Genomic DNA, 115,343 nt, shown 5'->3' on the forward strand with positions numbered 1-115,343 from the left:
TTCAGGTAGACCGGCACGTCGCCAATGAAGTTAGCCAGCTTGTGATACTGATTCGCACTGTAAATTTGCATCATGCTCAAGGTATCCATTTCCAAGAGAAGATATTTGACGCGAATGGAAAACAATCCTTTGTTGAAGATCGACCATTTGCGCGACGCAGAACTTTTCGGGGTTGAAATTGAGTTCGATCAGAAAATCATCTGCCGGAACCAGACCGAGAACCAAAGGAAACTCCGACTTCTCGATCCACTGCAGATTACTGAGGCGGTAGCGATCACCGACCGGCAAGTTGTCCTGAAGCTCGAAGTTTTCGACCACGAGAACGGTATTGAACAACGCCTCCAGACCAAGTCCGGCAGCACTCCGGAAATGACTCATCGAGACATGCCCTTCGTCCTGCAGGGCTGCACTGCTGCGCTGCAACTGCCGAAGGGCCTCGGCGGAGAACGGCACCTGTGCATCGACCTTGCACGGGACGATGGAAGCCATCAGCCCGATGATGTCTTGGGAGCCCTCAAGGTCGACAGGCCGTCCCGAAATAGCCCAGCCGAAGATGGGTGTGAAGCTCTGGGTGTTATCGGCCAGGATCTGTGCCCAGATACGCTGGAAGAGAACCGCAACGGTCACACCCAGCCCGGCGCAGAATCGCTCGATGCAACCCGAAAGGTCACGTCCGAGGGTAAACCGGTAGACGTTGTGAGCTGCACGCGAGGACGGCTGATAGGCAACCGGACTGGTAAACAGACTGGGCCTGGCGTCCGCCAGATAATGTCGCCAGAACGGACGATTTTCCCGCGCCTGCTGACTGGCCAGCCACTCGATGTAGTCACGATAGACGGGACCGAAGACCGCCTCGGGCTGCACACCGAGGATCATCTGGTCGTAGATGGCAAACAGCTCTTTGATGACCTTGGCCACACACCAGCCGTCCAGAAGGATGTGATGGTAGGTCCAGATCAATTTGTGCGCCTGCAAACCATCGGACAGCAACGTGAAGCGAGTCAAAGCAGGCGTCGCAAGATCAAAGATCCGTGAACGATCATCATGCATCAGGCGTTCATATTGCGCCGGATCACCGTTACCCGCGATGATCTGCCAACTGCAAGTTGCCTTCTGCAGCACATATTGCACCGGTCCCGCCACCGCATCCCAGAAGAACCCCGTGCGCAGGATCGGATGACGCTCGGCCAGCACCTGCCACGCCGCATCCAGCACACTGATGTCGACGTCACCATTAATGTCCATGACGTACTGCAGTGTATAGGTGTCGTCATCGCTCATCAGGTGCTGGAACAGGATTCCCTCCTGTGTCGGTGACAACGGATAGATATCCGCCGGTACGGCGCCGACGCCTGCAATCAGCGACTGCAACTCATCGTCCGTCAGATCGACATCCGGATAGTCGCCGGGCACCCGCACCACGGCGCCCGCCGTGCAATGCTCGATGATCTGCGCCAAGGCATCGACGTAGCGCGTCGCAAGATCCTCGGCCTCCTGCGGGGACAGGATCCCGTCGTCGTAATACCAGTCAATTTCAAATCGACCCTGGGCAATCCTTGCCTCGACCTCCAGTGCATGTTGGCGTCCGTTGCGCGGGTCCACCGACACCTGATCGAGGAGACTCAGGACCTGGGCAGACGGCATCGACACATCCGGGTCATCAAATGACACGTTGTCCCATTGCCCGAGATAGTTGAACTGCACCATGGGCTCGGCAGCAGGAATCACCCGGGACTCATTGAACAGGTAACGCAACAGACCATACCCTACACCTCGTTGCGGGATATCCGCGAGTGTACGTTTGGTCGCCTGAATCAAACTTCCAAGCCCCTCTTGGGGATCATTCAGGCATACCGGGAACACAGAGGTGAACCAGCCTACCGTGCGGGACACGTCGACACCCTCCAAGACGCTTTCACGGCCATGTCCTTCGAGGTTGATCGCAATGTCCGGTCTCGCCCGCCAGCCGGAAAACGCCCGGACCAGCGCGGAGATCAGAATGTCATTGATATGGGTGTTGTAAGCCGCAGGTACCTCCCGGATCAAGGCGCTGGTCGCCGCGCAGCTCAACCCCCGGGACAACATTGCGGTGCGACCCGATGGACGTCGGTTCAGGTCAAAAGGTATCGCAGCGGGAACTGCCTCGATGACCCGCGACCAGTAGGCGGTCTGCGACAGGACATCGTTCTTGAATGCCTGGCCGTGACTCGCAAGCTGCTGCGCCCAAGCGCGAAACGGGGTGACCTGCGCAGGAACCGTGCTGCCGGCATAGAGGCGCAGATAATCCTCGACGAGGATTCGCAGGGACACCGCATCGGTCACGAGGTGATGCGCCACCAGCACCAGTAGATTGGTGTCGGGATCCGGGGTGCGAAACAGCACCACGCGAAACAGATCGCCCTGCTCGAGGTCGAGACCGGACAGAGACTCGTCCAGCACCGCCCGGATATGCTCCAGCGATTGATCGATCGATGCAGCCAGTTGCGCTGTTCTGCAACTCGACTTCGCATCGACGGGATTGGCCGGAATAGTCTGGTCGTATCCATCGCCGATCTTGAACTGCGCACTCAATATCGGATAGCGCTCCAGTATCTTGTGAGTGATCGCGACAAGGGTATCGGCCGCGACGGGACGGTGAATCTCGACCGCCGTGCCGAGACACCAATGGTCAGGATTGACTAGCTGCTGTTCGGCGAACCAGCGCTGTACAGGCACCAGTGCGGTTGCACCGGTCGGCGGATGAATTTCTCTGCGGGCGGTACAGTGCAGCGGCCGCACTGCCTGGGCGATTTCGAACAGTGATCGACTGGCAAAGATGCTGTCGAGATCAATTGTCATCCCATCGCTTCTCAAACGAGCGATGAGTTGCAACGCACCGATCGAGTCTCCGCCCGAAGAGAAGAAATTCTGCTGCAGGGCAATCGTGTCATCGCCGATGATTGCACGCGCCGCAGCCAGCACCATCGTGTCGAAGGACGTGTGCTGCGAAGACGTCGGGTGTTGATCTTTCGGAGCCGAAGTTTCGTCACCGACCATGGGCACACCTTGCCAGCCCCGCCACTCTTGCAGCGGGCGATGTGCTTCACAGATATAGGTCAGTGCACTCAGGAAATGTTCGCACAGCGCCTCTGCTCGCTCCTCGGAGACATATTCAGGATCGCGAATGAAATCCACAGTGATGGCATCTACGCCGCTAAGGACTTCAACGGCAAAGGCAAACTCGGTGAGGTCAGTCACCTGCGTGAGTTCGACCGTGACGCCGGGGGCCTCAAGCACAGCCCAATCCGCCAACGTCTCGACGTTCAGCACCGTATCAAAAGCGCCGTTGGCAAAACGCGAACGCGTGCTGGCCAACGCCTCGTTCATGGATATCGATTCGAAGCGAAGCAGCTCGGCGATGCGCCTACTGACCGCCTGCAGGCTGACCTCGGGGCTCTGCGTCGCCGCCAGTGCCAAGGGAATCGGCAAGGTATTGGCGTACATCCCGATATCATCCAGCCCAACCCCGGTGTCGGCACGCCCCGAGACAATCATTCCAAATAATTGGTGCTGCCCGCCATTTATTGCATTGAGTGCCATCCCCCAGGCCGTTGCCGCAACAGCGGCAATCGTGACCCCGGCACGACCAGACAGCCCCGTGATGCCCTGCTCAAGCGTCGCGGGCAGTCGTCTGTTGAAGATTCGATGTTCGACCGGTTTCAAGGACGGCTCAGCAAGCTTGTCAGCTACGCAGACCGGCACATGGAAGGGTTCCAGGAGATCCGACCAGAGTTGCTGATCCTCCCGTTGCAAGTGGAATTTTTCCTGGCCGGCGATATAGGTTGAAAATGCATCCTGCGCCACCGGCGCTCCCGAGAATACTTCGCTCATCAGCGCAAAGATTGATGCACCATCGAGCACGAGATGGTGGGCACTGAGGATAAATTGATAATCGTGGCCCCCCAAATGGAACAGATGCACCCGATAGAGCGCCGGCTGATCCAGCTCGAAACCGGTCTGTTTTTCCTGAACGATGAAGTCTTCCAGATGCTTGCGCTGGTGCTCGTCGTCAAGGTGCAGAAGACTGGTCCGAGACCATCGTAGTGGAGCGTCTTCGACAACGACACGCACCGGTTGGCCCGTCGGCGCGAGAACGAACGCGCTGCGCAGCAACTCATGGTGTTGATGTGCCTTGCGCCATCCGTCTTCCAGCACGGCACCGCCATCAGGCAGCAGCATGCGGAACGAATACTGCAGCACGTAAGTCGTGCGATGACGGGTTCGCAGCGACTGAACGTAGATGCCCTTCTGCGCCGGCGAAATCTGCTTGAAGGATGTCGAATCGCCCTTCGCTTGTTGCGGATCCAACTGTGTAACGCCCATCCTCGCTGCGGTGCCGGCCACCGCGTTTTGGGTTCTGGCTATCTTGAGCAGCCCGAGCGTGGTTGGATGCCGGAAGATGTCCCCGAGTGTGAAGGCATATCCGTGGGCCTTCGCCCGTGCAATGAACTGCAAGGCGAGAATCGAATCAGCCCCCTGCTTGAAAAAATCGTCAGCGGGTCGCAACGCCGGGTTTCGCAGCAATTCACGCCAGGTCTCAAGCAGCGCCTCTGCGCCGACAGTAGCAGTTGTCGCAACGCTCTGTACGGTGTCAGGCGCCGTTGTTTCATTAGCGATGGCCGTGAGCTTTTTCTTGTCGATCTTGCCATTGGACGTTTGGGGAAGAGACGACTGAACCCGAAACTCGGATGGAATCATGTGTTCCGGCAAGACGTCGTGCAGGTCGAGACGCAGCCTATCAAGATCGGTTGCGGTGCCCTCCTGCTCGACGATGAAAGCCGTCAGGAAGGCATGAGTGCGCGAAGTGTTGAGTACCGCTGCCGCCTGTTTGATGTAAGCCAGTCGCAGGATGCCGAATTCGACTTCACTCAGCTCGATCCGGTGACCTCGCACCTTGACCTGATCATCGGCCCGACCGTGATAGTGAAAGACACCCTCTCCATCACAACTGACGAGGTCGCCGGTCTTGTAGGCTCGGCGGCCATCGACATTAACAAACGCCTTGGCAGTCAGGTCGGGGCGACCGATATAGCCGAGCCCCACCGCAACCCCTTCGACGTAGAGTTCGCCGACTTCACCTACGGGCAAAGCTACCAGGTCAGCATCGCGTACCACCAGCCGAACACCGCGTACCGCTCGCCCGATCGGGATCGCCTGGTCAGCCGCAGGCATCCGGGTAATAACCTGGTGAGTGACGTCGTCACTGCATTCAGTCGGCCCGTAGGCATTGACCAAAGGGACGTGAGGCTTGGTCGTCAACCAACGTCGGGCAAGTGAAACGGGCAGCACCTCGCCCGTAGCGACGAGGCAGCTCAAACGGTCGAAGCGTGCGTTTTGGGCATCTACGCAAATCGTATCCAGAATGGCCAACAGATGACTCGGCACCACTTGCAGGATATCGATTTCGTCGAGCTCGATCCGTGCCCCCAGACGATCCAGATCAAGAAACTCCGAACGGGTCAGGATTGCCGTACGCCCGCCGCAGATGAGCGGCGCCAGGAACTGCCAGACGGAAATGTCGAAACTCTGTGGCGCTGTTTGTGCCACGTTGGGCGCCTTGTGCATGCCCAGATCTTCGACTTTGGCCAGCAGATGATTGAGCATTCCACCGTGATGGACCATCGCCCCCTTGGGCATCCCTGTCGAGCCAGAGGTGAAAATCACATAAGCGAGACTATCGTCCGCCAGTATGCAGCGCTCGAACGGCGCCCCGTCCTTAAGGTCTTCGAGCCGGACCGGCATTGTCAGAAGGCCAATACCGTCGATCAGTAACTGGGCGTCGTCTTCCACTATCAGCCATCGGCAACTGCATTGCTCCAGCATATAGGCCCGCCGATCCAGCGGCAGAGTACGATCCAGAGGGAGATAAGCGGCCCCTACCTTGAACAGGCCAATCATCGAAAGCAGAAATCCGAGTCCCCTTTCCAGACCGATAGCGACAATATCGCCCGGTCTGACAGATGCCGCGCTCAGCATGCGGGCGAAGCCGTCGGATATTTCGTCAAGATCGCGATAGCTCAGACGGTTGCAGCCATCCGAAGCTGCAATGGCGCCAGGCGCCCGCCGAACCTGGTCGGCGAATACATCCAGAAAATTGTCCATATCATTCCATGTTTATGGTCTAAATTTCGATGCTTCTTGTGTCAGGCACCTTCTCGAAGGTATTTCTTGCCCCCCCAATGCCAAAGCAATCTCGACAACAACAAGAAGGCCAGGGTGGCCAGAACAGCGCCCGCCAATGACCGCCCCGTCGTCAACCCCATCGCTGATTGTGCGGGCACTTCCATGATGAAAAAGACAGGTACTACGGTCATGATCACGACCTGGATCCACTCCGGGTACGCGCCGGACGGAAACCGACCGGTAGTCAAAAACATGAATAGCAGGTGGGAAATGTTGCCGGTCCTCTTGGTCCAAAACGCCAGGCTCGCGATACTGAACCAGACCGAATAAACCAGCGCACATGCCAGTATCAGAAACATGAAGAAAGCGCCCAGCGTCTGAAACGTCAATTGCCCTTGCGCATGACTACCGCCCAGCATCAATCCCAGCCCCAGCAGGACGCCGAAGATATGCCACAGGCTTAGCTGCCCAAAAGCCAGGATAGTTTGAAGGTCAACCGGCTTGGACAAGTACGTATCAATGGACTTGTTGATAATCAACTTCGAGGCAGCCTCGCAATTAGGCAACACCACCATCTGTACAAAGGAGCGAATAAAAATGAATGCCCCATACAGCACAATCGACTGCTGCTTGTTCCAGCCACCAATTGTCTCGACATTTCCAAAGAAAATCTCGATCACGACATAAACGGACAATCCCAGCAAAGCAGTGTTCAGCAGGCTGACAAAGACCGGAACACGATCCTTCATATTCGCCTGCAACCTTGCAGTTAGAAGCGCCTTGACTACGCCTAATGTCTTCATTACCCAAACACCGAATAACGCTTAACACCTTTACCCCAGACAAAATGAGCCAACAACGAGAGCGCAACGACCAGCACTATCTGAAACAGCAATCCGTTGATCAGTTGCTCGACGGTCAGCTCCCCCATAATGATTCGTATTGGAAAACTAATGATATAAGGGAATGGTGACCATTCAAGTATCGACTGCATCCATGCGGGATAAAGGGTCAAGGGTGCGAGAACACCACCAAATAGAGTAAGCATGTAAGTCAAGACCAAATCAAAGGTACTTGCCTGATCGGACCAGAACGCCGCAAGCCCGCCAATAAAATATAGCAAGTAATTTATGGCAAACCCAAGTATTACCCCGAGCAGTGCGGGGAGTAGATAGCTCAGATGTAAATATTGACCCGCTTCAGAAAACAAGAATACTCCGACCACCAGAAAAAACACTGGAATAACTCTGACCATTGCCGAAGCCAGCTCGCTCAAAAAATAATACAGGGCAATGTTGAATGGCCTTAACAGGAGACTGCCGATATCGCCCGAATGGATGTCGTTCTCCACTTCCTCAGCAGCCGTACTAGAGACTATTTCACCAACTAGAAATACTAGCGCAAAATAAGCCGCAAACCTTACTGGCGTAAAACCTTCCAGTGCCGCATCTTTTGCAATACCCATCCAGATGACCATCATGAACAACGGCACCAAAGACGCGAGCACCAATACGAATAACTCTGCGCGATGTGCAATTTTGCGACGAATGGCCGTGCGCGCCACCCCTGCGACTTTCACTGCAAACCGGCTCATGCGACACGCTCCCCGGAAGCACCCGGGACCTTTTTCCGGGTATCGGACTGGGAGGCCACGAACAGCTTCAACAGCGCCTCTTCGATCGGCGGATCACCAATGGAAATGTCGATGACCGGCTGCTCGGCTAGAACTCGCGAACAAACGGCCACGACCTCGGCAGCCGGGACCAGCATTTCATGCACAAAGCCGTCCGTGGAACGCACCAGACCATATCTGCCCAGCGCTGAAGCCACGATATTTTCGGATAACTCCACAGTGATGATGCGGTGATCCGACATGCGTTTACGCAATGACTCCAGGGTGTCATCGAAGGATATCTTGCCATCGGAAACCACAACGACTCGCTCACACAGGGCTTCAATATCCTGCATGTAATGTGACGTTAGCAGTACGCTTACATTGCGCTCGCGACTATAGTCCCGAATAAATGAACGAACTATCTTCTGCACGCCGACATCAAGCCCGATGGTAGGCTCATCGAGAAAAAGAACCTTGGGATCATGAAGTAATGACGCAACCAGTTCACACTTCATTTTCTCGCCAAGCGATAAAGTACGCACTGGCGCCTTGGCCAACTTCGACACCTGAAGCAACTCATCCAAATAACCATAAGTTTTTTTGAACTGTGCATCAGGAATCTCAAATATCTTCTGATTCAGCCGAAAGGTTTCCATGGCTGGCAAGTCCCAGATCAACTGTTGACGCTGCCCCATGATCAGCGAGATGGACTTGAGAAACTCCTTACTGCGCAGTTGAGGCTTATGACCCAGAACCGATATTTGTCCGACAGTCGGGTAGAGCAACCCCGACAGCATTTTCAATGTAGTGGTTTTACCTGCGCCATTCGGACCGAGAAAGCCCACGACCTCACCCTGCTTGACGGTGAAAGAAATATCGTCAACTGCTGTTTTTTCAGAAGTCTTGGGAGATACAAGGTCTTTCAGCCAACCGAACGCCCTTTCTGAGCGCTCCTTTATTCGATAAGTCTTGGACAAATTTCTTACACTGATGCTATCCATCGCGACTGATACCTTGAAAAAAATGAGCTATCCATTGCGCATATCGTTTCGACGCCGAGAAATATCACGCAATAATTTGTACCGTCAAGAAACATCATTGCAAATTTAATTTTTAAATATCGATTCCTAATTGCTCATGTCGTTGACCGGCACGGGATCAAAGCCCTGCCACGATAACGGCTTAATGAAATCGGACCTGAAAAAACAGCCCCCCCCTAGCTCGCGGCTTTTCCTTTGTCGATGTTTGCCGACGGCTTAAAACTAATCGCTTGTGACTTCAACGTCGAGAGCAAAGCGTCTGGCCATGCGAAAGAAGAATGGAGCTACGAGTAACGGAGAAAAGCATTACAGAGAAAACCTACAAATGTTTTCGGCCCATTGCTAAATCTCCGCAGCTTCGGTTGCAATCCATCGAGGCAGAAGGGAGTTCTATTGCCGGTGATTTACGACTGCCTGTCACCATCGCCATCGTCGGCATCCGATTCATCAGTGCCTGAGTTTCCATCAATTTGCTGCCGCTCTGGTCGATCGCCGGCTCGGACGCTGCCTTGGCCAGACTGTTCACGTCGGCGCGTAACGTAAAGGTGGGCGCTAAAAAAGGCCTGCTGCGCAGTCCAGCGGGAGCAAGCTCCCTCGCCACAGGGGTAAGTCTTCGCTTTGGATTATGCGCCCTGCATGAAAAACCCCTCCAGCCCAGACTGTGTCTCAGTTGGGGCTGGAGGGGTTTTCTTCAGGTCAGAGATCTACGTCTGGCTATCGCTCTCTTCACCCTCTTCATCCTCATCACCGTCCGGCGGATCGACGGGCGAACCATCATCATCCTCACCATCGTCCGGATCACCGGCGTCCGCATCGGTCGCGGCAAGCATCAACTCACCCTGAACTACCGAGCCACTCGACGCGTGCTGCTCATGCTCATCACATTCAGCCCATGCCGCGGTAGACCCCAGGGACAGCATCACCAAAACCTTCAGCAAAAACATCATGCGTAGAAACATGTTCATAGCCAATTCCTTCTTTTCCGGATGAAGCCGGGGCCTGACGGCGCTCAAGAAAATCTAGTTCTGAACAGGCCGGTTCACCAGATAGGACGCTCGATAACCGTTAGAAATGCCACAACGCGACAGATTGGTTTCGAATAAGTGTTATCTCCAAACCAACTAACACCCAACATTCCATGCGGGAGCGGGCTTGCTCGCGAAGAGGCCGGCACATTTAACATCCTGACATGATGACCCACCGCTATCGCGAGCAAGCTCGTTCCCACAAGTGAGTGGCTTATGGACGAGACCCGGAGGCAATAAAAAACCCCGCAGATTTCGCTACGGGGTTTGGGGGATGAAGCTCAAGGCTTAATGATGCTCACGCGTCGCCCGGAATTTCACATCCGGCCAGCGCTCTTCCATCAGCGCCAGGTTGACCCGGGTCGGGGCCAGGTAGGTCAGGTGACCGCCGCCGTCCAAGGCGAGGTTTTCCACGGCCTTGTTGGAAAACTCCTCGAGTTTCTTCTTGTCGCCGCATTCGACCCAACGGGCGGAGTACACGGTGATCGGCTCGTAGGAGCACTCGACCTTGTATTCCTCTTTCAAGCGGCTGGCGACCACGTCGAACTGCAGCACACCGACCGCGCCGAGGATGATGTCGTTGCTGCGGGTCGGGAAGAACACCTGGGTAGCGCCCTCTTCGGCCAGTTGCTGGAGGCCCTGGCGCAATTGCTTGGACTTGAGCGGATCCTTCAGGCGTACGCGGCGGAACAGTTCCGGGGCGAAGTGCGGGATGCCGGTAAAGCCCAGGGTTTCGCCTTCGGTGAAGGTGTCGCCGATCTGGATGGTGCCGTGGTTATGCAGGCCGATGATGTCACCGGCGAAGGCTTCTTCCAGTTGCTCGCGTTCCGAGGAGAAGAAGGTCAAGGCGTCGCCGATGCGCACGTCCTTGCCGGTGCGCACATGGCGCATCTTCATGCCTTTTTCGTATTTGCCGGAGCAGATGCGCATGAAGGCGATGCGGTCGCGGTGCTTGGGGTCCATGTTCGCCTGGATCTTGAACACGAAGCCCGAGAACTTCTCTTCCACCGGCTCCACGGTGCGCTCGTTGGCAATGCGGGCCAGCGGGCGTGGTGCCCAATTGACCACGGCGTCGAGCACATGGTCCACGCCGAAGTTGCCCAGGGCGGTCCCGAAGAACACCGGGGTCAGTTGACCATCGAGGAATTCCTGCTGGTTGAACTCGTGGCAGGCGCCCTGCACCAGCTCAAGTTGCTCGACGAAACGCTCATACTCGTCGCCCAGGTGCGCGCGGGCTTCATCGGAGTCGAGCTTATCGATGATCTTCACCTCGGTGCGCTCATGCCCGTGTCCGGCAGTGTAGACAATGATGTAGTCGTCGGCCAGGTGGTACACGCCCTTGAAGTCGCGGTAGCAACCAATCGGCCAGGTGATCGGCGCGGCCTTGATCTTCAGCACCGCTTCGATCTCGTCGAGCAATTCGATCGGGTCGCGGATGTCGCGGTCGAGTTTGTTGATGAAGCTGACAATCGGCGTGTCCCGCAGGCGGCACACGTCCATCAGCGCGATGGTGCGAGGCTCGACGCCTTTACCGCCGTCGAGGACCATCAGCGCCGAGTCCACTGCCGTCAGGGTGCGGTAGGTGTCTTCGGAGAAGTCTTCGTGGCCCGGGGTGTCGAGCAGGTTGATCATGTGGTCGCGATACGGGAACTGCATGACCGACGTGGTAATGGAAATACCCCGTTGTTTTTCCATTTCCATCCAGTCGGAGGTGGCATGGCGGTCGGACTTGCGAGACTTCACCGTGCCGGCGACCGCAATCGCCTTGCCCATCAGCAAGAGCTTCTCGGTGATGGTGGTCTTACCGGCATCGGGGTGGGAAATAATGGCGAAAGTGCGTCTGGCGTTGACTTCATTGACAATTTTGCTGTCGGACATCGTTCAAAATCTCGATTGTGTACGCTGCTATGTACACAGCTGAAAAGGTGCCTTTGGCCGATTGCATGGGCCAGCGCAGGAAACCGCGCATGATAACAAAAGGGAGACTCCAACGCCCACGGAATGCGCCTTTGGACGACCTTCGCGCAACAAGGGCTCCACGGTGCGAACCCCAGCTTTCTCGTGTGCAGAGATAAGCGTCCACATTTAGTAAGCGTCGAATTTCCACATAGGGTCGTGCTTACTTGTGATCCGCATTCAGGTCGCGGAAACCTTCAAGCTTCACCGGGGCGCGTCCGGGAAGGCGGGCTACCAACTCCAGTGTTCCGCCCATAGCCTCAACGTACTCGCGCAGCGTGGAAATCAGCATGTCGGTGCGTTTCTCCACTTTGGAGACGTTTCCTTGTTTCACATCGAGAATATCGGCCATTGCTTCTTGCGTAAGGTTCAGCCCCTTGCGTAGCTCCTGCAAGGTCATTTGCTCTTGGATGAGCGCTGCGCCGCGCTGCTCGATCCGCTGCTGACGGGCAGCGGGAAGCCCTTTCATAACCTGGTCGAGTGATTTAGCCATTGCCTTACCCTTTCTTCAGTGTGCTCAGGTGCCGGTCGAATCGGACATCTGCTCTCTTGATTAAGTCCTTATAGAATTTCTTCTGGCTACCGCCTGACTTGTCATCACCGACCAGCAGGACCGCTTTCCTTTCTGGATCGAACGCGAAGGCCACACGCCAAACCCCATCATCAGCCTTGAAACGCAGCTCTTTCATATTGGCATGCTTTGAGCCGTTAAGAGTGTCCACCTGCGGACGCCCCAATTCCGGGCCAAATCGCTCAAGCACCTTCAATTGGGCCAGCAGTTCATCCTGAACCGCCTCGGTCATGGCCTCGAATTCCGGCTCAAACTCATCACAAAATTCGACAACCCATGCCATGATCAAATATGTCCTTAAGCGAATATTCCGTCAAGAGTATATCCTCACCCCCTGCCAGATCCTGTGTTGACTCTGGAAACAATGGCGAAAGTGCGGCGTTTCGCGACTTCGGCGGCCTGTTTGGTCATGGGAAATCGCTTGGCAGGTGATTCAAAAAAGGGCGGCGATCATAGCTCAACTTGCGCCAGGAACCGAACCGTTGAGCACATCCAGGGTGGCCAGATCTTCCCTGGCATGGGAACCTTTAGCCGCGTGGAGGCGTCCACCCCCCTGTTACGGCTGTTCGTCAGGGTCTGAAAAATCAGCAAGTTAGCCTGACGAGGCTGCGCTCATGGCTCGATTTACCTGCCGTTTTACCGGTATGGAAAAGAGCTGCTTCTCGCGAACGTTTTCCCGGCAACCAGTGATGGTTTGCCGCCCGGGAAAGCGTGCGCCGACTGAAAGACAAAGGAGTCCGCCTGTGGCTATCCGCTATGGCAAAGGGCTTATCGGGGGTGCGGTCGTCGTCGCGCTCCTGGCCCTGTTGGTCCACTGGATCGGCATCGATACGATCCAACGCTACCACGACGATCTGCTGTTCTACCTGCAAGCGCACCTGCTGCTTGTCCTGGCCTCCATGCTGGCGGCCCTGCTGGTGGGCATTCCCGCTGGCATCGCCCTCAGCCGCCCCGGCATGGTCGGGCGCGCCGAACGCTTCATGCAAGTGTTCAACATCGGCAACACCGTGCCGCCCCTGGCCGTACTGGCCATCGCCCTGGGCATCCTGGGCATCGGCAGCGGGCCGGCCATCTTCGCTCTGTTCCTCGCCTCGCTGTTGCCCATCGTGCGCAACACTTATGAAGGCCTGAAAAACGTCCAGGGCTCCCTCAAGGAAGCCGCCGTCGGCATCGGCATGACCCCGCGCCAGGTGCTGTGGAAAGTCGAGTTGCCCAACGCCGTGCCCATCATCGTCGGTGGCGTGCGCGTGGCCCTGGCGATCAACGTCGGCACCGCGCCGCTGGCGTTCCTGATCGGCGCCAACAGCCTCGGCAGCCTGATCTTCCCCGGCATCGCCTTGAACAACCAGCCGCAGCTGCTGCTCGGCGCGGCCTGCACCGCCCTGCTGGCGTTGCTGCTCGACGGCCTGGTGACACTGGCCAGCCGCCTCTGGCTGGAACGCGGTCTGCGACCGTCATAAGCCGGCTGGATAAAGGAAATCGTTTATGAAGAAGTTGAGCTTGATACTGGGCTGCGTCCTGCTGTTCGCAGGATTCGCCCAAGCCGCTGAAAAACCGCTGATCCGCCTTGGCGCCCGGGTGTTCACCGAACAGACGCTGCTGGCGGAAATCACCGCGCAATACCTGCGCAGCAAGGGCTACGACGCGCAGATCACCGGTGGCCTGGGCAGCAACCTGGCCCGCAGCGCCCATGAAACCGGGCAACTGGACATGCTCTGGGAATACACCGGCGTGTCGCTGGTGGCCTACAACCACGTTACGGAAAAACTCGATAGCGCCCAGTCCTACGCCCGGGTGAAAGAACTCGACGCGAAAAAAGGCCTGGTCTGGCTGACACCGTCGAAATTCAGCAACACCTACGCCCTGGCCCTGCCGGAAAAAATCGCCCGTCAGTACCCGCAGATCAACAGCATCAGCCAGTTGAACACGGTGCTGCAGGCCGAAGCCGCTGACAATCATCTGGTGGCCCTGGACACCGAGTTCGCCAACCGCTCCGACGGCCTGGCGGGCATGGTCGAGCAGTACGGCATGAACCTGACCCGCCAGAACATCCGGCAGATGGACGCGGGCCTGGTCTACACCGCCCTGCGCAACGGCCAGGTGTTCGCCGGTCTGGTGTACACCACCGACGGCCGGTTGAACGCGTTCAAGCTGAAGTTGCTGGAAGACGACAAGCATTACTTCCCCGACTACACCGCCGCGCCCGTGGTGCGCCAGGCGTACCTCGACGCGCACCCGCAGCTGGCCGCGCAGCTCAAGCCCCTGGCCGAGCTGTTCGACGATGAAACCATGCGCCAGCTCAACGCCCGCGTGGACGTCAACCACGAAAGCCCTTCCACCGTTGCCGCTGATTTCCTGCGCCAGCATTCGCTGCTCTCAACCCAATGACCTGGAGGAAAAGCCATGGATTTTCTTGACGCCTTTTCCCATCTGGACTGGCCGCTGGTGCTGCACCTGACCTGGCAGCACATCACCCTGGTGGGCATCGCCGTGACCCTGGCCATTGTCGTCGGCGTGCCGCTGGGTATCTTCATGACCCGCTTCCCGACGCTCGCGGGCCCGTTACAGGCCAGCGCCACCGTGCTGCTGACGATTCCGTCGATCGCGCTGTTCGGCCTGTTGCTGCCGTTTTATTCCAAATTCGGCCAAGGCCTGGGCCCGATGCCGGCGATCACCGCGGTGTTTCTCTATTCGCTGTTGCCGATCATGCGCAACACCTACCTGGCCCTGACCGGTGTCGAACCGGGCATCCGTGAAGCCGCCCGCGGCATCGGCATGACCTTCGGCCAGCGCTTGCGCATGGTCGAACTGCCCATCGCCGTGCCGGTGATCCTGGCCGGCGTGCGCACCGCCGTGGTCATGAACATCGGCGTCATGACCATCGCCGCCACCATCGGTGCCGGTGGCCTGGGCGTGCTCATCCTCGCTTCCATCAGCCGCAGCGACATGTCGATGCTGATCGTCGGCGCCGTGCTGGTCAGTCTCCTGGCCATCTTCGCCGACCTGCTCCTGCAATGGCTGCAACGCTCGCTGACCCCAAAAGGACTATTGAAATGATCGAACTTCAAAACCTCAGCAAAACCTTCAAGAGCAACGGCAAAGACGTCAAGGCCGTGGACTCGGTGAACCTGACCGTCAACGAAGGCGAGATCTGCGTGTTCCTCGGGCCGTCGGGCTGCGGCAAAAGCACCACGCTGAAGATGATCAACCGCCTGATCCCGCCCACCTCGGGCAAGGTGTTGATCAACGGCGAGGACACTACCGGCCTGGACGAAGTGACCCTGCGCCGCAACATCGGCTATGTGATCCAGCAGATCGGCCTGTTCCCGAACATGACCATCGAGGAGAACATCACGGTGGTCCCGCGCCTGCTGGGCTGGGACAAGCAGAAATGCCACGACCGTGCCCGCGAATTGATGAGCATGATCAAGCTCGAACCCAAGCAGTACCTGCATCGCTACCCTCGCGAACTGTCGGGCGGTCAGCAGCAACGGATCGGGGTGATCCGTGCCTTGGCGGCCGATGCGCCGCTGTTGCTGATGGACGAACCCTTCGGCGCGGTGGACCCGATCAACCGCGAGATGATCCAGAACGAGTTCTTCGAGATGCAACGGGCGCTGAACAAGACCGTGATCATGGTCAGCCACGACATCGACGAGGCGATCAAGCTGGGGGACAAGATTGCGATCTTCCGCGCCGGCAAGCTGGTCCAGTGCGATCACCCGGACACGCTGCTGGCGCATCCGGCCGACGAGTTCGTCAGCAGCTTCGTCGGCCAAGACAGCACGCTCAAGCGCCTGTTGCTGGTCAAGGCCGAGGACGCCGCCGACAACGCGCCGTCGGTCAGCCCCGAAACCCCGGTGAATGAGGCACTGGAGTTGATGGACGAACATGACCGTCGCTACGTGGTGGTCACCTGTGCCGAGAACAAGGCCCTGGGCTATGTACGCCGTCGCGACCTGTACCGCCAGACCGGCACCTGCGGACAATACCTGCGCGAATTCAACGCCACCGCCGCCTACGACGAACACCTGCGCATCCTGCTGTCGCGCATGTACGAGTTCAACCGTTCGTGGCTACCGGTGATGGACGCCGAGCGGGTGTTCCTCGGGGAAGTGACCCAGGAATCGATTGCCGAATACCTGAGCTCCGGACGCTCGCGTGGCGGCAAGACCAGTATTGTTTCGCCGGCCGAGACTGCGTTGGCCTGACTACTGATAACTCCCACACTCTGGAAGGTAGCCTGGGACCTGTGGCGAGGGAGCTTGCTCCCGCTGGGTCGCGAAGCGGCCCCAAAAAAAGCGATGAGCGCTGCGCACTCAAGCGGGAGCAAGCTCCCTCGCCACAAAAGCACATCCGACGGCCTGAAAAACCCATCCAAGGGAACATCAATCTGTCACGCCGGTCGGTTACATCATGAGCTGTCGCGGGCCGCACGACGGATGTGTGCAAAAACGCGACATTTTTAGTTGATCTCAGGCCCCTCACGCCCTAAAGTTCGCGCCGAACGTCCATGCTGGAAACGATCCATCCGGCTCAAGTACTGACGACGAGACAGCAAGGCCAAGGGAATCATGTATCCCGTGGCCTTTTTGCTTTCGGCGACATGCCTTGGGAAGTAGGCGAACCAAAGTGGGGATACGGAGGACGTTCACGAGGGCTGCTTGCCCTCACACCCATTGATCCTGATGTTTGCCAGTAGGAGTCCCAAGTATGTCGATCCAGGTCGAAGATTATTTCGCGCGCGAAACTTTCCAGAAAATGAAAGCGTTCGCCGACAAGCAGGAAACCCCGTTCGTGGTGATCGACACCGCGATGATCGCCCAGGCCTATGACGACCTGCGCGCCGGTTTCGAATTCGCCAAGGTCTACTACGCCGTCAAGGCCAACCCGGCGGTGGAAATCATCGACCTGCTCAAGGATAAAGGCTCGAACTTCGATATCGCCTCGATCTACGAGCTGGATAAAGTCATGGGCCGTGGCGTCGGCCCGGACCAGATCAGCTACGGCAACACCATCAAGAAATCCCGCGACATTCGCTACTTCTACGAGAAGGGCGTGCGCCTGTATGCCACCGACTCCGAAGCCGACCTGCGCAACATCGCCAAGGCCGCGCCGGGCTCGAAAGTCTATGTACGGATCCTCACCGAAGGCTCGACCACCGCTGACTGGCCGTTGTCGCGCAAGTTCGGCTGCCAGACCGACATGGCCATGGACCTGCTGATCCTGGCCCGCGACCTGGGCCTGGTGCCGTACGGCATTTCCTTCCACGTCGGCTCGCAACAGCGCGACATCAGTGTTTGGGACGCAGCCATCGCCAAGGTCAAGGTGATCTTCGAGCGCCTGAAAGAAGAAGACGGCATCGTCCTGAAGCTGATCAACATGGGTGGCGGCTTCCCGGCCAACTACATCACCCGCACCAACAGCCTGGAAACCTACGCCGAGGAAATCATCCGCTTCCTCAAGGAAGACTTCGGCGACGACCTGCCGGAAATCATCCTGGAGCCGGGCCGTTCGTTGATTGCCAACGCAGGCATCCTGGTCAGCGAAGTGGTGCTGGTGGCGCGTAAATCGCGTACCGCCGTCGAGCGTTGGGTGTACACGGACGTGGGCAAGTTCTCCGGCCTGATCGAAACCATGGACGAAGCCATCAAGTTCCCGATCTGGACCGAGAAGAAAGGCGAGATGGAAGAAGTGGTCATCGCCGGCCCGACCTGCGACAGCGCCGACATCATGTATGAAAACTACAAGTATGGTTTGCCGTTGAACCTGGCTATTGGGGATCGCCTGTATTGGCTGTCGACCGGGGCCTATACCACCAGCTACAGCGCGGTGGAATTCAATGGCTTTCCGCCGCTGAAATCGTTCTACGTGTGATGTGTTCGGGCGCTTGAACGTTCATCGTTCCGGCCCTGTCGCGTAATAAAAAACGGCGTTTTCCAGAAATGGAAAGCGCCGTTTTTTTGTTTTTGTTCTTGATAAGACCGAGTTCCCCCTGTGGGACTTTGCCGCTCACCTCATCACTGTTCGGCAACTTTTGGGTGTGTTTATGAATGCTTCTCGATAACACACGGCATAATGCACGCCTTGATGAACAGTAAATGAACAAGGCGAGCGACGTGTTGAAGAAAACCCTGTTCCAGTTGCACTGGTTTTTCGGCATCAGTGCCGGGCTGGTCCTGGCGTTGATGGGCGTTACCGGGGCGGTGGTGTCGTTCCAGGATGAAATCCTGCGGGCCTTGAACCCGCAAGTGCTGATGGTCGAGAAACAACCGGCCGGCGTCCTGCCGCCCGCCGAACTGGTGGAACAGATCGAGGCTGCCTCCGGCAAGACCGTCGCCATGCTCTGGGTCGAGACCGACAGCGGCAACGCCGCGCGGGTGATCTTCGCGGCGCCGCCTGGGGAAAAACGTGGCGCCATGCGCTATTTCAACCCTTACAACGGGCAGTTCATGGGCGATGTGACGGGCCAGGACTTCTTCGGCCTGATGCTCAGGTTGCACCGCGTCCTGACCCTGGATGATGTCGGTCGGCAAATCACTGGTGCCTGCACGCTGATCCTGGTGTTTTTCTGCCTGTCCGGACTGTACCTGCGTTGGCCGCGCCAATGGAAAAGCTGGCGCGCCTGGCTGACCCTCGACTGGGGGAAAAAGGGCCGGAGCTTCAATTGGGACCTGCATTCGGTGGCGGGCACCTGGTGCCTGGCGTTCTATCTACTGGCGGCACTGACCGGGCTGACCTGGTCCTACGACTGGTACAACAAAGGCGTGACCCGCCTGCTTTCCGATTCACCGAAAGAGGAACGGGTGCGCAATCGCGGCCCGGCACCCAGCGGCCCATTGCCCGTGGCCGATTACCGGGCCATGTGGAGCAGCATCTACAGCGCCGCCGGCCCGGGCCTGTCCACCTACAACGTGCGCATGCCGCCCGTGGCCGGGCAGCCGGCGACCGTGTTCTACCTGCTGAAAAACTCACCTCACGACCGGGCGCTGAACCAGCTCATCCTCGACCCGACCACCGGCGTCATCAGCCGGCATAGCCGCTACAGCGACAAGAGCCTCAAGGCGCAGTTGCTGACCAGTGTCTATGCCCTGCATATCGGCAGCTACTTCGGCCTGGTCGGGCGGATCCTGGTGACCGTCGCCGCGCTGGCCATGCCGCTGTTCTTCATCACCGGCTGGTTGCTGTACCTGGACCGCCGCCGCAAGCAACGCCAGGCCAGAAACGCCCGCCAGGCCCTGAGCGCCAACCCGACCGATGCGCCGGCCTGGCTGATCGGCTTCGCCAGCCAAAGCGGTTTCGCCGAGCGACTGGCCTGGCAGACCGCCGGCCAACTCCAGGCCGCCGGCTTGCCGGTGAAGGTCCAGCCATTGGCCGGTGTGCGTGAGCAGGACCTGAACGACGCCACCCACGCGCTGTTTGTCGTCAGCACCTTTGGCGACGGCGAAGGGCCGGACAGTGCCCGCGGTTTCGAACGCAAGGTGCTGGGCCAGGCCTTGAGCCTGGAGCGCCTGCAGTATTCGGTGCTGGGCCTGGGTGACCGGCAATATGAACACTTCTGCGGTTTCGCCCGGCGCCTGCATGCCTGGCTGGCGGAACACGGCGGCAAGACGCTGTTCGCGCCGGTGGAAGTCGACAGCGGCGACCCTTACGCCCTGCGCCACTGGCAACAACAATTGGCGGAGCTGACCGGCCAAGCCCCGTTGGACACTTGGCAGGCGCCAAGCTTCGAAAACTGGACGCTCAGCCAGCGCACCCTGCTCAACCCCGACAGCAGCGGCTCGGGGGTATACCTGCTGGGCTTCACCGCACCCGGCCCAAGCAGTTGGCTGGCCGGTGACCTGGTGGAAATCCTGCCGCGCAATGACCTGTCGGCCATCGAGCATTTCCTCGACGGGCTCGGCCTCTCCGGCCACGCGCGCGTGCAAATCGATGGCCTGTCCCAGAGCCTCGACCAGGCCCTGGCGACCCGCCAACTCCCGGAAAACCGCGCCCACTTGGTCGGCCTGCATGCCCAGGCACTGGTGGATGCCCTGGCACCGCTGGCGATACGCGAGTATTCCATCGCCTCGATACCGGCCGACGGTGTACTGGAACTGATCGTGCGTCAGGAACGTCACGCCGACGGCAGACTGGGCGTCGGTTCCGGCTGGCTGACCGAACACGCACCACTGGGCAGCGCCGTCAGCCTGCGGCTGCGCCGCAACAGCAGCTTCCATCTGCCGCCCCAGGGCGTGCCGATGATCCTGCTGGGCAATGGCACCGGCCTGGCCGGCCTGCGCAGCCTGCTCAAGGCGCGCGTCACCGAGGGCATACAGCGCAACTGGCTGCTGTTTGGCGAGCGCAACCGCGAACACGATTTTCACTGCCGCGATGAGCTGCAGGAATGGGTGACCTCTGGCGACCTGGAGCGCCTGGACCTGGCTTTCTCCCGGGATCAGAAGCAGAAAGTCTACGTCCAGGACCGCCTGCTGGAGTCGGCCGCGCTGCTCAAGCAATGGGTGGCCGACGGCGCGGCGATCTATGTCTGCGGCAGCTTGCAGGGCATGGCATCCGGGGTGGATCACGTGCTCAACAACGTGCTGGGGCGCGAGGAAGTGGAGCGGCTGATCGAGCAGGGGCGATATCGGCGGGATGTCTACTGACGGGTTTCTGATTGTTTGCTGATCGTTCCCACGCTCCCGCGTGGGAATGCCGCCAGGGACGCTCTGCGTTCCGCTTGGATGTGACGCGGAGCGTCACGGGATGTATTCCCATGCGGGAGCGTGGGAACGATCAGTCTTCTCAAACCGGCTGCAACTTCTTCTCGAACACCGCCACACCTTCCAGATCCCGCAACACCACGCTCATCTCCCCGCTTGGCCCGTCGATGTTCACCTCGCCAAAGAACTGATACCCGGCAAACGGCGAGGTGTTCTGGGCCGGCGGGGCTTTCTGGAACACCACTTCCGGGCCGAAGGTCTTGTCCAGGGCATTGGGCCCGAAGCTGCCGGCGTTCAATGGCCCGGCGACGAACTCCCAGAATGGTTCGAAATCCTGGAACGCGGCATGTTCGGGGTGGTAGTGATGAGCGGCGCAATAGTGGACGTCGGCGGTGAGCCAGACATAGTTGCGCACCTGATGCTTGCGCAGATAACCCAGCAATTCGGCGATCTCCACTTCCCGCCCCTGGGCAGCGCCCGGATCACCGTTGGCGACCGCTTCCCAACGCGACACCCCGGGGCTGACCTCGCCATCCGGCACCCCCAGGCCGATGGGCATGTCGGCGGCGATGACTTTCCACTGGGCACGGGATTGCTTCAATTCGCGCTTGAGCCAATTCAACTGCTCACGCCCCAGGAACGGCTTGGCCGCGCCGAGGTTGGCGTCGTTGGCTTCGCGGTAACTGCGCATGTCCAGCACGAACACATCCAGCAGCGGCCCATAACCGAGCTTACGGTAGATCCGCCCGCCGCCGTCGGCCTTTTGCAGGCGCATCGGTGCGTATTCCAGCCAGGCCTGTCGCGCACGCCCCACGAGGCTGTGGATATCCTTGGTCTGGTAGCGTTCGTCCAGTTGCTTGCCCGGCGACCAGTTGTTGACCACCTCATGGTCGTCCCACTGCCAGATCTGTGGTACTTCGGCATTGAAGCGGCGTACGTTTTCATCCATCAGGTTGTAGCGATAGTTGCCGCGATACTCATCCAGTGTTTCGGCGACCTTGCTCTTGGCGTCCGTGGTGAGGTTGCGCCAGATGCGCCCACCCTCGACGGTGATTTGCGCCGGCACCGGGCCGTCGGCGTAGATGGTGTCGCCACTGTGGATAAAGAAATCCGGCAGGCGCAGGCGCATGGCTTCGTAGATGCGCATGCCGCCGATGTCCGGGTTGATGCCGAAGCCCTGGCCGACGGTGTCGCCGCTCCAGACAAAACGAATGTTGCGCTTGAACTGCGGCACGCTGCGCAGATGACCGAGCCAGGGTTCGCTGGCAACCCCGCTTTGGGCGTCTTCGAAATGCACCCGGTAGAAAATCGCCTGGTCGCGGGGCAACCCGGTGAGTTCGACCCGGGCGGTGAAATCACTGCGGGCGTCGGCCAGGGGCGAGACGAAGCGGCGCGGATTGCTGAACTTGCTGCGAGTGTCCCACTCCACCACCATCCGCGCCGGACGGTCGCTGCGGCTCCAGATCATAGCCCGGTCGCCCTGCAAGTCGCCGGACTGCACACCGTCGGTGAGCACCGGACGATCCTTGACCGAAGCCATCACCGCCGGCGCCAGCCCCGGCAACAACAACCCCGCGCCCACGGCTTGCATCACACGACGACGACCCAGGTCAAATTCGCTCATGGTGTTCTCCCTTGAAATGGGAAAACTTAAGCATGGCTGTGTGAAGTGGGTGTGACAGGGATCTTGTGATCCCCCGCTCCCACAGGTAATGCTGTTCGCTTCAGGTCATCGACAAACCCGTGGCGAGGGAGCTTGCTCCCGCTGGGCTGCGAAGCGGCCCATAAACCTGCCAAATGCGCAGCATCAGACACACCGCACCCGCCGGTTTACGACTGCTTCGCAGCGGAGCGGGAGCAAGCTCCCTCGCCACAGGCCCATCATTTTCTCAAGTGAACAGCATTAGGCTCTCACTGGGGGATGGCTTCAAAGAAGTCTCAGGCCTTCGCCGGCTCCAACGCCATCTCTACCACCTCAGGCCGCTTGAGCAGCGCATACGCCACCCCCGTCAGCAGACTCCCCGCCACGATCGCCAGCAAGTACAACAGCGCATGATTGATGGCATTGGGGATCAGCATCACGAACAGGCCGCCGTGGGGGGCCATGAGCTTGCAGCCGAAGTACATCGACAGCGCACCGGTCAACGCACCACCGGCGATACTCGCCGGGATCACCCGCAACGGATCCTTGGCCGCGAACGGAATCGCGCCTTCGGAGATGAAGCACAGTCCCAGCACCAGTGCCGCTTTACCGGCCTCGCGCTCGGTCTGGGCGAATTTGCGCCGGGCGATGAAGGTGGCGATGCCCAGGCCAATCGGCGGCACCATGCCGGCGGCCATGGTGGCGGCCATCGGTGCGTAACTTTGCGACGCCAGCAGCCCCACCGAAAACGCGTAGGCGGCCTTGTTGATCGGCCCACCGAGGTCGACGCACATCATCGCTCCCAGCAGCACGCCCAGCAGGATCGCGTTGGTGGTGCCCATGCTGTCGAGGAAGTGGGTCAAGGCTTCGAGCATGCCCGCCACCGGTTTGCCGACGATGTAGATCATTACCAAGCCGGTGAACAGGCTCGCCAGTAGCGGGATGATCAGGATCGGCTTGAGCGCTTCCAGGCTCTGGGGCAGACGCGCGTAGCGGCTGATCGCCTTGGCCGCGTAACCGGCCAGGAAACCGGCGATGATCCCGCCAATGAAGCCGGCGCCCAGGGTGCTCGCCAGCATCCCGCCGATCATGCCTGGCGCCAGGCCCGGACGGTCGGCGATGGAATAGGCGATGTAGCCGGCCAGCAGCGGCACCATCAATTTGAACGCTGTGTCGCCACCGATCTGCATCAGCGCGGCCGCCAGGGTTCCAGGTTCCTTGAAGGCCTCGATGCCGAACACGAACGACAAGGCGATCATCAAACCACCGGCCACCACCATCGGCAGCATGAACGACACGCCCGTCAGCAGGTGCTTGTAGACGCCGGTCTTCTCCGACTTGGCCGGGGCGCTGGCACCGCTCGAGGCGCTTTCCTGGCGACCTTCGACCAGTGCTTTGTTCAGTGTCGCTTCGGCCTGTTTCAAGGCGATGCCCGTGCTGCAGCGGTAGATCTTCTTGCCGGCAAAACGCTCGGTGGCGACTTCGATGTCAGTCGCCAGCAGCACCACGTCTGCCTCGGCGATGGCCTCGGCGCTCAACGGATTGCGTGCACCGACCGAGCCCTGGGTTTCCACTTGCAGGTCGTAGCCAAGCTTCGTCGCCGCCTGCTGCAAGGCTTCGGCGGCCATGAAGGTGTGGGCAACGCCGGTCGGGCATGCGGTGATGGCAACCAGGCGCGGCGCACGGTCGGTCGACACCGCGGGTGCCTGCTCCACGACATCCGAGGCGAGAAAAACCTCGGCCTCTTCGGCGCCACGCCGCAGCACCGAATCGACGTCTTGCAGGGCCAGGGCCGGGGTGCTGCGGAACAGGCGTTTGCCGACGAACCGCGACATGTCCACCGGGCCGCTGGCAACCAGCAAGACCCACTCGGCCGCTTCGAGGGTCGCCGCCGACAACTGGCGTTCCGGATGGGCCGCGTCGTGGACTTCGACACTGGTGCTCCAACCCTGGCGCTGCGCCGCAGCGTCCAGCAGGCGGGCGCACAACACACTGGTGACCATGCCGTTGGGGCAGGCCGTCACAATGGCTAATTTCATCTTGCGAACCCTCTTATTGTTCTGTCAGGGGGCGCACGCGCACGCCCTGTTCAAGCGACGCCAGCAACGCGGTGTCGTGGATGCCAAAACCGATCTGCGTGACCGCCATGGCAGCGATGGCCGTAGCAGTGCGCAGCGTCTGTTCCGGGGTGTCGGCGCTGAGCAGGCCGTGCAGCATGCCCGCCAGCAGCGAATCCCCGGCACCGACGGTGCTGGCGACGCTGACCTTGGGTGGCGAAGCATGCAGCGCCGCACCGACACTGAACCAGTTCACGCCATCGGCGCCGTGGGAAATCACCACATGTTCTACACCCTGGGCATGCAGGTGCTGCGCCGCTTGCGCCTGGGCCGCTTCGCTCACCACCTCGCAACCCAGCGCGTCGGCCAGCTCCTCGGTGTTCGGCTTGATCAGCCACGGCCCCGCCGCCAGGGCCACGCGCAAGGCTTCGCCACTGGTGTCGAGGGCCACGTTCAGACCGAGTGTTTTCAAGCGCGTGATCAAGGCCTGCAACCACTGCGGGCTGACTCCCCGGGGCAAGCTGCCCGCCACCACAACCACGTCGTGACCGGGGGCGATTTGCTCAAGACGCGCCAGCAAAGCCTGCTGTGCGGCTTCATCAACCACCGGGCCCGGGCCGTTGAGGTCAGTGATGCGTCCGTCCTGCTCAGCCAGTTTGATATTGCTGCGAGTTTCGCCGGGAACACGGATAAAAGCATCGACAAATCCACGCTGGGCAAACAGCGTCTCAAACACCTGGGCATTGTCTTCGCCCAGAAAACCACTGACCGTCAGCGTATGGCCGAGATCGGCCAACACCTGAGCCACGTTCACGCCCTTGCCGGCGGCGTGGGCGTGCATGCCGTCGCTGCGGTTGACCTGGCCCGGCTCCAGGCGCGTCAACTCCACCGTGAGGTCGAGCGCCGGGTTGAGGGTCAGGGTAAGAATTTTCGCCATTACAGCGCCTCCACTAATGCGCGCACGTCATCGGCGCTGCCCACGGCCAAGGCCTCTTGGGCCAGGGTTTGTACTTGCGCCAGGCTCAATTCGCGGACCCGCGCCTTGACCTCGGCGATGCTGCGGGCCGAGACACTCAGTTCGTCCACGCCCAGACCCACCAGCACCGGCACCGCCAGTGGGTCGGCCGCCAGTTCGCCACACACACCAACCCATTTGCCATGGGCATGGGCGGCGCGCACGGTGATGTCGATCAGTTGCAGCACCGCCGGGTGCAAGCCATCGGCCTGGGCCGAAAGGGTCGGGTGACCACGGTCGATCGCCAGGGTGTATTGCGTCAGGTCGTTGGTGCCGACGCTGAAGAAGTCGACTTCCTTGGCCAGCACGGGCGCCAGTAACGCAGCGGACGGCACTTCGATCATGATCCCCAGTTGCAGGTCCGCCACGGGGATTTCCTGGCGCAGGCGCTCGGTCATGGCCCGGGCCTGGCGCCATTCATCGACACTGCCCACCATCGGGAACATGATCCGCAACGGACGGTTATCCGCTGAACGCAACAGTGCACGCAGTTGCGCTTCCATGACCTGCGGGCGCTGCAAGGTCAGGCGAATGCCCCGCACGCCGAGGAACGGGTTTTCTTCTTTCGCGATCGGCCAGTACGGCAGCGGCTTGTCGCCACCGACATCCAGGGTGCGCACCACCAGCGGTCGACCGGCCAGGCCGTCGAGCACCTTGCGGTATTCGGCTTCCTGGGTCGCTTCGTCCGGCGCCTGGCTGTGGGCCATGAAAATCAGTTCGGTGCGCAACAGGCCGATGCCTTCGGCGCCCTGCTCCACCGCACCGGCGACACCGGCGCTTTCGCCAATGTTGGCAAACACTTCCACGGCATGACCGTCACGGGTCAGCGCCGGTTCGTGACGCTGCTCGGCGGCGACCTTGAGACGCTGTTCGCGGGTATCGCGTTCTTCCTTGGCACGCTGCAACGTGGCGGCGTCAGGGTCCACGTGCAGGCGACCGCGCTGGCCATCCAGCAGCAAGGACGTGCCCGGCGCCAGCAGCAACACCGCCGCACCAGCGCCCACCAGCGCCGGAATGCCCAAGGCCCGGGCGACGATGGCGCTGTGGGCAGTAGCGCCGCCACGGGCGGTGAGAATCCCCGCCACCCGGGTCGGGTCCAGGCGGGCCACGTCGGACGGGCCGACTTCGTCCATCACCAGGATGTAGGGTTGATCGGGTTCGTTCGGGGTTTCGACACCGCACAGTTGCGCCAGCACGCGACGGCCGACGTCTCGCAGATCGGCGGCACGTTCGGCCAGCAGGGCGTCCTGCAAGGCTTCCTGTTCTTTCGCGGCGGCTTCAACCACCCCCATCCAGGCCGCTTGCGCACTCTCGCCCAGCTTCAAGCGAGTGTCGACTTCGTCGCTCAGCTCCGGGTCGTCGAGCATTTCCTGGTGGGTGATGAAGATCTCGCGGATGGCCTTGGCCTTGGCGCGTTCAATCAGGCCTTGGATATCGCGGCGCACCTGGTTCAAGGCGTTTTGCAGGCGCTCGCGCTCGATGGCCGCCGATTCACCGCGCAACGGGTAGTCGATGGCCTGCAATACCTGGATATGGGCCGGGCCGATGGCGATGCCCGGGGCGGCGGCGACGGCCTGGATCAGGCTGCCGGACTCGGGCGCCAGCATGACCGTCGCGACCTCGGCCATCACGGTTTCCCGTGGCGCACTCGGTGGCGGTAGCGGTTCGACCTCTTCGCCCAAGCCCTCTTCGATGGCGGCCAGCAGTGCCGGCAACGCGTCGTTGGCAATGCTCGGTTCGGCAATGAACTCCAGGACTTGGCCGCGACGGGCGCCCAGGCTCAGCAGTTTGCTCAAGCTCTTGGCCGACACGGCGCTGTCCTGGCCGTCGACGATGCGCACGCGGATTTCACCTTCGAAGCTTTTCGCCAACTGGGCGAGGATCTTCGCCGGGCGTGCATGCAGGCCATGGGCGTTGGCCAGGCCGATGCGCGCGCTGGGCCAGTCGGCGGGCAGTTCACCGCCGAGCACTTCCAGCACCTTGCGGCTGCTGGTGGCGCGACCGAGCTCGTGACCGCGGCCTTCGATCAGCAAGGCGCAGAGCCTTTCCAGCAAGGCCTGGTGGGCTTCGCCGAGGCTGGCGAGGCAGAACAGCCCGCTCAACGGTTGGCCCAGGTAACGGATGGGTTTGTCCGGGGTGACGAACGCCAGGCCCGGACGCTTGACGGTCTGTTCGCTGTGCAGCCACCACAGGCCATCGCCCAGGGGCAGCGCATCGACTTGCTGCAACACCCCGGCAAAGCCATTGCTCACGCAATCGGCTTGGCGCAACAGCCGCGCGCCGCGCCATACCAGTTCTTCAAAATCGTCAGCCGACACACCGAGGCCGATCATCTGGGCATCCAGGGCCAGTTCCTGCGGCGCGCCTTGCAGCAGCTTCAGCAACGCTTCGGCGGAACCGGCCCGGCGCAGAGCCTGGCCCAGGTCAGTCTCGCCGAGGGCGCGGGTCAGCAGTTGCAGCAGGCGCAGGTGTTCGTCGGACTTGGCCGCAATGCCGATCGCCAGGTAGACGATCTGACCATCGCCCCAATCCACGCCCTCAGGGAATTGCAGCAGGCGCACGCCAGTCGAATGCACCAGGTCGCGGGTCTGCGGAGTGCCGTGGGGGATGGCAATACCTTGGCCAAGAAAGGTCGAGCCCTGGGCTTCGCGAGCCTGCAAGCCGGCGAGGTAACCCTCAGCCACCAAGCCATCGGCCACCAGTTTGTCGGCGAGCAGTTGCAGTGCAGCGTCTTTATCCACAGCCGTCTGAGCCATGGATATCTGCTCTAGAGTGAGCTCGAGCATGCTTTCTCCTTTTTGGCGTCCGGTTGGCGCCAGGTATTGTTTTGAATGAATCAGCTTAGCGTTGCAGGATGATTTTTGGCGTGATCGCGGCAGAGGGGCCAAAAATCCTGCTAGCCTTGAAAATACGCTTGCTGAAACGTTTAATCTAGAAAGATTGGCACGTTACTCGATAATCTCTCATCCTTGAAGTGCAACTTGTCGTAAGCGCGTGGACGGTGACCGTCAGCTTGAATCGGGTAGGATGGCCCTTATCGTCGGGGCTAACTCGAAAAAACAAGGAAAACCGGGTTGAAACTCAGTGATATTGCCCAACTGGCCGGTGTGTCCGTGACCACCGCCAGCTATGTCATCAACGGCAAGGCCGAACAGCAACGTATCAGCAGCGCCACCGTCGAACGGGTGCGGGCGGTGGTCCAGGAACACGGCTTCACGCCCAATCCCCAGGCCGCCGGGCTGCGCAGCCGCCACACCCGTACCCTGGGCTTCATCCTGCCTGACCTGGAAAACCCCAGTTACGCACGCATCGCCAAGCTGCTGGAGCAAGGGGCGCGGGCGCGGGGCTATCAGTTGCTGATCGCCAGTTCCGACGACGCACCTGACAGCGAACGGCAACTGTTGCAGTTGTTCCGCGCCCGGCGCTGCGATGCACTGATCGTCGCCAGTTGCCTGCCGGCCGGCGACGACAGCTACCTGCAGTTGCAGGCCAAGGGCATTCCGATCATCGCCATCGACCGGGTCATGGACCCTGCGCGGTTCTGCTCGGTGATCAGCGATGATCGCCAGGCCAGCCTGCAACTGACGCGCAGCCTGCTGGAAACCCATCCGCGACAAATCGCGCTGATCAGTGCCCGCCCCGAGCTGAGCATCAGCCAGGAACGGACCGCTGGTTTCAACGAGGCGCTGGCCGGTTTCGAAGGCCAGGTGCTGATCGAGCACGGCGAATCGTTCAGCCGTGAATGCGGCCGCCAATTGATGGATGAAATGCTCGCGCGCCTGGGGCATCTGCCCGATGCGTTGATCACTACATCCTATGTACTGCTGCAAGGGGTGTTCGACGCCCTACACGACTTCCCGCTCAAGTCGCGGCCATTGCGCCTGGGCACGTTCGGTGACACGCAGTTGCTGGACTTCCTACCGCTGCCGGTCAACGCCATGTCCCAACAACATCAACTGATCGCCGACAAGGCCTTGGAACTGGCGCTGGCAGCCATCGAAAACGATGATTACCAGCCAGGCGTGCAGGCCATCGCGCGGACGTTCAAGCAGCGTATTCACCAGGGCTGAAGCTTCTTCAGGATTGATGCATGGAGTTGATCGATACCCACACCCACCTGGATTTTCCAGATTTTGACGCGGACCGCCCGGCATTGCTGGCCGAAAGCCGCGCCTTGGGCGTGCGGCAAATGGTGGTACTGGGCGTTTACCGGGACAACTGGCAGCGGGTCTGGGACCTGGTGCAAAGCGACCCGGACCTGCATGCCGCCCTGGGCCTGCACCCGGTGTATCTTGATCAGCACCGCCCCGACGACGTGGCGCTACTGCGCGAGTGGCTGAGCCGCCTGGCCGGGCATCGGCAATTGTGTGCCGTAGGGGAAATCGGCCTCGACTACTACATCGAAACCCTCGACCGTGAGCGCCAACAAACGCTGTTCGAGGCGCAACTACAGCTGGCGGCGGAATTCGAACTGCCGGCACTGATCCACGTGCGCCGCAGCCATGCCGCCGTGATCGCGACCCTCAAGCGCTTCGGCCTGAAACGCACGGGGATCATCCACGCGTTCGCCGGCAGCCTCGAGGAGGCCCGCGAGTACATCAAGCTCGGCTTCAAGCTCGGCCTGGGCGGTGCCGCGACCTGGCCCCAGGCCCTGCGCATGCACCGGGTGCTGGCAAAATTGCCGCTGGACGCGGTGGTGCTGGAAACCGATTCCCCGGACATGGCCCCGGCGATGTTCCCGGGGCAGCGCAACAGCCCGGCGCATTTGCCGGCGATTTGCGAGGCGTTGGCGCAGATCATGACCGTCAGACCAGAACAACTGGCTGAGGCCAGCACCACCAACGCCCGCGATTTGTTTGGTTGGTAGGATCGTTCCCACGCTCTGCGTGGGAATGCAGCCCGGGACGCTCCGCGTCCCATCAAGAGCCGAACGCAGAGCGTCCGTGGAGGCGTTCCCACGCAGAGCGTGGGAACGATCATCTGCAGCCGACTTAGCAATCACACCCGAAACGCATTGATCAACTGCTTGAGCTGCACCACCTGGGCGGACAATTCGCGACTGGCGTCTTCGGTCTGATGGGCACCTTCGGCGGTGCGTTCGCCGGCGCGGTTGATCTGGACGATGTTCTGGTCGATGTCATGGGCCACCGCCGTCTGCTGCTCTACCGCGGCGGCGATCTGCTGGTTCTGATCGACGATCATGCCGACGGCACCAAGGATATTTTCCAGGGCCTGCTGGACCTTTTCCGATTGGCTGACCGTGCCGTTGGCCATCTCATGGCTGGTGCCCATCGCCTTGACCGCAGCGCCGACACCACTGTGCAGGCGGGTGATCATCGCTTCGATTTCTTCGGTCGATTGCTGGGTTCGCTTGGCCAGGGTCCGCACTTCATCGGCCACCACCGCAAAACCGCGACCCTGCTCACCGGCCCGGGCTGCTTCAATGGCGGCATTGAGGGCCAGCAGGTTGGTCTGCTCGGCGATGCTCTTGATCACATCCAGCACGCGGCTGATGGCCTGGCTGTCGGTCGCCAATTGGTTGATCACCTGCACCGACTGATCGATCTCACTGGCCAAGCGGACGATGCTGCCCTGCTGGGACTCCACCAGCCCACGCCCGCTGAGGGTCTCGTCGTTCACGCTGTGGGCACTGCTCACCGCTGCAGCGGCACTGCGGGCCACTTCCTGGGCCGTGGCCGACATCTGGTTCATCGCCGTCGCCACCAGTTCGATCTGGGTGCGCTGGCCGGCGACGGCCTGGTTGCTCCGGGCCGATACCGTTTCCACCTGCCCGGCCTGGCGTTCGACCTCGGCAACAGTACGGCCGACCTGTTCGATCAGGTCATGGATCTTCGCCACCGTACCGTTGAACACTTCACCCAATTCGCCCAGCTCATCCTTGCTGCGGGCAACAAAATTGACCGTCATATCCCCCGCCGCCACCTTGTCCATCATCTGGCCCAGATGCTGGAGCGTGGTGCGGGTCGAGGCGTAGAACCCGGCGTACAGGTAAAAAATCAACAGGAACACCAGCACCAGCGCCACGGCTTGCAGCACCATGTGGCTGCGGTTCTGCTCCAGACGCTGCTGCAACTGCACCCCCAGGAAGCCCTGGGTCGCCTCGTTCAGCCGGTAGGTCTGCTCCATCAGGCCACTGACGTGCTCATAAAATGCCGGCCATGGCGCATCGAGAGTGTCAGCCATCACCACCTGCTCTTCAATCAGTTCACTGGCCTTCTTGAGGGTGCTCTTGCTGCCATTGGCCTGATCGGCAAGGGCCTGCCCGGCGGCCTTGCTGGAGCCCAAGGCATCCTGCAGTTTCAAGTCATATTCACCCTGGAGCTTTTCGATCTGCGCCAGCAACTCGTCAAAGCGGGTGCTCGACGCCGAATTGAGAAACCCCAGCCCCAACGAGGATGCGCCCAGCGCCCGGCCTTCGCCGAGGATCTGGGTGACCTTGGGGGTCGTGCCGATAATCAACTCGCTGAGCTGGCGGATATCGCTCTGGTTATCGCGACTCAGCCCCGCCTGGCTGGCGATGATCTGGCTGAACATCTGGGCGCTGTTGAGCAACTTGCCGATCAGCGCACTTTTGCTCTGCAGGGAGCTTTCGGCCTGCTGGGCCTTGAAAGCACCGATCATCTCATCGCGCTTGGCCTCGAAGGCACTGATCTGCTCAGGCTCGATGACCACGGGGGTCATGCCTTGCAGCCGCGCGAGGACCTGTTGTTCCAGGCTGCCGATCTTCGCTTCGACATCACCGGCCTTGCCGGACTGGCCCAGGCTGGCGTTGATCTGCACCAGGTTATTGAGGGTTTCCAGGTCCCGCCGCAGGACCAGGCTGCTGCCCAGCAGGTCGAGGCTTCGCAGCTCCACTTGCGTGCCCTGGAATTCCCGATAGGAATCGCGCACCAGAAAGAAGTTGGTCACCAGCATCGGCAGCAGGAACAGCACGCTGATCAGGCTGAACTTCATGCCGAAGCTCAGGCGGTTCATCAGCGCGACGGCGGGCCAGAGCAAACTCTTCACAAGGAAGTCTCCCGGTAGGTTTTTTATTTTTATAGGCAGGCGCACAGAGACAGCAGAAAGCCACTATTCGGGCGCTGCTCTTGTATAGCCTAAATTGGCGGGGAGATTTGTAACTTAAGGTTAACGAGCCTGGTCGTGACTCAGTCCTGTTTGGTCCGGGGACATGGTTAAGTCCCTGTGGCGAGGGAGCTTGCTCCCGCTGGCCTGCGAAGCAGGCCTCCGAGTGCCTTCAGGAAAATCGCTTGCCCAGGTTTTCGGTTGCTGCGCAACCGAGCGGGAGCAAGCTCCCTCGCCACAGAAAGCATCTTGACGACAGCTGTCAGGCCAACACCGTCCACAACGCAAACCCGGCATACCAGAGCACCGCCGCACGCAGCAGCAATTCCCAGAGACGGTCCAGGCTGTTGATGCCGTCCGGTCCGGCGACGGGCCGGGGGATCTCGCCTGCCACCAGGCCGACCTTGTCGATAAGGTCGGCGGCGCTGATATTCCAGTTCAGCAGTTCATGCAACATGACCCGGCTGACCGCGACGAAATTCCCCACCAGGGCGAAGCTTGCCGCCAGCAACCGCACCGGCACCCAATCGAAGGCATGGCGCATTTGTGCGGCCCGCTCGGCCACACCGGGGTTCTGGCTGTGCTCGGCGGCCAGCGCCAGCAGCCGATAGCTCAAGGCCGCGACCGGGCCCAACACGAAGTACCAGAAAATCACCGCAAAGAAGCTCTGGTAGGCCTGCCACAACAAATGCCCCTGGACACGCTCCAGCAACTGCTCACCGTCATTGGCTTCAATGTCCAGGTCGCGCTTGGCGACATGGGCCGCCGCTTGCAGGTCTTCCCGACGCCACGCATCGCGAAACGGCCCGAGGCCGGCCAGCAGATCACCGCGCCCCAGGCTGTAAATCACCACCAGCAAATGCACTGGCAGCGCCAACAGACCGTAGGCCACCGGCTCCAGCACCCAGAGCAGCAACGCCAGCAGCGCCACGGGTAGCAAAACCATCACCGTCAGCACCAGCCAGGGTCGGTTGACCCAACGTGGGCTCGCCTCGAGCTTGTTCAGCTCATGCAGCCAACCGCCGTCACGCTGGACCCGCTGGCGCAAGGCCGAGAACTTCTCGATCCAGACGGCCAGCAGCAACACCAGAAAACTCATTGTCCTTCCCCTTCTGTCAGGGCCGCGCGATAGCGCACCCAGTCGAATGCCGGTCCCGGATCGGTCTTGCGCCCCGGGGCGATGTCGCTGTGCCCGCAGATACGCTGCACAGTGATCGCCCTGAACGCCGCTTGCAACTGCCGGGTCAGGTCCACCAATGCGACATATTGCGCGTCGGTGAACGGCAGATCATCCGTGCCTTCGAGTTCGATGCCCAGGGAAAAATCATTACAAGCCTCACGCCCCTCGAAGCACGAGACCCCCGCATGCCACGCGCGATCCAGACAAGAGACAAATTGGGTCACGGCGCCGTCACGCTCGATCAGGAAATGCGCAGAGACACGCAGGTCGGCGATACCGACAAAGTAGGGATGTTCCGTGACATCCAGACGATTCTGGAAGAACTCCTGCACCTTGCCCGTGGCGAATTGTGCCGGTGGCAGGCTGATATTGTGGATCACCAGCAGGGAGATTTCGCCCTCGGGGCGCGCATTGAAGTTGGGCGATGGGCAATGACGCACCCCCTCGCACCAACCGCTCGCGGAGTCCAACTGCATACAGGTTCCTTCGATGACGACGGTGAATGCCGCCAGTATGCCGTGATCGGACCGGGCCGCGCGATCACTTGCCGCGATTGAGCTGGCGCAGATTGCCCAGCACCGACTCCAGCGCGCGGTCGAACAACAGGGTGTCGTCCAGCAGCCGCGCCGCGCCACGGCGAAACTCCAGGGCCAGGCTGGTGCGGCTGTGCTCCAGCACCTTGAGGCCAGTGCGGTTGACGAAGACGTATTTGCCGGTGGCCTCGATGATCGCCGCCAGCTTGCAACGCAGGGTGTTGTCATCGTCCTCCTGGAACTCGACCCAGCTTCCCAGGTGCAACTGGTCGACCTGCAGCAGACCCACGTCATCGGCCGGCAAATGCACCGCTACGCTCTCCCCCGCCGACTTTTGAGGGGGCCGCAAGACGATTTTCTCCAGCACCTCGACCATGACCGGTGAAGTGAACGACTCGGCCTGTTCCGTCGCTTGGCCGGTGCGCTCGAGCGCCTGCACATGCAGGGCTTCCAGCTCACTGAAAAACTCGCTGGTGGCGAACGGATCGAACGCCGAGCGACTCAAGCCTTCACGCAGGGCCTTGAGCAGTTCGGGCACTATCGCCAGCAAACGCAGGCCGGCATCGGGTTCATCATGAGGCTGGACGCTCCAGATCAATTGCTCCAGGGTCAAGACGTCGGCCTGCCACTCGGCGGAATACTTGCCATGCTTGAAGCACGTCAGCAGCAACACCTGGCTCCAGGCGTGTTGCACGAACTCCACCACCGCTTGTGGCAGGACTTTGCCCAACATCACCTGGTTCAGCGCCCCTTCGACGCGCTGGCGCGCCAGTTCGGCCTTGGCCCGGCCCTCTTCGGCATCGCGGATGCGCTGTTCGAGCAGCTCACTGCGGCGCCGCTCGTCACTGGTGAAGGCCAGGAAGTCGGCCAGCAACTCGGAGAAAATCGCCGGGTCATCGACAAAATCATTCAATAAGCGCTGCACCACCTGCTCGATGCGCAGGTAGAGGCTGTCGCGCTGATGATCGTCGCAATCCCCCCAGCCCATGGCCGCAGCCGCGATTTCGTTAAGCAGTCGCCGGGCCGGATGATTGCCGCGGCTGAAGAAACTCTTGTCCTGCACCGCGACCTTGAGCATCGGGATTTGCAGACGGCCGATCAGGGCCTTGAAGGAGTCTGGCAGGTTGTGATCGTCGAGGATGAATTCGAACATCATCGAGATCAGGTTGATCACGTCTTCATCGGCGCCTTCGACCACGCGAGACTTGCCACTCCTGACGCTGACCCGGGTCAACAGTTGTTCGAGCTGGCTACGCAAATCGAACTCGTCGTGAACGGCAGGCGCCGGCACGTATTGCTGTAAATGAGAGAGCAGCCGCAGCAGGTCACGGGTAGAAATCGGCTGGGGCGGCGCGCTGAGCTCCAAGGTCGGCGCCACAGTGCCACGCACCTGCATCAACAGTTTCTGCAAGGCGGCAAACACTTCCTGCACGCTGTCATCCACCTCGGCATCGCTGGGCTTGGCAGCTATCTCGGCGTTGGGCCTGGGGTTATCCTCGGTGCGATCCGACGCCCGGCGCGCCAGCGTGACCTTGAGCTCTGGCAGGATGCCGGTGGCGGCCAGCAACTGGTTGGCCTCGGTATAGAGTTGGTCGCAATCGCTGAGCACATAACGCTCGAACAGCTTGAGCAGGATCAGCTTGACCTTGATTCCCACGCCTAGGTTGCGCCCGGCCTGCAGGAACTTCTCGCACAGCAATGCCGGGCTCAGGGGATTGTGCTGATTGGCCAGCGGTCGGGCCAGCAGCACACTGAGCCGGGCCGTCAGTTGTTCCAGCGACACGCCATCGCGCCTGAGCACCCGAGTGACCATCGCCTCGACCGCCAGATGCCGCTCCAGGTCGTCCTGGGAGCGCTGTATTTGGCTGTCGGGCGCCAGGTTCGGCGCCAAGCTGGCGTGGGTCAGGTCGTATTGGACGAGGCTGACGAAGGTCTCGAAAAACTGCTCGATGAATTCACGCTCGATGCTTTTACGCTTCAGGCGCAAGTCCCGCATGGCCTCGAAGTACAGGTTCTGCTCGACGTCGTCGCGCGCCCGGTCGGCCATTTCAAACAAGGTGTCGTCGGCATTATCGAACAACCCCTGCAAGCCCAGGCGCAACTGCTGGGCGGCCTTGTCGCGAACCTGAAGCAGAATCACAGGCAGGCGGGCGAGCGGCGATGGGCTCGCCTGATCGGTAGCGACCTTGTGCAAAGGCACTACATTCCCGTCGTTGTGCATCCTGGCCTCCTGAAACGGCTTTCTGCGGCTCGCAACGTCAAAGCTATGACGTCAATCGAAAGGCGGATTATCGGGTAAAACAGCCCTGTCGTACCAGCACACTCTGTGATCCATCTCGAAATACGGCGCAATAAGTGACCTGGGAAATAAGGAAATGTTGCGAGGACGCGACCAAATGCAGGTTTCGACACCCTATAATCAGGCCACTTTGTTTGTGGAGCCCGTTATGCCGAATCTACGCCTCGCCGATCTGACCGCCGAAATCGAAGCCAACGTGCGCCGTGCGTTGCTTGAAGACATCGGCAGCGGCGACATCACCGCGCAACTGATCCCCGCCGAACGCCTGGCCAAGGCCACCATCATCACCCGTGACGCGGCAATCATCAGTGGCACGGCCTGGGTCGATGCCGTGTTCCGGCAACTGGACCCGCGTGTCGCGGTACATTGGCAAGTGCACGACGGCGACCGGGTCAACCCCGATCAAGTGCTGTTCCACCTGGAAGGCCCGGCCCGCTCGCTGCTGACCGGCGAACGCAGCGCGCTGAACTTCCTGCAAATGCTTTCCGGCGTTGCCACGCGGGCCCGTTACCTGGCCGACTTTGTCGCCGGCACGCAGGTCAAGCTGCTGGACACCCGCAAGACTCTGCCCGGCCTGCGCCTGGCCCAGAAGTATGCGGTCACCTGCGGTGGCTGCCATAACCACCGCATCGGCCTGTACGATGCGTTCCTGATCAAGGAAAACCACATCGCTGCCTGCGGCGGGATCGCCCAGGCCATCGCTGCCGCCCACAAGATCGCACCGGGCAAACCGGTGGAAGTCGAAGTGGAAAGCCTGGCGGAATTGAAAGAAGCGCTTGCGGCCGACGCCGACATCATCATGCTCGACGAACTGAGCCTGGACGACATGCGTGAAGCCGTACGCCTCAATGGCGGCAAGGCGAAGCTGGAGGCCAGCGGCGGGATCAACGAAAGCACGTTGCGCCCGATTGCCGAGACCGGGGTGGACTACATCTCGATCGGCGCGATGACCAAGGATGTGAAGGCGGTGGACCTGTCGATGCGGCTCAGTATCTGAGCAGCAGTGGCGAGCTTCAAGCTGCAAGCTTCAAGCGGTTCGACGCTTGCCTTGCAGCTTGAAACTTGAAACTTGAAGCTTGAAGCTTGAAGCTGCTTCTAAACTACAAGATTATTCATCTCGCAGTACTCATCCCATTCCACACCCAGCACCTCGGCCGCTTCCTTGTGCAACGCAAGGCGCTGTGCCTCGAATTCCTCAGGCGTGCTGGTGTACTTGAGCGTCAACTCCCAAGGCTGCAGCCCCTGGGCTTCGGCCTCGTCCTCGAATGCCCATTGGATCTGGTCTTTCTGATCGTCGGCGGGCAAGTCCTTGATCTCTTCCAGCAACTGGGGCGCGTCCAGTACGTATTTTTTCAGCGCTTCTTCGTGCCTGGCTTCTTGGGTCAATGCTTTAACGGTCATGGCGTTCTCGCTGATCTGGGGAATGGAAGATGGATCTGGATCATCAAGGATCTCTCTGACGCAAAAAACCGTGTGAAGCCCGGTTTATCTGGCCTTCAGAACCATTCGGGGATCATCTGAAAACTGCTGGGCGATGCGCATGCAGGCAACGAATATAGGACGTTTTGCCGACGATTTACACGGTTCTTTACATCTATCTCACAAAAAAAACCTGGGTAGAAGAAGCGCTGCGGGCTTTGGAACATCTGTCAAAATAACCAGTCATAGCCATGTGCCATACCGGCACCTCACAAGGAACCCCAGTGATGCGCAGCTTTTCGAAACGCTCCTCGATCCCACTTGCCACCGCGACTTTGCTGCTTGGCAGCCTGACCTTGACTGACGTTGCTCAAGCGGCGGTTGAGGTCTCCTCCGATGGGCCGTCTTACCACGACTTTATTCCCGCCCTTCATTACGACCAATCCGATAAGTACAAGCTCGTCAAGACCGATGTCAGCGCCAGCGTCCTGGAAAGCCTGCCGAAAAGCGTGAAGAACAACACCGACGAACTGGAAAACCAGAAGCGCACCCTCAGCGAACAGGCTGGTCAGATCGAAGAACTCAAGCGCAACAGCGGGTCCAGCTCCTCGTCCAGCAGCAAGGAGATTGACGAGCTCAAGCGCACCATCAAGGAACAGGAACGCGACCTGAACGACCTTGGCAAGCAAGTGGAAGAACTCAAGCGCAATAGCGGCTCCAGTTCGAGTTCAAGCAACAGCGAGATTTCGTCCCTGAAACGGGAACTCAGCGATCAGGATAGAGAGATGGACCAGCTCAAACGCACGGTCGAGGAACTGAGCAGGAAGGTGAAATAACGAGGAGAGATGGTGCCCGAGACAGGAATCGAACCTGCGACCTTCGCGTTACGAGTGCGCTGCTCTACCGACTGAGCTACACGGGCGGTGGCTAAACCTAGCATCGTCCCCTGTGGCCAGGCAACCCGCGACACAGGGATTTTCACCACATAGCAAAACGCCCCGAACCAGTCGGGGCGCTTGCTTGTTCAGCGGCTAGGCGAAGGGGTGATTAAACGCCCGATGCCTTGGCTGCTGCGACGTCCTTGATGGACAGCTTGATACGGCCGCGGTTGTCCACGTCCAGTACCAGCACTTCCACTTCCTGGCCTTCTTTCAGGATGTCGGTCACTTTCTCGACGCGAGCATCGCTCAGCATGGAGATGTGAACCAGACCGTCCTTGCCCGGCAGGATGTTGACGAACGCGCCGAAGTCGACGATGCGTTCAACCTTGCCGACGTAGATCTTGCCGATCTCGGCTTCTGCGGTGATACCCAGGACGCGCTGGCGTGCTGCTTCTGCCGCTTCCTTGGTTTCGCCGAAGATCTTGATCGAACCGTCGTCTTCGATGTCGATCGAAGCCTTGGTTTCTTCACAGATCGCACGGATGGTCGCGCCGCCTTTACCGATGACATCACGGATTTTGTCGGTGTCGATTTTCATCGCGATCATGGTCGGAGCGTTTTCCGACAGCTCGGTACGGGACTGACCGATGATCTGGTTCATCTGACCAAGGATGTTCAGGCGCGCTTCCAGGGCCTGGCCCAGGGCGATTTCCATGATCTCTTCGGTGATGCCCTTGATCTTGATGTCCATCTGCAGTGCGGTGACGCCTTTGGCGGTACCGGCCACTTTGAAGTCCATGTCGCCCAAGTGGTCTTCGTCACCCAGGATGTCGGTCAGGACGGCGAATTTCTCGCCTTCCTTGACCAGACCCATGGCGATACCGGCAACCGGCGCCTTCATCGGCACACCGGCGTCCATCAGGGCCAGGGAAGCGCCGCAGACCGAAGCCATCGAACTCGAACCGTTGGACTCGGTGATTTCCGATACCACGCGAATGGTGTACGGGAACACGTCAGCGGCAGGCAGCATGGCCTGGACCGAACGACGGGCCAGACGGCCGTGACCGATTTCGCGACGACCGGCGCCACCCATGCGACCACACTCGCCCACCGAGAACGGCGGGAAGTTGTAGTGCAGCATGAACGGGTCTTTCTTTTCGCCTTCCAGGGTGTCCAGCAGTTGCGCGTCACGGGCGGTGCCCAGTGTTGCAACGACCAGGGCCTGGGTTTCGCCACGGGTGAACAGTGCCGAACCGTGGGTCTTTGGCAGAACGCCAACTTCGATGTTCAGCGGACGTACGGTACGGGTGTCGCGACCGTCGATACGCGGCTTGCCGTTGACGATGTTTTCGCGAACGGTGCGGTATTCGATTTCACCGAAAGCGGCTTTGACGTCGCTGGCCGATGGCTGGCCTTCTTCGCCGGACAGCTTGGCAACGACCTGGTCTTTCAGCTCGCCCAGGCGTGCATAACGGTCGGCCTTGACGGTGATGGTGTAGGCCTGGGAGATCGCTTCGCCGAACTCGGCACGGATCGCGCCCAGCAACTCGGTGGCTTCGGCTTGCGGAGCCCAGGTCCAGGTTGGCTTGGCGGCTTCGGCGGCCAGTTCCTTGACGGCGTTGATCACCACCTGGAACTCGTCGTGGGCGAACAGTACGGCGCCCAGCATCTGGTCTTCGGTCAGTTCCTTGGCTTCGGATTCAACCATCAGCACGGCTTCGGAAGTACCGGCCACGACCATGTCCAGGCTCGAGGCTTTCAGTTGCTCGTAGGTCGGGTTCAGCAGGTAGCCGGTGCTTTCGTGGAACGCAACGCGGGCAGCGCCGATCGGGCCATCGAAAGGAATGCCGGAGATCGCCAGGGCAGCCGAGGTACCGATCATCGCTGCGATGTCCGGATCGGTTTTCTTGCTGGTGGACACGACGGTGCAGACAACCTGCACTTCGTTCATGAAGCCTTCTGGGAACAGCGGACGGATCGGACGGTCGATCAGTCGGGAAGTCAGGGTTTCTTTCTCGGAAGGACGGCCTTCGCGCTTGAAGAAACCGCCAGGGATCTTACCGGCAGCGTAAGTCTTTTCCTGGTAGTGAACAGACAGAGGGAAGAAGCCCTTGCCTGGATCGGCTTGCTTGGCACCGACAACGGTCACCAATACGCTGACGTCGTCGTCAACGGTGACCAGCACTGCGCCGGAGGCCTGACGGGCGATACGGCCAGTCTCGAGGGTAACGGTCGACTGACCGAACTGGAATTTTTTGATTACCGGGTTCACGGTGTCCTACCTTCTTTGTGGCTCTTGGGGAACTTGTCTTCTTGCGAAATTCTTGGGCAATGACGGGAATCGGCCCGACGTTTGTCCAGGGTAAAGCGTGTATCCAGATAAAACTTGAGGCTGGGAGCCTGCCATGCGCCAGCGGGAAACCCACTGACGTACGACAGACCACCAACCTCTAGCGCAATCGCTGATTAGCGACGCAGACCCAGGCGAGCGATCAGAGCGCTGTAACGGCTCACGTCCTTGCCTTTCAGGTAGTCCAGCAGCTTACGACGCTGGTTTACCATGCGGATCAGACCACGACGGGAGTGGTGATCCTTACCGTTGGCCTTGAAGTGACCTTGCAGTTTGTTGATGTTGGCGGTCAGCAGTGCAACTTGCACTTCTGGCGAACCAGTGTCACCAACAGCTTGCTGGTAGTCAGCTACGATTTGAGCTTTTTCTTGAACGTCGAGAGCCATGAGGCAATCCTTTTAGTCAGGAAACTGTTCCGAGGAAACAGCTTCAACAGGCCAGGGACAAATCCCTGTATCTATAAATGAGTAGTGACCGTGCCTGTTAACAGCCACACTCGCCAACCTGCTGTTACGCAGGCTGGTTCCGGTCATTCCGACCGAATCAGTCGACGCGGCGCAATGCGCCCGTCTTCGCTCACTTCACCTATACCGATGAAGCGACCATTATGATCCTGTACCCGGACCATGCCGAACTTCGGCGCATCCGGGGCACGTACCGGCTGGCCATTGAGCCAGTAGAACGCGCTGTGTTCCGAGAACTGCAACAGCGGCCAATCCAGCAACCCGCTGTCCGATGGCATCAGGAAACGGTCGACCGCTTCGTTGCCGCCTTCGGCATGGACCGCTTCAAGCTCTTCCAGCGTGACCGTCTGGGCCAACGTGAAAGGCCCGGCCTGGGTCCGTCGCAATTCTGCCACGTACGCACCACAGCCGAGCTGTTCACCAATATCCTCCACCAGGGTCCGGATATAGGTGCCCTTGCTGCAATCCACGGCCAGCCGCACAGTATTACCGTCAAAGGCCAGCAATTCCAAGCGCGCAATAGTAACAGAACGCGGTTCACGCTCCACTACTTCGCCTGCACGAGCCAGTTTATACAGCGGTTGGCCATCACGCTTCAGAGCCGAGTACATCGGCGGTATCTGACTGATTTGCCCGCGAAATTTCGGCAACACCGCTTCGATATCGGCCTGACCAACGGTCACCGGGCGTTCGAGCAAAACCTCACCTTCGGCATCCGCCGTGGTGGTTGTCTTGCCCAGTTGCGCCAGGGTTTCATAACCCTTGTCGGAATCGAGCAGGTACTGGGAAAACTTGGTCGCCTCGCCAAAGCACAGCGGCAGCACGCCGGTGGCCAGCGGATCGAGGCTACCGGTGTGCCCGGCCTTTTCAGCATTGAGCAGCCAGCGAACCTTCTGCAACGCCGCGTTGGACGTGAACCCCAGCGGCTTGTCGAGCAGGATGATGCCGCTGACGTTACGACGGATACGTTTGACCTGAGCCACCGAATTACTCCTTGGTGTCTTCAGGTTCAGCCGCAACCGGGTGCTGACTGTCTTCAGCCACGGCGCGTTCGATCAACGCCGACAGATGCGCACCACGCACGACGCTTTCGTCGTAGTGGAAGTGCAACTGTGGGACGCTGCGCAGCTTCATCTCCCGGGCCAGCTGCATACGCAGGAAGCCGGCGGCCGAGTTGAGCACCTTGATGCTCTGGGCGATTTCTTCGGCGCTGTCCTGGCCCATCACGGTGATGAAAATCTTCGCATGACCAACGTCACGGCTGACTTCCACTGCGGTAATGGTGACCAGGCCGACGCGCGGGTCTTTGACTTCGCGACGGATCAGTTGGGCCAGCTCGCGCTGCATCTGATCGCCGATTCGTTGGGTACGGCTGTATTCTTTTGCCATGTCTTGTTACCTGTTACTGCCCCACGGTGAAACCCGCGAGGTCTGAAAGCGGCAAACGCCCGGCCTGGCAAAAGCCAGACCGGGCGTTGCATTTAGAGTCCGCCAACCAGGCAGTGCATGTTCATGCGGCTGCCCGGTGCGGCTCTTGAAGTGCGCGAGTCAGAGGCTGCGAGCAACCTGGACCTTCTCGAAGACTTCGATCTTGTCGCCGACCTTGACGTCGTTGTAGCTCTTGACGCCAATACCGCACTCCATGCCGGCACGTACTTCGGAAGCGTCATCCTTGAAGCGGCGCAAGGATTCCAGCTCGCCTTCGAAGATCACGATGTCTTCACGCAGTACACGGATCGGACGGTTACGGTGAACAACACCCTCGATCACCATGCAACCGGCGATGGCACCAAACTTCGGCGAACGGAACACGTCGCGAACTTCGGCCACGCCCAGGATGTTCTCCCGCACGTCGCTGCCCAGCATACCGGTCAACGCTTTCTTGACGTCTTCGATGATGTCGTAGATCACGTTGTAGTAACGCATATCCAGGCCTTCCTGCTCGACGATCTTGCGCGCGCCGGCATCGGCACGCACGTTGAAGCCGAACAGTACAGCGTTGGAGGCCAGTGCCAGGTTGGCGTCGGATTCGGTGATACCACCGACACCGCCACCGACCACACGCACTTGCACTTCGTCGTTACCCAGGCCGTTCAAGGCACCGTTCAACGCTTCGAGCGAACCACGGACGTCGGATTTGAGGACGATGTTGAGCGTCTTCTTCTCTTCCTGACCCATGTTCTCGAAGATGTTTTCCAGCTTGCCAGCGTGAGCACGAGCCAGTTTGACTTCGCGGAACTTGCCTTGACGGAACAGAGCCACTTCACGGGCTTTCTTCTCGTCAGCCACAACGCTCATCTCGTCGCCAGCATCCGGGGTGCCGTCCAGGCCGAGGATCTCGACCGGGATAGCCGGACCGGCTTCCTTGATGGACTTGCCGTTCTCGTCGAGCATGGCGCGCACGCGGCCATAGTTCGAGCCGACCAGCACCATGTCGCCTTGACGCAGCGTACCGTCCTGTACCAGGACGGTCGCAACCGGGCCACGACCCTTGTCGAGACGGGACTCAACGACCACACCACGGCCTGGGGCCGAAGGTGTAGCGGTCAGTTCCAGGACTTCGGCTTGCAACAGAACGGCTTCGAGCAGTTCGTCAACGCCGGTACCCATCTTCGCGGAGACCGGTACGAATGGAGTGTCGCCACCCCACTCTTCGGAAGTCACACCGTGCACCGACAGTTCGCTACGGATGCGATCGAGATCGGCGCCCGGCTTGTCGATTTTGTTCACCGCAACCACCAGCGGCACGCCAGCTGCCTGGGCATGCTGAACGGCTTCGATGGTTTGCGGCATCACGCCGTCGTCCGCTGCAACCACCAGGATCACGATGTCGGTTGCCTTGGCACCACGGGCACGCATCGCGGTAAACGCGGCGTGACCCGGGGTGTCGAGGAACGTCACCATGCCGCGGTCGGTTTCAACGTGGTAGGCGCCGATGTGCTGGGTAATACCGCCAGCCTCACCTGCCGCAACCTTCGCACGACGAATATAGTCGAGCAGGGACGTTTTACCGTGGTCAACGTGACCCATGACGGTCACGACCGGTGCACGGGAAACCGCCTCACCTTCAAACTTCAGGGACTCGGCCAGGGAATCTTCCAGGGCGGTGTCGCTGACCAGGGTCACTTTGTGGCCCAGCTCTTCAGCAACCAGTTGGGCAGTTTCCTGGTCCAGTACCTGGTTGATGGTGGCTGGCGTACCCAGCTTGAACATGAACTTGATGATTTCAGCAGCCTTGACCGACATCTGTTGGGCCAGATCGCCCACAGTGATGGTCTCGCCGATCTTCACTTCACGCACGACAGGGCCGGTAGGGCTCTGGAAACCGTGGGCGTTGCGTTTCTTCAGCTTGGCCTTGCCGCGACCGCCACGACGGAAGCCGTCGCTTTCTTCGTCGGTGGTACGTGGCGCAACGCGTGGCGCTGGTGCCTTTTCCTTGACCGAAGCACGATGAGGCGCGTTCTTGCGCTCGCCATCGCCACTGCCACGACGGTTGTCGTCGGCACGTGGTTTGTCGGGACGACGCTGTTCGTCGCGCTTGCGAGTGTCGGCTGGAGCCGGAGCCGCAGCCACTACTGGAGCGGCTTCGCGCACAGGCTCGGCTACCGGGGCAACAGCCTCGACGGCTTCTACCGGAGCAGCTTGCGCAGCAGCAGGCTGGCGACGCGCTTCTTCTTCGGCGCGACGCTTGGCTTCTTCTTCAGCCTTCTGACGAGCAGCATTTTCTACTGCGCGACGTTCTTCCTGTTCGCGTTTGCGCTCGGCTTCGATTTCTTCCGGGCTGCGCTGTACGAAGACTTTCTTCTTGCGTACTTCAACGCTGATGCTTTTGCTACCGGCAACACGCAGGGTGCTGGTGGTTTTACGCTGCAGAGTGATCTTGCGCGGTTCTTCCACTTTCGCCTTGTGACTGCTCTTCAGGTGAGTCAGCAGGGACTGCTTCTCACTGTCGGTCACATGTTCCTCGGCGGCGGTGTGCGGCAGACCTGCCTCACGCATCTGCTGCAACAGGCGCTCTACCGGTGTTTTGACCTCATCGGCCAGTTGTTTCACCGTGACTTGCGTCATGCACTTCTCTCCTCAGGCCGCGCCTAATTACTCGAACCAGTGGGCTCGGGCGGCCATGATCAACTTGCCGGCACGATCATCGTCAATGCCGTCGATGTCGAGCAGATCGTCAATAGACTGCTCGGCCAGGTCTTCGCGGGTAATTACGCCGCGCACCGCCAGTTCCATCGCCAAATCCTTGTCCATACCCTCAAGCGAGAGCAGGTCTTCGGCCGGATGGGCGTCTGCCAGCTTTTCCTCAGTAGCGATGGCTTTGGTCAACAAACGATCCTTGGCCCGAGCGCGAAGCTCGTTGACGATCTCCTCGTCAAAGCCGTCGATGTTGAGCATTTCCTCCACCGGTACGTAGGCAATCTCTTCCAGGCTGGTAAAGCCCTCATCCACCAGCACCTGCGCCAGCTCTTCATCGACTTCAAGCTCTTCGATGAAGTTGCGCAGGATGTCGCCGGTTTCAGCTTGCTGTTTAGCCTGGATGTCCGATTCGGTCATCACGTTCAGGGTCCAGCCAGTCAACTGGCTGGCCAGACGTACGTTCTGACCACCGCGACCGATGGCCTGAGCCAGATTGTCTGCGCCAACGGCGATGTCCATGGCGTGGGCATCTTCGTCGACGATAATTGCCGCCACTTCAGCGGGCGACATGGCATTGATCACGAACTGAGCCGGGTTGTCGTCCCACAGGACGATGTCCACACGCTCGCCGCCCAACTCGCCGGATACGGCCTGGACACGCGAACCACGCATGCCGATGCAGGCACCTTGCGGGTCGATGCGCTTGTCCTTGGAGCGGACCGCGATCTTGGCACGCGAACCCGGATCACGGGAGGCGGCCATCACTTCGATCAGGCCTTCGGCAATTTCCGGCACTTCGATGCGGAACAACTCGATCAGCATTTCCGGCGCGGTACGCGACAGGATCAACTGCGGGCCGCGGTTCTCGGTGCGGATTTCCTTGAGCAGCGCACGCAAACGCACGCCGACCCGGAAAGTTTCGCGAGAGATGATGTCTTCGCGAGCCAGCAACGCTTCGGCGTTGTTGCCCAGGTCGACGATCACGTTGTCGCGGGTCACTTTTTTCACGGTGCCGGAGATGATTTCCCCCAGGCGCTCGCGATAAGCGTCGACCACTTGTGCACGCTCGGCTTCGCGAACTTTCTGCACGATGACCTGCTTGGCAGTCTGTGCAGCGATGCGACCGAACTCAATGGATTCGATTTTTTCTTCGACGACATCACCGACCTTGGCGCCCGGATGCGTTTCTGCAACCTTGCTCGGCCAGGTTTCGATAGCCGGATCATCCAGGTCGGCTTCCTCGACCACCGTCCAGCGACGGAAAGTCTCGTAGGCACCGGTGTGGCGATTGATTTCCACACGCAAATCAACTTCGTCTTCAAACCGCTTCTTGGTAGCAGTGGCCAGAGCCAGCTCCAGCGCTTCAAAAATAACGTTAGCCGGTACGCCCTTTTCATTGGATACCGACTCAACAACCAGCAGTACTTCTTTGCTCATCGTACGCCTCGCCTTTCGCAAGCCATTGGATCCGCGGGATCCGCAGTATCTGGCACGTATCAGTCAAAACTGGGAATAATGTTGGCCTTGTCGATCATATCGATCGGCAACAGGAACTCATGGTCATCTACCTGCACCACGACGTCCTGCTCTTCTACACCGCGCAGAAGGCCTTGGAAGTTGCGTCGACCTTCGAAAGGCGAGCGCAGCTTGATCTTCACTTGTTCACCGGCAAACGAAGCGAACTGTTCAAGTGTGAACAGGGGGCGCTCCATGCCAGGCGAGGAAACTTCAAGGGTGTATTCGGAGGTGATTGGATCTTCAACATCCAGTACACCGCTGATCTGACGGCTGACGATGGCGCAATCATCCACCAACACGCCGCCTTCCTTATCGATATAAACGCGCAACAGTGAGTGGCGACCTTGAGCCGAGAACTCAATACCCCAGCATTCATAGCCAAGGGCCACGACCACCGGGGCCAACAAGGCCTGCAACTGTTCTAGCTTGCTCGACACCTGAACCCCCTCGTGCATGTTTGTGCATGCTGTGCAAATAAAAAAAAATGGGCGAATCGCCCATCCCTGAAACGCCGTCGAATAGCGGCGTTATAAAGTGTCCAGCTAACAAAAAGCCCCTTGGAAGGGGCCCCTGAAACTGGTTGCGGGAGCCGGATTTGAACCGACGACCTTCGGGTTATGAGCCCGACGAGCTACCAGACTGCTCCATCCCGCGACAAAGCTGGGGCGGAAGTATACGACCGATCCCTTACAGGGTCAATGTAACCCTTCCACCTACAAGAAAGCCCGCAATCGCGGGCTCTCCTGATAATTGGTACCGAGAAGGGGACTCGAACCCCTACACCCTATGGGCACAACCACCTCAAGGTTGCGTGTCTACCAATTCCACCACCTCGGCAATACAGCGTTTGAAACCTTCTTACTTCTGCTCTTGAGCTGGAGGTACGTCAGTCGCCGGGTTGGCCGACTTTTGCTCTTGAAGCACCGGGACATCATCAGAAGCCGGTTGTTGCTTAGGCGCTTCCAGTACCGCTGGGTTTGGCAAACCTACTTGAGTCAGCTCATGAGCTTTCTCTTTAGCAAAGTAACCTAACCCTAAGCTGGTCATGAAGAAACCGGCGGCAAGTATAGCAGTAAACTTACTAAGAAAGGTAGAGGAACCTTGGCTTCCGAACACAGTATTTGAAGCACCTGCACCGAAAGACGCACCAGCATCCGCACCTTTACCCTGCTGCAGCAATACGAGGGCAACTACACCCAGTGCACCCAGCAGATGAAAAACGACTACGACTGTTTCCAGCATTTTTTCAGTTTCCCGCGGCGCGACAGATCGCACCGAACTCATCTGCATTCAGGGACGCTCCACCAATGAGCCCCCCATCGATATCCGGCATGCCGAACAGTTCGGCCGCATTGGCCGCCTTCACGCTGCCGCCGTATAGAAGCCGCACACCTCGTGCCACTTCAGAATTCTCTGCCGCCAACTGCGCGCGAATGGCGGCGTGCACATCCTGCGCCTGTTGCGGCGAAGCCGTCAGCCCGGTGCCAATGGCCCAGACCGGCTCGTAGGCAATGACTGCCTTTGCAAAAGCATCGACACCCAGCTCTTCGATGATGCCACCCAGCTGACGCCCGACAACTTCAAGAGTCTTTCCGGCCTCGCGCTGCTCCCGGGTTTCCCCTACACACAGCACCGGGATCAGACCACAGGCCTGGGCCGCAGAAAATTTGCGAATCAGGGCCTTATCCTGCTCGCCCATGATCTGGCGACGCTCGGAATGTCCAATCAGGACCAGAGAACAACCCGCATCCACCAACTGACTCGGCGCAATCTCACCGGTCAACGCACCCTGCATGGATTCCACCGCAGAGTTCTGCGCGCCGACCGAAATCGACTTACCTTTCAAGCCATCAACCACTTGATTGATATACAAGCAAGGCGGGAACACCGCGACATCAACACCGCTAGGCAAGGCCAGATGACGAAGGCCCTTGATCAGCTCAGCGACGCTGGCGCGGGTACCGTGCATCTTCCAGTTACCAGCTACCATAGGGCGACGCATGCTGTACCTCGTCGGTCAAAGTGGGCGCAGATGTTACCCAACCGATTCATGACTGGCAAGCCGAATTCAGGCAGAAACTTCAGTAACCAGTTTTGCCAGCTCTTCGGCATAACCGCGAACTTGCGCTTCATCCTCTCCTTCGACCATGACGCGCACCAAAGGCTCTGTGCCGGACTTGCGCAACAACACGCGCCCACGCCCCGCCATCGCCTGCGTCACATGCTCACTGGCCTGCTTGACCTTCGCATGCTCGAGAGGATTCACGCCGCCACCGAAACGCACGTTGATCAACACTTGCGGACATTTGCGCAATGCCTGGCGCGACTGTGCGAGCCCTTCGTTACGCGCCTTGAGCGCCATCAGCACCTGCAAGGCTGCAATGATCGCATCACCCGTGGTGGTATGGTCGAAGCATACGATGTGGCCGGAGTTCTCACCCCCGATCACCCAGTTGCGCTCCAGCAGCTCCGAGATCACGTAGCGGTCACCCACGTTAGCCCGCACGAACGGGATATCCAGGTCCGCCAGGGCCAGCTCAAGCCCGAGGTTGCTCATCAACGTACCGACCACGCCGCCCTGCAGCTTGCCGCGTCCATGCAGGTCACGGGCAATGATGAACAGCAGCTCGTCACCATCGACAACCGTGCCGGTGTGATCGACCATCAGGACCCTATCGCCGTCGCCATCGAAGGCGATCCCGAGATCAGCCTGTTCAGCCAGCACCGCAGCCTGCAACGCCTCGGTATGGGTGGAACCACAGTTGTGGTTGATGTTCAGGCCATTGGGCTGGGCGGAAAGCACCACCACCTCGGCGCCCAACTCGCGAAAGACGCTCGGCGCAACTTTATAGGTTGCCCCATGGGCGCAATCGACGACGATTTTCAGGCCGGAAAAACTGGTACCGGTCGGCACACTGCCTTTGCAGAACTCGATGTAACGACCCGACGCATCGTTGATCCGCGACACTTTGCCGATTTTGCTCGACTCAACCACAGTCATCGGCGTGTCCAGCAGCTCTTCGATCATCAGCTCGATATCATCCGGCAGCTTGGTACCCTGGCCGGAGAAGAACTTGATGCCGTTGTCATCATGAGGGTTGTGCGAGGCGCTGATCACGATGCCTGCCTGGGCCTGGAACGTACGCGTCAGGTAGGCAATGGCTGGCGTCGGCATCGGGCCCAGCAGCATCACATCGGCGCCCGCCGATGTCAGGCCGGCTTCAAGTGCCGATTCGAACATGTAGCCGGAAATTCGCGTGTCCTTGCCGACCAGCACCTTGCACGCGCCCATTTTGCGAAATGCCATGCCGGCCGCCCAGCCGAGCTTGAGCATGAAATCAGGGGTAATAGGGTATTCGCCGACCCGACCACGAATACCGTCGGTGCCAAAGTATTTCTTGCTCATAAGTGCTCCGTCATTCTTATTCGGCTGAATCCACAGCTGCGATCATCCGCACGACATCCATCGTTTCGGCTACATCATGCACGCGCAATATGCGCGCACCTTTGGCAAGGGCCAAGGCCGCAAGGGCGAGACCGCCATATAGGCGCTCACCCACCGGGCGGCCCAAGGCATTGCCTATCATGCTCTTTCGCGAGACCCCAACCAACAGGGGCCGCCCCAGGGAATGCAAGGCTTCCATATGCTTGAACAAGCTCAGGTTGTGAGCCAGGGTCTTGGCAAAGCCGAACCCGGGGTCAAGAATGATCCGCTCGGCGGGAATGCCCGCGGCGGCGCACCGATCCAGACGCTCCACCAGGAACTCACCTACCTCCCTGGTCACATCATCATAGTGCGGGTCATTCTGCATGGTCCCCGGCTCGCCAAGCATATGCATCAGGCACACCGGCAATCCGGTGGCCGCCGCCGCGTCCAGGGCACCATCGCGCCGCAAGGACCGAACATCATTGATCAGGCCCGCCCCCAGCCGCGCAGTCTCACGCATGACCGCAGGCGTGGACGTATCGACCGAGATAATGACATCAAGTTCGCGATGGATGCGCTCGACAATCGGCGCCACTCGCTCCAGCTCTTCAGTAGGCGAGACCGCACGTGCGCCCGGCCGGGTCGATTCACCACCCACATCGATCAGCGTTGCGCCCTCAGCCACCATGGCCTCGGCATGTCGCAGCGCAGCATCGAGCTGGCTGAATCGACCACCATCGGAAAAGGAATCAGGCGTGACATTGAGAATACCCATGACATGCGCATGGGCCAAATCAAGAACCCGGTTGCCGCAAGGCAACCGGGTCGAGGACTGAACAGAAGTCATTTCAAGCCTTAGACATCAGCGGCCGGACCGCCAATCGGTGTTTCCGGACGCTCACCCTGTACTGCCGGGGGTGTACCGGAGGTGCCAGTACCACCCGACCAGCCACGAGGCTCGCGAGGTACGCGACCCGCCATGATGTCGTCGATCTGCTCGGCATCGATGGTTTCGTACTTCATCAGGGCATCGGCCATGGCATCGAGCTTGTCACGGTTGTCCGTGAGAATCTGCCGGGCTGTGCCGTAGCACTGGTCGATGATGCTGCGCACTTCGGAATCGATCAGCTTGGCCGTTTCGCCAGAGAAGCTTGCATGCTGGCCACTGCCACCACGACCGAGGAACACTTCCCCTTCTTCTTCGGCATACATCAGCGGCCCCAGCTTCTCGGACAGGCCCCACTTGGTGACCATGTTCCGAGCGATCTGACTGGCGCGCATGATGTCGTTGGATGCCCCGGTGGTCACGCCATCGAAGCCCAACGTCATCTCTTCAGCGATACGACCGCCGTACAACGAACAGATCTGACTGATCAATGCACGCTTGGACAGGCTGTAGCGATCCTCTTCCGGCAGGAACATGGTCACGCCCAGGGCGCGACCGCGCGGAATGATCGAGACCTTGTAGACCGGATCGTGCTCGGGCACGACACGACCGACGATCGCGTGACCCGCCTCGTGATACGCGGTGTTCTGCTTTTCTTTCTCCGACATGACCATGGATTTGCGCTCAGCGCCCATCATGATCTTGTCCTTGGCCAGTTCGAATTCCTTCATTTCCACGACGCGCTTGCCGGTACGAGCGGCGAACAGCGACGCCTCGTTGACCAGGTTCGCCAGGTCGGCACCGGAAAAGCCCGGCGTACCACGCGCGATGACGGCCGGAGCGACGTCGTCACCCATTGGCACCTTGCGCATATGGACCTTGAGGATCTGCTCGCGACCACGAATGTCCGGCAGCCCCACCACGACCTGGCGGTCGAAGCGACCTGGACGCAACAGCGCGGGGTCGAGCACGTCAGGACGGTTGGTGGCGGCAATCACGATGATGCCGTCGTTCATTTCGAAACCGTCCATCTCGACCAGCAACTGGTTGAGGGTCTGTTCACGCTCATCGTGACCGCCACCCATGCCGGCGCCACGATGGCGACCAACGGCGTCGATCTCGTCGATGAAGATGATGCACGGCGCGTGTTTCTTGGCCTGTTCGAACATGTCGCGAACACGACTGGCGCCCACGCCGACGAACATTTCGACGAAGTCGGAACCGGAAATCGTGAAGAACGGCACCTTGGCTTCACCGGCGATCGCCTTGGCCAGCAAGGTTTTACCCGTACCCGGTGGACCCACCATCAGTACGCCGCGCGGGATACGACCGCCCAGGCGTTGGAACTTGCCCGGATCACGCAGGAACTCGACCAGCTCGCCGACTTCTTCCTTGGCTTCATCGCAACCCGCGACGTCGGCCAGGGTGGTTTTCACCTGGTCTTCGGAAAGCAGCCGGGCCTTGCTCTTGCCAAAGCTCATCGGCCCGCCCTTGCCTCCGCCGCCGCCCTGCATCTGCCGCATGAAGAACATGAACACGGCGATGATCACCAGGATCGGGAAGCTGGCGACCAGGAGCTGGGTCCAGATGCTTTGCTGCTCAGGCTGCTTGCCTTCGACCACGACATGGTTGTCCACCAGGTCGCCGATCAGGCCATTGTCCTGGATTGCCGGACGAATGGTCTTGAAGCTGTCGCCATCGGTGCGCTTACCGGTAATCACATAGCCATCAACGGCTACGCGCTCGACCTTGCCATCCTTGACCTGCTGGATGAAGTCGGAATAGTTGAGGGTCTGCGGCTCGTTAGGGCTGGAGAAGTTGTTCATCACGGTCACAAGGACAGCGGCGATGATCAACCACAGGATCAGATTCTTTGCCATATCGTTCAATTAACTACCCTCTGAAGCAAGCTCCGCTACTGGCGCGCGCTTCGCATGATATTCACCGGCCTAACTTACTACATTACCTACGACTCTGGCAGGCGCCGTCTGTAACCCTTTGTGAAACTTTGGCCGGGTAATTTTCGTTACACGGCTTTTTCAACGCGAGACAAAAAAAACTATCGCCTTCTATCAAAGACGCTCATCACTGGCCGCACCTTCAACACCACGAAAGCCCCGCGCCAGCAGATACTGCTCGCGAGAACGGTCACGGGATGACAATGGCTTGCGCATCTGCACCTTGTCGAACAATTTGCGGATGCCCTTGTGGTATTCGTCGAAGCCTTCACCCTGGAAGACCTTGATCAAAAAATCACCACCTGGACGCAAAACCCGCCCGGCAAGATCCAGGGCCAGCTCGCTGAGGAACATTGCACGAGGCATGTCGACAGCCGACAATCCACTCATATTGGGGGCCATATCGGAAATCACAAGGTCAACCTGCGTATTTCCGACGGCTTCCAGGATTTTCGCCAACACGGCGTCTTCCGTGAAATCGCCCTGGATAAAGGTCACATCAGGGATGCTGTCCATTTCCAGGATATCGGAAGCGATCAAGCGGCCCTGACCGCCAATCAGACGACTGGTCACCTGGGACCAACCGCCCGGTGCCGCGCCGAGATCGATCACGGTCATGCCTGGACGGATCAGGCGATCCTTTTCCTGGATCTCCAGCAATTTATAGCTGGCGCGAGAGCGATAGCCGTCTTTTTGCGCCATTTTGACGTACGGATCGTTGAAATGCTCTCTGAGCCAGTTCTGGCTAGTCTTGGAACGGGCCACGGGCCACCTCTAAAAATAAAACGGGTCGTGATTAAGTGGGCGGTCCCGGACTTGCTCGGGTAAACTGGCCGCCGCTTTTTACAAGATCAGACGCAGGGGTCAGATTATGCCGCTCACTCAAGAGCAGAAGAAACAATACAAATCCATTGGCCACCATCTGAAACCGGTTTTGACTGTGGCTGACAACGGTTTGACTGAAGGTGTACTCGCCGAACTGGAGCGCGCCTTAAGCGATCACGAGCTGATCAAGATCAAGCTCAACATCCTCGACCGCGAAGCCCGCCTGGCTGCCGTTGCCGAACTGTGCAAGACCGGCAAGGCCGACCTGGTGCAGGTCATCGGCAAGATGGCGCTGATTTATCGCAAGAATTTCAGCGTCAACAAGCAACTGTCGAACGTTCACCGCTTCAAGTGATGCCAAAGGGTCAAGGGTGTGCCTCGCACACCCTGCCACTCCACCCGGGAACCGGCTGCAACACCAGCACCAACCCGGAAAAACCCAGCACCAGGTAACTGAATGCCTGCCACTGGCTCGCATCCGGCCAGCCGAGACGCACCGCGAAGAACATCCCGCACGCGTACAACGACATGAGCAACAATTGCCCACGAATGTCGCGCCATAGACTGGCAAGGCCCTCGGCCTGAACCAGCACCAAAGCCTGAAATATTACGCACGCCGCAGAGAAACCCACCAGCAGCGCCGTCAGCATGCCTGCGATTTCATCGATGAGCAGCGGTGCCAGGCCGACTCGACCCAGCACCGGCAGCAAACCGACATGCAACAACCAGACGCCGCCCACCCACAACATCTGGGTGAGCTGCCAGATCATGGCGCCCGCTCGCAGCGGGCGCCTTCGTTCAGATGTGACGGACTTCGACAATCTCATACTCGATGACACCACCCGGCGTCTTCACCACCACCACATCGCCCTCTTCCTTGGCAATCAAGGCGCGAGCGATGGGCGAACCAACGGAAATCTTGCCGAGCTTGATGTCTGCCTCGTCCTCACCAACGATCTGGTAAGTGACGCTTTCATCGGTCTCGACGTTGGCGATTTCCACGGTAGTGCCAAAGATCACCTTGCCGGTGTGCGGGATCGTCGTAACATCGATGATCACCGCATTCTGCATGCGACCTTCGATATCACGGACACGCGCCTCGACCATCCCCTGCTCCTCTCGGGCAGCGTGGTATTCGGCGTTTTCCTTGAGATCGCCCAGCTCACGCGCTTCACCAATAGCCTGGCTCAAGCGCGGGCGCTCGACCTTGGTCAGGAAAGCGTGTTCTTCTTCCAGGGCCTTCGCGCCCTGAACTGTCATCGGGTACTTGGTTATGCTCATGCCTTCAATCCTGCATGTAGATCCTGCAAGCGACGCACGGTCTTCTCGGGACCGAACTTGAGCGCTTCGCAGATCGCTTCGCCCGCAGCAATGGTCGTGGTGCAGTAGATCTTGTGCTGCAGCGCATTGCGACGAATGGAGTAGGAATCGGCGATCGACTGGCGACCTTCGGTGGTGTTGATGATCAGCGTGACTTCGTCATTCTTGATCATGTCGACCACGTGCGGACGCCCCTCGGTCACCTTGTTCACGCGGCGCACTTTCAGGCCTGCCGCTTCGATCAGCCTGGCAGTACCGGCAGTGGCAACCACTTCGAAGCCCAAGTTGATCAGATCACGGGCTACGCCTGCAACCAGTGGCTTGTCGTCATCACGCACGCTGATGAACGCCGTGCCGCCAGTCGGCAACACTTCGCTGGCACCCATCTGGGCCTTGGCGAAGGCTTCACCGAAGGTATCGCCCACGCCCATCACTTCACCGGTGGACTTCATCTCAGGGCCGAGGATCGGGTCGACGCCAGGGAATTTGGCGAACGGGAACACCGCCTCTTTCACGCTGTAGAAGTTCGGAATGATTTCCTTGGTGAAATTCAGTTCCTTCAGGGTTTTGCCCGCCATGACCCGTGCAGCGATCATCGCCAGGGAAACACCGATGCACTTGGAGACGAATGGCACGGTCCGGGAAGCGCGCGGGTTGACTTCGATGACGTAGATGTCTTCGCCCTGCAGGGCCAGTTGCACGTTCATCAGACCGACAACGCCCAGCTCCAGGGCCATTTTCTTGACCTGCTCGCGCATCTCGTCCTGGATGTGCGCCGGCAGCGAGTAAGGCGGCAGCGAGCAAGCGGAGTCACCGGAGTGAACACCGGCTTGTTCGATGTGCTGCATGATCGCGCCAATCACCACATCCTTGCCGTCGCTGACCGCGTCCACGTCCATTTCGATGGCGCAGTTGAGGAAGTGATCCAGCAGCACCGGGCTGTCGTTGGACACCTGGACCGCTTCACGCAGGTAGCGCTTGAGCTCGTCTTCTTGATAGACGATTTCCATCGCACGGCCGCCCAGCACATAGGACGGACGCACCACCAGCGGGTAACCGATCTTGGCCGCGGCACGAATCGCTTCGTCTTCGCTGCGCACGGTGGCGTTTGGCGGCTGGCGCAGGTTCAGGCGCTCGACCATCTGCTGGAAGCGCTCACGGTCTTCGGCGCGGTCGATCGCATCCGGGCTGGTACCGATGATCGGCACACCCGCGGCTTCAAGGGCGCGCGCCAGTTTCAGCGGAGTCTGGCCGCCGTACTGGACGATCACGCCTTTTGGCTTCTCGACGCGGACGATTTCCAGCACGTCTTCCAGGGTCACTGGCTCGAAGTACAGGCGATCGGAGGTGTCGTAATCGGTGGACACGGTTTCCGGGTTGCAGTTGACCATGATGGTCTCGTAACCGTCGTCGCGCAGGGCCAATGCCGCGTGTACGCAGCAGTAGTCGAACTCGATGCCCTGGCCGATCCGGTTAGGACCGCCACCCAGGATCATGATCTTGTCGCGGGTCGATGGCGCAGCTTCGCACTCTTCTTCGTACGTGGAGTACAGGTAGGCGGTGTCGGTGGCGAACTCGGCCGCGCAGGTGTCGACGCGCTTGTAGACCGGGAACACTTCCAGCTTGTGGCGATGCGCGCGCAAGCTCTTCTCGGTCACACCCAGCAGCTTGGCCAGGCGCATGTCGGAGAAGCCTTTGCGCTTGAGGCGGAACATGGTGTCGCGGTCGATGCTGGACATGCCCAGGGTCTTGACCTTCTCTTCTTCCTTGATCAGATCTTCGATCTGTACCAGGAACCAAGGGTCGATCATGTTCATGCCGAAGATCTGCTCGACGGTCATGCCGGCACGGAAGGCATCGGCCACGTACCAGATACGCTCGGCGCCCGGCACGGTCAGCTCGCGCTTGAGCACGCTCATGCTTTCCGGGTCGGCCAGGTCCAGCTTCGGATCAAGACCGCAGACGCCCACTTCCAGGCCGCGAAGGGCTTTCTGCAAGGACTCCTGGAAAGTCCGGCCAATGGCCATGACTTCACCGACCGACTTCATTTGAGTCGTCAGGCGGGCATCGGCCTTGGCGAACTTCTCGAAGGCGAAGCGTGGCAGCTTGGTGACGACGTAGTCGATGGACGGTTCGAAGGACGCCGGGGTCTTGCCGCCGGTGATGTCGTTCGACAGCTCGTCCAGGGTGTAGCCCACGGCCAGCTTGGCAGCGACCTTGGCAATCGGGAAACCGGTGGCCTTGGAAGCCAGGGCCGACGAACGGGATACCCGCGGGTTCATCTCGATGACCACCATGCGACCGGTGTTCGGGCAGATGCCGAACTGGACGTTGGAGCCGCCGGTTTCCACGCCGATCTCGCGCAGTACCGCCAGGGAGGCGTTACGCAGGATCTGGTATTCCTTGTCGGTCAAGGTCTGGGCTGGTGCGACGGTGATCGAGTCACCGGTGTGCACGCCCATCGGGTCGAAGTTTTCGATGGAGCAGACGATGATGCAGTTGTCCTTTTTGTCGCGGACAACTTCCATTTCATATTCTTTCCAACCGATCAGGGATTCGTCGATCAGCAGTTCCTTGGTCGGCGACAAGTCGAGACCACGGGCGCAGATTTCTTCGAACTCTTCACGGTTGTAGGCGATGCCGCCACCGGTGCCGCCCATGGTGAAGGACGGACGGATGATGCACGGGAAGCCAAGGCGCTCCAGGACGGCGTTGGCCTCTTCCATGCTGTGGGCGATGCCCGAGCGTGGGCAGTCCAGGCCGATGGACTTCATCGCCTTGTCGAAGCGCGAACGGTCTTCAGCCTTGTCGATGGTGTCGGCGTTGGCGCCGATCATTTCCACACCGAACTTCTCCAGGACGCCTTCGCGCTCCAGGTCCAGGGCGCAGTTCAGCGCGGTCTGGCCACCCATGGTCGGCAGCAGCGCGTCCGGGCGTTCCTTCTCGATGATCTTGGCAACGGTTTGCCACTTGATCGGCTCGATGTAGGTGGCGTCGGCCATGGCCGGGTCGGTCATGATGGTGGCCGGGTTGGAGTTCACCAGGATGACGCGGTAACCCTCTTCGCGCAGGGCTTTACAGGCCTGGGCGCCGGAGTAGTCGAATTCGCAGGCCTGGCCGATCACGATCGGGCCAGCGCCGAGAATCAGGATGCTTTTTATGTCTGTACGTTTTGGCATGGGTTTGTCACTCAAATCCGCAGGTCAGTCGGCTAGGCCGTCGAACAATCTTTGAAGCGCCCGAAGGGGCCGCCGCGCTCGGGGCCGCCCTCGGGCTTCTCGCGGTCAGCGTCGCTTGGCCATCTCGCTGATGAAGCGATCGAACAGCGGGGCCACATCGTTCGGGCCCGGGCTCGCTTCAGGGTGGCCCTGGAAGCTGAACGCGCTCTTGTCGGTGCGCTCGATACCTTGCAGCGTGCCGTCGAACAGCGACTTGTGAATCGCGCGCACATTGGCCGGCAGAGTGGCTTCGTCCACCGCGAAACCGTGGTTCTGGCTGGTGATCATCACCACGCCGGTATCCAAGTCCTGCACAGGGTGGTTGGCACCGTGGTGGCCGTGGCCCATCTTCAAGGTCTTGGCGCCCGAAGCCAGAGCCAGCAGTTGGTGACCGAGGCAGATACCGAATACCGGAATCTCGGTTTCCAGCACGTCCTTGATCGCCTGGATCGCATAGTCGCAAGGCTCCGGGTCACCCGGGCCGTTGGACAGGAACACACCGTCGGGCTTGAGGGCCAGGACGTCGGCGGCCGGGGTCTGGGCCGGCACCACGGTGACGCGGCAACCACGCTCGACCAGCATGCGCAGGATGTTCAGCTTGACGCCGTAATCGTAGGCCACGACGTGGTAAGGCAGCTCGGAAGCCTCGATCGTCGCGTGACTGTCGGTCTTCAGGTCCCAGACCGTGGAGCGCCATTCGTACTGTTTCTTGGTGCTGACGACTTTCGCCAGGTCCATGCCCTTGAGGCCAGGGAAGCCCTGGGCAGCGGCGATGGCGGCTTCTTCGGAAATGTTGTCGCCGGCCATGATGCAGCCGTTTTGCGCGCCTTTTTCCCGAAGGATGCGGGTCAGGCGACGGGTGTCGATACCGGCGATCGCCACGACGTTGTTGGCTTTCAGGTAATCGGACAGGGACATCGTGTTACGCCAGTTGCTCGCTACCAGCGGCAAGTCACGGATGACCAGGCCGGCGGACCAGACACGATCAGACTCGGCGTCTTCCGGTGTAGTGCCGGTGTTGCCGATGTGCGGGTAAGTCAGAGTAACGATTTGTTGGGCGTAGGAAGGATCGGTAAGAATTTCCTGATAGCCGGTCATTGCGGTGTTAAACACCACCTCACCAACGGTCTGACCGTCGGCTCCAATGGCTTCGCCGCGAAAAATGCTGCCATCAGCAAGGGCGAGTATGGCTGGCTTAGTCAAGAAGACCTCCCGTAAATAAAGCCTGAAAGGGCGATCGCAGGTTGTAAAAAAGCGGAGTGACGTATGGACACGTCACCCCGCTTGTTCACTGAATTATTCTGCGCGCTTTTAGTGGACACACTAAAGCTGTAGCTTACAGAAAAAGGCTTTTTTGGTCCACCGCTAATGAGCCTTGAAGGCAGGGGGTTGCGACAGGCCGTCGCGAAGCGGTGTAAAACGGGGCTCAGTATAACCTGAACCCCGCCCCCAGGGGCATCAACGCAGGTCGAGAACGTCCTGCATGTCGTACAAACCAGGCTCGCGGCCATCCAGCCACAGCGCCGCGCGAACGGCACCCTTGGCGAAAGTCATCCGGCTCGATGCCTTGTGGGTGATCTCCAGGCGCTCGCCTTCAGTGGCGAACAGCACGGTGTGGTCGCCCACCACATCACCGCCGCGCACAGTGGCGAAACCGATGGTGCTGCGCTCACGAGCACCGGTGTGCCCCTGACGCCCATACACTGCCACTTCCTGCAGATCACGACCCAACGCATCAGCAATCACCTCACCCATGCGCAAGGCCGTTCCCGAAGGCGCGTCGATCTTGTGCCGGTGATGCGCCTCGATGATTTCGATATCCGCATCGTCACCCAAGACCCGGGCCGCCATGTCCAGCAGCTTCAGCGACAGATTCACACCCACGCTGAAGTTCGCGGCAAACACGATCGGAATGTCCTTGCCCGCATCGGCCAGCAATTGCTTTTGCGCAGCATCCAGCCCCGTCGTACCGATCACCATGGCCTTGCCGTGCTTGCGGCAGATCGCCAGGTTTTTCAGCATCACTTCCGGCAAGGTGAAATCAATCAGTACATCGAACTCGTCGAGCACTTTCTCCAGGCCGCCGGACATCGGCACGCCAATACGCCCCAGTGAGGCCAACTCGCCCGCATCGGCGCCTACCAGCGTGCTGTCGGGCCGCACGATGGCCGCTGTCAGGCCGGAGAGCGGCGAGCGCTGCTGCACCGCCTCGACCAGCGCCTTGCCCATGCGCCCCGCAGCGCCCATCACAGCTATACGTCGCATGCGAACTCCTTACAGGTCGCCGAAGAAGCGTTTTACACCTTCGAACCAACCAGTGGTTTTCGGGGAGTGACTGTTGTCATCCGCCAGCGAGTTGCGGAATTCTTCCAACAGCTCACGCTGACGCCGCCCCAGGTTGACCGGAGTCTCCACCGCTACGCGGCACATCAGGTCGCCTGCACCTCCGCCACGCACTGGCGCGACGCCTTTGCCACGGATCCGGAACTGCTTGCCGGTCTGCGTGCCCTCGGGGATTTTCAGCTTGACGCGACCGTCGAGGGTCGGGATCTCAAGCTCACCACCCAAGGCCGCATCGACGAAGCTGATCGGCACTTCGCAGAACAGGTGCTTGCCGTCGCGCTGGAAAATCGCATGCTCGCGCACATTGATGACCACATACAGATCACCAGTCGGGCCGCCCTGGGCACCTGCCTCGCCTTCGCCGGACAGGCGAATGCGGTCACCGGTGTCGACACCGGCCGGCACTTTGACCGACAGCGTCTTGTACTCTTCGACACGCCCTTCACCATGGCAGGAGTCGCACGGATCGGAAATGATCTTGCCTTGGCCATGGCAACGCGGGCAGGTCTGCTGCACCGAGAAAAAGCCCTGCTGCATGCGAACCTGGCCGATACCGCCACAGGTCGGGCACGTAACGGGCGAGGAGCCCTTCTTGGCGCCCGAGCCATCGCATGGCTTGCAATTGACCAGCGTTGGAACACGGATATTGACGGTAGTACCGCGCACCGCTTCTTCCAGGTTCAACTCCAACGTGTAGCGCAAATCGCTGCCACGCTGAGCGCCGCCACGGGCACCGCCGCGACCGCCACCGAAGAAATCGCTGAACACATCACCGAAAATATCGGAAAAGTTCTGACCGCCGAAACCGGCACCGCCGCCACCCATGCTTGGGTCGACGCCGGCATGACCGTACTGATCGTAAGCCGCGCGCTTGCTCGAATCGGACAGCACTTCGTAGGCCTCGTTGGCCTCCTTGAACATCTCTTCCGACGCTTTGTCGCCGGGATTACGGTCCGGGTGGTGCTTCATCGCCAGGCGACGATAGGCCTTTTTCAGGTCCGCCTCGCTGGCCCCCCGCTCGACACCCAATACTTCGTAAAAGTCACGCTTTGCCATTAGTCTTTGCACTCTTATAGGACGTCCGGCAAACCTCTCCTGAACCTTGCCAAACTCGTTGAGCCCCAATACAGGCCCGGACCCAACTCACGTCGATTCAACGATCCTGGTCTTAAGTTTTTCAGCCAGGGACCCGGCCAAAACGCGGTGTCCGCCGCTCGGAAAGCAGGAGCATTCCCGATCACACCGCCAGCATCCGAGCGCTGTCGCATGCTGTAAAAATTCATTGGCTCCAGACACGCCAACGCGGGAGCAAGCTCCCGCGCGGCGACATCCTACCAGCCACCGCACAAATGCAGTCAACCGGCCGACCAACAAGCGATTACTTGTGGTCTTTCACTTCTTCGAACTCGGCGTCAACGACGTCGTCGGCTTTCTCGGCCGATTCGCCCTGCGCAGCCGCGCCTTCTGCAGGCTGAGCCTGTTCGGCGTACATTTTCTGAGCCACTGGCGCAGAGACCTTGGACAGCTCTTCGATCTTCGCTTCGATGGCGGCCTTGTCGTCGCCTTTGACGGCAGCCTCCAGGGCAACCACGGCCGCTTCGATGGCGGTTTTCTCTTCCGCGGTCACTTTTTCGCCAGCATCAGCGATCATTTTGCGAGTCGAGTGCACCAAGGCATCGCCCTGGTTACGAGCGCTGGCCAGTTCTTCGAACTTGCGGTCTTCCTCGGCGTTGACTTCAGCATCGCGAACCATCTGCTGAATTTCTTCCTCGGACAGACCGGAGTTGGCCTTGATCACGATCGACTGAGTCTTGCCGGTAGCCTTGTCTTTCGCGCCGACGTGCAGGATGCCGTTGGCGTCGATGTCGAAGGTCACTTCGATTTGTGGCACGCCACGTGGTGCTGGTGGAATCTCGGCCAGGTCGAACTTGCCCAGGGACTTGTTCTGTGCGGCTTGCTTACGCTCACCTTGCAGCACGTGAATGGTCACTGCGCCCTGGTTGTCGTCGGCAGTCGAGAACACCTGGGATTTCTTGGTAGGAATCGTGGTGTTTTTCTCGATCAGCGCAGTCATTACGCCGCCCATGGTTTCGATACCCAGAGTCAGCGGGCTGACGTCGAGCAGCAGAACGTCTTTCACGTCACCAGCCAATACCGCGCCCTGGATAGCAGCACCCATGGCAACAGCTTCGTCAGGGTTGACGTCTTTACGTGCTTCTTTACCGAAGAAATCGGTCACCAACTTCTGAACCAGTGGCATACGGGTCTGACCGCCAACCAGGATCACGTCGTTGATCGAACCAACGTCGATACCGGCGTCTTTCATCGCGATGCGGCAAGGTTCGATGGTGCGCTGAACCAGGTCTTCCACCAGCGCTTCGAGCTTGGCGCGGGAGATTTTTACGTTCAGGTGCTTAGGACCGGTGGCGTCTGCGGTGATGTACGGCAGGTTCACGTCGGTCGACTGGCTCGACGACAGTTCGATCTTGGCTTTTTCAGCGGCTTCTTTCAGGCGCTGCATGGCCAGCGGGTCACCCTTGAGGTTCATGCCGCTTTCTTTCTTGAACTCGTCGACGAGGTAGTCGATCAGGCGGATGTCGAAGTCTTCACCACCGAGGAAGGTGTCACCGTTGGTTGCCAATACTTCGAACTGATGCTCGCCGTCGACTTCAGCGATCTCGATCACGGAAACGTCGAAGGTACCGCCACCCAGGTCGTAAACGATCACGGTGTGATCGCCCTTGGCCTTGTCCATACCGTAGGCCAGAGCGGCCGCAGTCGGTTCGTTGATGATACGTTTTACGTCCAGGCCCGCGATGCGGCCGGCGTCTTTGGTCGCCTGGCGCTGGCTGTCGTTGAAATAGGCAGGCACAGTAATGACCGCCTCAGTCACCGCTTCGCCGAGGTAATCTTCGGCGGTTTTCTTCATTTTCTTGAGGATTTCAGCCGAGATCTGTGGCGGCGCCATTTTCTGGCCGTTCACTTCAACCCAGGCGTCGCCGTTGTCAGCCTTGGCGATTTTGTAAGGCACCATCTTGATGTCTTTCTGGACGACTTCTTCGTCGAACTTGCGACCGATCAGACGCTTCACCGCGTACAGGGTGTTATGCGGATTGGTCACTGCCTGACGCTTGGCCGATTGGCCAACCAGAATCTCGCCATCATTGGCGTAAGCGATGATAGACGGCGTAGTACGCGCGCCTTCAGCGTTTTCGATGACTTTGGCCTTGCCGTTTTCCAGCACGGAGACGCACGAGTTGGTGGTCCCCAGGTCGATACCGATAATCTTGCCCATGTTAACTCTCCCGGAACTTGGATTTTGTTGCCGCAGCAGTGGTGGCTAACTGCGGTAGCACTTAAACGCTTGACATATAGATGGGGCCGCTAAGACCGATTTCAAGCCTGCTCATCAATAGAAGGCGAAACCGGCGCTGGCGTCTTGCTGACCACGACCATGGCCGGACGCAGCAGGCGCCCATTGAGCAGATAGCCCTTCTGGAAAACCTTCAGCACACTGTTTGGCTCGACGTCGGCACTTTCCTGCATCGCCATGGCCTGGTGGTGCTCGGCGTTGAAGGGTTCGCCATGGGGATCAAGGGTTTCGAGCTGATAACGCTTGAGGGTGTCCTGGAACATCTTCAGGGTCAGCTCGATGCCTTCGCGCATCGGACGAATGTTTTCGTCATCCGGGTTGGACAGTTCCAGGCCACGCTCCAGGCTGTCGATGATCGGCAGCAGGTCGCCGGCGAAACGCTCCAGGGCGAATTTATGAGCCTTTTCTACATCTTGCTCGGCGCGACGGCGGACATTCTGCAGGTCGGCGGCTACACGCAACGCCTGATCCTGCGCACCGGCCAGTTGCTCCTCGAGCACTTGTACACGTGCCGCCAGGTCTTCACCGGAATCCTGGGAAGCCTGATTGGCGTCTAGATTTTGCGTGTCCTGCGTCTGTTCGTCAGCCATAGATTTCTCCTCTCAACTTCGTCCGCGAGCTCAACTCGCGCTTCTGCCCCGGTATATGGGGTCGGGTTTTGCAGCTTCAAGGCCCATCTGACGAATTAACCTTACAAAAAACAGCTGCATAACCATTCCCCGCCGCGCTAAGAAAATCATTTATCCAAGCAAATCGAGCTAAGCGAAGGCATTGTCAGGCCAAAACAAAACACTGTATAAATAACCAGACCTAAAGCCTGGGAGCGGCCTTATGCTGGTGCACCTGTCCGTACACAACTATGCCATCGTCGAACACCTCGACCTCGAACTTGATCGAGGCATGAGTGTGATCACCGGTGAAACCGGCGCAGGCAAGTCGATCATGCTCGATGCCCTGGGCCTGACGCTGGGCGACCGCGCCGACAGTGGCGTAGTGCGCCCCGGAGCGGACAAGGCCGACATCCTGGCGACGTTCGACCTGGTCGACATCCCCGAGGCCAGCGCCTGGCTGGCCGAACGCGACCTGGACACCGACGGCCTGTGCATCCTGCGCCGGGTCATCACCGCTGAAGGCCGCTCCCGCGGCTACATCAACGGCACGCCCTGCCCCTTGGGCGACCTCAAGGCCCTCGGCGAGCTGCTGATCGACATTCACAGCCAGCATGAACACCAATCCCTGCTCAAGACCGACACCCATCGCCGCTTGCTGGATGAATACGCCGGCGCCACCGACCTGGCCCGACAGGTCCAACTGGCGGCCCAACGCTGGCGCCAAACCCGGCAGGAACTGGATCGACTCTCCAACTCCGGCGACGAACAGCGCGCCCGTCACCAGTTGTTGAGCTATCAGCTCGAAGAGCTGGAGAACCTGGCCCTGGGTGAAAATGAACTGGCAGAGCTGGAGCAGGAACACAAGAACCTGACCAACGCCGAAACCCTGCTGGGCATTTGCCGGCAAGTGGTCGAACAATGCAGCGAGAGCGATTCGGGCAATGTGCTCAATGCGCTGACAGCGAGCTTGAACCGACTCTCCAGCGTGAACAATTCGGTGGGCGCCCTGAACGAAGCGACGAACCTGCTGACGAGCGCGCAGATCCAGGTCGAAGAAGCCGTCGGGGAGCTGAATCGGTTCCTCGATCATTTCGATGCCGACCCGGCCCGCCTGCAGTACCTGGAAGAGCGCCTGGACACCATCTATACGCTGGCGCGCAAGCACCGCATCCAGCCGGCCGACGTTGCCGAACTCCAGCAGCGGCTGCTGGAAGAGCTGGAAACCCTGAACGCCAACGATGAATCCATCGAGCGCCTGGGGGACGAACTGGCTTCTTATGCCCGTCATTACCAGGAAAAGGCCAAGGAGCTCAGTGAACTGCGGCAGCACGCCGCAACAGGGCTGGCCAGCGCCGTGGAGCAGGAGATCCAGCGCCTGGGCATGCCCGGCGGGCGCTTCACCATCGAATTGCGCCCCAACGCTGGGGACGAGCTCCAGCCCAACGGGCTGGAGCAAGTGGAACTGCTGGTCAGCGCCAACCCCGGGCAACCGCTCAAGGCGCTGGCCAAAGTCGCATCCGGCGGCGAACTGTCACGAATCAGCCTGGCCATCCAGGTCATCACCGCGCAGACCTCTCGCGTGCCGACGCTGGTATTCGACGAAGTGGACGTGGGCATCGGTGGCCCAACCGCGGAAATTGTCGGCCAGTTGCTGCGCCGACTGGGGGAACGCGGCCAGGTACTGACGGTGACTCACCTGCCCCAGGTCGCCGCCCAGGGACACCAGCATCTATTTGTGCATAAGGTACGCGGCGAGGATGCCACTCGCACCGCCGTGTCCAAGCTCAACAAAAACGAGCGCGTAGAAGAAGTGGCGCGAATGCTCGGGGGCATCGACCTCACCAAGGAATCCCTGGCCCACGCGAAAAAAATGGTCGTTACCGCGAAAATCTGAGAACGGCAGAAAGCACGAAGGCGACCCTGAGGTCGCCTTCGTTCGTTTCGCGAACCGTAATAGTCCGCGCGACATGCTTACTTTTTCTTGCGTACGTACAGCACAAGATTGTGATCAACCATCTCGAAGCCATACTTGTCGACGATTGCTTTCTGCAGCCGCTCGATTTCTTCGTCGAAGAATTCGATCACTTCACTGGTCTCGACGTTGACCATATGGTCGTGATGCTTGCCGTCGTCCAGCTCGAAGACCGCATGGCCTCCGTCGAAGTTGTGCCGCACCACCAAGCCAGCTGCCTCGAACTGGGTCAGAACACGGTAAACCGTGGCCAGACCGACGTCCTCACCAGCCTCCATAAGCGCCTTATAGACATCTTCAGCACTCATGTGGCGTTGCTCGGCGGAATCGAGCATTTGTAGAATCTTGACCCGTGGCAGGGTCACTTTGAGGCCGGCTTTGCGTAGTTCGCTATTTTCAACCATGGTCAGCTTTCTCGCGATGCTGCTTCGCAGCTTCTCTTAATGCGGGTATGATCGGCGTTTACGTTGTCCCAGCCAAGATAGTGGAAGTCGCCCACCGATGCAAAACACCAAGCTCTTGCTAACCAGTTTCACCTTTGTGGGACTGCTCGCACTCGCCGGTTGTTCATTCCCCGGGGTTTACAAAATCGACATCCAGCAGGGCAATGTCGTCACGCAGGACATGATAGACCAGTTGCGCCCGGGAATGACCCGCCGGCAAGTACGGTTTATCATGGGCAACCCCCTGCTGACCGACACGTTCCATGCCGATCGCTGGGATTACCTATACAGCTTGCAGCCAGGCGGCGGTGAGCGCCAGCAGGAACGCATCAGCGTTATCTTCAGCCCCAACGACCAACTCGTCAGCCTGTCAGGCGATTTCATGCCTGGCGTAAGCCGTGACGAAGCCATCTTGGGCAAGGACAGCGACAACACCGTTACCGACCCGACCCAGAAGACCGAACAGCCAAAACCGGAAAAACCGGCCAAGCCAGGTTCGTTGCTGGACCAGATCCAGAAGGATGTGGACAAAGTCGAGACCGTACCAGTCCCGACGCCAGAGCCCCTGGATACATCGCCACAATAAATGGCGGCATAAAAAAACCCGGCATGCCGGGTTTTTTATTGCCTGTCATTCAAGCCAGGTTATTGCTCCGATTGGCGTGCCTGGGCAGCCTTGGCCGCGCGCAGGCGCCGAATTTCCTTCGGATCGGCCAACAACGGGCGATAAATCTCCAGTCGATCGGCCGCCTGCACCACCTGATGCTCTGGATCGACAACCAGCTTGCCAAAAATCCCCACCGGGCAAGTCGTCAGATCCAGCTCCGGAAACACATCGCCAATACCGGATGCCGCCAGTGCGGCGCGAACACTCGCGCCCTCCTGCACCATGCAGGTGCGCAAGACCTGACGCTCCGCCGAGGCATACACCACTTCTATCTCAATCAACGCTTGAGCTCTGCATTCTGCTTGGCCCGCTGGCAGAACGCATCGACCAGGGTATTGGCGGCCTGATTGAACAGCGGCCCCAGCGTCGCCCGCACCAGAGGACCGGCGTAGTCGAACGACAGGTCCAGGCTGATCTTGCAGGCCTTTTCACCCAGCGGCTTGAACACCCAGACACCGTGGAGCTGGTTGAAAGGCCCTTCCTCCAGATTCATCTCGATGGACTGTCCCGGTACCAGCGTATTGCGCGTGACAAAGCGCTGGCTCAAGCCGCTCTTGGCAATGTTGAGGCTGGCGCGCATATGGGTTTCAGAGCTTTCCAGCACCTCGGCCGACGAGCACCACGGCAAGAACTCCGGGTAGCTCGCCACATCGTTGACCAGGTCATACAGCGCCTGCGCCGGGTAGGGCAGCAAGGCCGAGCGTTGAATATGTGTCGTCATGTAAGCGTCACTTCCACAGCTGGGCGGCAAACACTACAAGAATGCCGATGGGCGCCACATAGCGCATCAAGAACAGGCTCAAGCCGAACAATACCGGGCTACGCAGCGACAGCTCATCACGCACTGCTTCACGCCCCATGATCCATCCTGCAAACACTACGAAACACAAACCACCCAATGGCAGCATGATCCGTGAGGTGAAGAAATCAATCACGCCGAAGAAATCCAGCCCTCCGGTTGCGCCCCACTGGTAGAGATGGAACAGCCCGTCTTCGTTCACGAAAAACTTCGCCTGCTTCCATATATTGAAGGAAAACACCGTGCCCAGGCCGACAAACCAACAGGTGAAGGCCAGCCAGAAGGTTACCCAGGCACGACTGAGCAGGGTCCGTTCAACCAGGTAAGCCACCATGGGTTCCAGCAGGGAGATGGCCGAACTCCAGGCCGCGATGGCCACCAGGAGAAAAAACACCACGCCCATCACCTGGCCGAACGCCATGCTGCCAAAGGCAAAGGGCAGGCTGACGAACATCAACCCTGGCCCCTCGCTCGGATTCAGGCCGGCAGCGAACACAATCGGAAACAATGCCACGCCCGCCAGCAGCGACACGAAGGTGTCCAGCAGTGCGACGCCGAACACAGTTCGGGTCAGGGAGGCATTCTTGGGCATGTAGGCGCCATAGATCATGATCGAACCGACCCCGACGCTCAGGGAGAAAAACGCATGCCCCATGGCCGGCAGAAGGCCGTCCAGGACTTTCTCCGGCTGGAAGTCGAACATGAAATGCACGCCTTCCATGAAATGCCCGGTGGTCATGCTGTAGCCCAGCAGCACCAGGATCATCACGAACAGCAACGGCATCATGATCCGCAGGCTGCGCTCAAGCCCGGCCACCACGCCCCGGGCAATCACCACCGCCGAGAGCACCATGAAAATCGTGTGCCAGAGGGTCAGCCTCCAGGGATCGGCGATCACATTGCCGAAGTAGGCGCCCACCTGATCCGGCGTGGCCCCTTGGAAATCCCCGCGCCCCATGTCGATGATGTAGTCCAGGGACCAGCCACCGACCACACTATAGAAAGACAGGATCAACAGCGCCGTGATCATCCCGGCGAAGGCGCCCCACGACCACTTGGTCGAATGGCCAGCCTCTACCGCCAGTACCTTCAGGGCATTGGCCGGGCTTTGCCGGGCCCGACGTCCGATCAGGGTTTCGGCCAGCATCACCGGTGCGCCGATCAGCGCGATGCACGCCAGGAACATCAATACGAAGGCGCCGCCACCGTAGACGCCGACCATGTACGGAAACTTCCAGATACTACCCAGCCCCACGGCAGAACCAGTCGCCGCGAGTATGAAGACCCAGCGGCTAGCCCAACTGCCGTGGACAGAAACCTTGTCTGTCGACATCGTGATCACGCCCAAGCATTCAAAAAAGAGGCCGCATTGTCCGGGATTCACTCAACGTGCTCAAGCACGCTGCTTCACCGTAGCCGACACGCGCGCAACTGCCTATAATGCCGCCCCTATGGCTAAACAGAAGAAACACCCCACAGGGACCATCGCGCAAAATAAAAAGGCGCGACACGATTACTTCATCGAACAACGTTTCGAGGCTGGCATGGTCCTGGCCGGCTGGGAAGTAAAGAGCTTGCGTGCCGGCAAGGCGCAACTGGTCGACAGCTATGTGCTGCTCAAGGACGGCGAAGCCTGGCTGCTGGGCAGTCATATCACGCCGCTGACCACCGCCAGCACCCACGTGATTGCCGACCCGGTGCGCTCGCGCAAATTGCTGCTCAACAAACGCGAGCTGGAAAAACTTTTCGCCTCGGTGCAACAGAAGGGTTACACCTGCGTCTGCACGTCGTTGTACTGGAGCAAGCACTTGATCAAGTGCGAAATTGCCCTGGGCAAGGGCAAGAAGGAATACGACAAGCGCGATACCGAGCGTGAACGTGATGCCGGCCGCGAGCTGCAGCGTGCAGTGCGCAACAAGGGCAAGGAAGACTGAGTCTTTCGTCCTTGAGACCGCTATCGCGAGCAAGCTCGCTCCCACACCCGATCACGGCGATACACAGTCTTGTGTTCACTGAAGATCCAATGTGGGAGCGAGCTTGCTCGCGATGACGGCGACACATTCAGCATTGATGGGTCAGACTGACCGCTTTCGCGAGCAAGCTCGCTCCCGCAGGCTTCGCAAGCACGCTCACATCCCCTTGCGCCGCTCCGCCCGCGCCACGCGCTGCACTTCCTGACGCACCTCTTCCAAAACTTCCTGCACATACAAGATATGCCGGCTGGACACTTCCCGCGCCTGTTCGGCGTGCCCGCCCATGATGGCCTGGTACAACTCCCGGTGCTGGCTGATCAGCATGTCGCGGGTTTCACTGCGCTGCTTGTACATGCCGCCGATGTTGGTCACCACGTTGCGCTTGAGCAAGTCGAACAAGCCGCGAATCGTGTGCAGCAACACGGCGTTATGACTGGCCTCGGCGATCGCCAGGTGAAACCGGGCATCCGCCGCGCCCTCCTCCGCCCGGCTGACCTCGTCGTGGCGCGAGTAACAATCCAGCAGCTCCTCGAATGCCGCCGTCAGCCGATCGCGGTCCACATCCGTGGCCCGCTGCGCCGCGTAATAAGCGCAGGACGCTTCCAGGGTGTGACGGAACTCCAGCAAGTCACGCTGCGCTTCGGGATTGCTTTCCAAAAGCTGCAGCAGCGGATCACTGAACGTCGAGCCCAGCGACTCCACCACATAGTTGCCGCCGCCCTGGCGACTGACCAACAAGCCTTTGGCCGCCAGCTTCTGGATCGCCTCGCGCAACGAAGGGCGTGACACACCGAACTGCTCAGCCAGGGTCCGTTCGGCCGGCAGCCGCTCACCGGACTTGAGCGTGCCCTCAAGGATCATGCCTTCAAGCCGCTCGACAATATCGTCAGACAAACGGCGCTGACGAATCTGATCAAACCCCATAACTCAATTCTCCACGATCCCGACCGCTCGCCGGGCCCTCTATTCTGGCCCATCCGGGCTTTATCCACACCCCGTAAAAGCCGCTTCTACCAACGGATCAGATGCCATCTGCACCGCTTATTCGACGAAAGTTTCAGGGCGGCAAATTGACACACGACAACCAAGGCTTTTACCCTAGCCAACAGCGATTGTAAATTGGTATTACCAATTAACCAAATCCGCTGGCAGTGCCTGACCAACAACAATTAGGGGCCCACCCATGATGCAAACCTGGCAACAGCTCTACAGCCCGCTCGGCAGCCTCGGCTTGTCCGCACTCGCGGCCGTCATTCCCATCGTATTTTTCTTCCTGGCCCTGGCGGTGTTTCGCCTCAAGGGACATGTGGCCGGCAGCATTACCCTGGCCCTGGCGATCGCTGTGGCGATTTTCGCGTTCAATATGCCCGCCGACATGGCCTTCGCAGCCGCCGGCTATGGCTTTGCCTACGGTCTGTGGCCCATCGCCTGGATCATCGTCGCCGCCGTATTCCTCTACAAACTGACGGTCAAGAGCGGCCAGTTCGAGGTGATTCGCAGCTCAGTGCTGTCGATTACCGATGACCAACGCCTGCAAGTGCTGCTGATCGGCTTTTGCTTCGGCGCGTTCCTCGAAGGGGCCGCCGGTTTCGGTGCCCCGGTGGCGATCACTGCCGCCCTGCTGGTCGGCCTGGGCTTCAACCCCCTGTATGCCGCGGGCCTGTGCCTGATCGCCAATACCGCCCCGGTCGCGTTCGGCGCGCTGGGCATTCCGATCATCGTGGCCGGTCAGGTTACCGGGATCGACGCCTTCAAGATCGGCGCCATGACCGGTCGCCAACTGCCCCTGCTGTCGCTGTTCGTGCCGTTCTGGCTGGTGTTCATGATGGACGGTCTGCGCGGCGTGCGGGAAACCTGGCCAGCAGCGCTGGTGGCCGGCTTGAGCTTCGCCATCACCCAGTACTTCACCTCCAACTTCATCGGCCCGGAACTGCCGGACATCACCTCCGCCCTGGCCAGCCTGATTTCCCTGACCCTGTTCCTGAAAGTCTGGCAGCCCAAGCGCACCGCCGGCGCCCAGATTGCCGGCGCCACCTCCAGCGCAACGGTCACCGCCAGCGCCGGCGGTTTCGGCCAACCGCGCAGCACGGTGGCTTCGCCCTACAGCCTGGGAGAAATCATCAAAGCCTGGTCGCCGTTCCTGATCCTGACCGTATTGGTGACGATCTGGACCCTCAAGCCGTTCAAGGCAATGTTCGCTGCGGGCGGTTCGATGTACGGCTGGGTGTTCAACTTCGCCATCCCGCACCTGGACCAGATGGTGATCAAGGTCGCGCCCATCGTGATCAACCCCACTGCCATTCCGGCCGTGTTCAAGCTCGATCCGATTTCCGCCACCGGCACGGCGATTTTCTTCTCCGCATTGATCTCGATGCTGGTACTGAAGATCAATATCAAAACTGGTCTTACCACTTTTAAAGAGACACTTTTCGAGCTGCGCTGGCCGATCCTGTCCATCGGCATGGTGCTGGCATTCGCCTTCGTCACCAACTACTCGGGCATGTCGTCGACCATGGCCCTGGTACTGGCCGGCACGGGCGCGGCGTTCCCGTTCTTCTCGCCGTTCCTGGGTTGGTTGGGCGTGTTCCTGACCGGTTCCGATACGTCGTCCAACGCGTTGTTCAGCTCGCTGCAAGCCACCACCGCGCACCAGCTCGGCGTCAACGACACCTTGCTCGTGGCGGCCAATACCAGCGGCGGCGTGACCGGCAAGATGATTTCGCCACAATCGATCGCGGTGGCCTGCGCGGCGACCGGGCTGGTGGGCAAGGAATCGGATCTGTTCCGTTTCACCCTCAAACACAGCCTATTCTTTGCAACGATTGTCGGCCTGATCACGTTGGCCCAGGCCTACTGGTTTACCGGCATGCTGGTTCATTAAGTCCTACACGCAACACTGAAAAAACCGACGCCGAACCGTGATTCGGCGTCTGCTATTCACCACCGGGTCTGCAAGGCTGCTGAAAGATTTCCTGTCTATATTCAGCAGCCTCAGCGGACGGATAACCGGGACCACCCGGAGACACGCCTGATGAGCGAGCTTTTTTATAACGCCGTGCCGAACGCGACCCGTGTCGCCCCGCCACTGCCCGAGCCTCGGCAGTACCCCAGCGAAAAACCGCAAAGGGTCTACCTGTTCGGCACTTGCGTGGTCGACCTGTTCTATCCCGAAGCCGGGATGGATGCGATTCATCTGCTGGAGCGCGAAGGAATCCGGGTGGACTACCCGCAAGGGCAAAGCTGCTGCGGCCAACCGGCCTACACCTCGGGCTACACCGAGCAGGCGCGGACGGTGGCACGGGCGCAGTTGGCCCTGTTTGCCGAAGATTATCCGGTGGTCGTGCCCTCGGGCTCCTGCGCCGGCATGCTGCGCGAGCATTACGCCGATCTGTTCAAGGATGAGCCCGACACGCTCAAACAGGTTCAGGCCCTGGCGGCCCGGACCTATGAACTGGCTGAATTCCTGCTGTTCGTCTGCAAGGTGCAGTTGAACGATAGCGGCGAACCCGTGAAAGTCGCGCTGCACACGTCCTGCTCGGCACGGCGTGAAATGAACACCCATCTGCATGGCCGTGCGTTGTTGGCGCAGCTGCGCAATGTGGAGCGAGTTGAACACAGCCACGAAAGTGAATGCTGTGGCTTTGGTGGGACGTTCAGCGTTCGCATGCCGGATATTTCCGGCGCGATGGTGGCCGACAAGACCCGAGCGCTGAAGGAATCCGGCGCGCACAAGGTCATCAGTGCCGATTGTGGCTGCCTGATGAACATCAACGGCGCACTGGAAAAACAGCAGGAAGCGTTACGCGGCCAGCATCTGGCGAGCTTTCTCTGGCAGCGTAGCGGAGGTGTTGCATGAGCACGCCAACGCTGATCCCGACTGTAGAGGTGCAGGAAGATTTTCGCGCCCGGGCCCACAAGGCTTTGGACGACACGCAACTGCGAAACAACTTTCGCAGCGCGATGGATTCACTGATGACCAAACGGGCAACGTCTTTCAGCGATGCCCACGAAAGAGAACACCTGCGAGTGCTCGGCAATGCCGTCCGCGCCCGTGCGTTATCCAAGCTGCCCGACCTGCTCGAGCAACTGGAAACCAACCTGACCCGCAACGGTGTGAACGTGCACTGGGCGGAGACGGTGGACGAAGCCAATGGCATCGTCCTCTCGATCATCCGCGCTCACGAGGCGCGGCAAGTGATCAAGGGCAAATCGATGGTCAGCGAAGAGATGGAGATGAACCATTTCCTCGAGGCTCGGGACATTGAATGTCTCGAATCCGACATGGGGGGAATACATCGTCCAGCTCGACCACGAGAAGCCTTCACACATCATTATGCCGGCGATCCACAAGAATGCCGGTCAGGTCGCGTCCTTGTTCCACGACAAACTCGGCGTGGAGTACACCAAGGACGTTGACCAACTCATTCAGATCGGTCGCAAGGTATTGCGGCAGAAATTCTTCGAGGCCGATATCGGCGTCTCCGGCGTCAACTTCGCCGTCGCCGAAACCGGCACGCTGCTGTTGGTGGAAAACGAAGGCAACGGACGCATGTCCACCACCGTGCCCCCCCGTGCACATCGCTGTGACCGGCATCGAAAAAGTGGTGGAGAACCTGCGCGATGTCGTGCCACTGCTCTCACTGCTGACCCGCTCGGCCCTCGGCCAGCCCATCACCACCTACGTCAACATGATCTCCGGCCCGCGCAAGGCCGATGAACTGGACGGCCCCCAGGAAGTCCACCTGGTGCTACTGGACAACGGCCGCAGCCAGGCGTTTGCCGACAGTGAACTGCGCCAGACCCTGAACTGCATCCGCTGCGGCGCCTGTATGAATCATTGCCCGGTCTATACCCGAATCGGCGGCCATGCCTACGGCGAGGTTTACCCGGGACCTATCGGAAAAATCATCACGCCGCACATGGTCGGCCTGGCCAAGGTGCCGGATCATCCGAGCGCGTCTTCGCTGTGCGGTGCCTGCGGTGAAGTGTGTCCGGTGAAAATTCCGATCCCGGCTTTGCTGCGGCGGTTGCGGGAAGAAAACGTCAAAGCGCCGGACAGCCCCCATCAGGTGATGCGCGGCCAGGGCAGCAAATACTCGCCCAAGGAACGCTTCATCTGGAATGCCTGGGCTCGGCTCAACAGTTCGCCACGGCTGTATCGGCTGTTCGGCTTCCTCGCCACGCGCCTGCGCGCCCTGACGCCCAACAACGTCGGCCCCTGGACCCAGAACCACAGCGCCCCCAAACCCGCCGCCCGCTCATTGCATGACCTGGCCCGCGACCACCTGAACCAGCAGGGAGACCGCCGATGAGCGCCAAGGAAAATATCCTCGCCAAGCTGCGCAAAAGCCTGACGGGCGCCACACCCGTTGCCGACAATTTCGATGTCGAACTAGTGACGCAAACCTACCGCTACGCACCGGAGGAGCGCATTCCGCAGTTGCGCAAGCTGATGGAAGCGGTGCACACCGAAATCCACCTGACGTCCGACGAAGGCTGGCCGACCCTGCTCGCGCAATTGCTGCGCGACCGTCAATTGCCGAGTCTGCTCATCGCCCCGACCACCGCACACGGGCAAAAAATCACACAGTTCTGGGCGAACAATCCGGACCTGCCAACCCTCAAGGCCTACGACCGCCCGATAGAAGAGTGGAAAGCCGAGTTGTTCAACGACACTCCCGCCAGCCTCACCGGCACCCTTGGCGCCATCGCCGCCACCGGCAGCCTGATTCTCTGGCCAACCCGGGAAGAACCGCGGCTGATGAGCCTGGTGCCACCGGTGCATTTCGCCCTGCTCAAGGCCAGCGAGATCCGTGACAACTTCTATGAAGTGCAGCAGGAATTCGAGTGGGCCCAAGGCATGCCCACCAACGCCCTGCTGGTATCGGGTCCGTCGAAAACCGCCGACATCGAGCAAGTCCTGGCCTACGGCGCCCATGGCCCGAAGGATCTGGTGGTTTTGATTCTGGAGGACCAATGACCCTTCCGGCCTCTTTCCTACACGACGTTCAACAACTGATCCCGCAGAAACGCCGTTTCGACGATCCGCTGTCGACTTTGGCCTTCGGCACTGACGCCAGTTTCTATCGGCTGATTCCGAAACTGGTGGTACGCGTCGAATCCGAAGATGAAGTGATTGCCTTGCTGAAACTGGCCCAGCGCGACCAGGTGCCCGTCACCTTCCGCGCCGCCGGCACCAGCCTGTCCGGGCAAGCCATCAGCGACTCGGTGCTGATTGTGCTCGGGGATAACTGGAACGGTCGCGAGATCCGCGCGCAAGGCACGCAGATTCGCTTGCAGCCCGGCGTGATCGGCGCCCAGGCCAACGCCTGGCTGGCCCCGTTCGGACGCAAGATCGGCCCAGATCCGGCGTCGATCAACGCCTGCAAGATCGGCGGCATCGTCGCCAACAACGCCAGCGGCATGTGCTGCGGTACGGCGCAGAACACCTATCACACCTTGGCCGGTATCCGCCTGGTACTGGCCGATGGCACGCGCCTGGACACCGAAGACGACAACAGCGTGGCGGCTTTTCGTACAAGCCATGGCGAACTGCTGGAACGCCTCGCCACCCTCGGTCGCGAAACCCGCGCCAACACTGAACTGGCTGCGCGAATTCGACATAAATATCGTCTGAAAAATACCACCGGCCTGTCACTCAATGCCCTGGTGGATTTCGACGAGCCTGTGGATATCTTGAGCCACCTGCTGGTCGGCTCCGAAGGCACCCTCGGCTTCATCAGCGCGGTGACCTACAACACCGTTATCGACCATCCGAACAAAGCTTCGGCGCTGATCGTATTCCCGGACGTGGAAACCTGCTGCAACGCCGTCACCGTGCTGAAAAGCCAGCCAGTCTCGGCCGTGGAACTGCTGGACCGCCGCAGCCTGCGCTCGGTGCAGGACAAACCGGGCATGCCGGATTTCGTACAGCATCTGTCGATCAATGCCTGCGCCTTGCTCATCGAATCCCGCGCCGCTTCCTCGTCTTTACTGCAAGAACAACTGGTCCGGATCATGGCTTCACTGGCCGGCTTCCCGGTGGAAAAACAGGTCGACTTCACCGAAGACCCACGGGAAAACGCCCGGCTCTGGGCCATCCGCAAAGACACCTTTCCAGCGGTGGGCGCGGTCCGTAAAACCGGAACCACGGTGATCATCGAAGACGTGACCTTTCCGGTGGAACAACTCGCCATTGGCGTAAACCGCCTGATCGAGCTGTTCGACAAACATCACTACGACGAAGCGATCCTTTTCGGACACGCGCTGGAAGGTAATCTGCACTTCGTCTTCACCCAAGGCTTCAACAACCCTGAAGAAGTCGCACGCTACCAGGCGTTCATGGATGACGTGGCGCAGTTGGTGGCGGTGGAATTCGGCGGCTCGCTAAAAGCCGAGCACGGCACCGGGCGCAACATGGCGCCGTTCGTCGAGCTGGAATGGGGCAGCGATGCCTATCAACTGATGTGGCAGCTCAAACGCCTGCTCGATCCCAACGGCATCCTCAACCCGGACGTGGTGCTCAGCGAGGATCCGCAGATCCACCTCAAGCACCTCAAGCCGCTGCCAGCCGCCGATGAGATCGTGGACAAGTGCATCGAGTGTGGTTTCTGCGAACCCGTGTGTCCGTCCAAGGACCTGACCTTGAGCCCGCGCCAGCGCATCGTGATCTGGCGGGACATCCAGGCGAAGAAACGCGCCGGTACGGACACCACCGAACTGGAACAGGCCTATCAATACCAAGGCATCGACACCTGCGCCGCGACGGGCCTGTGCGCGCAACGTTGCCCGGTAGGCATCAATACCGGCGAGCTGGTGAAAAAACTGCGCAGCCGTGACGCGACGAAGACGAAAACCGCCAACTGGATTGAAGGAAATTTCGCCACCACATTGCAAGGCGCACGCTTCGCCCTGCACGTGGCCAATGGTGCGCGGATGCTGCTAGGCGCCCCCCGCCTGGCGAAACTGTCGGCTTCGTTGACGCGGCTGTCCAAAGGCCAGGTCCCACAGTGGACCAACGCCATGCCCCAGCCGGAAAAGGCCATCCGTTTCAGCCCCACCGTGTCGGATGAACGCCCGCGCGTGGTGTACCTGGCGGCTTGCGTATCGCGGGTCATGGGCCCGGCGGCCGAGGATAAAGAGCAGATGTCACTGTATGAAAAGACCCAACGGCTGCTGGAAAAAGCCGGCTACCAAGTCGTCTTTCCCGACAATGTGGACAGCCTTTGCTGCGGCCAACCTTTCGCGTCCAAAGGCTACGCCGAACAAGCCGAGCACAAACGCCAGGAACTGATCGGCGCACTGCTGCACGCCAGCCGCGGCGGACTCGATCCGATCTATTGCGACACCAGCCCCTGCACATTGCGCCTGGTCCAGGACCTCGGTGAGGTGCGCCTGGACCTGTATGACCCAGTGCGCTTCATCCGCACCCATCTGATGGATCGTCTCGACTTCACTCCCCAAGAGGCGCCCATTGCGGTGCACGTCACGTGCAGCACCCAGCACCTTGGCGAAAGCCAGGCACTGATCGACCTGGCGCGCAAGTGCAGTAAAAACGTGGTCATCCCGGAAGGCATCCATTGTTGCGGTTTCGCCGGCGACAAGGGTTTCTCCACACCAGAGCTGAACGCCCACTCGCTGCGCTCACTGAAGGACGCGGTACAGCATTGCAGCGAAGGGATTTCCACCAGCCGCACCTGTGAGATTGGCCTTACGCAGCACGGCGCAATCGACTACCACGGGCTGGTCTACCTCATCGATCGGGTCACCCAGGCCAGGGCGACCTGAAGAAAAATAGAACCCTGGCGCACGGGCACAGTCCACTGATCAAGTCCCGCAAACGCGGGACCTTCCAAAAACTGGTAGCCGTCCTGATGGCCAGCGATGCCTGGTCCCTCAGTTCAAGGAGAGACACATGAAACGCTCTGTACTGCTAGGTCTGTTCGTCACTGCCTCCATGCTAGCGTCGTCTTCGTTTGCCGCCGATCTCTGTGATACCAACCTGAAAGCCATCGAGAACGCGAAGAGCCAGTATCAGGGCTCGGATATCGAGGCTAAAGTCGAGGCCAGCGTCCAGCAAGCCAAGGCCCATCAAGCCCTGAACACCAAGGAAGGCACCGAGAAATGCATCTCCGAAACCACCCAGACCATCCAGGAGATCCAAAAGGTCAGCACAGACGGTAAAAGCTCCTGACCGCTGGGCCAACCTTCGGGTTGGCCTCAGACGCGGATTGGCGTACACTGCAGATGCTTGCCGCTTCAGCAGATCCACGAAGCGTCAGGCTCGGGGCCGTTTAGGATTCGACGCCGGTTGCGAAACTTTAGGTGCATGCCGAGTTGGTAACAGAACTCGTAAATCCACTGTTGCAACTTCTATAGTTGCCAATGACGAAAACTACGGCCAGGACTACGCTATCGCTGCGTAAGCAGCCTTAACGCCTGAGCTTCTGGTACCTTCGGGTCCAGCAATCATTAGGGGATGTCTGTAAACCCAAAGTGATTGTCATATAGAACAGAATCGCCGTGCAGTACGTTGTGGACGAAGCGGCTAAAACTTACACAACTCGCCCAAAGCACCCTGCCCGTCGGGTCGCTGAGGGTTAACTTAATAGACACGGCTACGCATGTAGTACCGACAGCAGAGTACTGGCGGACGGGGGTTCAAATCCCCCCGGCTCCACCACTTCATCATCTAAAGACGTCCACGGACGTCTTTTTTTGTGCCTGAAATCCAATGAATACGGGGTTTTCAGGGCTTTTGGGGGCTTTGGAGGTTCTCTGAGTTCCAGGCGGTTTGGTATCCCGGGTGGTATCCCACGCTACCTGGTGCTATTTTCAGGATACCAAAACGGTGCTGGAGGTAGTCCCATGCCTACTAACGCAACCCGCCTCTCCGATCGCCAGCTCAAGGCAGTCAAGGCAACTGGTAAAGACTTCGTCCTTAGCGACGGCGATGGCTTGCAGCTTCGAGTGCGCGCCAGCGGCTCGATGATGTGGAATTTCAATTATCGCGAGCCGTTGACCAGAAGCCGTATCAACATGGCCCTCGGTCCGTACCCCGACCTCTCGCTGGCCAATGCCCGAAAGAAAGCCGTCGAGGCGCGTGAGCTGCTCGCCCTGGGTATTGATCCCAAAGCCCAACGTGATGAGGTACGGCATGCCAAGCTCGCTGAAACTGAGCACACCTTCGAGAAGGTGGCCACGGCCTGGTTCGAGTTGAAGAAAGACTCGGTTACCAAGGCCTACGGCGAAGACATCTGGCGATCACTGACGCTTCATGTTCTCCCAAGCATGAAAACAACACCGCTCTCGCAGATCACTGCTCCAATGGTCATCAAGATCCTTCGCCCAATCGAGGCCAAAGGGAGCCTCGAAACCGTGAAACGATTGAGCCAACGACTCAACGAGATCATGACTTACGGGGTCAACTCCGGGCTGATATTTGCGAACCCTCTCAATGGCATTCGGGCGGTGTTCAAGAAACCCAAGAAAGAGAACATGGCTGCGCTACCACCTGAGGAACTTCCCGAGCTCATGATGGAAATCGCGAACGCCAGCATCAAGCGCACGACCCGCTGCCTGATCGAATGGCAACTGCACACGATGACCCGCCCTGCCGAAGCAGCTACCACACGATGGGCAGATATCGACTTCAACAAGCGCATTTGGACCATTCCGCCAGAGCGCATGAAAAAGCGTCGGCCGCACACAATCCCTCTTACCGATCAGGCACTTGCGTTACTGGAGACGCTCAAGCAACTCAGCGGTAACAGAGAGTACGTGTTCCCCTCAGATAGAAATCCCCGCACCCATGCCAATAGCCAGACCGCCAACATGGCGTTGAAGCGCATGGGCTTTCAGGACCGTCTAGTCAGCCACGGCTTGCGCTCGATGGCGAGCACCATTCTGAATGAGCATGGCTGGGATCCGGAACTGATTGAGGTCGCACTGGCGCATGTCGACAAGGACGAAGTTCGTAGCGCCTACAACCGGACGGATTACATCGAACGCCGGCGTCCGATGATGGCTTGGTGGAGTGAACATATCCAGAAGGCGGCCATCGGCAGCCTGTCGGCATCGGCCATCAATCAAACCAGGGACCGCAACGTCGTACCGATTCGCTGAGCATCCAAAGGTACGCGACGCTGGCGAAAATCCATGTCGTGCAGCAGCGCGACAGGAGTGACAACTGTCGCTAAATCTCTGGTATGCCTGCGCCTCTTCAGCCAAGCCCCTGAGTATGGGAAGGCTCCGCATTCCCATACTCAGGGGCTCACGCTTAAAAAATCTATCAGACAACCCCGAATTTCGCTTTTCTCCGGCGGATCATCCCTGCTGTTAATTCGTAGTAGTAGACGGTAGCTGGAGCTGAGCATCGCAGATAGTGCTCCAGAAACCATCTCACGTGCTTTTCTCTCCAGGACCAGGGAGTCGCGCAACCCCAGCGCTCACGAATCACCTCGTGCATCCTTTCTGCTTGTCTAATGTGCCGCTGCCGCGTGGCATGCGCACCTTTGAGCACGGGACTCAGAAACAGCGCCATGTCGAATTCAAACTTCATCACCGACCTCCGATGTAGGCACTCATCACATCGATGCGGTTATGTCCCAACTCATGGCTGATCTGCTGTCGTGCACGCTGATCAAGCTCTCGATCTTCTCGATGGCCACGACCGCCATTGACGGGTGCAGAGAAGCCGGTCAGTTGCTCATAGCGCTCGCAGGCGTAAGCCGCTCGCAGCTCATGAAAGCCTTTCAACCCATGCTCATGCAGGATATCCCGTGCCGACCGCACAACTGTCTGTACGAAGTCTTTGTAACTTTCGTCGGGCGCCAACAAATTCCGACTCCCACTGGGCGACGCATCGCTGGCTCTATCCAGGGCCTCTCGAACTTGAACCGTGACCGTAATCCAGCGCGGCGCCAATGCCCCTGATCGACCACCTTTGGTGCCATCTTGGATATTGATCTTTCCCAGTCGCTGAGCCTCTCGTTGCAGGCGCGGCAGGTCGGCCAAGATCGCTTCACGCAGGCGCATACCGGTCTCCCGAGCAAGGAGCACAATGGCACTCACCCTCTCCTGCTGACGATCTGACAGCGCTTGCGCAATCAGCCTGACCTGCACACGGTCTTGGCCTTGCGGTGCCTCACTACGAACGCTTGAGCGCTGCAAGCCCAGCGCCTTGCTCGGACTGGGGATTTTGACGTACTGATCACCGCGCAGCGCGGCCAGCGTTCGGTTAACACTGGACAGGCGGTTCTGCGCGGTGGCGATGCCGACGTTGCCCTGCTCAACTTGCTCGCGCATATGGAAGGCATACCGCATGAGGATCTCACGGTCGATCTGTCGCGCGTCGTTGAGTCCCGGTCCCTCCTCGGATCGACACCATTGCACGAATGCCTGCCAGCGATCGCTATGGGCTTTGACGGTACCAAAATGGCCATCGCCAAACAGATCTTTCAGGGCTTGCGGTCCGGCATAGCTGAGCTGGCGACCGAAGCCGAAATTACGCCCAGATCGATTACCGACCCGAGCCATTTCTCTGCTCCTGATCGACTGTAACTAGATCATGCAAAAGGGCTCGCCAGTTCGCACTTACGATGGCGAACTGGGCCCAATCAGTCGGGCGAAAACACAGCGTGTTGTCGGCGACGTAGAGATGCGCCTCCTCCTCTTTCAACCATTGAATGATGGCTGTCGTCGAGGTGATAGTTTTATGGGTAGTGGCGACATCGGCGACACCGGCGACAACCCGTGGTTTGCCTGGCTTTGAGCGTGGCGACAAAGTGGCGACAGTAGCGGCGACAAACCGAGTTTTTGGCTCCTTTTTGCGCAGAGCCAGATGGTTACGTAGCGCTTCATCAAGATTGAACATGGCGCACCTCGAAAGTGTGGCCGTCGGTGATCAGCCAGTGATGATCAATCAACTCGACCAGCAGCTTGGCGGCGTGACGACTGCTCTTACGGGCAAAGCGGGGACCGTTGCGGTTCAGCTCCCGAATACTGAAGCGCTTCCAATCCTTGACCTGCAGCCAGCGCAGTAGCCGGTCCGCCTCCTCCTTTACCCGGCCCACCGGCTCATGTTCGGTCAGGCGCTGGATCTCCGTGAGGTAGTAACCGATTAAGGCGGAGGCCCGTTGGATATGGTCGACCTCTACCACGCCGCTGTCCTCTACGACTGCCAGGATACCGGCGATGCGCAGCAGGTTATCGGCGGCCTTCGATCCGCTAGGCCGTACGCTGGCCAGCTCACCAAATTCACCCAACTGGGCTTCGATAGCATCATGTAGATCAATCCAGCGACGGCGGGCCAACGGACTGAGGCTAAGCGGTGATAGCTGCAAGGCACCATCAGCGGAAAGCGACCAGGGCTGACAAAACAGGGCCGAAAGGCGGCGGTGATATCGCTTCAGGGCGGCGTCTTTGGACAAGTCGACAGCCTGATAACTCCGTTGTCCGGCCAGGCTGGTGGGCCAGGTCATCAAGCAACGACCGAGGATGCCTTGCCCCTGCAGCAACGGGTCACTGAGTAACTGCAAGGCCAAGTACGGTTGCAGCATGAGGTGCAGGCTCAAGCGTCGGTCATAAGCCCTAAGGCTTTCGCCTACCATGGAGCGAGCGCGATCAATCGGGCTACCGTCCCAGAGTGACGACAAGGTCGTGACCGCTTTCAAACGGTTATCCCTACTCATGGTGCTGCTGCCGAGGAACTGTCCGCCTTCGTCACAGAACAGGCCCATGCTAGGCAAGTCATGACAGAGCCCTTTGATCAGGGCCTCGATAGTCGGGTCTGTGGTGATCAGCCGGGGTGCCGAGGGCTCCGCTTCGAGCGGCAGGCAGTTTGCGGAGTCGGGATCGGCGGGGTTGATATGCTGCGCCTGTCGCTGTGCGGCGCGATACCGGACGAGCTGTTCGCGGTAGCGCTGCCACTGTTCACGCTCCCATTGCCGTGCGGGCAGCAATGCAAATCGGTCTGCCGCCGTCTTGCGATCACCTGACGCGGCGACTGTAATTAGGTACAGCGACAGTGGATAGCTTCGACCGTCGAGGAGTAAGCCCGCATGACCTTGGGTGGCCAGTGCCGAGGCAGCCAAGACCGATTGTGCTGCCAGTGCTTGAGGCACGCCGATGACCTCGGCCATGCGCTCAACTGCAGGCCCAAGAATTCCACCAAGTGCCTGCACCGGATAAGGTTCAGCCACGGGATTCGACTCGATTAACGATCGAGGGGATCGTGGGAGTTCAAGCTTCGGATCTAACTGCTGCATGGCCCTCTCCTCAGTGATTGCTGGCTGTCCTCACGTACGCCCGCCACAGCTGTTGAGTGTTATCAGGGATCAAGGCCCCTGCGGCCTGTGAGGTGTTCACTGACGCGGAACGTGCGGCTCCTTACGACCGGGAGCGAGGGCATGAACCCATGAATCTGGCCTTCTTAGCGCATCCGAAAATGCGGGCGGGCGGGCTGTGCCGACTGACGAGTTCGGCACCTGGAGATCCTGAGTGGGAGAAGGCAACAACATCGACGCCTGGGGCATGCCTGACTGTCAGTCAGGTGCAGCCTTTCCATGGGCTGCGGCACCGGTGCCTGTGTCGTTGCGGATGGCGACGAATCGGATTTGTCAGGCCGATTGTCACGAGGAGAGTTGCGGCAATGCCTTGTACGACGTGGCTTGCAGCAGTGGTACGAGCGCCCGTCTCTTTCCAGAAGAAAGAGACGGGCGCGGATTGGCGCAGCGAAGTGTGCCGAGAGGTGAGGTTGCTGCAGTGCAGCGAGGAAGGTCCATCGTCTGCCGCAGTAGGCAGATTGGTCGAGTAGGCATCCATCACTCTTGGGAGTGACCGTGCGAGCCGCCGGACGCTAATCGCACTTGGGGAAGAACCACCACGCGAGTGGCGTAGCCTTAAAGGTTCTGGCTACCTGGGCAGGTGCTGTCAACGACAGCGATCCGTGCGCCAATTGTTATACCCACTCGAAAATGCGGTCAAGCGGCACCGCCAATGCGCTGAGAAAGTGGCGACTGTCGCCACTTCTGTCGCCATGCTCCAGACCACGTTATACGCGAGTTGTCGCCACTGTCGCCGCTGTCGCCATACCTATATCCATGCCCAACGAAAGGATCCGCTTTGACACTGAAATGGCCCTGCGCCCGATACAGATCACGAGCAATTACTGACGGGTAAAAGAAGGCTGGCGCTGATCAAATTTGAAATGAAAGAGGGGAACGCGGTGGCTGCAAGGAAAAGCGAGTGAACCCTCCGATCGGCGCGATCAAAGATCGCTTAATCGGAGGGTTTGGCGGGAAAAGCAAAGTCTCAAACGTCAATTACAAACTCAGGCATCGATGCTGGTTGACTGGGAAGTGACTGCATCACGTCGCATGATCAGCGTTTGCTGCAATCGCAGCAGAAAACCTGCTTCAAATGCTTCTTGGGGATCACCTGGACGATGATGCTTTCGGTTTTGCGCCAGTGCCCACCACAGCGGCAATGATGAACCATCGAGCCAGGTCTCAGCGCACCGAACGCCGTCCTCAATCATCGGGCGGAATTCATTGCCCCATGGTGTTCGAAGACCAGGACAGCCTTCAGCTGAAGGGACAGAGACGTACTCACCAACCTGTTGATGAACGCGCTGAGCTGGGATACCGGACAAACATCGAAACGCCTTGTCGAACAATACAGCCGCGTCATCCAACAGCTCTACCGCCAGCTCAACATCCTGTGGAAAATGAAGCAGGACGCTCTGTGCTCCATTAAGCCGAAGTATTGCAGCCTGCCGTAGTTTAATCGCTGCATCTTCAGGGGTAAGCGATGAAGTATCGATGCTGTTGGGTTTGGGTAGGCCAATGAGAAGCGAAAGATCAAACATCGCGGAATCCTCCGAGATATTGTGCAGCTTGAATCGTTTGGCCAGGGTGGCGCACGAGCTTAAAAGGGGGACAGGTCATTTTCCTTATCTCCTCGGACAGTTAAGGAGCCGTCCACCCAGCCGTTCTGACACAAAATGGGTGGCGGACCGTACGGGGGTCAGAAACCGGCGTCCGAGGGAACCGGCCAGGCCGAAGCCTGCCCCGCACGGACCGCCATAGAAAAGCAGCAGCTAAGCCTATGTAAGCACTTAATAGCTGGCTATGGCGCTATGCGCCTCGAACAATTCAGGTTCTGACACCCGGCCACGGGATTGACCGTGACGGGACAAAGCGTAAATGTGAAGCAGTGACAACACAAGCATGCAGTATCAATAAGCTATACATCGAATGAAGCTGCCAGCCAGATGATGACGCTCGACGGTGACTGGTGGCCCTCCACCGCTTCAGGTCTGACCTAGCGACGAATAATGCAGAGTCCGACCACGCGGATAGAATCGGCATGGTTGTACATAACGCCCTTCTGAGAAATGTTATGAATACAGAATTGACGGAAGAAGAGATGCGCCGGGCGCTATTCGGTGATTCTCAGTCCCCTGCGCCAGCATTTAACACACACGTGCAAGACACCGTCTCGGATGTCGTAATGGTACAACCGGTAAACGCAGCGAAGAAAAAGAAAGTCTCAAAAGGCTTCACGCCCAGGCTGAGAGTCACGTTGCGGGTGGGAAATGAATTTGAAGGCAAAATGCACGAGATGGTACATGAGGCCGATACGCTGAGCTCAATAGTTGCGGAGCAAGAAGCTACAAAGACGGCCAGAAAAAAATTCAGGTTTGTGGAAGTTGTATCGGTCAAGTCGATGTAAGCGGCCCCTCTAATTTGGCACTAAATCGCTTTCTGTTATCGCGGGTCACCCGACCGACCAGTTCGTGTCGATTGAGGCCTTAAACCTCAGTTACGCTAATCATATCGCAGGCTGGATTTAACACTGACGCTCCATCCAAAGTCTCGATACTTAACTGACCGCCAGCTCCCCGCCGCCGAGGGTAGCGACGGGCAGAAACCGGCCAGCAACGGACAGTGGACATGCTGATGGCGAAATAGTAGCGTCAGGTTTTTATCCAGGAAGTTAAACCCATGTCATTGCCGCTGCACCTCTACAAATACGAGCGTTTTACCGCACAGTCGCTTCAGAACCTGAAGGACCAAATAATCTATTTCGGTTCCCCGCTCGCTTTCAATGACCCTTACGACTGCGCGCTTTCACCGCGCATCAAGGAGCCAACTGACGCCGATGTTGAGAAATTGCGAAGCCATTACTTAGCGAAGCCCGAAACCGAAAATGGGATTCGGCGAGAGTTCGAGAAGGCATCTCCTGCTGTGCTTCGGAATATGCTCCTTCGCACAGGTCAAAAAACCTTAGATGACATGATCAAAAGGTTTCTGTCACAACGTGGGGTCAGCTGCTTTTCAGAGAAGAAGGACAACTTGTTGATGTGGTCCCACTACGGGGATCATTGCAAAGGGTTCTGCCTGCAGTTTTCAACCTTGGCCGATCCATTTCACAAGATTAAGAAGGTCCGCTACACACAAGACATGCCTATTCTCGACATCGTTCCGATCCTGTGCGGTGAAGACTCCGATCCTGTGTCCGATCTATATTGTACCAAAGCGATTGATTGGGCTTACGAGCACGAGTGGCGTGCTATTCATAGCCAAGCCGGCACGGCCTATCGGTATCCTTCCGAAGCACTTACCGGCATCTACTTCGGCCCAGACATGTCCCTCACTGCGATTGAGATCATCGCGTTAGTTCTCGCAGGACAAAATGAACACGTCCAGCTCTGGCAAGGTTCTCGTAGCAAGTCTAACTTCTCGGTTGAATTTCAGCCCATGAAATACATGTCACATCTGGAAGCAAAGCGGCTAGGACTGTTGGGGACAGCAGGTACTTAATCGGCCACTCAAATTGCACCTTCGAACCACGATATCTCCTGCCCGCCCAACACAGCAGTCTTCTTTCGCCAGAAGCAGTCCTTAAATCTCGGGGTGCTAGCGGCTTGACAGCGAAATTTCGCAGTGGACGAGTACATACCTGACCCCATTTTCCCTCACACCACTATAGTCCTTTTAACTAATATGACTTTCCGTGAACATCAGGTGGGCCTGCCGATACTCATGTCAGGAGGCCTTGATCTGGTTGTCTCAGACCGTGCACGATTTCACATGGACTCATAGGTATCACCGACGACATGATGGCCTCCGCATTGACCGGGCCAGAGGTGGCGGAGCAATATGCGGCTATCGCCGCGGGATGAATGGTCGTGGCTTACAGCGTCTCCTTAGATCGGCGCCTATTGTCGCTGACCCGCCGGCGCCACGGACTAACCACCCCCCAGCTGACTACCGCCTGCGCAATGCCGCTGTATGCCTCATGGAATGGTGAATGGGTAGAAGGGCGCCAGGGCTTGCAATGGCGCTGGATCATGCTGATCAAGGCCACCAGCGAATGCGAGGCCGGAGGTCGGCGCCCACCGCGCCCGAGGCGATGCTCGAATGACTCTGGGCGTGCTGTGCTACCTGCAACGTCGCACCAATGGGCGTAAATCAACAAACTGGTCTATCTTTAGATAACAAGTATATGCTGCCAAAGCTAATTCAATTTGTCACATAGCTAAAATTAAGCGTCTTATGTCCATTGAAAGCATTCATCAGAACCAATAAGCTGATCCTGCAACAACCAAAATAAATATTAACATCAAGGAGAAATGTTATGACTCTTAAACCAGGCCCAAAGCCAATTGCTAAGTCAACCGGTGAACTTGATCAGCGTCGCCGTGATAACAAAGACACGCCGGGAAACAAACCCGACTTAAAACCTAGCAAGTCCTCAAAAAAATAGGTTGTCGCTGACAGAAGCTACTTTAATGGTAGCTTTTGTCACTGGAGCTTGTAGGAGATGAATGCATAGCCTGTAATTTCGCCTTAGCTGACAATCATTACCCGCTCTATGAGCGCTATAACAAAATATCGAATATCATCATTGCTGCATAACCCGAGAGTTAAAATAACCGGGTTTTCTTAAGTATCCTCCAGGCTCGCTGCGGACAATTTTTTCAACTCTACCGGTGACTAAATTACCCCTGATTCGCAAAGAAACTGAGAGACCGCTTTTGGCCGATTCCTGCAGGTCATGATTGGCCGAAATCGACCCTTTGCAGCCGGTCGCGGCGTCTACGAAACCAAGGGCGATTCACTTCAACACAGTAGGTCGATTCACTCGTGCACTATCACGGTTTAGTGAAATCAATTGCCAGGCGATCCAGCTCACACTCGGCTAGGTGAAGAAGGTGCCCCAAGGAAACTAGTCGTGCTTCAGCTGACCCAGCCCCCGTAGCCAAGCCCTCCTTCAACCGTGTCGTTTCATAGAGTCTGTGGGAGATACTCCGCCAAGCCTCGCTTAACTGGGAATAGATCTGAACCTCAATGCAGAGCCCAGATTTGAAGTGAACGTTGCTGTGGTATGCAAAGTAGCCGCTAGCCAGCTTCGCCTCCATATCAACTTCGACTCGATCGATTTCGGCGAGGTGCTTCTCAATGTCGGGCGCATCAACAATGTCGACCCAGTTTTCAAGCCGCTCAGCAAAGAGCCTTGCGTGCCCCAATGTTGGTGCGACGACCGAAGTTCGCACAAGGTCCGTAATTTCGCTCCCCAAATTGGAGAGGCTAGCGTAATTCGCGGAACGCTTGAGATTCTTTCGCCACAGTTTTTCAAGTATTGAATCGGAACTCTTGAAGAGAAGGTCAAATCCCTTGTTGTTCGGCTGCGGGGAAAACTGTGCAGTCGGCACGCTAAACTGACCCTGACTGATGCCTTTGAATCTGACCTTGCACTCCTTCTCCGTAAAAACCTTTATCTGTGTAAGCAATTGGCTAAGCGCTGCTAAGCTTGAAAGCGAAGAGTTCTTCAACTCTAATCTAACGGCGTCAAGCCTAGCGACGATATCTGCATCTTCTGGTACGGATTTATTGTGCCAAGAGACATATAAATCTTTGGCGAAAGCTTGAGGAAATTCAGGCATAATCGCTGTCCGCCTCATTAAGGCAGTAGCTCTTTGCTACATCTTCCGCGACTCCCTTGACTTCCAAGCTGCAATAGCTCTGCATGAAAGCTCGGTAGACCTTAAGTGCTAAGTGCTTGCTCTCATCAAATCCGCTCTCGGTTGTATAGAACTGAGTAATGCCCGTTATTACCATAATTTCTTGACCTACCCAGCGTGAGCCACAGTTCTCTTCAAACCAGAACTGTTGTGAGCTTAGCTCCTTCGCTAGTTCCTCTGAACTCTTGCTTGCGTATTCGGCAAGTATTTCGCGCCAACGACTCAATGCCGCGCTGTAGTAAAGAAGAATATTTTTGTCCCCTTGGATGAGTAGCTCTGTCGTGTAGTGCATAGTCTTAGTAATTTTCCTCTCTCGTTGCCGGGTGACAAGGAAGGGTGGTATGTGGCCTAACTATAATTAGACGACACAGATGACGTAATATTTTCCGCCGTTTTCTCATGATAACGGTCCTCGTTCATGCATAACTCCCTAATTGGTTTGAGTGGCGCGCAAGACACGTGACAAGAGTCGAAGGGTAAAAGCGACATGAATTTTGAGCACGTTACCTACGTATCACCTTCATGTCCATGGTCTGCTTTTGGCCGACTGCTGCCGGTCATGAGCGAAAAACATCAGCCTTTTCGGTGATGAATTGGGACTGCTATTCCCCTGCGCCGCAACGGCTAATGGTTTGTCGAGCTGCTAGAGCACTTCAAGCGTTCGTGCCGCTCCCACGGTTCTCTGGTCGGTAGGCTCCATTGACATCATCGTCACTTTTGACGATGATGTGTGCATGAGATATCCAGGCGGGAAAGGCAAGTGCTACCAGCGCTTGATCAACTTGATGCCTCCGCATCAGACCTACATCGAGACTCACTTGGGGGCGGGCGCTGTCCTGCGCCACAAAAAGTCTGCCGCTCGAAACATCGGCGTGGACGTAGATCCCGCTGTTCACGAAGCTTGGACTGATCACCAGGTTGAGAGCCTTGAGCTCATCCAGGGCGATGCTTTGAGCTACCTGAGCAGCTTTTCATTCGACGGTAGCGAACTGATCTACGCTGACCCTCCGTACGTGACGGAGACTCGCCGTCGCGCCAAAATTTACCGTTTCGAGTATGACGTGGGCCAGCACGAGCAGCTGCTCTCAACACTTAATAGTGTCCCTTGCAAGGTGATGATTTCAGGTTACGACAGCGTCCTCTACAACGACACACTTCAAGGATGGAGAAAGGTGACGTTTATGGCGAAGACGCACACGGATGTCAGGGAAGAGTGCGTTTGGATGAACTACGCTGCCCCCAAAGAGCTTCACGACACTCGTTTCTTAGGTGACACGTTTCGTGAGCGGCAGACCATTGCCAGGCGCCAGTCCCGTCTACGAGATCGAGTTATAGCGATGGATCCGGTAGAGCGTAGTGATTTCCTCCACTGGATCACGCAGACCTATGGCTTTGTTCAGGAGGCCCGGTAATGCAGAACGGTGTTGTATTCGTAGACGCCAAGATCTACAGCCGCGATTTCCCTGACGCTATGAGCGAAGTGCTCCCCGGTGTTTCATGGGGCTTGATCGAAGCATTCCCGACTCCGGCGTACTGGGCCTATCAGGTGTGGGCAAACGAGCAAGAGCTCGAGCCGCTCAACTATAAGCTTGGCGCCACCTTGGCTGAAGAAGTCGGAGCGTGCCTGCTGGGTGGCCATGGTATCCAGGCGAACGTCGGACTGGCGGCCTTCGCTCACCTGAGAAACCTCGGGGCTTTTGACGCTGAGGTGCCCAGTGAGGAACAACTGCAAGAGTGGTTGAGCACCCCACTGAAAATCGGCAGCCGCTCAGTGCGCTACCGCTTCGCCAAACAGAAGGCGCGTTACCTTCATTCGGCGCTTGCAGCTTTGGTCTTAGGGAATGTTCCTCTCCATTCTGGCCGGGCACTTCGGGACTGGCTGCTGGAGCTGCCGGGCATTGGCTACAAGACTGCTTCGTGGATTGCTCGCAACTGGCTTGATGCAGATGATGTCGCCATCCTGGATATCCACATCCTGCGTGCAGGGGCGTTGGCTGGCTTCTTCTCCCCCGGCCTCACCGTGGAGCGCCACTACCTGAAGCTCGAAGCTGAGTTTCTTGCACTGAGCAAAGCGATCGACGTTCGACCTTCCAAGCTCGACGCGCTGATGTGGTACCAGATGATGTCTTCGCCTACCGTCGTCCACGGACTGCTGAGCCAGGTTGGTTTGAAAGCCGCCTAGTGCTGGGGCTTTTGCCGGCCAACGAGTGCAACACCAACCCCAGTGAGCACACCTGCAGGTGCTAGTCGGCCAGCCCAAGGTTCACCCGTAATCCCCAACGGGCAAAACGAGTAGTCCAAGGCATCAGCAATCACGGCCATGACCGCCAAGAGTGCTCCAGCGTCTCGCCAGATCAGGCTTTCACCGTACTGGTATTTGGCACGAGTTTTACCGGGCTCGGCCACTAGGAGCAACCGTGTTGCCTGTTCTGTGGGCAGAGCGTCATGGCACTGCTCTATCAATCCTGCAAAGGCCTCCACTGATCCTGATATCTCGACAAGACCGTGCCGGCGACTATCGTAGCGGAGCCAGTTCGAGGCGCCTGGAAGGTGAATCAGGATATGGATAGGGTGGATGGCGCCGGCAGATGGCGCCGGTCGCAACTCTAGGTCGAAGCCATAATCCGATTCGGCAATGGCCTGCGTTCGTGCACAGCGCCATAGCAACTGGCCTAGTTGGCCTTTGCTCAAAGCATTGAACGTTCGCCTGGTGCGTCTATGGTCGAGTAGATTGAGGATACCTTTGTCACAGACATCCTCAATTTCGGGCAGGGCATGGAATGTTCCATCAGGCCAGGTGAAGGGCTGATAGTAGCCAGGTTCAGCTCTTACTGTCGGGCTACCGAGCTTGATCCATTCCATGTTCGATCTCGTGCCAGACCTCGAAGTATTTGTTGCAGCCTCTGCAGTTGCCGCACGGCACGCTCGATTTGTGGCAGCTGTGAGCCCAGGCCAGGATAGAGGAGGGCACGCCTGCAGTTTTTACCAACTCGGTGGTGCTTAAATCGATCGCAGGCGCCTCAACGGTCATCTCACCCTCCTGCATGACCATCAGTTGGTTGATGGCAGCGATGAACTCCGGAGTGCCATCGCGGTGGGAACCATCGGATTTCACGGTACCCAAGTAGAGCTTGTTTACGCCGAGGCTGATGGCTCTCATAGCCGCCAGGGTTACGAGCATCTGGTTCCGGTATGGCCACCAGTCACTGGCAGGTGCATGGGCATCAGCCTTGCCTCCGGCCATGTCACCGGAACCGACCGATCGGCAGTCGATGGAAATGACGTGGTGCTCAATCTGGAGTTGCTCGCAGATTGCCTTCGAGGCGCAGATCTCAGCCTGAGCGGCGAGTTGCCCATAGTTCAGCGTGATGCCAATTTCAGGGCGCAGCCACCAGGCCACCGCGAGTGAATCCATACCGCCTGATAAAAGAAGGGCGCGCCTCATAGTTCAGCTGCCTTCCATGCGGTTTGGTAAATGGCGGTGACGAAGTCCTTGGTCAGCGTGCAGCCGGAGCCGGCCATCATCTTCTGATCCTCTTCCGACTCATTCTCCACGTACATTATGACGGGCTTCTTGAGTGCGCGCGCGTAGCCGATCTCATAGATCGTTCCGGCGTCGAGGCCATCCCCGATCGCGAGCATTAGGTCGCAGTCGTGGATCGCATCGAGATCCTTCTGCACGACTTCATCCGCAGGCCCGTGGCCAACGTCATGTACAGGGGAAAATACTTTCAATCCCATTTCCAAAAGCCGGACGCGGGCTTCCTCGATGAGCCAAAGCTGTGCCAGCGAGAAGAAGGGGCCGGCGAGGTAGACCAGAGGAGGTCGCCCTGTCCTGGATTTCTTTGGCAGGCTGGCGGCAGCAGGGTGATAGGTCTCCAGTTCCGTTTTGGAGGCAAAGCCCTTTGTCTCGCAGTAGTACGCCGTGGCACGTGAGGCCTGCATGGCGGCCTTGAGTGGCGTAAGTCCCTCTTCGAGCCAAAAGTGCGCGAAGCTGGCGACGAACACATCACCTGAACCGATCTTCCACACCTGCGACGTCACAAAGGAGGGAATGTGGTGCGATTGGCCGCCATGAAACAGCAGGGCACCGGCAGGGCCCATCTTGATGATGACGATCTCAGCATTCTGAGACGTCGATAGTGCCCGCGCCAAATCGGCTGCGCTCAACTCGTCATTGCCATGCAGCGCTTCGGCTTCACTTCTGTTCAGGACAAGCGCAAGTCGCTCGGCCTTGGAGCCATTCTCATGAAAGGGGGCTGGGTGCCGGGAGCTCTGTGGGTCGTAAACAGCATTGCGGGCATCTACGACGCAGTCACCTTCGAGCAGTCCGAAGCGAACCACATTTTCGGCAGTGATTTGAAGAATCGTCGAAGATGTTTCTGGTAGTGGCTGGATCGACGGCTTGGCAAGACCATGGGTATACCGGAAGTGCAGGCTCTGATCGATGGAATAGCTTGAAACAGAGAAACCTTCAAGCACTGCTCTCTGGCGTAGAATGGCCTCCGCCGTAAGATCAGTGTAGGTGTCCAACGCGACGTGCCCGCCAAGGCGCGCTATAGCTGTAGCTGCTCGCCCTCCAGAGCCAAAAAGCTCTTGCCAGGTGGGGCACATGCACTGCTCGTAATACACACCGCCAGTTAGTCTGATCAAAATCATTCCTCCTTGATCGGCGAGATTTTGATCGAGATCTGAGCGCCCGTTTTTGCCGTAACTATTGCGGAATAGTTCGTACCGCTTTGGAGGCAGGCGATCAGCCGAATAACCTTGGGAGATGCAATGCCGCCGGCAATATGCCTGTTCCAAAATGCGCAGGCGACTACGTTGCCGTCGATTTCACCGAGGCCAATTCCAAGTGTATCCCCGACTTCGATCTCGCTCACGACCTCGGGCTTTGGAGAAGCAAGCTGGGTCTGCAGGTACAACGTATCGCAGGCGGTCTCCGTTGGAGCACCGGCTGTATAATCTCTAAAAAGCCTTCCGTCAGTACCTGACATTACGTTCCCCATCTTCCCTATGTGAACCGACGCAACAGCGGCCCAGCGTCAAATCAAAGCCAGTTGACAGCGGTCAGCTTGATGCTAGAGTGCCAGCACTCTACCCCTGTTGTATCCTATTTGCCAATAGCCCGCGTCTCAGCGGAAGAGCACTATTCGCAGGGGGCAAACCGGCCAGACTACGCTCTGGCTATGCTCCGATTCGTGCCAACACAAGGTCGTGTGCGCTGATGTCGAAAATCCTAGATTTTGAGATAAAAAACTACAAAGGGATTGTTAACACACGAATTGAGCTGGCAGGACGACTGGACAACCCAGTCGTGACACTCATTGGACTGAATGAAAGTGGCAAAACCACGATATTGGAAGCCATCTCGCAATTTGTGAGCAGCGACCGTTCTGTTTCAAGGCTTTACTTCTTTAGCCCAGAAAATAAAGATCAGTTCACCTTCATCCCTGCCAGCAAGAAAGGTGCATTTACTGGCACCGTATCGATTGCTGCGACTGTTGAGCTTGAAGTGCATGATGTGGAGTCGATCAAGGCGCTGGTGAGTCGTGCGGGGCTGGATGTGGACGCCGAGGCGCTAGCGAGACCATTCAAGATCGCACGGGAGTTTAGCTTCGAAAATAGTATGCCGAAGTCAAGGATTGCTAGCCTTGGGTTCGACTTTCGCGTCAGGCCCCAGGGGGAAGGTGAGTTTGAGGTTTATGCCCAGCCGGATGATGAAAACGAAAATCTGTGGAAACGTACGGCTGATTTGATCGAGGCTTCGATACCCAAGGTTGCGTATTTTCCGACGTTTTTGATCAATGTGCCTGAGCAAATCTCGCTCGCATCCGATGGTTATGAGGGTTACGAGAAGAGGCATTATCGGGAGATTGTCGAGCGCATAATCAAATTCGCTGGCTTCGATGTTGACCGGGATGTGAACAGACCAATCGAGTCGTTTCGGGCCGCTAACGGTGCTGACTGGTATGAGAAGTTCCAGCGTAGCGCAGCAAAGGGCAAGATTGATAATGTCTTCCAGCAGGTCTCCAACGCGCTTTCCGCTGAAGTGATTGGCGGTTGGCGGCGCGTTCTTTCGCGCAATGCCACAGCAAAACGGGTTGACCTCAAGTGGATAGTCGGCAGCGCTGATGACCCCAATGCGGTCGTGTCGTTTGTCGTGAGTAACCGCGATACGACTTATAAGATCGCCGAGCGATCGATCGGCTTCAGATGGTTCTTTACATTCTTGCTGCTCACGGGATTCAAACTTGAGCGTGAAAACCAGCATAAAATCTACGTCTTTGACGAGCCTGCTGCAAACCTGCACTCCCGCGCTCAGGCAGAGCTGCTGGGTTACTTCGAGAAGATGGCGGCCAGCGGCGATAAGATCATCTACTCAACCCATAGTCACCATATGGTGAACCCGAAGTGGCTTTCCGGGGCTTACATTATCGAGAATCGCCCTGCAGGTCAGGGTGATGATGAAGACTACGATCTCGACTTCACGCCTGCTGAAGTGAACGCTATCAAGTACAAGCAATACCTGAACACCTTCCCAACTCGTACCCACTATTTCCAGCCAGTGATTGACCGACTGCAGTACGTCGTACCTGAAGTCGTGGGGACTTCACCATGTGTGATCTTGGAAGGGATCTCTGACTATTACGCGCTCAAAGCAGCAGCATTACGGACTGGAGGCAAGCTTGGGTTCAATCTTATTCCGGGTGTCGGTTCAAGCGCGTCAGGTAATCTGATCAACTTACTCATGGGGCGAGGCGAAAAATTCATTGTTCTGCTAGATGACGACAAGGAAGGACGAAAAGCCCGAGATCGCTTCCGGAAGGAATGGATCCTCCCGGATCAAATGGTGATCACCCTGGCAGATATCGATGCCTCATTCGAAGGGATGGCGCTGGAAATGCTCTTGGGGAAAGACAGCATGGAGGTAGCTCAGAACAGCTTGGGATTGAGCTCCCTACCTACCAAGGCTCAATACGGCCTGATCTTGGCTGAGTACCTCTACAAAGCAGATACTTCTATTGAAATTTTCTCGGGCCAAGGCCTGCAGAACCTTCACTCTGTACTTACATCTCTTGGGAAGCGCATTGCTGCGCTGTAATGCGAGAGCATTTCGCCGGGGAGCTAAGCCGACTTCCTCGCGGCAATAATTTGGCGCAGGTGCCTGGTTTTGCATGGCCCGTCGATTTCTGAGATGGGGTAGAACCCGCCGGAGATCTGAGCTTGGTAGTTCGCTTCATAGCCTCCACAACGTCGGCATACGCATCTAAATTAGGGCGGCCTGCTGCAGCTCTTCAGCAGCTCTATGGACGGCCTGAGAGTTGTGCGCGAAGGCAGTCGCACAGCGAAGCCTGTCGACGTAACCGTCACGTCCGTTAGCAAGCAGGTTAGCCATTACGTGGCTCTGCTCCATTGCGGCTCTGATTCTCAAGAATGGTTCAACCATCTCAGGCCGTGGCAGATCCACAGGGTTAATACCCCGCAAAGCAAGTACCTGCGACTCGACAGTTGTAAGGATCTCCTCGTTCGTCTCCTTAACCTGTTGCTGTAGATCGTTGAAGCTCTGGAACAGCAAACTGCTCACCGCAGCTGCGCGCGCAGCAACGCCAACAACTAGATGAGAAACCACCCGGTCCTTACTTTGGCGCTCCCGCGCTTGTTGCCGCCCTTGCTCATTAGCAATCAGAACCGCAGCGAAAACTGCTGCAATAGACCCAACCGCTTGCACCCAGCCGGGGCTATCTTTATCGAGCACACCGAAATGCACAAATACCCCGACTAGCAACCAGAGCGTCGGTATTCCGAGCATCAAAAGCCACAACCACCACACGGTGAAGACCCCCATCTCGCGAGGAATCGATTGCCACTTACTCACTGCAAGCTCCTGTCTATGTTCCAGCCCAAGAGGATGCCCCACCTTCGCTCAACTCGTCCACGAGTGCTGCACTCACAGTGTTCGATTAAGTTCGACTGCTGACGCGACGCGTGCCAAAGGAGCAAATGCATTCGGCAGCTCCAGATGTCACAACAGATGGTTCGGTAAGATGGAGCTGGTTTCGAATACCCCCACCTGGCGGTTCACTACCATCCAAGAAGGGCCATAACGGGCCGATTACTGACGTCGCTATCGGCCAGAAGGGGACGTTGCGAGCGCATCAAATAAATCTGTCCCCTTTTCGAACTGCGGAAGCCGTTTCCACAAAGTCGTCAGCTATCGCGCTGTGGGAATTGATGCTGCGCGATGACGTTGCGCTTCTTGCAATGCCTGGTGCGCATCACAAAGCGTTACTCCAGCAGGCTTATGCGCTATACGAAAGCCACATTATTGATGCAGACGACCTAAGCGATCTGTTGGAATTGGCAGATGCCGCGCTGGCGTTCGCAGTCGAAGCGTTGCTTGATATTAAAATTGGTGAGTAACACGCCATGCACGTACAGGTCACACCAATGCGCAAACACGGTGTCGCGCTCGATCCCAAAGAGCGACGTCGGTATCCAGCTATACGGGGCAATGTAATGGTCAACTCAACCGTGTGTCCGCAGCTGGGTCGAGCTGCAAACATTGCTCGCGTTGAGGTAGGCATGCCCCTCGACCCGATTCACTACCGCCTCTACTGGATGCCACGCTCGCCGGGATGGCCTTCACCGGCTTTGTATTGAGCGGAATCGAATACATCGACGGCTGTGCATATGCGCAATCTTGGTGGTGTCGCCAAGGTGAAACGTTACACAACCATCGGATTCCTGTTAGGACAATGATAGCCAATAGCCTCTAGTGCTAGACTCGAAAAATAAGATTTTCCGCAGCCACAAGGGAGTTGGTCATGGCGTCACATATTACTCTAAGCTTAACCCGTCTATTGGCGCAAAACGGTGGTGCTCCGTTCTTATTCGTGGGATCAGGCTTTTCACGACGATATATAGGACTTGAACAGTGGGATGAACTTCTTAAACGATTCTGTGATGGAATTCAGGAGTTCGGGTATTACTCTTCTCAAAACAATCAAGATCTCGCGAAAGCTGCAAGTGCAATAGCGAAAGACTTTAATGAAATATGGTGGAAATCTGAAAAATACTCAGAATCCAGAAAAAACAACTCTGACAGCATCACAAGTGTTTCTTCAGCCTTAAAGCATGAAATGGCAAGTTACCTCGCCAACATAAGCCACAACAAAATATCAGCAGACGGACTTAGTGACGAGCTGGAAGCACTTTCTCGCCTCAACGTAGATGGGATAATAACAACAAATTGGGATTTATTTATAGAAGAGCTATTTCCGGATTATAAAGTCTTCATAGGACAGGAGGAGCTTTTATTCTCCAACCCGCAATCAATAGGTGAAGTTTACAAAATTCATGGTTGCGCGAGTCAGCCTAACAGCCTAGTGCTAACGAATGAAGACTACGAAATCTTTGAGGAAAAGAACCCATACCTAGCAGCAAAACTCATCACTATATTTATTGAGCACCCGGTAATATTTATCGGGTATTCGATAAGCGATAGAAACATCCAAAAAATCATTGAGTCAATTGTAAATTGTCTTGGCCAAGACAAACTTGACTTGTTCGGCAGAAATCTAATCTTCCTCCAAAGAACAAAACAAGATGAGGAGCCAAGCTTTCAATCTGCATTAATGTCAATCGGCGAAACTCGACTCAACATAACAGTAATACGAACTTCAAACTACCTTGATGTATACGAAGCCATTGAAAGCACCAAGAGAAAAATTCCTGCTCGAATTTTAAGATACTGCAAAGAACAAATGTACGACTTGGTAAAATCCAACGATCCGGAAACAAAGCTCGCTGTTCTCGACATAGATCAAATAGACAATAAAGATGATGTTGAGTTTGTCGTAGGCGTTGGCGTAGCCAAAAGCCATGAAGGCATTTCAAAACAAGGCTACAAAGGCATAACGATTGACGATATATTTTCAGATATCATCTCAGTAAAAAGCCAATACGACCCTGCAGAACTGCTCAGAGAGGTTTATCCACCTCTATTAAAAAGACCAAACAAATACATTCCGGGCTTTCGGTACCTTCATGCACTTGGTATTACTTCGCATGACGAACTTATGAAATCTGAGTTCTCGGAGGTTGAGGGAATAATCTTCAAGGCCAACAGAAAAGATTATCGAATAAATCAATACGGAAAACACTATGAGTCCAACTATAAGAATCTATCCACTCGAGAAATCATTGCAGAGACCACTGCAGAAAAGGCGACTTTAATAATTCCTTTTCAAGATGATGGTGATATCGACATTGCAGCCGTAAAAGAGCTATTAGAAAACAATAAAAACAATCTCAAAACCGAGCACTCCTCCTACTCCACATACTTCCGCAAGCTTGCTTGCCTGGTAGATAGGCTGGAATTTGGATTTAGCAAACCTACGCAATCTTAAAATAGAGATAATACAATGATCGCAGACTGGAACTGGTTCTTTAGCTCTTTATCTCAATCTGCCGCAGCTATAGTGGGTATCTTCGGCGCATTTATAATCACTAAGATATTCTCTAATCAAACAGCCTTCTCAGAAAAAACTGCCAAGCTAAACAACTATCTGATTGAAGCAAAAAAAATTGCTGACGACGCCAAAAGTTACAACATGGAATGGCACAACAAACATTATAACGATGGCGAATACCGGAAATTTCACGACTTCTTAGATGAACACTTTCCTGCAAACGAATCAATGGAAAAAATCACCAATCAAATACTGGAGGACTTTATTGATAAAAGCGATTTCTCTCGATACTCTGAAAAAGAGGAAATCAAAAAAGAGTTGATATATATCGCTTCAAAAGTATGTGAGACTAACGTGACAGCAAGGGAGGAGCAAGAAGCGTCTGACCGTGCAGACGAGATATTCAAAGACACCCCTATCTTTAAACTTCTCGGCGGTTCGGAAACTCTATCGGCAATGCGTAACTACAACGCCTTTGCAAACGGAAACAGCAGATCACTTTACTCAACATACGACCCTATTTATAAAACCAACTGGGATGAAGTCACCAAAGAGCGAGAAGGACTCGAACGAAGCTATCTTGTAGCAAAGCACCATGCAAGATTGGTTGCTGACTTACTCCAATCGACAGAGGGAAACCCTGAATCTCCTCGTCAACTCTCTACAGCTTTAGCGTTGGTGCTATGCATCTTTTTTATTGGAGTAATTTATCCACTGAGCTTCATGCCTGCTACACACGCCCCAGAAATCAGCTTTACTCTTGAAACAGTGCTACTTCACATTTTATCTTTCAAAGGGGCATTACTGAGCGTCATTAGCACAGCATTCACTGTCATTGTACTTATCTTTTATAGAACTCACTCCGGAATGAAATACCCTCCCAAAAAGCTTGATGAACTGACTAAATTGAAAAACGCAAAAAGCTACTGTACTTATTTCAAATACATCAAGGATGATGATTTTTGATTTATCCGGTGAAAGGGGGCAGATTTATTCTTCTGATAATAAATCTGCCTCTTTTCCTATCACTCGATTCCAAACTAAATTGTCAGCACGGTCACAGAGGGAAGCGCCGACTGAAGAAATGAATCGCCCCCAGTTTGTTAGGCGGGCTGAATGACCGCTCTTGGCCGGTTTCTGCCTGTTGCCACCTTCCGACTCGGATCGAGTGCTGCCCGTTGTCCCGCCTGCTGCGAGAAGATCACTGCTTATCATGGATCGAAGCAAGGTTTTCAGATCGAATACAGGCGGGGGTCAACGGAGTGCTATCCCATGAGGTATTCCATTTGGTATTCCAATCAAAATACAAAACTAATATTAACTATAATAATCAATAAGATAAATTACCGTTTCAGATTACCCCGGCCAACAAAAAAAGACGTCCACGGACGTCTTTTTTTGTGCCTGAAATCCAGTGAAATCAAGGGTTTTAGAGCTACTGGGCTGGCTACTCGGCGTTGGTGCCGGCAGTGGCCATAGTATTTTTTGCGCGGGTTCCTTGGGGGAATGAGCGCGGGTTCAGGCCGTGAAGATGTACGCCAGATACCGTTAGGCCGCTTTGCGGCCCTTCGCGGGCAAACCTGCCCCTACAGGTACTGCGCAATCTTGTAGGAGCAGGTTTGCTCGCGAAGGTCTGCAGGGCAGCCCAATTTGGCTCAACCGACTGGCACTACTCCTTGCCGAGCTTCTTCATGCATTTGCCTCAAGCCGCGCAGGCGATAATGTCAGGGCATTCAGCTTGGCTTTCACGGTTTGCAGCTTGGCTTGGTTGGCACTGATAAAGCGCGAGCGCTCTTCCACCGTCTCGACAATCTTCTCAAACGCCTTGAGCTGCGGTGCGAAGAAGTCCAACAGCTTTTCGTCGTCAGCAATGATGTCGTAGATATCCTTGAAGGCGCTTTTGATCATCTCGGCAATCGACTCCTTGGCGCTCTTCAACTCCTGTTCCAGTTCATGCGCTTTATAGGCGTTGAGCAGGTCCGAGGTAAGTGTGATTGCAGCGCCTGCAGGGCCTGCCCACTTTGAAATGGCGCCGGCGATTTTGGTCGCTTGCCAAGGCTTGAATTTGATCGCCACGCCAGTCACTGCGCTGAGCGCATCGCGGGCTGCAAACACCGCCCCCTTGATGATGTCTGGGCTCAGGTTGGCAATGCCCTTGGCAGCCCCGCCCATCGACTTCAATGCACTGTCACCCATGGCATTGAGGAAGCTCTCGCTGGAGTTGAGCTGGCGGCCAATATCCTGAGAGATGCGGCTGGTTACTTTGGAAGACTGGTCGAAGGAGCGGTCAATTGCGCCCTTGATTTTCAGGTTCAACTTGAAGCCTACGCCATCTTCGGTGTAACCCAGCTCGTCCTCGAGGAATTCACGAATGTTTTCCAAGCCAAGCGGACGTAACTTGCCCAGCATGCCTTTCTCAAGGTTCTGAAGTTCTTCGAACAGCTCACCGGCCAGGCGTTTGACTTCACGACGACCCGATTCAATGTCTTGGGTGATACGTGCCGATTCTTCAGCATTCTGCTCGGCAAAAGCCTTGAGCCGCTCCAACTGTTCTTCGGCGCGCACCACATGCTGGCCGACGAGATCTCGCACTACATCCATGCCCGTCTTTGCAATCAGCACCGCAGGCACATTGTGCCGCAACACTTGCGTGGTCATGGCTTTGAGATCGTTGATGCGCGAGCGGCTTTCATAGTGCTCTGGCTTGCCAAACCAGAACGGCAGGCCGCGTCCATTCGGGTTGGAGGCCAGGCAGACGATATTCACCTTGGCCAGTTCATCCGGGCTCAGGTTGGCTGCACGCTGCAGTTTGCCTTTGAGGTTGTCCTTCTTGATCGTGGCCTGAGCATCGAACAGTACTTGCTCGGTGAGGTCAGTCACTTCGTCCATCTTGTTGATCACGAAAATGGTCGAGGACAGCTTGTTCAAGTCCCGCAGCACCCACTTGACGATGTCGTTGTGGCTTTCCTTGAGTGGGTTGGTAGCGTCCACGACATACAGAATCAGGTGCGCCTCGGAGATGTAGCGTTTGGTCAGGTCTTCATACATGACCTGCTCGCCGTCGACACTTTTTTCCTTGTCGCCGAACAGGCCGGGGGTGTCGACGATTTCGCACTTCTCCGGCAGCCCCTCTGGAGAATAAATTGCCAAGCGATCAGAGGACTCGTCCATGTTGATGTTCATGTCGGCCATGATCTTGCCCAGCCAAGCGGCAATAACGCTTGTCTTGCCGTCGGAGAAGGCACCCAGCAAGGCGATGCGCAGCACATCGGACTCAACGGCTTGTACTGCCGAGTCGATCTTGTGCAACTCGCTACCGACGTCGGCGCCCATCTCCCCCAACTCGTCGAGCACCGCACGCAGTTGCTCCAGCCCCTTGAGCGCTGCCTGCTTCTCAACGTTGAACTGATTGAATTGTTCCATACGGCATGTTCTCCAACTGCTCTTTAATAAGGGTCATCAGCGCGATCTGCTGTTCGATGACGTCCAGAGGGCGCTTGAGCGACTCCTCAAGCTGCTGCACGCGGGGCAATACGGTTTCGTCAATGTGCTTGCGAACAGGGGTAAACAGCGTTTTGCGTTCTTCCTTCAAGGCGTTACGGGCTTCGGTGCATGCGTCATCGATCTTCTCCTGAACTTGCCCCTGTGCTTTGCGAATGCGTTTTTCCTTGCTGGTAAAGATGCTCAACACACTCACAAAGATGCCCACTACAGCGCCAGCAACGGCGCCGATCAGGTTGCCGATCACCGGAAACGCGGTGCCGATGCCTGCCCCAGCCAATGCGTAGGAGCCTATGTTGAAGGCCATCCACCCGTAGTCACCCAGTTCGAAGCCAAGGTCCAAGTCAGGTGTTTTGTAGTTGATATTCAGGGATTCGGCGTCATAGAGAAGCTGCTCGAACTCTACCCGTGCAACGTCTTCCATCAGGCGCTGGACGGCTTGATGCAGGTCCTGCCCCAAATCATTTAGGTAGGCTTCGAACTGCTCCTGGAGTTTCTCCTTGAGCTCATTCTGCCCACGCTTGAAAGCACGATTGATCTGGCTGGAAATAACGTCGTTTTCACCGAAGTTCTTTTCGACGATATCGTCGGCATCTTCCTTGAGGTCGTTGAAAAGGCTATCCCAAAGATTCCGCCTTCCCGCAACGACCAACCGTTCGAATCGCTCCCGGGCCGCCTTGATCGCTTCGCGGCACTTCTCGAATTCCGGCTCAGTCCTGGTAACGAAGGCTTCATGGGTTGCGTGCAACGCTTGCAAGGTCGAAATGTTTTCAACCAGCAATTCGTACACCTTGGTCTTGTTGCTTTCGATCATGTCCTCTCGGAACGTCGCGAGCTTGGTATGCAGCACCTTGGCGACGGACTTGATCTGGCTGAATTCATACATCTCTTTCGACGAGGCGAAGTGCTTCTGATAATTGCGCTGCTGAATCACCAGGTCCTGGCTACGGGCGGGGTCGATTGTGGTACGCCCAGTTTGCGCATCGCTCGTCAACGACGAAAATGCCAGCAGGCCCTGCACGTAGTGGCCTGTCTGTAAAACTTTGCTGCCCAGTACCGAACGCAGTACGTCCTCGGTCTGTTGCAACGCGGCGGTGGAGTCGCCGTGCGCAATCAGTGACTCGCGGTCTTCCTCGAACTCGTAGGCGTCGGCATTGCCACGCACGTTGACCAAGGGGCACACCTGAGTCCCCAAACGTAGATAAGAACGAATTTTCTCTGCGGTGGCTTTCTCAGGCTTTTTATTGGTGCCGTTCACATAGAAAACGAGATGCGCCTTGGCAACGGCCTCGCGGACCATATGCGCATACTTGGCCTCGTCACCCTCAATACCAGGCACGTCGATCAACTGAAAGCGTTTGCCCTTGTAGTTCAGGGGGTAGAGCGTATTGCCCTTGGTGAAATCGGCTTCACCCGTGCCGATGATCGAGCCGTCTACACGATGTGCCTGGGCCTTCTTATGTTCATAAGCCAACAGATCGTCGTGCAGCCCTTTGAACTGCTGATTGAGCAGGCCATCCAGTGCAGGAGAGCGCGTCTCAATGCGTTGGAGAACCGGCGTGTCATCGGGGGAGACAGGCGAAGGGGTCGAGACGGCCTCATCGAACAACTCATCAAGTTCGTGCTGGGACATTTCAAGCTCCTGCCAACTTCAGTACCGCCACCGCAGCACCAGCGCCGATCAGCACTCCACCGATGGCGAACATCGACAGCCGGGCCTTGAGGCTCGATATCGCGTGCGCTCGCGCAATGTCCAGACGCTGTGAGGCTTCCTGTTGCTCCAGTGCCAGGCGAGCGCTGGACTCCTGTTCGGCGAGGGTGCGCTTGGCCTCCGCTTCTGCCTCAACTACCTGTTGGCGATGCGCGGCTTCCTGCTGCTGCAACTCTAGCCGTGCCTGAGTTTCTTGCTGGGCAAGCCGCACTCTAGCATCGGCTTCAGCTTGAACAATCGCATTTCGCTCCTGGGCTTCGCGCTGAACGATTTGCGTCAGCTGGGCTGTGCTTTGGCGAATGCTGACCACTTCACCCGTGTACTCGCTGTACAAGGCGTGCAAGCCTTCGCGCACATGCTCGAGGCGAGCGGTAAGGGCTTGCGAGAACTGCTCCAGGTCATCGGCATGCTGTTGCAGCAGTGCCTCGCGGGATTCTTCCTTGAACAGGATGCGCAGTGATTCGATGATCGTGCTCTTGCCAGCGTTGGTCTCACCGAAAAACGCCAGGGTGAACGTGTCCCACTCGGCGTGGGTTTTCAACTGTTCCAGTTCGCTGTCGAACCGCCCCCGAATGTCACGCAGTTTTTCGGTGATGTTACCTATTTCACGCTTGCCATCTTTGTGCTCGACGTTAAGCGCGAGAATGTCTTCCATGGCGCTGCCAATACTGTCCGAGACATCGGTATAGAGGCGGTTGAGATCTTCAGTGGCGTTCATTGCGCGTCCTTGTAATGAAGTAATGTCAGGCAGGATTTTGTTTGCCAATAAACGCAATCAACTGGAGCCCTGAACATGCGGGGTAGCCGAGGCTATGGTAAACGCTCAAGCATTAATGGCATATAGCCATAATGTTGATATGCCCTGCACATCGACGGGCTGGCACTGGCTTATGCGCATACCAGGGTGCTGGAAGTGCCTGATCGGCCGATTCGGCCCGAGGTGCTGTGCCCTTTGCTTAAGGCCTGCCGCGAAAGCCTGCGTCTGGAAACCGAATACGTATCAGTCACTTAGCGATTATCGCAAGTGCCTTTTTTGCGCCTAAAAGAAAGCCTCAGCCCCGCCTTCAACCCCCCGAAGCAAGTTTCACAGCCACAACCATAATCTCCACCAGCACCTCAGGCCGCGCCAGACGTGCCTGAACAGTGGCCCGTGCCGGAGCACTATCAGTTGGCAACCAGGCGTCCCACACCGAATTCATCAGCGCGAAATCACGATCAATGTCTTTGAGCCAGATCTGTGCGCTCACAAGCTGGCCCTTGTCGCTGCCCGCCAGCGACAACAAGGCTTCTATCTTGGCCAGCACCTGCTGCGTCTGCTCTTGGATGCCAACCTGCAGATCAGTGGGCACCTGGCCGGAGAGGTAAAGCAGGTCGCCGTGACTGACCACACCGGACATCCGCGCGCTGCTCTGAAAACGTTGAATCGTTGCCATCGGGTTTATTCCATGAATTGAGGAAGTTAAAGCGCCGTGCCGCCGATCAATCGGACCAGACGTTGGGCGCTACCAAATGCCAAGGTCATGCCCAGGGCACCCTGGCCGCAATTGACGTACAGGTTGTCACAACCACTGACTGCCAGAATCGGCCGTCCGGTGGGGGTCGCCGGACGCCAACCGGTCCAGGGCTGGCAATCATCGGCGTTCCATTCCAGACCGAACAATGCCTGCGTCGAGGCTTTCAGTTGCTCGATACGCTTAACGGGAATCGACGCATCCAGCCCACACAGCTCGACCATCCCAGCAACGCGCAAGCGATCACCGATCCGGGCGAACACTGTTTTACGCCGCATGTCCGTCACGCTGACCGTCGGTGCATTCATCGAATCAGTGATCGGCAACGTAATGCTGTATCCCTTGAGCGGGTAGACCGGCATGCGCACACCGAACGCAGATAACAACCCCGCGCTGTAAGCGCCAGCCGCCAGCACGACCGCTTGCGTCCCTAAAAGACCAGGGCCTTCGATGGCATGGTGAATCTCCAACGCGGTGATGCGCCCGCGTTCACGTCGGAAAGCGGCAACCTCACTGTCGAACAGAAAACGCACCCCCTGCGTGCTCAACAACCTCGCAAGCTCCTGACAAAGCTTGCGCCCATCGACCGCGCATTCGCTGTCGGTATGGATCGCACCGTGAAACGCCTTCTTATAGCCCTCAAGTGCAGGCTCGATCGACAAGGCTTCGGCGGGGCTGACGATTTTTTGTTGCCTGGCGCCTTGGGCGGCCTGGAATTTCACCTGATCGCCGGCCTTGCGCAGGCTTTCAGCATCGGGGTACAGAACCAGTTTGCCGGTACGGGCGAAATCGCATTGCACCTTTTCCTGACTGATGAAGGCGTCCAGCGCCAGCCGACTTTCATGCGCCAGTTCCAGCAACTCGACAGTCGTCTGGCGCGAAACGGACGTACGGCAGGCCGCGAGAAACTCCACACACCAGCGCCATTGTTCCAAGCTCCATTGCGGCGAAAACTTCAGCGGGCCGTTGCGCTCCAGCAGCATCTTTGGAATGCCCGGCAACAGGGAGGGATCAGCCAGCGGTTGCACATAGCTGTAGCTCAATTGCGCCCCATTGGCGGCACTGGCCCCCATGCCGGCCTCCCCCGCACGGTCGATAACGGTGACGGTATGACCGGCCTTGTGTAGAAACCAGGCACTGCTCAAGCCAACGATGCCAGCGCCGACGACACAGATTTCCATTACGCCACCACCCTGTCCGACAGGTCCCAACCCACGGGCCGCCGTTGGTGCCAATCACTGACTTGCTGGTAGGCATGGGCGATCCGCAGCACCAACGGCTCGGCGAAGGCACGCCCGACAATTTGCATCGAGACCGGCATGCGTTGCTCATCGAAGCCCACCGGCAGCGCCACTGAACAGAGATTGAGCAGGTTGGCGAAACGGCCGAGCAAGGCCAGCGGCGTACCGTACTCATCGACCTGACTCAACGGCACACTGCCAATGGCATTGGTCGGAAACGCACAGGCATCGACCTGGGACATGGCTTCGTCCATGGCTTGACGGGCAGCACGTCGCTGGTTGTGCAAATGGATGTAAGCCGCCGCGTCGATGGCGCGCCCGCTCAGCACCCGACGCTGCACATGAGGATCGAAGCGTAGATCGTCGCGCTCGAACAAACTGCCAAGGCTGGCGTAGCCTTCGGCGCTCATAAGGCCACCGGCAACGCGCATGCACTGCTCCAGTGAAGTCGGTAGCGGCTGTTCGACCAGATGCATGCCCAGTGCCGCCAATTGCTCAAGCCCCTGGTCATACGCTGCCAATACGCCAGGTGCGATGTGTTCGCGTTCGGTCTGTGGCAGCACCCAGATACGCAGACCGGCCACCGGAAGATTCAAGCCTGCTGCGGCGCTGAACACTGGCGACTTGGCCGAGACCGGATCCAGCGGGTCCGGCCCCAGCAGCGCATCAAGCATCCACGCGGCGTCTTCGACGGTGTGCGTAATCGGCCCTACCGAATCCAGCGATGGGCACAATTCAATCAAACCGTGGCGGCTGACCAACCCACGCGTGGTTTTCAGGCCAACCAGACCACACATGCCTGCGGGAATCCGCACCGAGCCGCCGGTGTCGGTGCCCAATGCCGCGCTTGCCAACCCACCGGCCACGGCCACCGCAGAACCACTGCTGGAACCCCCTGGCGCACGATGTACTTCATGGTCCCATGGGTTCCACGGCGTGCCCATCACGGCATTTGTGCCCCACCCTCCGAAAGCGAATTCGACGGTGTGGGTCTTGCCCATGATGATCGCCCCGGCGCGCTCCAACCGCTGGACTGCCGTGGCGGTGAGCCGAGAGATGCGCGGCGTCTGCGCCAGCGAACCACCGGTTATGGCCTTGCCGTCGATTTCGAACAAATCCTTGATCGCAATTGGAATGCCGTGCAACGGCCCCAGGTGGACACCGGCGGCCCGCTGCCGATCGGCCGCGATGGCGGCACCGAGCGCGCGCTGGGGATAGGCCTCGACATAAGCATTGAGTTGACCGTTGAAGCGCTCGATCCGCTCCAATTGCGCGCCAACCAGGGACTCGCTCGTGAGCGTTCCGGACTCCAGCGCTTGCCGCAACTGGCCAATACTCTGAGAAGCGGTTCGATCCATGATGTTCATGTGTTCAACCTCGAATGGTTTTGCGCCCGCGAGAAAATCGTGCTTCCAGCGCTCGCGACAACAGAGAAAGAGGGAAAGCGATGACGAAATAGAACAACCCCACCAGCAGGAAAATATGCATCGGCAAAAAGGATTCGGACGCGATGGCGCGGGCCGCCAGCATCAACTCATCGGTGGCGATCAAGGCGCACAGGGAGCTGTCCTTCAGAATCGACACGTAGGCATTGAGCAACGGCGGCAACATGCCGCGAATGGCTTGTGGAAAGATCACGGCGGTGAAGGCTTGCAATGGCGTCAGGCCGGTGGCGATGGCCGCCTCACGTTGGCCGCGATGCAAGGAGTCCAGTCCGCCGCGCAGGATTTCCGCGACGTAGGCAGAGCCCTGCAAGCCCAGGCCGATGGCCCCGGCCCAATAACCCGACAACGTCAGCCCGAGGCTGGGCAGGGTGAAATACAGCGCCAGCAGCAACGCCAGGAGCGGCACCGCACGCATCCCCTGAATGAAGAACACCGCCGCATGCTTGAGCCAGACGCTGTGGCTCTTCATCGCCCAGGCCAGTAACGCGCCCAACATCGCCGCCAGGGCGAAGCCTGTCAGGGACAGCTCGGCGCTGACCCGGGCGCCGAGTAGCAGGCGAGCACTCCAGTCGCTCCAGTATTCCGGGTATTGCTGGAAAAAACTGATCATCGCGCCGCCCCCAGATGACGTTCAAGTCGGATGAACCCCACGCCAATTGGCAGGATCATCGCCGCATAGATGCACATCACCGCCAGATAGATCAGCGAGGTCTGGAACGTGGAAGTCACAAGATTGCGGGCAAGGAACATGATTTCCGGCACGGCGATGGCCGAGGCGATGGACGTGTCCTTGATCAGTTGCGTGACGTAGTTGGCATACGCCGGCAACGCAATGCGCAGGGCCTGGGGCAAGAGGATGTAGCGCAGAGTCTGCATACGGTGCAGGCCGATGGCCTGCCCGGATTCATGCTGGCCAACGTGCAGCGACTGCAAGCCGGCTCGGAAAGTATCGGCCAGCACTGCGCTGCCTACCAGGCTCAAACCGACGATGGCCGCCAGCCACGCGGGCAGATTGATTCCCAGATAGGACAGCCCAAAGTAGATCAGAAACAGGTGCGCCAGCGCCGGCACATTGCGCATCCATTCGATGAAACAGGCGATGGCGCCGTGTACCAGTCGCGATCGGCTGAACGTCAGTAAAACCGCCAGCACCAGACCGCCCACGCTCGCCAACACTAAGGTGCAGAGGGCGATTTCCAATGCGCTCATTGCGCCTTTGAGAAGCAAGGGCAACAGCCCGAGGAAAGCTTCCAGGTTCGCCATCAAGCGCTCTCCACAGCCATGCGCCCAAGAAAACTGCGGGTACGTTCGTGACAAGGGTTATCGATCACTTGCCTCGACGGCCCCTGTTCGACAATGCGCCCGCCGTCCATGAAGATCACTCGATCCGCCACATCGCGGGCAAACCTCACTTCATGGGTGACCATGATCATGCTGCGGCCCTCTTCCGCCAGCTCGCGAATCACGGCCAACACTTCGCCCACCAGCTCGGGATCCAACGCCGAGGTCGGTTCGTCGAACAGAATCACTTTTGGTTGCTGGGCCAAAGCCCGGGCGATGGCGACCCGCTGTTGCTGACCACCCGACAATTGCTCGGGATAAGACTCGGCCTTGTGCCGCAGATGGACTTTTTCCAGCATCGCGTCGGCCAACTCATACGCCTGCTTGCGCGGCATCCCCTGGGCCTTGATGGGGCCGAGTGCGACGTTGTCGCGCACGTTCAAGTGCGGCCACAGATAGAACAACTGGAACACCATGGCGATCTCGCGGCGCTGTGGCGCCATTTCCCGGTCGCTCATCAGCCGCGAACGCTGGCCATCCCTGCGCTGACCGATCAACTCGTTTCCCAACCAGATCTCGCCACTGGTGGGTTTTTCCAGGTAATTGATGCAGCGCAGGCAGGTGGATTTTCCAGAACCGCTTGGGCCGATCAGCGACAGGGTCTCACCGGGCTTCAACTCCAGGCTGATGCCCTTGAGCACCTCCAGATCGCCATAGTTCTTGTGTAATTCATGCACGCGCAGCAACGCGGCGTCAGACGGGCTCGACATCTTGGCTAACCTCTTTTTGTTATAGGCATGGCGATGAGGCAGTGCCTCTGGCATGAACCCACCCCATCGCCTCACACACTTATTTGCAGCCAGGCAGTGTCCAGTCCGCTGGACGATCGACGCCCAGGCGCAGGTCCTTGCCTTCGGGCATGAACCAGACATCCTGAGTCAGGCCGTAGCGAGCGCCGATCTTGCGCATCTCACAGTTTTTCCAGAGCGTCTGAATCTGTGCGTTGACCGCCGTTACCAGTTCCGGGCTGGCCTTGTTGAAGCCGAACACCACCTGGCCCAAGCCAGTCAGCAGTGGGAAATTCGGATCGTTGTCGACAAAGGCGTTGAAATGCAGGTGCCATTGCTCATTGCGGGAAATGGCGTATTGCATGACCGGTGGATCGCCGATCACCGCATCGATGCGTCCGGCGAGCAGATCGCGAACGGCCGCATCGGATGTGTCATAAAGGGCGACTTGCAGGCCATCGATCTTGCGCATCTCAGGGATGAACGAAAAGCCGGTGATGGTGCCGACTTTCTTGCCTTGCAAATCCTTGAGGCTGTTCCAGTTGGTCTTGTCCGTCTGGGTAATACCGTTCTTGAAGTAGTGAATAGGATCGCTCAAGGTCATGATTTTCGAGCGTTGCTCGGTCCAGCCCATGGTGCCTGCCATGACATCCACTCGCTTGGACTGCACCGATGCGATCGTCCCTGACCACTCCATTAATGCCGGTTTGACCTTAAGGCCCAGTTTTTCAGAAATTTGTTGAAGGATTTCACCGTCATAGCCGACCATCCGACTATCTTGATACCCTGTTCCTGGCATATCACCACTGAAGGCGATGGTCAGGCTTCCCGGCTCTACTGTCTCCAATGCGAACACCGGTGCCGCAGCCAGCACGGACACCAGAAACCCGGCACAAATACCGGAAAAACGCTTAACTTTGGACGTCTTCATCGGATGCTCCTCGATAGTTTTCAGGGTGGCAGCGGAACGTTTCGCATGGGCCCATCGTAGTGGGAGCGGCGGTATAACCAGTTGGATGCTTTGCACGAATGATTGAACATTTGCGACATTCTGGCGGTGCAGAGAATGTGCCCCCTCAGGAAAGCCTCGTGGACGGGCTCGATCATGGGCAGGCGCGTCATCCACCCATGCGCCGCGGCACCGCCGAGTTGTCTATTGGTATCATGTTGTGGCCACGCTTCCCCTTGCTGTCACTGTCGGGGCTGACCGATGCGCTGCGGCATGCCGCCGATACGGGTGATCAAAGCCGCCCAATACGCTGCCAATGGAAAGTACTCGGCACGCCCGGGCAAAGAGTCATTTCCAGTAGCGGACTGGACGTACCGATCGACAGTGAACTCACTGACCCGGAACGTTTCGACTACATCGTGGTGATTGGTGGATTGCTCGATTTCATCGAGGCGGTGCCGAAAACCTATCCCGCGTTCCTCCACCAGGCCGCCGCCGCACAAGTGCCGTTGATCGGCCTGTGCACCGGCAGCTTCGTGCTCGCGCGACATGGCCTGATGGAGGGGCGAACGGCGTGTGTCCACGCCTATCATGGCGACGACTGGAAGCACCGGTTTCCCACGTTGCGCTTTGTCATCAACAGAGACTTTCTGATCGACCGGGACCGGATTACCTGCGCTGGCGGTGTTTCAGTTATCGAGTTAGCGCTTCATCTGATCGGCATGCATTGCGGGCCGGATCGTGCCGGCAAGGTTGTGCATCAGATGACGGTGGCAAAGAACACGTCCAACAGTTTCGTCGACCGACGCAAGGCTCTCGGATACGCCAGTTCATCCAATCGTCGGCTACATGAAGCCGTGATGTTGATGGAAAAACACATGGCCCACCCCCTCGATATCGAGGCCATTGCGCACCTGCTCGGCACCAGCAAACGACAGTTGG

At 58.3% G+C, this 115,343-nt stretch carries 95 protein-coding genes, 3 tRNA genes, 1 other RNA gene and 4 pseudogenes (2 of these 103 cut by a window edge); 33 read left to right on the forward strand and 70 right to left on the reverse strand.

Annotated elements, in window-relative coordinates:
• From sbnA to TK06_RS16625, 9 genes are all read right to left on the reverse strand, one after another.
• Positions 1 to 74, reverse strand: the start of a protein-coding gene (gene sbnA / locus TK06_RS16585) for a 2,3-diaminopropionate biosynthesis protein SbnA (protein ID WP_086936668.1). Its footprint begins 880 nt before the window's first position; 74 of the gene's 954 nt are visible here — the first part of the coding sequence; it begins with the start codon at positions 72 to 74; the stop codon falls past the left edge of the window.
• Positions 31 to 6,141, reverse strand: a complete 6,111-nt coding sequence (locus TK06_RS16590) for a non-ribosomal peptide synthetase (protein WP_063322956.1) — start codon at positions 6,139 to 6,141, stop codon at positions 31 to 33. The genes sbnA and TK06_RS16590 overlap by 44 nt, the downstream gene beginning before the upstream one ends.
• 41 nt (positions 6,142 to 6,182) lie before the next feature.
• The gene (locus tag TK06_RS16595; RefSeq protein WP_063322957.1) at positions 6,183 to 6,965 is read right to left on the reverse strand and encodes an ABC-2 family transporter protein; all 783 of its coding nucleotides are present in this window, start codon (positions 6,963 to 6,965) and stop codon (positions 6,183 to 6,185) included.
• Complete coding sequence (locus TK06_RS16600) at positions 6,965 to 7,756, reverse strand: ABC transporter permease (RefSeq protein ID WP_063322958.1); 792 nt, start codon at positions 7,754 to 7,756, stop codon at positions 6,965 to 6,967. The genes TK06_RS16595 and TK06_RS16600 overlap by 1 nt, the downstream gene beginning before the upstream one ends.
• Positions 7,753 to 8,778, reverse strand: a complete 1,026-nt coding sequence (locus TK06_RS16605) for an ABC transporter ATP-binding protein (RefSeq protein WP_063322959.1) — start codon at positions 8,776 to 8,778, stop codon at positions 7,753 to 7,755. The genes TK06_RS16600 and TK06_RS16605 overlap by 4 nt, the downstream gene beginning before the upstream one ends.
• A gap of 743 nt (positions 8,779 to 9,521) precedes the next feature.
• On the reverse strand, positions 9,522 to 9,782 hold the full coding sequence (locus TK06_RS16610) for a hypothetical protein (protein ID WP_063322960.1): 261 nt from the start codon (positions 9,780 to 9,782) through the stop codon (positions 9,522 to 9,524).
• Positions 9,783 to 10,130: 348 nt separating this feature from the next.
• The gene (locus tag TK06_RS16615; protein WP_063322961.1) at positions 10,131 to 11,720 is read right to left on the reverse strand and encodes a peptide chain release factor 3; all 1,590 of its coding nucleotides are present in this window, start codon (positions 11,718 to 11,720) and stop codon (positions 10,131 to 10,133) included.
• A gap of 241 nt (positions 11,721 to 11,961) precedes the next feature.
• Positions 11,962 to 12,291 carry an XRE family transcriptional regulator gene (locus tag TK06_RS16620; RefSeq protein ID WP_063322962.1) on the reverse strand — a complete coding sequence of 110 codons (330 nt, stop codon included), beginning with the start codon at positions 12,289 to 12,291 and terminating at the stop codon, positions 11,962 to 11,964.
• Positions 12,292 to 12,295: 4 nt separating this feature from the next.
• A complete protein-coding gene (locus tag TK06_RS16625; protein WP_063322963.1) occupies positions 12,296 to 12,652 on the reverse strand; it encodes a type II toxin-antitoxin system RelE/ParE family toxin in 357 nt (118 codons plus the stop codon).
• A gap of 460 nt (positions 12,653 to 13,112) precedes the next feature.
• On the opposite strand from TK06_RS16625, the gene TK06_RS16630 reads away from it, so the two are divergent.
• The 6 genes from TK06_RS16630 to TK06_RS16655 all read left to right on the forward strand — a co-directional run bounded on the left by TK06_RS16630 (position 13,113) and on the right by TK06_RS16655 (position 21,014).
• Positions 13,113 to 13,829, forward strand: coding sequence for an ABC transporter permease (locus tag TK06_RS16630; protein WP_014336595.1), 717 nt, complete (start codon positions 13,113 to 13,115; stop codon positions 13,827 to 13,829).
• A gap of 25 nt (positions 13,830 to 13,854) precedes the next feature.
• Positions 13,855 to 14,757 (forward strand): glycine betaine ABC transporter substrate-binding protein, encoded by a 903-nt coding sequence (locus TK06_RS16635; RefSeq protein ID WP_063322964.1) that lies wholly within the window; start codon positions 13,855 to 13,857, stop codon positions 14,755 to 14,757.
• Between the two features lie 15 nt (positions 14,758 to 14,772).
• Positions 14,773 to 15,426, forward strand: coding sequence for an ABC transporter permease (locus TK06_RS16640; protein ID WP_024616353.1), 654 nt, complete (start codon positions 14,773 to 14,775; stop codon positions 15,424 to 15,426).
• Positions 15,423 to 16,580, forward strand: a complete 1,158-nt coding sequence (locus TK06_RS16645; protein WP_063322965.1) for a betaine/proline/choline family ABC transporter ATP-binding protein — start codon at positions 15,423 to 15,425, stop codon at positions 16,578 to 16,580. Before TK06_RS16640 ends, TK06_RS16645 begins: the two co-directional genes overlap by 4 nt.
• A gap of 502 nt (positions 16,581 to 17,082) precedes the next feature.
• Positions 17,083 to 18,246 carry a type III PLP-dependent enzyme gene (locus TK06_RS16650; protein WP_063322966.1) on the forward strand — a complete coding sequence of 388 codons (1,164 nt, stop codon included), beginning with the start codon at positions 17,083 to 17,085 and terminating at the stop codon, positions 18,244 to 18,246.
• Positions 18,247 to 18,488: 242 nt separating this feature from the next.
• Entirely contained in the window at positions 18,489 to 21,014 is a 2,526-nt protein-coding gene (locus TK06_RS16655; RefSeq protein WP_203417438.1) for a PepSY domain-containing protein, read from the forward strand.
• A 139-nt stretch (positions 21,015 to 21,153) separates the two neighbouring features.
• Here the strand turns inward: TK06_RS16655 and TK06_RS16660 are convergent, their stop codons facing one another.
• The 4 genes from TK06_RS16660 to ptsP form a co-directional block, all read right to left on the reverse strand.
• A complete protein-coding gene (locus tag TK06_RS16660) occupies positions 21,154 to 22,695 on the reverse strand; it encodes an alkaline phosphatase D family protein (RefSeq protein ID WP_063322968.1) in 1,542 nt (513 codons plus the stop codon).
• A 314-nt stretch (positions 22,696 to 23,009) separates the two neighbouring features.
• Entirely contained in the window at positions 23,010 to 24,752 is a 1,743-nt protein-coding gene (locus TK06_RS16665; RefSeq protein ID WP_063322969.1) for a PTS fructose-like transporter subunit IIB, read from the reverse strand.
• Positions 24,753 to 24,765: 13 nt separating this feature from the next.
• Entirely contained in the window at positions 24,766 to 25,707 is a 942-nt protein-coding gene (pfkB, locus tag TK06_RS16670) for a 1-phosphofructokinase (protein ID WP_063322970.1), read from the reverse strand.
• Positions 25,707 to 28,571, reverse strand: coding sequence for a phosphoenolpyruvate--protein phosphotransferase (ptsP, locus tag TK06_RS16675; RefSeq protein WP_063322971.1), 2,865 nt, complete (start codon positions 28,569 to 28,571; stop codon positions 25,707 to 25,709). The genes pfkB and ptsP overlap by 1 nt, the downstream gene beginning before the upstream one ends.
• 288 nt (positions 28,572 to 28,859) lie before the next feature.
• Between ptsP and cra the strand changes: the two genes are divergently transcribed.
• Together cra and TK06_RS16685 are read left to right on the forward strand one after the other, a co-directional pair.
• Positions 28,860 to 29,855, forward strand: coding sequence for a catabolite repressor/activator (gene cra / locus TK06_RS16680; RefSeq protein ID WP_063322972.1), 996 nt, complete (start codon positions 28,860 to 28,862; stop codon positions 29,853 to 29,855).
• Positions 29,856 to 29,875: 20 nt separating this feature from the next.
• A complete protein-coding gene (locus TK06_RS16685) occupies positions 29,876 to 30,652 on the forward strand; it encodes a TatD family hydrolase (protein ID WP_063322973.1) in 777 nt (258 codons plus the stop codon).
• Positions 30,653 to 30,783: 131 nt separating this feature from the next.
• Here TK06_RS16685 and TK06_RS33505 read toward each other — a convergent pair whose 3' ends face one another.
• From TK06_RS33505 to TK06_RS16705, 5 genes and pseudogenes are all read right to left on the reverse strand, one after another.
• Positions 30,784 to 31,713 (reverse strand): methyl-accepting chemotaxis protein, encoded by a 930-nt coding sequence (locus TK06_RS33505; protein ID WP_371856953.1) that lies wholly within the window; start codon positions 31,711 to 31,713, stop codon positions 30,784 to 30,786.
• A pseudogene (locus tag TK06_RS33510) lies at positions 31,690 to 32,781 on the reverse strand (methyl-accepting chemotaxis protein); the annotation flags it as partial. The pseudogene TK06_RS33510 and the gene TK06_RS33505, both read right to left, overlap by 24 nt.
• A gap of 352 nt (positions 32,782 to 33,133) precedes the next feature.
• Positions 33,134 to 33,970 (reverse strand): regulatory signaling modulator protein AmpE, encoded by an 837-nt coding sequence (ampE, locus tag TK06_RS16695; RefSeq protein WP_063322975.1) that lies wholly within the window; start codon positions 33,968 to 33,970, stop codon positions 33,134 to 33,136.
• On the reverse strand, positions 33,967 to 34,527 hold the full coding sequence (gene ampD, locus TK06_RS16700; protein ID WP_063322976.1) for a 1,6-anhydro-N-acetylmuramyl-L-alanine amidase AmpD: 561 nt from the start codon (positions 34,525 to 34,527) through the stop codon (positions 33,967 to 33,969). The genes ampE and ampD overlap by 4 nt, the downstream gene beginning before the upstream one ends.
• Positions 34,528 to 34,591: 64 nt before the next feature.
• Entirely contained in the window at positions 34,592 to 36,805 is a 2,214-nt protein-coding gene (locus tag TK06_RS16705) for a DUF1631 domain-containing protein (RefSeq protein ID WP_063322977.1), read from the reverse strand.
• Between the two features lie 226 nt (positions 36,806 to 37,031).
• Here TK06_RS16705 and nadC point away from each other — a divergent pair, with 226 nt between their 5' ends.
• Positions 37,032 to 37,880, forward strand: coding sequence for a carboxylating nicotinate-nucleotide diphosphorylase (nadC, locus tag TK06_RS16710; RefSeq protein WP_063322978.1), 849 nt, complete (start codon positions 37,032 to 37,034; stop codon positions 37,878 to 37,880).
• A 98-nt stretch (positions 37,881 to 37,978) separates the two neighbouring features.
• Here the strand turns inward: nadC and TK06_RS16715 are convergent, their stop codons facing one another.
• Positions 37,979 to 38,284 (reverse strand): DUF6388 family protein, encoded by a 306-nt coding sequence (locus TK06_RS16715; protein WP_053213286.1) that lies wholly within the window; start codon positions 38,282 to 38,284, stop codon positions 37,979 to 37,981.
• 305 nt (positions 38,285 to 38,589) lie between these two features.
• Here TK06_RS16715 and TK06_RS16720 point away from each other — a divergent pair, with 305 nt between their 5' ends.
• A complete protein-coding gene (locus tag TK06_RS16720) occupies positions 38,590 to 39,138 on the forward strand; it encodes a hypothetical protein (RefSeq protein ID WP_063322979.1) in 549 nt (182 codons plus the stop codon).
• Positions 39,139 to 39,148: 10 nt separating this feature from the next.
• Here TK06_RS16720 and TK06_RS16725 read toward each other — a convergent pair.
• The 16 genes from TK06_RS16725 to rlmE all read right to left on the reverse strand — a co-directional run bounded on the left by TK06_RS16725 (position 39,149) and on the right by rlmE (position 54,691).
• Positions 39,149 to 39,224: transfer RNA gene (locus TK06_RS16725), tRNA-Thr, on the reverse strand.
• A gap of 125 nt (positions 39,225 to 39,349) precedes the next feature.
• On the reverse strand, positions 39,350 to 41,455 hold the full coding sequence (pnp, locus tag TK06_RS16730; RefSeq protein WP_003197725.1) for a polyribonucleotide nucleotidyltransferase: 2,106 nt from the start codon (positions 41,453 to 41,455) through the stop codon (positions 39,350 to 39,352).
• 194 nt (positions 41,456 to 41,649) lie between these two features.
• The gene (rpsO, locus tag TK06_RS16735; RefSeq protein ID WP_011332409.1) at positions 41,650 to 41,919 is read right to left on the reverse strand and encodes a 30S ribosomal protein S15; all 270 of its coding nucleotides are present in this window, start codon (positions 41,917 to 41,919) and stop codon (positions 41,650 to 41,652) included.
• A 143-nt stretch (positions 41,920 to 42,062) separates the two neighbouring features.
• Positions 42,063 to 42,980 carry a tRNA pseudouridine(55) synthase TruB gene (gene truB, locus TK06_RS16740; protein ID WP_063322980.1) on the reverse strand — a complete coding sequence of 306 codons (918 nt, stop codon included), beginning with the start codon at positions 42,978 to 42,980 and terminating at the stop codon, positions 42,063 to 42,065.
• 4 nt (positions 42,981 to 42,984) lie between these two features.
• Entirely contained in the window at positions 42,985 to 43,386 is a 402-nt protein-coding gene (gene rbfA, locus TK06_RS16745; protein ID WP_003177871.1) for a 30S ribosome-binding factor RbfA, read from the reverse strand.
• Between the two features lie 159 nt (positions 43,387 to 43,545).
• On the reverse strand, positions 43,546 to 46,065 hold the full coding sequence (infB, locus tag TK06_RS16750) for a translation initiation factor IF-2 (protein WP_063322981.1): 2,520 nt from the start codon (positions 46,063 to 46,065) through the stop codon (positions 43,546 to 43,548).
• Between the two features lie 27 nt (positions 46,066 to 46,092).
• Positions 46,093 to 47,574: a transcription termination factor NusA gene (gene nusA / locus TK06_RS16755; protein WP_003177868.1), complete on the reverse strand. Its 1,482-nt coding sequence runs from the start codon at positions 47,572 to 47,574 to the stop codon at positions 46,093 to 46,095.
• Between the two features lie 59 nt (positions 47,575 to 47,633).
• A complete protein-coding gene (gene rimP, locus TK06_RS16760; protein ID WP_013692254.1) occupies positions 47,634 to 48,092 on the reverse strand; it encodes a ribosome maturation factor RimP in 459 nt (152 codons plus the stop codon).
• A gap of 140 nt (positions 48,093 to 48,232) precedes the next feature.
• Positions 48,233 to 48,309 (reverse strand) — tRNA-Met (locus TK06_RS16765).
• Between the two features lie 97 nt (positions 48,310 to 48,406).
• Positions 48,407 to 48,492, reverse strand: a tRNA-Leu gene (locus TK06_RS16770).
• A 21-nt stretch (positions 48,493 to 48,513) separates the two neighbouring features.
• Entirely contained in the window at positions 48,514 to 48,897 is a 384-nt protein-coding gene (gene secG / locus TK06_RS30970) for a preprotein translocase subunit SecG (protein ID WP_003197714.1), read from the reverse strand.
• Positions 48,898 to 48,901: 4 nt separating this feature from the next.
• Complete coding sequence (gene tpiA / locus TK06_RS16775) at positions 48,902 to 49,657, reverse strand: triose-phosphate isomerase (protein WP_063322982.1); 756 nt, start codon at positions 49,655 to 49,657, stop codon at positions 48,902 to 48,904.
• A gap of 66 nt (positions 49,658 to 49,723) precedes the next feature.
• On the reverse strand, positions 49,724 to 51,061 hold the full coding sequence (gene glmM / locus TK06_RS16780; RefSeq protein ID WP_063322983.1) for a phosphoglucosamine mutase: 1,338 nt from the start codon (positions 51,059 to 51,061) through the stop codon (positions 49,724 to 49,726).
• 16 nt (positions 51,062 to 51,077) lie between these two features.
• A complete protein-coding gene (gene folP / locus TK06_RS16785; RefSeq protein ID WP_063322984.1) occupies positions 51,078 to 51,929 on the reverse strand; it encodes a dihydropteroate synthase in 852 nt (283 codons plus the stop codon).
• 8 nt (positions 51,930 to 51,937) lie between these two features.
• Positions 51,938 to 53,848 carry an ATP-dependent zinc metalloprotease FtsH gene (gene ftsH / locus TK06_RS16790; RefSeq protein WP_063322985.1) on the reverse strand — a complete coding sequence of 637 codons (1,911 nt, stop codon included), beginning with the start codon at positions 53,846 to 53,848 and terminating at the stop codon, positions 51,938 to 51,940.
• Positions 53,849 to 54,040: 192 nt separating this feature from the next.
• The gene (rlmE, locus tag TK06_RS16795) at positions 54,041 to 54,691 is read right to left on the reverse strand and encodes a 23S rRNA (uridine(2552)-2'-O)-methyltransferase RlmE (RefSeq protein ID WP_063322986.1); all 651 of its coding nucleotides are present in this window, start codon (positions 54,689 to 54,691) and stop codon (positions 54,041 to 54,043) included.
• Between the two features lie 106 nt (positions 54,692 to 54,797).
• On the opposite strand from rlmE, the gene TK06_RS16800 reads away from it, so the two are divergent.
• Entirely contained in the window at positions 54,798 to 55,106 is a 309-nt protein-coding gene (locus TK06_RS16800; protein ID WP_003197704.1) for a YhbY family RNA-binding protein, read from the forward strand.
• A gap of 10 nt (positions 55,107 to 55,116) precedes the next feature.
• Here TK06_RS16800 and TK06_RS16805 read toward each other — a convergent pair whose 3' ends face one another.
• The 8 genes from TK06_RS16805 to grpE all read right to left on the reverse strand — a co-directional run bounded on the left by TK06_RS16805 (position 55,117) and on the right by grpE (position 65,595).
• Entirely contained in the window at positions 55,117 to 55,521 is a 405-nt protein-coding gene (locus TK06_RS16805; protein WP_063322987.1) for a hypothetical protein, read from the reverse strand.
• A gap of 28 nt (positions 55,522 to 55,549) precedes the next feature.
• Positions 55,550 to 56,026: a transcription elongation factor GreA gene (greA, locus tag TK06_RS16810; RefSeq protein ID WP_027911987.1), complete on the reverse strand. Its 477-nt coding sequence runs from the start codon at positions 56,024 to 56,026 to the stop codon at positions 55,550 to 55,552.
• Positions 56,027 to 56,028: 2 nt separating this feature from the next.
• Positions 56,029 to 59,250, reverse strand: a complete 3,222-nt coding sequence (carB, locus tag TK06_RS16815) for a carbamoyl-phosphate synthase large subunit (RefSeq protein WP_063322988.1) — start codon at positions 59,248 to 59,250, stop codon at positions 56,029 to 56,031.
• 105 nt (positions 59,251 to 59,355) lie between these two features.
• On the reverse strand, positions 59,356 to 60,492 hold the full coding sequence (carA, locus tag TK06_RS16820; RefSeq protein WP_063322989.1) for a glutamine-hydrolyzing carbamoyl-phosphate synthase small subunit: 1,137 nt from the start codon (positions 60,490 to 60,492) through the stop codon (positions 59,356 to 59,358).
• Between the two features lie 255 nt (positions 60,493 to 60,747).
• Positions 60,748 to 61,554 (reverse strand): 4-hydroxy-tetrahydrodipicolinate reductase, encoded by an 807-nt coding sequence (gene dapB, locus TK06_RS16825; protein WP_003197696.1) that lies wholly within the window; start codon positions 61,552 to 61,554, stop codon positions 60,748 to 60,750.
• 9 nt (positions 61,555 to 61,563) lie between these two features.
• Positions 61,564 to 62,688 carry a molecular chaperone DnaJ gene (dnaJ, locus tag TK06_RS16830; RefSeq protein WP_003197693.1) on the reverse strand — a complete coding sequence of 375 codons (1,125 nt, stop codon included), beginning with the start codon at positions 62,686 to 62,688 and terminating at the stop codon, positions 61,564 to 61,566.
• 322 nt (positions 62,689 to 63,010) lie between these two features.
• Positions 63,011 to 64,927, reverse strand: a complete 1,917-nt coding sequence (gene dnaK, locus TK06_RS16835; RefSeq protein ID WP_014336568.1) for a molecular chaperone DnaK — start codon at positions 64,925 to 64,927, stop codon at positions 63,011 to 63,013.
• Positions 64,928 to 65,028: 101 nt separating this feature from the next.
• The gene (grpE, locus tag TK06_RS16840) at positions 65,029 to 65,595 is read right to left on the reverse strand and encodes a nucleotide exchange factor GrpE (protein WP_013692249.1); all 567 of its coding nucleotides are present in this window, start codon (positions 65,593 to 65,595) and stop codon (positions 65,029 to 65,031) included.
• A 241-nt stretch (positions 65,596 to 65,836) separates the two neighbouring features.
• On the opposite strand from grpE, the gene recN reads away from it, so the two are divergent.
• A complete protein-coding gene (recN, locus tag TK06_RS16845) occupies positions 65,837 to 67,510 on the forward strand; it encodes a DNA repair protein RecN (RefSeq protein WP_063322990.1) in 1,674 nt (557 codons plus the stop codon).
• Positions 67,511 to 67,587: 77 nt separating this feature from the next.
• Here recN and fur read toward each other — a convergent pair whose 3' ends face one another.
• The gene (gene fur / locus TK06_RS16850) at positions 67,588 to 67,992 is read right to left on the reverse strand and encodes a ferric iron uptake transcriptional regulator (RefSeq protein WP_003197684.1); all 405 of its coding nucleotides are present in this window, start codon (positions 67,990 to 67,992) and stop codon (positions 67,588 to 67,590) included.
• Positions 67,993 to 68,089: 97 nt separating this feature from the next.
• Here fur and TK06_RS16855 point away from each other — a divergent pair, with 97 nt between their 5' ends.
• Entirely contained in the window at positions 68,090 to 68,617 is a 528-nt protein-coding gene (locus TK06_RS16855) for an outer membrane protein assembly factor BamE (RefSeq protein ID WP_063322991.1), read from the forward strand.
• 59 nt (positions 68,618 to 68,676) lie between these two features.
• Here TK06_RS16855 and TK06_RS16860 read toward each other — a convergent pair whose 3' ends face one another.
• From TK06_RS16860 to TK06_RS16870, 3 genes are read right to left on the reverse strand one after another with little or no spacing between them, the layout of a single operon-like run.
• Positions 68,677 to 68,979, reverse strand: a complete 303-nt coding sequence (locus TK06_RS16860; protein ID WP_063322992.1) for an RnfH family protein — start codon at positions 68,977 to 68,979, stop codon at positions 68,677 to 68,679.
• Complete coding sequence (locus tag TK06_RS16865; protein WP_024617726.1) at positions 68,976 to 69,419, reverse strand: type II toxin-antitoxin system RatA family toxin; 444 nt, start codon at positions 69,417 to 69,419, stop codon at positions 68,976 to 68,978. The genes TK06_RS16860 and TK06_RS16865 overlap by 4 nt, the downstream gene beginning before the upstream one ends.
• A 7-nt stretch (positions 69,420 to 69,426) precedes the next feature.
• Entirely contained in the window at positions 69,427 to 70,830 is a 1,404-nt protein-coding gene (locus TK06_RS16870) for a sodium-dependent transporter (protein WP_063325167.1), read from the reverse strand.
• Positions 70,831 to 70,948: 118 nt separating this feature from the next.
• Here TK06_RS16870 and smpB point away from each other — a divergent pair, with 118 nt between their 5' ends.
• Positions 70,949 to 71,431, forward strand: a complete 483-nt coding sequence (gene smpB, locus TK06_RS16875) for an SsrA-binding protein SmpB (RefSeq protein WP_042730880.1) — start codon at positions 70,949 to 70,951, stop codon at positions 71,429 to 71,431.
• A gap of 195 nt (positions 71,432 to 71,626) precedes the next feature.
• Here smpB and TK06_RS16880 read toward each other — a convergent pair whose 3' ends face one another.
• Positions 71,627 to 72,394 carry an FCD domain-containing protein gene (locus tag TK06_RS16880; protein ID WP_063322993.1) on the reverse strand — a complete coding sequence of 256 codons (768 nt, stop codon included), beginning with the start codon at positions 72,392 to 72,394 and terminating at the stop codon, positions 71,627 to 71,629.
• A 262-nt stretch (positions 72,395 to 72,656) separates the two neighbouring features.
• Between TK06_RS16880 and TK06_RS16885 the strand changes: the two genes are divergently transcribed.
• The 8 genes and pseudogenes from TK06_RS16885 (at position 72,657) to TK06_RS16920 (ending at position 82,594) form a co-directional block, all read left to right on the forward strand.
• Positions 72,657 to 74,351, forward strand: a complete 1,695-nt coding sequence (locus TK06_RS16885; protein WP_063325168.1) for a lactate permease LctP family transporter — start codon at positions 72,657 to 72,659, stop codon at positions 74,349 to 74,351.
• A gap of 150 nt (positions 74,352 to 74,501) precedes the next feature.
• Positions 74,502 to 75,326, forward strand: a complete 825-nt coding sequence (locus TK06_RS16890; protein WP_063322994.1) for a (Fe-S)-binding protein — start codon at positions 74,502 to 74,504, stop codon at positions 75,324 to 75,326.
• Positions 75,323 to 76,782 (forward strand): annotated as a pseudogene (locus TK06_RS16895) (LutB/LldF family L-lactate oxidation iron-sulfur protein). The gene TK06_RS16890 and the pseudogene TK06_RS16895 overlap by 4 nt, the downstream one beginning before the upstream one ends.
• Positions 76,779 to 77,450: a LutC/YkgG family protein gene (locus tag TK06_RS16900; protein ID WP_063322995.1), complete on the forward strand. Its 672-nt coding sequence runs from the start codon at positions 76,779 to 76,781 to the stop codon at positions 77,448 to 77,450. The pseudogene TK06_RS16895 and the gene TK06_RS16900 overlap by 4 nt, the downstream one beginning before the upstream one ends.
• Entirely contained in the window at positions 77,447 to 80,257 is a 2,811-nt protein-coding gene (locus TK06_RS16905; protein WP_063322996.1) for an FAD-binding and (Fe-S)-binding domain-containing protein, read from the forward strand. The genes TK06_RS16900 and TK06_RS16905 overlap by 4 nt, the downstream gene beginning before the upstream one ends.
• 127 nt (positions 80,258 to 80,384) lie before the next feature.
• On the forward strand, positions 80,385 to 80,663 hold the full coding sequence (locus tag TK06_RS16910; RefSeq protein ID WP_063322997.1) for a hypothetical protein: 279 nt from the start codon (positions 80,385 to 80,387) through the stop codon (positions 80,661 to 80,663).
• A gap of 92 nt (positions 80,664 to 80,755) precedes the next feature.
• Positions 80,756 to 81,152: a transfer-messenger RNA gene (gene ssrA / locus TK06_RS16915) on the forward strand.
• Positions 81,153 to 81,337: 185 nt separating this feature from the next.
• Positions 81,338 to 82,594, forward strand: coding sequence for an integrase domain-containing protein (locus tag TK06_RS16920; RefSeq protein WP_063322998.1), 1,257 nt, complete (start codon positions 81,338 to 81,340; stop codon positions 82,592 to 82,594).
• A 166-nt stretch (positions 82,595 to 82,760) separates the two neighbouring features.
• On the opposite strand, the gene TK06_RS16925 is transcribed toward TK06_RS16920, so the two are convergent.
• From TK06_RS16925 to TK06_RS16945, 5 genes are all read right to left on the reverse strand, one after another.
• Positions 82,761 to 83,030, reverse strand: a complete 270-nt coding sequence (locus tag TK06_RS16925; protein ID WP_063322999.1) for a hypothetical protein — start codon at positions 83,028 to 83,030, stop codon at positions 82,761 to 82,763.
• Complete coding sequence (locus TK06_RS16930) at positions 83,030 to 84,007, reverse strand: integrase domain-containing protein (protein WP_063323000.1); 978 nt, start codon at positions 84,005 to 84,007, stop codon at positions 83,030 to 83,032. The genes TK06_RS16925 and TK06_RS16930 overlap by 1 nt, the downstream gene beginning before the upstream one ends.
• Positions 83,991 to 84,344 carry a hypothetical protein gene (locus tag TK06_RS16935; RefSeq protein WP_063323001.1) on the reverse strand — a complete coding sequence of 118 codons (354 nt, stop codon included), beginning with the start codon at positions 84,342 to 84,344 and terminating at the stop codon, positions 83,991 to 83,993. The genes TK06_RS16930 and TK06_RS16935 overlap by 17 nt, the downstream gene beginning before the upstream one ends.
• Positions 84,331 to 85,737 carry a YfjI family protein gene (locus tag TK06_RS16940; RefSeq protein WP_063323002.1) on the reverse strand — a complete coding sequence of 469 codons (1,407 nt, stop codon included), beginning with the start codon at positions 85,735 to 85,737 and terminating at the stop codon, positions 84,331 to 84,333. Before TK06_RS16940 ends, TK06_RS16935 begins: the two co-directional genes overlap by 14 nt.
• A 1,064-nt stretch (positions 85,738 to 86,801) precedes the next feature.
• Positions 86,802 to 87,338 (reverse strand): LasR-specific antiactivator QslA, encoded by a 537-nt coding sequence (locus tag TK06_RS16945; protein ID WP_063323003.1) that lies wholly within the window; start codon positions 87,336 to 87,338, stop codon positions 86,802 to 86,804.
• A gap of 533 nt (positions 87,339 to 87,871) precedes the next feature.
• Here TK06_RS16945 and TK06_RS16950 point away from each other — a divergent pair.
• Both TK06_RS16950 and TK06_RS16955 read left to right on the forward strand, forming a co-directional pair.
• Positions 87,872 to 88,204: a hypothetical protein gene (locus tag TK06_RS16950; RefSeq protein WP_063325169.1), complete on the forward strand. Its 333-nt coding sequence runs from the start codon at positions 87,872 to 87,874 to the stop codon at positions 88,202 to 88,204.
• A gap of 272 nt (positions 88,205 to 88,476) precedes the next feature.
• The gene (locus TK06_RS16955; protein WP_063323004.1) at positions 88,477 to 89,295 is read left to right on the forward strand and encodes a DUF2971 domain-containing protein; all 819 of its coding nucleotides are present in this window, start codon (positions 88,477 to 88,479) and stop codon (positions 89,293 to 89,295) included.
• 1,334 nt (positions 89,296 to 90,629) lie between these two features.
• Here TK06_RS16955 and TK06_RS16960 read toward each other — a convergent pair.
• Both TK06_RS16960 and TK06_RS16965 read right to left on the reverse strand, forming a co-directional pair.
• Positions 90,630 to 91,421: a hypothetical protein gene (locus TK06_RS16960; protein ID WP_063323005.1), complete on the reverse strand. Its 792-nt coding sequence runs from the start codon at positions 91,419 to 91,421 to the stop codon at positions 90,630 to 90,632.
• Positions 91,414 to 91,791 carry a hypothetical protein gene (locus TK06_RS16965; protein WP_063323006.1) on the reverse strand — a complete coding sequence of 126 codons (378 nt, stop codon included), beginning with the start codon at positions 91,789 to 91,791 and terminating at the stop codon, positions 91,414 to 91,416. The genes TK06_RS16960 and TK06_RS16965 overlap by 8 nt, the downstream gene beginning before the upstream one ends.
• A gap of 481 nt (positions 91,792 to 92,272) precedes the next feature.
• On the opposite strand from TK06_RS16965, the gene TK06_RS16970 reads away from it, so the two are divergent.
• Both TK06_RS16970 and TK06_RS16975 read left to right on the forward strand, forming a co-directional pair.
• On the forward strand, positions 92,273 to 92,911 hold the full coding sequence (locus TK06_RS16970) for a DNA adenine methylase (protein WP_232246177.1): 639 nt from the start codon (positions 92,273 to 92,275) through the stop codon (positions 92,909 to 92,911).
• The gene (locus tag TK06_RS16975; protein WP_063323008.1) at positions 92,911 to 93,681 is read left to right on the forward strand and encodes a hypothetical protein; all 771 of its coding nucleotides are present in this window, start codon (positions 92,911 to 92,913) and stop codon (positions 93,679 to 93,681) included. Before TK06_RS16970 ends, TK06_RS16975 begins: the two co-directional genes overlap by 1 nt.
• On the opposite strand, the gene TK06_RS16980 is transcribed toward TK06_RS16975, so the two are convergent.
• From TK06_RS16980 to TK06_RS16995, 4 genes are all read right to left on the reverse strand, one after another.
• Positions 93,678 to 94,361 (reverse strand): hypothetical protein, encoded by a 684-nt coding sequence (locus TK06_RS16980; RefSeq protein ID WP_063323009.1) that lies wholly within the window; start codon positions 94,359 to 94,361, stop codon positions 93,678 to 93,680. The genes TK06_RS16975 and TK06_RS16980 overlap by 4 nt on opposite strands.
• On the reverse strand, positions 94,339 to 94,944 hold the full coding sequence (locus TK06_RS16985; RefSeq protein ID WP_063323010.1) for a 7-cyano-7-deazaguanine synthase: 606 nt from the start codon (positions 94,942 to 94,944) through the stop codon (positions 94,339 to 94,341). The genes TK06_RS16980 and TK06_RS16985 overlap by 23 nt, the downstream gene beginning before the upstream one ends.
• Entirely contained in the window at positions 94,941 to 96,032 is a 1,092-nt protein-coding gene (locus TK06_RS16990) for a PfkB family carbohydrate kinase (protein WP_238992548.1), read from the reverse strand. The genes TK06_RS16985 and TK06_RS16990 overlap by 4 nt, the downstream gene beginning before the upstream one ends.
• Before the next feature lie 122 nt (positions 96,033 to 96,154).
• Positions 96,155 to 96,496 (reverse strand): hypothetical protein, encoded by a 342-nt coding sequence (locus tag TK06_RS16995; RefSeq protein ID WP_232246175.1) that lies wholly within the window; start codon positions 96,494 to 96,496, stop codon positions 96,155 to 96,157.
• Between the two features lie 230 nt (positions 96,497 to 96,726).
• Here TK06_RS16995 and TK06_RS17000 point away from each other — a divergent pair, with 230 nt between their 5' ends.
• The gene (locus tag TK06_RS17000; RefSeq protein ID WP_063323012.1) at positions 96,727 to 98,604 is read left to right on the forward strand and encodes an AAA family ATPase; all 1,878 of its coding nucleotides are present in this window, start codon (positions 96,727 to 96,729) and stop codon (positions 98,602 to 98,604) included.
• A 165-nt stretch (positions 98,605 to 98,769) separates the two neighbouring features.
• Here the strand turns inward: TK06_RS17000 and TK06_RS17005 are convergent, their stop codons facing one another.
• On the reverse strand, positions 98,770 to 99,378 hold the full coding sequence (locus TK06_RS17005) for a hypothetical protein (RefSeq protein WP_063323013.1): 609 nt from the start codon (positions 99,376 to 99,378) through the stop codon (positions 98,770 to 98,772).
• A 356-nt stretch (positions 99,379 to 99,734) separates the two neighbouring features.
• On the opposite strand from TK06_RS17005, the gene TK06_RS17010 reads away from it, so the two are divergent.
• The 4 genes and pseudogenes from TK06_RS17010 (at position 99,735) to TK06_RS17020 (ending at position 102,940) form a co-directional block, all read left to right on the forward strand.
• A complete protein-coding gene (locus tag TK06_RS17010; RefSeq protein WP_063323014.1) occupies positions 99,735 to 99,923 on the forward strand; it encodes a hypothetical protein in 189 nt (62 codons plus the stop codon).
• Between the two features lie 6 nt (positions 99,924 to 99,929).
• A pseudogene (locus TK06_RS33055) lies at positions 99,930 to 100,279 on the forward strand (hypothetical protein).
• Between the two features lie 48 nt (positions 100,280 to 100,327).
• Entirely contained in the window at positions 100,328 to 101,911 is a 1,584-nt protein-coding gene (locus tag TK06_RS17015) for an SIR2 family protein (RefSeq protein ID WP_086936671.1), read from the forward strand.
• A 15-nt stretch (positions 101,912 to 101,926) separates the two neighbouring features.
• Positions 101,927 to 102,940 (forward strand): hypothetical protein, encoded by a 1,014-nt coding sequence (locus TK06_RS17020; RefSeq protein WP_063323016.1) that lies wholly within the window; start codon positions 101,927 to 101,929, stop codon positions 102,938 to 102,940.
• A 723-nt stretch (positions 102,941 to 103,663) separates the two neighbouring features.
• Here TK06_RS17020 and TK06_RS17025 read toward each other — a convergent pair.
• The 3 genes from TK06_RS17025 to TK06_RS17035 are packed head-to-tail and all read right to left on the reverse strand — an operon-like array spanning position 103,664 to position 107,904.
• Positions 103,664 to 105,397, reverse strand: a complete 1,734-nt coding sequence (locus TK06_RS17025; RefSeq protein WP_063323017.1) for a LeoA/HP0731 family dynamin-like GTPase — start codon at positions 105,395 to 105,397, stop codon at positions 103,664 to 103,666.
• Positions 105,369 to 107,108 (reverse strand): hypothetical protein, encoded by a 1,740-nt coding sequence (locus TK06_RS17030; RefSeq protein ID WP_063323018.1) that lies wholly within the window; start codon positions 107,106 to 107,108, stop codon positions 105,369 to 105,371. The genes TK06_RS17025 and TK06_RS17030 overlap by 29 nt, the downstream gene beginning before the upstream one ends.
• 1 nt (position 107,109) lies before the next feature.
• Positions 107,110 to 107,904, reverse strand: coding sequence for a hypothetical protein (locus TK06_RS17035; protein ID WP_063323019.1), 795 nt, complete (start codon positions 107,902 to 107,904; stop codon positions 107,110 to 107,112).
• Positions 107,905 to 108,045: 141 nt separating this feature from the next.
• Here TK06_RS17035 and TK06_RS31890 point away from each other — a divergent pair.
• A pseudogene (locus tag TK06_RS31890) lies at positions 108,046 to 108,192 on the forward strand (WYL domain-containing protein); the annotation flags it as partial.
• Between the two features lie 58 nt (positions 108,193 to 108,250).
• Here the strand turns inward: TK06_RS31890 and TK06_RS17040 are convergent.
• From TK06_RS17040 to TK06_RS17070, 7 genes are all read right to left on the reverse strand, one after another.
• On the reverse strand, positions 108,251 to 108,619 hold the full coding sequence (locus tag TK06_RS17040; protein ID WP_063323020.1) for a RidA family protein: 369 nt from the start codon (positions 108,617 to 108,619) through the stop codon (positions 108,251 to 108,253).
• A 26-nt stretch (positions 108,620 to 108,645) separates the two neighbouring features.
• Complete coding sequence (locus TK06_RS17045; RefSeq protein ID WP_063323021.1) at positions 108,646 to 109,878, reverse strand: D-amino acid dehydrogenase; 1,233 nt, start codon at positions 109,876 to 109,878, stop codon at positions 108,646 to 108,648.
• On the reverse strand, positions 109,878 to 111,305 hold the full coding sequence (locus tag TK06_RS17050; RefSeq protein WP_063323022.1) for an amidase: 1,428 nt from the start codon (positions 111,303 to 111,305) through the stop codon (positions 109,878 to 109,880). The genes TK06_RS17045 and TK06_RS17050 overlap by 1 nt, the downstream gene beginning before the upstream one ends.
• Positions 111,306 to 111,309: 4 nt before the next feature.
• Entirely contained in the window at positions 111,310 to 111,993 is a 684-nt protein-coding gene (locus TK06_RS17055) for an amino acid ABC transporter permease (RefSeq protein ID WP_063323023.1), read from the reverse strand.
• The gene (locus TK06_RS17060) at positions 111,990 to 112,646 is read right to left on the reverse strand and encodes an amino acid ABC transporter permease (RefSeq protein ID WP_063323024.1); all 657 of its coding nucleotides are present in this window, start codon (positions 112,644 to 112,646) and stop codon (positions 111,990 to 111,992) included. The genes TK06_RS17055 and TK06_RS17060 overlap by 4 nt, the downstream gene beginning before the upstream one ends.
• Complete coding sequence (locus tag TK06_RS17065) at positions 112,646 to 113,434, reverse strand: amino acid ABC transporter ATP-binding protein (RefSeq protein WP_063323025.1); 789 nt, start codon at positions 113,432 to 113,434, stop codon at positions 112,646 to 112,648. The genes TK06_RS17060 and TK06_RS17065 overlap by 1 nt, the downstream gene beginning before the upstream one ends.
• Positions 113,435 to 113,513: 79 nt before the next feature.
• A complete protein-coding gene (locus TK06_RS17070) occupies positions 113,514 to 114,383 on the reverse strand; it encodes a substrate-binding periplasmic protein (protein ID WP_063323026.1) in 870 nt (289 codons plus the stop codon).
• A 158-nt stretch (positions 114,384 to 114,541) separates the two neighbouring features.
• Here TK06_RS17070 and TK06_RS17075 point away from each other — a divergent pair, with 158 nt between their 5' ends.
• Positions 114,542 to 115,343, forward strand: the 5' portion of a protein-coding gene (locus TK06_RS17075) for a GlxA family transcriptional regulator (RefSeq protein WP_238992549.1). It continues 227 nt past the right edge of the window; only the first 802 of its 1,029 coding nucleotides appear in the window; the start codon lies at positions 114,542 to 114,544; its stop codon lies beyond the right edge, outside the window.

The sequence above is a fragment of the Pseudomonas fluorescens genome (genome assembly GCF_001623525.1).
Taxonomy (GTDB): Bacteria; Pseudomonadota; Gammaproteobacteria; order Pseudomonadales; family Pseudomonadaceae; genus Aquipseudomonas; species Aquipseudomonas fluorescens_Q.

What these genes read in the sequence shown, in the direction of transcription:
- TK06_RS16625 (WP_063322963.1), bottom strand. Translation starts at nt 12,652, where the DNA reads ATGGCATGGGTTGTCGAATTTTGTGATGAGTTTGAGCCGGAATTCGAG.
- TK06_RS16705 (WP_063322977.1), bottom strand. Translation starts at nt 36,805, where the DNA reads ATGCACAACGACGGGAATGTAGTGCCTTTGCACAAGGTCGCTACCGAT.
- infB (WP_063322981.1), bottom strand. Translation starts at nt 46,065, where the DNA reads ATGACGCAAGTCACGGTGAAACAACTGGCCGATGAGGTCAAAACACCG.
- TK06_RS17070 (WP_063323026.1), bottom strand. Translation starts at nt 114,383, where the DNA reads ATGAAGACGTCCAAAGTTAAGCGTTTTTCCGGTATTTGTGCCGGGTTT.
- TK06_RS16995 (WP_232246175.1), bottom strand. Translation starts at nt 96,496, where the DNA reads ATGTCAGGTACTGACGGAAGGCTTTTTAGAGATTATACAGCCGGTGCT.
- TK06_RS16615 (WP_063322961.1), bottom strand. Translation starts at nt 11,720, where the DNA reads ATGTCCGACAGCAAAATTGTCAATGAAGTCAACGCCAGACGCACTTTC.
- TK06_RS16650 (WP_063322966.1), top strand. Translation starts at nt 17,083, where the DNA reads ATGTCGATCCAGGTCGAAGATTATTTCGCGCGCGAAACTTTCCAGAAA.
- TK06_RS16880 (WP_063322993.1), bottom strand. Translation starts at nt 72,394, where the DNA reads ATGGGGTTTGATCAGATTCGTCAGCGCCGTTTGTCTGACGATATTGTC.
- TK06_RS16965 (WP_063323006.1), bottom strand. Translation starts at nt 91,791, where the DNA reads ATGCACTACACGACAGAGCTACTCATCCAAGGGGACAAAAATATTCTT.
- nadC (WP_063322978.1), top strand. Translation starts at nt 37,032, where the DNA reads ATGCCGAATCTACGCCTCGCCGATCTGACCGCCGAAATCGAAGCCAAC.
- TK06_RS16605 (WP_063322959.1), bottom strand. Translation starts at nt 8,778, where the DNA reads ATGGATAGCATCAGTGTAAGAAATTTGTCCAAGACTTATCGAATAAAG.
- TK06_RS17055 (WP_063323023.1), bottom strand. Translation starts at nt 111,993, where the DNA reads ATGATCAGTTTTTTCCAGCAATACCCGGAATACTGGAGCGACTGGAGT.
- TK06_RS16865 (WP_024617726.1), bottom strand. Translation starts at nt 69,419, where the DNA reads ATGACGACACATATTCAACGCTCGGCCTTGCTGCCCTACCCGGCGCAG.
- TK06_RS16920 (WP_063322998.1), top strand. Translation starts at nt 81,338, where the DNA reads ATGCCTACTAACGCAACCCGCCTCTCCGATCGCCAGCTCAAGGCAGTC.
- secG (WP_003197714.1), bottom strand. Translation starts at nt 48,897, where the DNA reads ATGCTGGAAACAGTCGTAGTCGTTTTTCATCTGCTGGGTGCACTGGGT.
- TK06_RS16945 (WP_063323003.1), bottom strand. Translation starts at nt 87,338, where the DNA reads ATGTTTGATCTTTCGCTTCTCATTGGCCTACCCAAACCCAACAGCATC.
- TK06_RS16660 (WP_063322968.1), bottom strand. Translation starts at nt 22,695, where the DNA reads ATGAGCGAATTTGACCTGGGTCGTCGTCGTGTGATGCAAGCCGTGGGC.
- recN (WP_063322990.1), top strand. Translation starts at nt 65,837, where the DNA reads ATGCTGGTGCACCTGTCCGTACACAACTATGCCATCGTCGAACACCTC.
- TK06_RS16905 (WP_063322996.1), top strand. Translation starts at nt 77,447, where the DNA reads ATGACCCTTCCGGCCTCTTTCCTACACGACGTTCAACAACTGATCCCG.
- ampE (WP_063322975.1), bottom strand. Translation starts at nt 33,970, where the DNA reads ATGAGTTTTCTGGTGTTGCTGCTGGCCGTCTGGATCGAGAAGTTCTCG.
- TK06_RS16635 (WP_063322964.1), top strand. Translation starts at nt 13,855, where the DNA reads ATGAAGAAGTTGAGCTTGATACTGGGCTGCGTCCTGCTGTTCGCAGGA.
- TK06_RS16805 (WP_063322987.1), bottom strand. Translation starts at nt 55,521, where the DNA reads ATGATCTGGCAGCTCACCCAGATGTTGTGGGTGGGCGGCGTCTGGTTG.
- dnaJ (WP_003197693.1), bottom strand. Translation starts at nt 62,688, where the DNA reads ATGGCAAAGCGTGACTTTTACGAAGTATTGGGTGTCGAGCGGGGGGCC.
- fur (WP_003197684.1), bottom strand. Translation starts at nt 67,992, where the DNA reads ATGGTTGAAAATAGCGAACTACGCAAAGCCGGCCTCAAAGTGACCCTG.
- TK06_RS16950 (WP_063325169.1), top strand. Translation starts at nt 87,872, where the DNA reads ATGAATACAGAATTGACGGAAGAAGAGATGCGCCGGGCGCTATTCGGT.
- TK06_RS16955 (WP_063323004.1), top strand. Translation starts at nt 88,477, where the DNA reads ATGTCATTGCCGCTGCACCTCTACAAATACGAGCGTTTTACCGCACAG.
- TK06_RS16715 (WP_053213286.1), bottom strand. Translation starts at nt 38,284, where the DNA reads ATGACCGTTAAAGCATTGACCCAAGAAGCCAGGCACGAAGAAGCGCTG.
- TK06_RS17015 (WP_086936671.1), top strand. Translation starts at nt 100,328, where the DNA reads ATGGCGTCACATATTACTCTAAGCTTAACCCGTCTATTGGCGCAAAAC.
- TK06_RS17060 (WP_063323024.1), bottom strand. Translation starts at nt 112,646, where the DNA reads ATGGCGAACCTGGAAGCTTTCCTCGGGCTGTTGCCCTTGCTTCTCAAA.
- TK06_RS17000 (WP_063323012.1), top strand. Translation starts at nt 96,727, where the DNA reads ATGTCGAAAATCCTAGATTTTGAGATAAAAAACTACAAAGGGATTGTT.
- TK06_RS33505 (WP_371856953.1), bottom strand. Translation starts at nt 31,713, where the DNA reads ATGACGGTCAATTTTGTTGCCCGCAGCAAGGATGAGCTGGGCGAATTG.
- TK06_RS16800 (WP_003197704.1), top strand. Translation starts at nt 54,798, where the DNA reads ATGCCGCTCACTCAAGAGCAGAAGAAACAATACAAATCCATTGGCCAC.
- nusA (WP_003177868.1), bottom strand. Translation starts at nt 47,574, where the DNA reads ATGAGCAAAGAAGTACTGCTGGTTGTTGAGTCGGTATCCAATGAAAAG.
- TK06_RS16985 (WP_063323010.1), bottom strand. Translation starts at nt 94,944, where the DNA reads ATGAGGCGCGCCCTTCTTTTATCAGGCGGTATGGATTCACTCGCGGTG.
- pfkB (WP_063322970.1), bottom strand. Translation starts at nt 25,707, where the DNA reads ATGGCGAAAATTCTTACCCTGACCCTCAACCCGGCGCTCGACCTCACG.
- TK06_RS16975 (WP_063323008.1), top strand. Translation starts at nt 92,911, where the DNA reads ATGCAGAACGGTGTTGTATTCGTAGACGCCAAGATCTACAGCCGCGAT.
- ftsH (WP_063322985.1), bottom strand. Translation starts at nt 53,848, where the DNA reads ATGGCAAAGAATCTGATCCTGTGGTTGATCATCGCCGCTGTCCTTGTG.
- ptsP (WP_063322971.1), bottom strand. Translation starts at nt 28,571, where the DNA reads ATGCTCGAGCTCACTCTAGAGCAGATATCCATGGCTCAGACGGCTGTG.
- TK06_RS17040 (WP_063323020.1), bottom strand. Translation starts at nt 108,619, where the DNA reads ATGGCAACGATTCAACGTTTTCAGAGCAGCGCGCGGATGTCCGGTGTG.
- TK06_RS16590 (WP_063322956.1), bottom strand. Translation starts at nt 6,141, where the DNA reads ATGGACAATTTTCTGGATGTATTCGCCGACCAGGTTCGGCGGGCGCCT.
- TK06_RS16910 (WP_063322997.1), top strand. Translation starts at nt 80,385, where the DNA reads ATGAAACGCTCTGTACTGCTAGGTCTGTTCGTCACTGCCTCCATGCTA.
- TK06_RS16885 (WP_063325168.1), top strand. Translation starts at nt 72,657, where the DNA reads ATGCAAACCTGGCAACAGCTCTACAGCCCGCTCGGCAGCCTCGGCTTG.
- TK06_RS16925 (WP_063322999.1), bottom strand. Translation starts at nt 83,030, where the DNA reads ATGAAGTTTGAATTCGACATGGCGCTGTTTCTGAGTCCCGTGCTCAAA.
- glmM (WP_063322983.1), bottom strand. Translation starts at nt 51,061, where the DNA reads ATGAGCAAGAAATACTTTGGCACCGACGGTATTCGTGGTCGGGTCGGC.
- TK06_RS16980 (WP_063323009.1), bottom strand. Translation starts at nt 94,361, where the DNA reads ATGGAATGGATCAAGCTCGGTAGCCCGACAGTAAGAGCTGAACCTGGC.
- TK06_RS16645 (WP_063322965.1), top strand. Translation starts at nt 15,423, where the DNA reads ATGATCGAACTTCAAAACCTCAGCAAAACCTTCAAGAGCAACGGCAAA.
- TK06_RS16685 (WP_063322973.1), top strand. Translation starts at nt 29,876, where the DNA reads ATGGAGTTGATCGATACCCACACCCACCTGGATTTTCCAGATTTTGAC.
- TK06_RS17020 (WP_063323016.1), top strand. Translation starts at nt 101,927, where the DNA reads ATGATCGCAGACTGGAACTGGTTCTTTAGCTCTTTATCTCAATCTGCC.
- TK06_RS16900 (WP_063322995.1), top strand. Translation starts at nt 76,779, where the DNA reads ATGAGCGCCAAGGAAAATATCCTCGCCAAGCTGCGCAAAAGCCTGACG.
- tpiA (WP_063322982.1), bottom strand. Translation starts at nt 49,657, where the DNA reads ATGCGTCGCCCTATGGTAGCTGGTAACTGGAAGATGCACGGTACCCGC.
- TK06_RS16610 (WP_063322960.1), bottom strand. Translation starts at nt 9,782, where the DNA reads ATGAACATGTTTCTACGCATGATGTTTTTGCTGAAGGTTTTGGTGATG.
- dnaK (WP_014336568.1), bottom strand. Translation starts at nt 64,927, where the DNA reads ATGGGCAAGATTATCGGTATCGACCTGGGGACCACCAACTCGTGCGTC.
- TK06_RS17050 (WP_063323022.1), bottom strand. Translation starts at nt 111,305, where the DNA reads ATGAACATCATGGATCGAACCGCTTCTCAGAGTATTGGCCAGTTGCGG.
- TK06_RS17065 (WP_063323025.1), bottom strand. Translation starts at nt 113,434, where the DNA reads ATGTCGAGCCCGTCTGACGCCGCGTTGCTGCGCGTGCATGAATTACAC.
- rbfA (WP_003177871.1), bottom strand. Translation starts at nt 43,386, where the DNA reads ATGGCAAAAGAATACAGCCGTACCCAACGAATCGGCGATCAGATGCAG.
- TK06_RS16720 (WP_063322979.1), top strand. Translation starts at nt 38,590, where the DNA reads ATGCGCAGCTTTTCGAAACGCTCCTCGATCCCACTTGCCACCGCGACT.
- TK06_RS16640 (WP_024616353.1), top strand. Translation starts at nt 14,773, where the DNA reads ATGGATTTTCTTGACGCCTTTTCCCATCTGGACTGGCCGCTGGTGCTG.
- TK06_RS16870 (WP_063325167.1), bottom strand. Translation starts at nt 70,830, where the DNA reads ATGTCGACAGACAAGGTTTCTGTCCACGGCAGTTGGGCTAGCCGCTGG.
- TK06_RS16595 (WP_063322957.1), bottom strand. Translation starts at nt 6,965, where the DNA reads ATGAAGACATTAGGCGTAGTCAAGGCGCTTCTAACTGCAAGGTTGCAG.
- TK06_RS16890 (WP_063322994.1), top strand. Translation starts at nt 74,502, where the DNA reads ATGAGCGAGCTTTTTTATAACGCCGTGCCGAACGCGACCCGTGTCGCC.
- TK06_RS16930 (WP_063323000.1), bottom strand. Translation starts at nt 84,007, where the DNA reads ATGGCTCGGGTCGGTAATCGATCTGGGCGTAATTTCGGCTTCGGTCGC.
- TK06_RS16935 (WP_063323001.1), bottom strand. Translation starts at nt 84,344, where the DNA reads ATGTTCAATCTTGATGAAGCGCTACGTAACCATCTGGCTCTGCGCAAA.
- TK06_RS16940 (WP_063323002.1), bottom strand. Translation starts at nt 85,737, where the DNA reads ATGCAGCAGTTAGATCCGAAGCTTGAACTCCCACGATCCCCTCGATCG.
- TK06_RS17035 (WP_063323019.1), bottom strand. Translation starts at nt 107,904, where the DNA reads ATGAACGCCACTGAAGATCTCAACCGCCTCTATACCGATGTCTCGGAC.
- carB (WP_063322988.1), bottom strand. Translation starts at nt 59,250, where the DNA reads ATGCCAAAACGTACAGACATAAAAAGCATCCTGATTCTCGGCGCTGGC.
- ampD (WP_063322976.1), bottom strand. Translation starts at nt 34,527, where the DNA reads ATGCAGTTGGACTCCGCGAGCGGTTGGTGCGAGGGGGTGCGTCATTGC.
- grpE (WP_013692249.1), bottom strand. Translation starts at nt 65,595, where the DNA reads ATGGCTGACGAACAGACGCAGGACACGCAAAATCTAGACGCCAATCAG.
- dapB (WP_003197696.1), bottom strand. Translation starts at nt 61,554, where the DNA reads ATGCGACGTATAGCTGTGATGGGCGCTGCGGGGCGCATGGGCAAGGCG.
- TK06_RS16855 (WP_063322991.1), top strand. Translation starts at nt 68,090, where the DNA reads ATGCAAAACACCAAGCTCTTGCTAACCAGTTTCACCTTTGTGGGACTG.
- TK06_RS16620 (WP_063322962.1), bottom strand. Translation starts at nt 12,291, where the DNA reads ATGGCTAAATCACTCGACCAGGTTATGAAAGGGCTTCCCGCTGCCCGT.
- TK06_RS17010 (WP_063323014.1), top strand. Translation starts at nt 99,735, where the DNA reads ATGCTGCGCGATGACGTTGCGCTTCTTGCAATGCCTGGTGCGCATCAC.
- TK06_RS16665 (WP_063322969.1), bottom strand. Translation starts at nt 24,752, where the DNA reads ATGAAATTAGCCATTGTGACGGCCTGCCCCAACGGCATGGTCACCAGT.
- TK06_RS16960 (WP_063323005.1), bottom strand. Translation starts at nt 91,421, where the DNA reads ATGCCTGAATTTCCTCAAGCTTTCGCCAAAGATTTATATGTCTCTTGG.
- TK06_RS17030 (WP_063323018.1), bottom strand. Translation starts at nt 107,108, where the DNA reads ATGTCCCAGCACGAACTTGATGAGTTGTTCGATGAGGCCGTCTCGACC.
- smpB (WP_042730880.1), top strand. Translation starts at nt 70,949, where the DNA reads ATGGCTAAACAGAAGAAACACCCCACAGGGACCATCGCGCAAAATAAA.
- TK06_RS17045 (WP_063323021.1), bottom strand. Translation starts at nt 109,878, where the DNA reads ATGGAAATCTGTGTCGTCGGCGCTGGCATCGTTGGCTTGAGCAGTGCC.
- folP (WP_063322984.1), bottom strand. Translation starts at nt 51,929, where the DNA reads ATGACTTCTGTTCAGTCCTCGACCCGGTTGCCTTGCGGCAACCGGGTT.
- TK06_RS16600 (WP_063322958.1), bottom strand. Translation starts at nt 7,756, where the DNA reads ATGAGCCGGTTTGCAGTGAAAGTCGCAGGGGTGGCGCGCACGGCCATT.
- TK06_RS17025 (WP_063323017.1), bottom strand. Translation starts at nt 105,397, where the DNA reads ATGGAACAATTCAATCAGTTCAACGTTGAGAAGCAGGCAGCGCTCAAG.
- rpsO (WP_011332409.1), bottom strand. Translation starts at nt 41,919, where the DNA reads ATGGCTCTCGACGTTCAAGAAAAAGCTCAAATCGTAGCTGACTACCAG.